89 protein-coding genes and 6 tRNA genes (1 of these 95 running past the window's edge) are annotated in these 115,343 nt (G+C 34.5%); 33 read left to right on the forward strand and 62 right to left on the reverse strand.

Annotation, left to right across the window (positions count from 1 at the left end; all coding sequences use genetic code 11):
* The 3 genes from GCQ56_RS00005 to GCQ56_RS00015 all read left to right on the forward strand — a co-directional run.
* The coding region (locus GCQ56_RS00005) for a cadherin domain-containing protein (protein ID WP_152732349.1) at positions 1–3,176 on the forward strand (3,176 nt) is incomplete at its 5' end.
* Positions 3,177–3,507: 331 nt separating this feature from the next.
* Positions 3,508–4,656 carry a hypothetical protein gene (locus GCQ56_RS00010; RefSeq protein WP_152732350.1) on the forward strand — a complete coding sequence of 383 codons (1,149 nt, stop codon included), beginning with the start codon at positions 3,508–3,510 and terminating at the stop codon, positions 4,654–4,656.
* A gap of 100 nt (positions 4,657–4,756) precedes the next feature.
* A complete protein-coding gene (locus GCQ56_RS00015) occupies positions 4,757–5,209 on the forward strand; it encodes a septal ring lytic transglycosylase RlpA family protein (protein ID WP_152732351.1) in 453 nt (150 codons plus the stop codon).
* Here GCQ56_RS00015 and GCQ56_RS00020 read toward each other — a convergent pair.
* From GCQ56_RS00020 to GCQ56_RS00030, 3 genes are read right to left on the reverse strand one after another with little or no spacing between them, the layout of a single operon-like run.
* Complete coding sequence (locus GCQ56_RS00020; protein WP_152732352.1) at positions 5,199–5,960, reverse strand: succinate dehydrogenase/fumarate reductase iron-sulfur subunit; 762 nt, start codon at positions 5,958–5,960, stop codon at positions 5,199–5,201. The two genes, GCQ56_RS00015 and GCQ56_RS00020, sit on opposite strands and share 11 nt — an antisense overlap.
* A gap of 3 nt (positions 5,961–5,963) precedes the next feature.
* On the reverse strand, positions 5,964–7,904 hold the full coding sequence (locus GCQ56_RS00025) for a fumarate reductase/succinate dehydrogenase flavoprotein subunit (RefSeq protein ID WP_152732353.1): 1,941 nt from the start codon (positions 7,902–7,904) through the stop codon (positions 5,964–5,966).
* Between the two features lie 21 nt (positions 7,905–7,925).
* Positions 7,926–8,582: a succinate dehydrogenase cytochrome b subunit gene (locus tag GCQ56_RS00030; protein WP_152732354.1), complete on the reverse strand. Its 657-nt coding sequence runs from the start codon at positions 8,580–8,582 to the stop codon at positions 7,926–7,928.
* A gap of 360 nt (positions 8,583–8,942) precedes the next feature.
* Between GCQ56_RS00030 and GCQ56_RS00035 the strand changes: the two genes are divergently transcribed.
* The gene (locus GCQ56_RS00035; RefSeq protein ID WP_152732355.1) at positions 8,943–9,743 is read left to right on the forward strand and encodes an alpha/beta fold hydrolase; all 801 of its coding nucleotides are present in this window, start codon (positions 8,943–8,945) and stop codon (positions 9,741–9,743) included.
* Positions 9,744–9,944: 201 nt separating this feature from the next.
* On the opposite strand, the gene GCQ56_RS00040 is transcribed toward GCQ56_RS00035, so the two are convergent.
* The 12 genes from GCQ56_RS00040 to GCQ56_RS00095 form a co-directional block, all read right to left on the reverse strand.
* Positions 9,945–11,681 carry a bifunctional UDP-sugar hydrolase/5'-nucleotidase gene (locus GCQ56_RS00040; RefSeq protein ID WP_152732356.1) on the reverse strand — a complete coding sequence of 579 codons (1,737 nt, stop codon included), beginning with the start codon at positions 11,679–11,681 and terminating at the stop codon, positions 9,945–9,947.
* Positions 11,682–11,751: 70 nt separating this feature from the next.
* On the reverse strand, positions 11,752–11,946 hold the full coding sequence (locus tag GCQ56_RS00045) for a DUF1289 domain-containing protein (RefSeq protein ID WP_152732357.1): 195 nt from the start codon (positions 11,944–11,946) through the stop codon (positions 11,752–11,754).
* A 106-nt stretch (positions 11,947–12,052) separates the two neighbouring features.
* Entirely contained in the window at positions 12,053–12,559 is a 507-nt protein-coding gene (locus tag GCQ56_RS00050) for a hypothetical protein (protein ID WP_152732358.1), read from the reverse strand.
* A gap of 5 nt (positions 12,560–12,564) precedes the next feature.
* Positions 12,565–13,011 carry a MarR family winged helix-turn-helix transcriptional regulator gene (locus GCQ56_RS00055; RefSeq protein ID WP_193323675.1) on the reverse strand — a complete coding sequence of 149 codons (447 nt, stop codon included), beginning with the start codon at positions 13,009–13,011 and terminating at the stop codon, positions 12,565–12,567.
* A gap of 676 nt (positions 13,012–13,687) precedes the next feature.
* Complete coding sequence (locus GCQ56_RS20675; RefSeq protein ID WP_152732360.1) at positions 13,688–16,153, reverse strand: helix-turn-helix domain-containing protein; 2,466 nt, start codon at positions 16,151–16,153, stop codon at positions 13,688–13,690.
* Positions 16,154–16,566: 413 nt separating this feature from the next.
* The gene (locus tag GCQ56_RS00065; protein WP_152732361.1) at positions 16,567–17,802 is read right to left on the reverse strand and encodes a hypothetical protein; all 1,236 of its coding nucleotides are present in this window, start codon (positions 17,800–17,802) and stop codon (positions 16,567–16,569) included.
* Positions 17,803–17,829: 27 nt separating this feature from the next.
* Positions 17,830–19,272: a carbon starvation protein A gene (locus GCQ56_RS00070; RefSeq protein WP_152732362.1), complete on the reverse strand. Its 1,443-nt coding sequence runs from the start codon at positions 19,270–19,272 to the stop codon at positions 17,830–17,832.
* Positions 19,273–19,491: 219 nt separating this feature from the next.
* On the reverse strand, positions 19,492–20,133 hold the full coding sequence (locus GCQ56_RS00075) for a response regulator transcription factor (RefSeq protein WP_152732363.1): 642 nt from the start codon (positions 20,131–20,133) through the stop codon (positions 19,492–19,494).
* 9 nt (positions 20,134–20,142) lie between these two features.
* On the reverse strand, positions 20,143–22,692 hold the full coding sequence (locus tag GCQ56_RS00080) for an ABC transporter substrate binding protein (protein WP_152732364.1): 2,550 nt from the start codon (positions 22,690–22,692) through the stop codon (positions 20,143–20,145).
* On the reverse strand, positions 22,693–23,337 hold the full coding sequence (locus tag GCQ56_RS00085) for a response regulator transcription factor (protein ID WP_152732365.1): 645 nt from the start codon (positions 23,335–23,337) through the stop codon (positions 22,693–22,695).
* A 10-nt stretch (positions 23,338–23,347) separates the two neighbouring features.
* Positions 23,348–26,071 carry an ABC transporter substrate binding protein gene (locus GCQ56_RS00090; protein ID WP_152732366.1) on the reverse strand — a complete coding sequence of 908 codons (2,724 nt, stop codon included), beginning with the start codon at positions 26,069–26,071 and terminating at the stop codon, positions 23,348–23,350.
* Positions 26,072–26,248: 177 nt separating this feature from the next.
* Entirely contained in the window at positions 26,249–27,889 is a 1,641-nt protein-coding gene (locus GCQ56_RS00095) for a dipeptidyl-peptidase 3 family protein (RefSeq protein ID WP_152732367.1), read from the reverse strand.
* Positions 27,890–28,076: 187 nt separating this feature from the next.
* On the opposite strand from GCQ56_RS00095, the gene GCQ56_RS00100 reads away from it, so the two are divergent.
* Positions 28,077–29,270, forward strand: a complete 1,194-nt coding sequence (locus GCQ56_RS00100) for a C1 family peptidase (protein ID WP_152732368.1) — start codon at positions 28,077–28,079, stop codon at positions 29,268–29,270.
* Between the two features lie 514 nt (positions 29,271–29,784).
* On the opposite strand, the gene GCQ56_RS00105 is transcribed toward GCQ56_RS00100, so the two are convergent.
* Complete coding sequence (locus GCQ56_RS00105) at positions 29,785–31,395, reverse strand: SulP family inorganic anion transporter (protein ID WP_152732369.1); 1,611 nt, start codon at positions 31,393–31,395, stop codon at positions 29,785–29,787.
* 308 nt (positions 31,396–31,703) lie between these two features.
* Here GCQ56_RS00105 and GCQ56_RS00110 point away from each other — a divergent pair, with 308 nt between their 5' ends.
* Complete coding sequence (locus GCQ56_RS00110) at positions 31,704–31,970, forward strand: hypothetical protein (RefSeq protein ID WP_152732370.1); 267 nt, start codon at positions 31,704–31,706, stop codon at positions 31,968–31,970.
* Here the strand turns inward: GCQ56_RS00110 and dxs are convergent.
* A complete protein-coding gene (dxs, locus tag GCQ56_RS00115) occupies positions 31,967–33,880 on the reverse strand; it encodes a 1-deoxy-D-xylulose-5-phosphate synthase (protein WP_152732371.1) in 1,914 nt (637 codons plus the stop codon). The two genes, GCQ56_RS00110 and dxs, sit on opposite strands and share 4 nt — an antisense overlap.
* Positions 33,881–34,266: 386 nt before the next feature.
* On the opposite strand from dxs, the gene GCQ56_RS00120 reads away from it, so the two are divergent.
* The 3 genes from GCQ56_RS00120 to GCQ56_RS00130 all read left to right on the forward strand — a co-directional run bounded on the left by GCQ56_RS00120 (position 34,267) and on the right by GCQ56_RS00130 (position 36,550).
* Entirely contained in the window at positions 34,267–35,277 is a 1,011-nt protein-coding gene (locus GCQ56_RS00120; RefSeq protein WP_152732372.1) for an OmpA family protein, read from the forward strand.
* A 58-nt stretch (positions 35,278–35,335) separates the two neighbouring features.
* A complete protein-coding gene (locus GCQ56_RS00125) occupies positions 35,336–35,683 on the forward strand; it encodes a four helix bundle protein (protein WP_152732373.1) in 348 nt (115 codons plus the stop codon).
* Positions 35,684–35,761: 78 nt separating this feature from the next.
* Entirely contained in the window at positions 35,762–36,550 is a 789-nt protein-coding gene (locus GCQ56_RS00130) for a BtpA/SgcQ family protein (RefSeq protein ID WP_152732374.1), read from the forward strand.
* A 32-nt stretch (positions 36,551–36,582) separates the two neighbouring features.
* On the opposite strand, the gene frr is transcribed toward GCQ56_RS00130, so the two are convergent.
* The 7 genes from frr to GCQ56_RS00165 all read right to left on the reverse strand — a co-directional run bounded on the left by frr (position 36,583) and on the right by GCQ56_RS00165 (position 42,453).
* Complete coding sequence (gene frr, locus GCQ56_RS00135; RefSeq protein WP_152732375.1) at positions 36,583–37,146, reverse strand: ribosome recycling factor; 564 nt, start codon at positions 37,144–37,146, stop codon at positions 36,583–36,585.
* Between the two features lie 207 nt (positions 37,147–37,353).
* Positions 37,354–38,064 (reverse strand): UMP kinase, encoded by a 711-nt coding sequence (gene pyrH, locus GCQ56_RS00140; RefSeq protein WP_152733280.1) that lies wholly within the window; start codon positions 38,062–38,064, stop codon positions 37,354–37,356.
* A gap of 169 nt (positions 38,065–38,233) precedes the next feature.
* Entirely contained in the window at positions 38,234–39,058 is an 825-nt protein-coding gene (gene tsf, locus GCQ56_RS00145) for a translation elongation factor Ts (RefSeq protein ID WP_152732376.1), read from the reverse strand.
* A 29-nt stretch (positions 39,059–39,087) separates the two neighbouring features.
* Positions 39,088–39,921, reverse strand: a complete 834-nt coding sequence (gene rpsB, locus GCQ56_RS00150; RefSeq protein ID WP_152732377.1) for a 30S ribosomal protein S2 — start codon at positions 39,919–39,921, stop codon at positions 39,088–39,090.
* Between the two features lie 102 nt (positions 39,922–40,023).
* Entirely contained in the window at positions 40,024–40,410 is a 387-nt protein-coding gene (rpsI, locus tag GCQ56_RS00155) for a 30S ribosomal protein S9 (protein WP_152732378.1), read from the reverse strand.
* A gap of 5 nt (positions 40,411–40,415) precedes the next feature.
* Positions 40,416–40,871 carry a 50S ribosomal protein L13 gene (gene rplM, locus GCQ56_RS00160; protein WP_299994806.1) on the reverse strand — a complete coding sequence of 152 codons (456 nt, stop codon included), beginning with the start codon at positions 40,869–40,871 and terminating at the stop codon, positions 40,416–40,418.
* Between the two features lie 448 nt (positions 40,872–41,319).
* A complete protein-coding gene (locus GCQ56_RS00165; protein ID WP_152732379.1) occupies positions 41,320–42,453 on the reverse strand; it encodes a hypothetical protein in 1,134 nt (377 codons plus the stop codon).
* 282 nt (positions 42,454–42,735) lie between these two features.
* Between GCQ56_RS00165 and GCQ56_RS00170 the strand changes: the two genes are divergently transcribed.
* On the forward strand, positions 42,736–45,672 hold the full coding sequence (locus GCQ56_RS00170; RefSeq protein ID WP_152732380.1) for a pitrilysin family protein: 2,937 nt from the start codon (positions 42,736–42,738) through the stop codon (positions 45,670–45,672).
* 151 nt (positions 45,673–45,823) lie between these two features.
* Here the strand turns inward: GCQ56_RS00170 and GCQ56_RS00175 are convergent, their stop codons facing one another.
* The 5 genes from GCQ56_RS00175 to GCQ56_RS00195 all read right to left on the reverse strand — a co-directional run bounded on the left by GCQ56_RS00175 (position 45,824) and on the right by GCQ56_RS00195 (position 48,998).
* Positions 45,824–46,021: a PspC domain-containing protein gene (locus GCQ56_RS00175; RefSeq protein ID WP_152732381.1), complete on the reverse strand. Its 198-nt coding sequence runs from the start codon at positions 46,019–46,021 to the stop codon at positions 45,824–45,826.
* Positions 46,022–46,032: 11 nt separating this feature from the next.
* Positions 46,033–46,530, reverse strand: a complete 498-nt coding sequence (locus tag GCQ56_RS00180; RefSeq protein WP_152732382.1) for a DUF4252 domain-containing protein — start codon at positions 46,528–46,530, stop codon at positions 46,033–46,035.
* 89 nt (positions 46,531–46,619) lie between these two features.
* Positions 46,620–48,200: a PspC domain-containing protein gene (locus tag GCQ56_RS00185; protein WP_152732383.1), complete on the reverse strand. Its 1,581-nt coding sequence runs from the start codon at positions 48,198–48,200 to the stop codon at positions 46,620–46,622.
* A gap of 19 nt (positions 48,201–48,219) precedes the next feature.
* Positions 48,220–48,543: a PadR family transcriptional regulator gene (locus tag GCQ56_RS00190; RefSeq protein ID WP_152732384.1), complete on the reverse strand. Its 324-nt coding sequence runs from the start codon at positions 48,541–48,543 to the stop codon at positions 48,220–48,222.
* Between the two features lie 14 nt (positions 48,544–48,557).
* Positions 48,558–48,998: a hypothetical protein gene (locus GCQ56_RS00195; protein ID WP_152732385.1), complete on the reverse strand. Its 441-nt coding sequence runs from the start codon at positions 48,996–48,998 to the stop codon at positions 48,558–48,560.
* 208 nt (positions 48,999–49,206) lie between these two features.
* Between GCQ56_RS00195 and GCQ56_RS00200 the strand changes: the two genes are divergently transcribed.
* Positions 49,207–49,428: a ferredoxin gene (locus GCQ56_RS00200; RefSeq protein WP_193323676.1), complete on the forward strand. Its 222-nt coding sequence runs from the start codon at positions 49,207–49,209 to the stop codon at positions 49,426–49,428.
* A 199-nt stretch (positions 49,429–49,627) separates the two neighbouring features.
* On the opposite strand, the gene typA is transcribed toward GCQ56_RS00200, so the two are convergent.
* Positions 49,628–51,424 (reverse strand): translational GTPase TypA, encoded by a 1,797-nt coding sequence (gene typA, locus GCQ56_RS00205; RefSeq protein ID WP_152732387.1) that lies wholly within the window; start codon positions 51,422–51,424, stop codon positions 49,628–49,630.
* A gap of 750 nt (positions 51,425–52,174) precedes the next feature.
* Here typA and GCQ56_RS00210 point away from each other — a divergent pair.
* Both GCQ56_RS00210 and GCQ56_RS00215 read left to right on the forward strand, forming a co-directional pair.
* On the forward strand, positions 52,175–54,727 hold the full coding sequence (locus GCQ56_RS00210; RefSeq protein WP_227005952.1) for a TonB-dependent receptor: 2,553 nt from the start codon (positions 52,175–52,177) through the stop codon (positions 54,725–54,727).
* A gap of 33 nt (positions 54,728–54,760) precedes the next feature.
* Entirely contained in the window at positions 54,761–56,110 is a 1,350-nt protein-coding gene (locus tag GCQ56_RS00215; RefSeq protein ID WP_152732388.1) for a hypothetical protein, read from the forward strand.
* Positions 56,111–56,575: 465 nt separating this feature from the next.
* On the opposite strand, the gene GCQ56_RS00220 is transcribed toward GCQ56_RS00215, so the two are convergent.
* The 6 genes from GCQ56_RS00220 to GCQ56_RS00245 form a co-directional block, all read right to left on the reverse strand.
* The gene (locus tag GCQ56_RS00220; protein WP_152732389.1) at positions 56,576–58,306 is read right to left on the reverse strand and encodes an endonuclease; all 1,731 of its coding nucleotides are present in this window, start codon (positions 58,304–58,306) and stop codon (positions 56,576–56,578) included.
* Positions 58,307–58,533: 227 nt separating this feature from the next.
* On the reverse strand, positions 58,534–59,973 hold the full coding sequence (locus tag GCQ56_RS00225; protein WP_152732390.1) for an MFS transporter: 1,440 nt from the start codon (positions 59,971–59,973) through the stop codon (positions 58,534–58,536).
* Positions 59,974–60,010: 37 nt separating this feature from the next.
* Entirely contained in the window at positions 60,011–60,754 is a 744-nt protein-coding gene (locus tag GCQ56_RS00230; protein WP_152732391.1) for a phosphatase PAP2 family protein, read from the reverse strand.
* Between the two features lie 208 nt (positions 60,755–60,962).
* A tRNA-Asn gene (locus GCQ56_RS00235) sits at positions 60,963–61,036 on the reverse strand.
* 49 nt (positions 61,037–61,085) lie between these two features.
* Positions 61,086–61,159, reverse strand: a tRNA-Asn gene (locus GCQ56_RS00240).
* Between the two features lie 49 nt (positions 61,160–61,208).
* Positions 61,209–61,282 (reverse strand) — tRNA-Asn (locus GCQ56_RS00245).
* A 379-nt stretch (positions 61,283–61,661) separates the two neighbouring features.
* Between GCQ56_RS00245 and kbl the strand changes: the two genes are divergently transcribed.
* Entirely contained in the window at positions 61,662–62,852 is a 1,191-nt protein-coding gene (kbl, locus tag GCQ56_RS00250; protein ID WP_152732392.1) for a glycine C-acetyltransferase, read from the forward strand.
* Positions 62,853–62,931: 79 nt separating this feature from the next.
* Positions 62,932–63,585, forward strand: a complete 654-nt coding sequence (locus GCQ56_RS00255; protein WP_152732393.1) for an outer membrane beta-barrel protein — start codon at positions 62,932–62,934, stop codon at positions 63,583–63,585.
* On the opposite strand, the gene GCQ56_RS00260 is transcribed toward GCQ56_RS00255, so the two are convergent.
* The 4 genes from GCQ56_RS00260 to GCQ56_RS00275 all read right to left on the reverse strand — a co-directional run bounded on the left by GCQ56_RS00260 (position 63,582) and on the right by GCQ56_RS00275 (position 67,247).
* A complete protein-coding gene (locus GCQ56_RS00260) occupies positions 63,582–64,196 on the reverse strand; it encodes a deoxynucleoside kinase (RefSeq protein WP_152732394.1) in 615 nt (204 codons plus the stop codon). The two genes, GCQ56_RS00255 and GCQ56_RS00260, sit on opposite strands and share 4 nt — an antisense overlap.
* 44 nt (positions 64,197–64,240) lie before the next feature.
* Positions 64,241–64,858, reverse strand: a complete 618-nt coding sequence (locus GCQ56_RS00265) for a deoxynucleoside kinase (RefSeq protein ID WP_152732395.1) — start codon at positions 64,856–64,858, stop codon at positions 64,241–64,243.
* Positions 64,859–64,957: 99 nt separating this feature from the next.
* On the reverse strand, positions 64,958–65,728 hold the full coding sequence (locus GCQ56_RS00270) for a hypothetical protein (protein WP_152732396.1): 771 nt from the start codon (positions 65,726–65,728) through the stop codon (positions 64,958–64,960).
* A gap of 7 nt (positions 65,729–65,735) precedes the next feature.
* A complete protein-coding gene (locus tag GCQ56_RS00275; RefSeq protein ID WP_152732397.1) occupies positions 65,736–67,247 on the reverse strand; it encodes a GH3 auxin-responsive promoter family protein in 1,512 nt (503 codons plus the stop codon).
* Positions 67,248–67,378: 131 nt separating this feature from the next.
* On the opposite strand from GCQ56_RS00275, the gene GCQ56_RS00280 reads away from it, so the two are divergent.
* From GCQ56_RS00280 to GCQ56_RS00295, 4 genes are all read left to right on the forward strand, one after another.
* Positions 67,379–67,921 (forward strand): CvpA family protein, encoded by a 543-nt coding sequence (locus GCQ56_RS00280; RefSeq protein WP_152732398.1) that lies wholly within the window; start codon positions 67,379–67,381, stop codon positions 67,919–67,921.
* On the forward strand, positions 67,921–68,949 hold the full coding sequence (locus GCQ56_RS00285) for a DUF3667 domain-containing protein (RefSeq protein ID WP_152732399.1): 1,029 nt from the start codon (positions 67,921–67,923) through the stop codon (positions 68,947–68,949). The genes GCQ56_RS00280 and GCQ56_RS00285 overlap by 1 nt, the downstream gene beginning before the upstream one ends.
* 96 nt (positions 68,950–69,045) lie before the next feature.
* Positions 69,046–70,338, forward strand: coding sequence for a tyrosine--tRNA ligase (gene tyrS / locus GCQ56_RS00290; RefSeq protein WP_152732400.1), 1,293 nt, complete (start codon positions 69,046–69,048; stop codon positions 70,336–70,338).
* 72 nt (positions 70,339–70,410) lie between these two features.
* Entirely contained in the window at positions 70,411–70,872 is a 462-nt protein-coding gene (locus GCQ56_RS00295; RefSeq protein ID WP_152732401.1) for a DUF4625 domain-containing protein, read from the forward strand.
* 47 nt (positions 70,873–70,919) lie between these two features.
* Here GCQ56_RS00295 and GCQ56_RS20715 read toward each other — a convergent pair whose 3' ends face one another.
* The 9 genes from GCQ56_RS20715 to GCQ56_RS00340 form a co-directional block, all read right to left on the reverse strand.
* On the reverse strand, positions 70,920–72,140 hold the full coding sequence (locus tag GCQ56_RS20715) for a GAF domain-containing SpoIIE family protein phosphatase (protein WP_152732402.1): 1,221 nt from the start codon (positions 72,138–72,140) through the stop codon (positions 70,920–70,922).
* 127 nt (positions 72,141–72,267) lie between these two features.
* Positions 72,268–72,837: an elongation factor P gene (gene efp, locus GCQ56_RS00305; RefSeq protein WP_152732403.1), complete on the reverse strand. Its 570-nt coding sequence runs from the start codon at positions 72,835–72,837 to the stop codon at positions 72,268–72,270.
* Positions 72,838–72,987: 150 nt separating this feature from the next.
* Complete coding sequence (locus GCQ56_RS00310; protein WP_152732404.1) at positions 72,988–73,752, reverse strand: DUF3108 domain-containing protein; 765 nt, start codon at positions 73,750–73,752, stop codon at positions 72,988–72,990.
* A gap of 17 nt (positions 73,753–73,769) precedes the next feature.
* On the reverse strand, positions 73,770–74,483 hold the full coding sequence (gene tsaB / locus GCQ56_RS00315; RefSeq protein ID WP_152732405.1) for a tRNA (adenosine(37)-N6)-threonylcarbamoyltransferase complex dimerization subunit type 1 TsaB: 714 nt from the start codon (positions 74,481–74,483) through the stop codon (positions 73,770–73,772).
* Between the two features lie 227 nt (positions 74,484–74,710).
* The gene (locus GCQ56_RS00320) at positions 74,711–76,075 is read right to left on the reverse strand and encodes a TolC family protein (protein WP_152732406.1); all 1,365 of its coding nucleotides are present in this window, start codon (positions 76,073–76,075) and stop codon (positions 74,711–74,713) included.
* Between the two features lie 104 nt (positions 76,076–76,179).
* Positions 76,180–77,298, reverse strand: a complete 1,119-nt coding sequence (locus tag GCQ56_RS00325; RefSeq protein ID WP_152732407.1) for an efflux RND transporter periplasmic adaptor subunit — start codon at positions 77,296–77,298, stop codon at positions 76,180–76,182.
* A gap of 32 nt (positions 77,299–77,330) precedes the next feature.
* Positions 77,331–78,581, reverse strand: coding sequence for an ABC transporter permease (locus GCQ56_RS00330; RefSeq protein ID WP_152732408.1), 1,251 nt, complete (start codon positions 78,579–78,581; stop codon positions 77,331–77,333).
* A 26-nt stretch (positions 78,582–78,607) separates the two neighbouring features.
* Positions 78,608–79,861 carry an ABC transporter permease gene (locus GCQ56_RS00335; RefSeq protein WP_152732409.1) on the reverse strand — a complete coding sequence of 418 codons (1,254 nt, stop codon included), beginning with the start codon at positions 79,859–79,861 and terminating at the stop codon, positions 78,608–78,610.
* 20 nt (positions 79,862–79,881) lie between these two features.
* Positions 79,882–80,604: an ABC transporter ATP-binding protein gene (locus tag GCQ56_RS00340; RefSeq protein WP_152732410.1), complete on the reverse strand. Its 723-nt coding sequence runs from the start codon at positions 80,602–80,604 to the stop codon at positions 79,882–79,884.
* Positions 80,605–81,099: 495 nt separating this feature from the next.
* On the opposite strand from GCQ56_RS00340, the gene GCQ56_RS00345 reads away from it, so the two are divergent.
* The 3 genes from GCQ56_RS00345 (at position 81,100) to GCQ56_RS20230 (ending at position 83,278) form a co-directional block, all read left to right on the forward strand.
* On the forward strand, positions 81,100–82,443 hold the full coding sequence (locus tag GCQ56_RS00345; protein ID WP_152732411.1) for a deoxyguanosinetriphosphate triphosphohydrolase: 1,344 nt from the start codon (positions 81,100–81,102) through the stop codon (positions 82,441–82,443).
* Between the two features lie 12 nt (positions 82,444–82,455).
* Positions 82,456–82,980: a hypothetical protein gene (locus GCQ56_RS00350; protein ID WP_152732412.1), complete on the forward strand. Its 525-nt coding sequence runs from the start codon at positions 82,456–82,458 to the stop codon at positions 82,978–82,980.
* A 148-nt stretch (positions 82,981–83,128) separates the two neighbouring features.
* Entirely contained in the window at positions 83,129–83,278 is a 150-nt protein-coding gene (locus GCQ56_RS20230; RefSeq protein WP_193323677.1) for a hypothetical protein, read from the forward strand.
* Between the two features lie 117 nt (positions 83,279–83,395).
* Here the strand turns inward: GCQ56_RS20230 and GCQ56_RS00355 are convergent, their stop codons facing one another.
* The 7 genes from GCQ56_RS00355 to GCQ56_RS00385 all read right to left on the reverse strand — a co-directional run bounded on the left by GCQ56_RS00355 (position 83,396) and on the right by GCQ56_RS00385 (position 92,392).
* Positions 83,396–84,490, reverse strand: coding sequence for a hypothetical protein (locus GCQ56_RS00355; protein ID WP_152732413.1), 1,095 nt, complete (start codon positions 84,488–84,490; stop codon positions 83,396–83,398).
* 24 nt (positions 84,491–84,514) lie between these two features.
* Positions 84,515–86,389: a metallophosphoesterase gene (locus GCQ56_RS00360; RefSeq protein WP_152732414.1), complete on the reverse strand. Its 1,875-nt coding sequence runs from the start codon at positions 86,387–86,389 to the stop codon at positions 84,515–84,517.
* A gap of 166 nt (positions 86,390–86,555) precedes the next feature.
* Positions 86,556–86,930 (reverse strand): hypothetical protein, encoded by a 375-nt coding sequence (locus GCQ56_RS00365; protein ID WP_152732415.1) that lies wholly within the window; start codon positions 86,928–86,930, stop codon positions 86,556–86,558.
* A 3-nt stretch (positions 86,931–86,933) separates the two neighbouring features.
* Positions 86,934–87,365: a hypothetical protein gene (locus GCQ56_RS00370; RefSeq protein WP_152732416.1), complete on the reverse strand. Its 432-nt coding sequence runs from the start codon at positions 87,363–87,365 to the stop codon at positions 86,934–86,936.
* A gap of 126 nt (positions 87,366–87,491) precedes the next feature.
* On the reverse strand, positions 87,492–88,199 hold the full coding sequence (locus tag GCQ56_RS00375) for a hypothetical protein (RefSeq protein WP_152732417.1): 708 nt from the start codon (positions 88,197–88,199) through the stop codon (positions 87,492–87,494).
* Positions 88,200–88,972: 773 nt separating this feature from the next.
* Positions 88,973–90,784, reverse strand: coding sequence for an NACHT domain-containing NTPase (locus GCQ56_RS00380; RefSeq protein WP_152732418.1), 1,812 nt, complete (start codon positions 90,782–90,784; stop codon positions 88,973–88,975).
* 729 nt (positions 90,785–91,513) lie between these two features.
* Positions 91,514–92,392, reverse strand: a complete 879-nt coding sequence (locus tag GCQ56_RS00385) for a radical SAM protein (RefSeq protein ID WP_152732419.1) — start codon at positions 92,390–92,392, stop codon at positions 91,514–91,516.
* Between the two features lie 264 nt (positions 92,393–92,656).
* Here GCQ56_RS00385 and GCQ56_RS00390 point away from each other — a divergent pair, with 264 nt between their 5' ends.
* Positions 92,657–92,929, forward strand: coding sequence for an acylphosphatase (locus GCQ56_RS00390; protein WP_152732420.1), 273 nt, complete (start codon positions 92,657–92,659; stop codon positions 92,927–92,929).
* Positions 92,930–92,960: 31 nt separating this feature from the next.
* Here the strand turns inward: GCQ56_RS00390 and GCQ56_RS00395 are convergent.
* A tRNA-Gln gene (locus GCQ56_RS00395) sits at positions 92,961–93,031 on the reverse strand.
* 157 nt (positions 93,032–93,188) lie between these two features.
* On the opposite strand from GCQ56_RS00395, the gene GCQ56_RS00400 reads away from it, so the two are divergent.
* A complete protein-coding gene (locus GCQ56_RS00400) occupies positions 93,189–93,557 on the forward strand; it encodes a hypothetical protein (RefSeq protein ID WP_152732421.1) in 369 nt (122 codons plus the stop codon).
* Between the two features lie 174 nt (positions 93,558–93,731).
* Here the strand turns inward: GCQ56_RS00400 and GCQ56_RS00405 are convergent.
* Positions 93,732–93,802: transfer RNA gene (locus GCQ56_RS00405), tRNA-Gln, on the reverse strand.
* A gap of 170 nt (positions 93,803–93,972) precedes the next feature.
* On the opposite strand from GCQ56_RS00405, the gene GCQ56_RS00410 reads away from it, so the two are divergent.
* The 5 genes from GCQ56_RS00410 to GCQ56_RS00430 all read left to right on the forward strand — a co-directional run bounded on the left by GCQ56_RS00410 (position 93,973) and on the right by GCQ56_RS00430 (position 103,447).
* Positions 93,973–97,041 carry a DUF2723 domain-containing protein gene (locus GCQ56_RS00410; RefSeq protein WP_152732422.1) on the forward strand — a complete coding sequence of 1,023 codons (3,069 nt, stop codon included), beginning with the start codon at positions 93,973–93,975 and terminating at the stop codon, positions 97,039–97,041.
* A gap of 259 nt (positions 97,042–97,300) precedes the next feature.
* Complete coding sequence (locus tag GCQ56_RS00415; protein ID WP_152732423.1) at positions 97,301–100,363, forward strand: DUF2723 domain-containing protein; 3,063 nt, start codon at positions 97,301–97,303, stop codon at positions 100,361–100,363.
* A complete protein-coding gene (locus tag GCQ56_RS00420) occupies positions 100,360–100,980 on the forward strand; it encodes a polysaccharide deacetylase family protein (protein ID WP_227005953.1) in 621 nt (206 codons plus the stop codon). The genes GCQ56_RS00415 and GCQ56_RS00420 overlap by 4 nt, the downstream gene beginning before the upstream one ends.
* A 161-nt stretch (positions 100,981–101,141) precedes the next feature.
* Positions 101,142–102,410: a phosphoribosylamine--glycine ligase gene (purD, locus tag GCQ56_RS00425; RefSeq protein ID WP_152732424.1), complete on the forward strand. Its 1,269-nt coding sequence runs from the start codon at positions 101,142–101,144 to the stop codon at positions 102,408–102,410.
* Positions 102,411–102,472: 62 nt separating this feature from the next.
* On the forward strand, positions 102,473–103,447 hold the full coding sequence (locus GCQ56_RS00430; protein ID WP_152732425.1) for a DUF6427 family protein: 975 nt from the start codon (positions 102,473–102,475) through the stop codon (positions 103,445–103,447).
* Positions 103,448–103,499: 52 nt separating this feature from the next.
* On the opposite strand, the gene GCQ56_RS00435 is transcribed toward GCQ56_RS00430, so the two are convergent.
* Complete coding sequence (locus GCQ56_RS00435; protein ID WP_193323678.1) at positions 103,500–105,377, reverse strand: DUF4114 domain-containing protein; 1,878 nt, start codon at positions 105,375–105,377, stop codon at positions 103,500–103,502.
* A gap of 168 nt (positions 105,378–105,545) precedes the next feature.
* Positions 105,546–106,610, reverse strand: coding sequence for a lysylphosphatidylglycerol synthase transmembrane domain-containing protein (locus GCQ56_RS00440; protein WP_152732427.1), 1,065 nt, complete (start codon positions 106,608–106,610; stop codon positions 105,546–105,548).
* Between the two features lie 218 nt (positions 106,611–106,828).
* Between GCQ56_RS00440 and GCQ56_RS00445 the strand changes: the two genes are divergently transcribed.
* Entirely contained in the window at positions 106,829–109,051 is a 2,223-nt protein-coding gene (locus GCQ56_RS00445; protein WP_152732428.1) for an amino acid permease, read from the forward strand.
* Between the two features lie 226 nt (positions 109,052–109,277).
* On the opposite strand, the gene GCQ56_RS00450 is transcribed toward GCQ56_RS00445, so the two are convergent.
* Positions 109,278–109,351: transfer RNA gene (locus tag GCQ56_RS00450), tRNA-Ala, on the reverse strand.
* A gap of 581 nt (positions 109,352–109,932) precedes the next feature.
* Here GCQ56_RS00450 and GCQ56_RS00455 point away from each other — a divergent pair.
* Positions 109,933–110,616, forward strand: coding sequence for an energy transducer TonB (locus tag GCQ56_RS00455; RefSeq protein WP_152732429.1), 684 nt, complete (start codon positions 109,933–109,935; stop codon positions 110,614–110,616).
* Positions 110,617–110,781: 165 nt separating this feature from the next.
* The gene (gene hflX / locus GCQ56_RS00460; RefSeq protein ID WP_152732430.1) at positions 110,782–112,008 is read left to right on the forward strand and encodes a GTPase HflX; all 1,227 of its coding nucleotides are present in this window, start codon (positions 110,782–110,784) and stop codon (positions 112,006–112,008) included.
* A gap of 127 nt (positions 112,009–112,135) precedes the next feature.
* Here the strand turns inward: hflX and GCQ56_RS00465 are convergent, their stop codons facing one another.
* Complete coding sequence (locus GCQ56_RS00465) at positions 112,136–113,125, reverse strand: aspartate-semialdehyde dehydrogenase (RefSeq protein ID WP_152732431.1); 990 nt, start codon at positions 113,123–113,125, stop codon at positions 112,136–112,138.
* 95 nt (positions 113,126–113,220) lie between these two features.
* Between GCQ56_RS00465 and GCQ56_RS00470 the strand changes: the two genes are divergently transcribed.
* Positions 113,221–115,343, forward strand: the start of a protein-coding gene (locus tag GCQ56_RS00470) for a lamin tail domain-containing protein (protein ID WP_152732432.1). 4,966 nt of this gene lie beyond the right edge of the window; only the first 2,123 of its 7,089 coding nucleotides appear in the window; its start codon is at positions 113,221–113,223; its stop codon lies beyond the right edge, outside the window.

A 115,343-nucleotide genomic window follows, 5' to 3' on the forward strand; every position in this document is an offset into this window, starting at 1 on the left:
TTGGAAGCATTGTCAATGACCTGTTGGATGAGAATAATGAAACGGTAATCGTAACGCTATCAAATCCAGTTAATGCGACATTAGGTACAAATACAATTCATACCTATACCATTAATGATAATGATGCCACACCAAGCGTTGACTTTAACGCAACGAGTTCCAATGGTTCGGAAGCGCTTGCCAGTGCGAATTTACAGGTTGACCTTTCAGCAGCAAGTGGTTTAACGGTAACGGTTGATTATGCTGTATCGGGTACCGCAACAAGTGCTGATTACACTTTGGCAGACGGAACATTGACGCTAACTGCTGGTGATGAGAATAAAAACATTACGATTGCAAGCATCGTCAATGACCTGTTGGATGAGAATAATGAAACGGTAATCGTAACGCTATCAAATCCAGTTAATGCTACATTAGGTACAAATACAATTCATACCTATACCATTAATGACAATGATGCTACACCGATAATTAGTGAAAGTCAGATTTATTCAATAAATGAAAGTGTTATTAATAGTACAATTGTTGGAACAGTTTTCGCTTCTGATGCTGACGTCGGAACAATTTTCAGTAACTGGACTATTATAGCAGGTAATGGAGATGGTATTTTTGCGATTAATTCTGCAAGTGGAGAACTTACTGTCTCAGATAACACGAATTTAGATTTCGAAACAACAGAAATTTACGTTTTGTCGTTAAGTGTAAGCGATGGTTTAAATACGAGTGCCGTTGAAACTGTTAGTATAAGTGTGAATGATATCAATGATAATACACCAGTGATTGCAGCAAATCAAACATTTGGATTGGATGAAAATACTGCAAACCACACAAGTATTGGGACAGTAATGGCTACTGATGGTGATGCTGGAACTACATTTTCTTCCTGGACCATTACAAGTGGTAATGACCTAGGAATTTTTCAGATTGATCCGAATTCTGGTGAAATTACGATTGTGGACAATACAGATCTTGATTTTGAGATGAACCAATCAAACACACTTGCAATTACAGTGAGTGATGGTGATAATACTAGTCTGTCAGAAAATGTGATGATTAACATCAATGATCTGAATGACAACACTCCGTCCATCACAGCGAATCAATCATTCAGGATTGATGAAAACTCTGCAAATAACACAAATCTCGGAACAGTATTGGCTACTGATGGTGATGCTGGAACTACATTTTCTTCCTGGACCATTACAAGTGGTAACGATCTTGGAATTTTTCAGATAGATCCAAATTCTGGTGAAATTACCATTGCAGACAATACAGATCTTGATTTTGAGATGAAACAATCACATATGCTTGCAATTATAGTGAGTGATGGTGATAATATAAGTTCTACAGAAAGTGTACTTGTTAATATTAATGATTTAAATGACAATAAGCCTGTAATTGCAGTTTCGCAGAGTTTCACAATAGATGAAAACCTGAACAATGAGAACGTATTTGGAACGATTTCAGCAACAGATACTGATGCAGGAACTTCTTTTTCCAATTGGATGATTTTGGATGGCAATACAAACAATGCCTTTGCAATAAATTCGAATAGTGGACAAATATCAGTCAATAATTCTGAAGCATTGGATAGAGAGATTACGGAGTCATTTACCCTTCAAGTGATAGTAAGTGATGGAATTCAAACTTCAGAGGTTGAAACAGTGGTGATTCATTTAAATGATTTGAATGATAACAGACCAATGATACAAACAGATCAATCGTTCAGCTTAAATGAAAATCCTAATGATAATGCCCCGATCGGAATAATTCTTGTAAATGATGCTGATATTTCCGCAACAACTTACCAAAACTGGACGATAATAAATAATCCAGATTTTAGTGGAAATGGAAACAATGCTCTTACAATTGATCCTGTTTCTGGCGAACTAAAAGTCAATGATCCTGAAGATTTTGATTGCGAAAATATACAAAGTTTTACTATTAAGCTTAAGGTGTCGGATGGAGTTGATTTTAGTATGGAACAGGATGTTACCATTAATATTAATGATGTGAATGATATTGCTCCTGTGATTGTGCCTTCTCAAATCTTTCAGATAGAAGAAAATTTAAGCGAAGGAAGTGTTATTGGAACGATCTTGGCTAGCGATGGAGACTTAACACCTACAAACTTGTTTACATTCACTTGTGCAGATGGTAATATTGGTGATGCATTTGAATTGAATGAGCAGGGAGAGATTAGAGTGAAAACCTCTTCTGTTCTTAATCGCGAAGAGATAGAACAATTTGAATTGATTGTTAATGCGAGCGATGGATTCCATATTAGTGATGATGAAACTATTGTGATTAAGCTTGAAGATCTTAATGAATATGCTCCTGTAATTACAGCAAATCAGAGTTTTGCTATTGATGAGAATCCTGAATCGGATGCTATTGTAGGAACTGTTCTGGCAACAGATGAGGATGTAGATCCAGTATTAGGAAACTGGTCGATTACTGGAGGTAATGAGGAAGATATCTTTAAAATGGAAGCTTCAAGCGGGATGATCATGGTAAAAAGAGAAATCAGATTAGACTATGAGTATCAGAGTACATACCGTTTGAAAATTAGCTTAGATGATGGTAATCAATTGAGTGAGGAAGAGTATATTACCATTCAACTAAATGATATCAACGAAGCTCCAATTGCCAATGCAGGCGTTGAACAAATGGTTTCAGAAGGAGATATGGTGACTTTAGATGGTAGTGCTTCACATGATCCTGAAAATGATGATTTGATTTATACCTGGACCGCTCCAATAGGAATTGAGTTGTCGGATGTAAATGCGATTCAACCTTCATTTACTGTTCCGCTTACAGGGGAATCTACTGACTATATCTTCTCTTTGGTAGTTAATGATAGTGAATTTAATTCTGTGAAAGCATATGTAACCATTAAAGCAGAAATTGCTACCGGAATTGATGATTTGAACCCAGTTGTAGAACGTGTTCAGCTGTATCCGAACCCAACTAAAGGAGCATTTAATTTATTATTGGGAGAAACTCCCGTTAATGGAGCACTTGTGATTCTAAGTAATAGTAGAGGTCAGGTATTTCTTCAGGAAAAGATGTTTGAGAAAGAAAAGCAATTTCATCCTTCTTTAGCACCCGGAATGTATCTGATTAAAATTATTTACAAGAACAAAACCAGTGTTCAGAAATTAATAATTCAATAAGGAATTGAAAATTTTAAAAATTGAAACTACCTCTGAAAAGAGGTAGTTTTTTTATGCAACAAATTTCCCTTGTGTAGAACAATTCTACACAATGTTCTACAATAATCTACAAAATCATAGCGTTTAAAATCTGTATGTAGTAGAAAATAAGTTGTAACAAAAAACTTAATCTTTACGTTTACAGCCTGTTAGTTGATCGGTAAGTTATGGTAGGGTAAAAAAGTATGATTTCGGTATTTAAATTGTAATACTAACAAAGTGAAAAATTAATCAGATATTTAATCAAACTCAATATGCAATTTGGGAAGATTATCAACTAAAATTTATGAATATGAAAAGAAACATTGTTGCCGTTGGTATGTTGCTGTTTTTTTCAGTAGCACTTTGGAGTTGTTCAGACTCGGATAGTTCAAACGAACAGGACCAAAACTTAAAAGAATCTCTAGAAGTAAAAACTCAAAGTTTAACGCAAGCTGTTGATGATATTTCTGCTTCGAAAGGTTTCGAGCTAATTGCTATGAATGGATCATCCACAAAAGAAGGTGGAGAAGAGGAATCGGATGATAGATTTTCATTTAATAGAGAAATAGGACTAGCAGATATTGCTGGTATTTACGAGTACAATCTTGGAGGTAGTGATGAAGCTACAGAAACAAAGATGTACAATCAACAGGCTTTTACAAGAACCGGAGACAGTGAATTTTTTGTATTTAGCTTGCCACAGGAGAAAGCAACGAATCCATGGAATTTGTACGAACAAGAAGATGGTGATGCGGAATTAGATAATGATTTTGAGGTAACTGCAACACAATACAACTTATCTACAGTATTGAATAATGAAGGGTTTGAGTTTGATTACTTATTGGATGCTGATATCAAAATTGAAGAGGAAGACGCAGGAGAAATTTTTGTTGATTGGAACATTTCAAGCAATATGAATTTTGAATATGAATCGGAATTTGGTTTTGGTAATGGATACTCTGTTGGTCATGAATTCATGTTTGGTGAGACTTCTGAATTTTCATACAATTTGAAAAAAGATGATGAGGTATTGTACATGGAGGAAGTTGAGTATACACGTGCAACTGGAGAAACAGCAGCAGAATATGAGTATGCTTTAACAATAGGAAATATCAAAATTGTTAAAAATTCGAGTAGCGATGATTATATGGTTTATCGCGATGGCAATTTGGAAGAAGGAGCTGTTATTACTATTGTTGAAGATGATGGTGAAGCGGAAAACGATGAGGAAGGTGAAGATGTATCGGGTAATGCATTTTGTAGAGGAGCTTTTGATATCAAAATCACTTTTGCAGATGAAACAGAGGTTATTTTATCTGATTTAATTGGAGAAGATACGCTAGAACAATTAGATGATATTTTCAGTTCAATGCACGATATGTACATTGTCAAAAATTTAATTGATGTTGTTGCCAATGAGGTTTATGCTAGTAACATGTCTGGCGATACAGAAGAATAAAATTAGCTAAATACAGATACAGATTGAATCCGTCCTATGGGCGGATTTTTTGTGCCTCAATTTCTATACTTCAACAGTTTTAAGTATCATTACTGTTACAATGATTAGAAAATTGTTCATCAGTATATTAATTCTGGGTTTTGGGTTTGTATCCGAAGCTAAAGATAGAGAGAATACTTTCGAAAAGGGAACAGCCAGCTTTTATTCCGATTGGTTTCAGGGAAGAAGAACTGCATCAGGTGCGATATTTCATCAAAATCAATTCACAGCAGCTCATAAGAGCCTTCCTTTTGGAACTTGGGTGAAAGTGATCAATTTACAAAACAAACGCTCTGTAATCGTCTGTATAAACGATAGAGGACCTTTCGTTAAAGGGAGAATCATCGATTTATCAAAGTCAGCAGCCAAAGAAATTGGTAATCTTACTGATGGAATTTTTAAAGTTCACATTCTGATCTATCAAAAAGATACCACTTACATTCAAACCCAAAAAAAGAGCGTCACCCTTAGGCAACGCTCTACATATTTGGATTTCAGTCTAATTAATCCTTAATTTTTGCTGATAAGAACTCACGGTTCAAACGAGCGATATTAGCGATAGAAATTCCCTTAGGACATTCTACCTCACAAGCTCCGGTATTTGTACAGTTACCGAATCCCATTTCGTCCATTTTAGCAACCATGTTCTTCGCACGACGAGAAGCCTCAACACGACCCTGAGGAAGTTTAGCAAGGTGAGATACCTTAGCTGAAACGAACAACATTGCCGATGAGTTTTTACAAGTCGCAACACAAGCACCACAACCAATACAAGCAGCAGCATCCATAGCTTCCTCAGCATCATCCTGAGAAATAGGAATAGCGTTACCATCAGGTACACCACCAGTATTTACAGAAATATATCCTCCTGATTGTAAGATTTTCTCGAAAGCAGTACGATCTACGATCAAGTCTTTGATTACTGGAAATGCTCCAGCTCTCCATGGCTCGATAGTAATGGTTTCACCTTCAGAGAATTTACGCATGTGCAACTGACATGTAGTGATATCATCATCTGGTCCGTGAGCACGTCCGTTGATGAACAAGCTACACATTCCGCAGATACCTTCTCTACAGTCGTGATCAAATGCGATTGGTTCAGAACCACCGTCAATTAATTCTTCATTTAAGATGTCAAGCATCTCCAAGAATGAAGTTCCGGTAGAAATATTATTGATTTTATAGGTCTCAAATTTACCTTGGGCTTTGGCATTCTTTTGACGCCAAACCTTTATCGTTAATTCTTTTAATATCTTGTCTGCCATAGCTTACTTGTATGAGCGTTGAGTTAATTCCACATTTTCAAAAACAAGCTCTTCTTTATGTAATTTAGGTTCTTTTCCTTCACCTTGGTATTCCCAAGCTGATACATATAAGAAGTTTTCGTCATCACGTTTTGCTTCACCATCTTCAGTAGTTGATTCTTCGCGATAGTGACCACCACATGATTCGTTACGGTTCAGTGCATCACGAGCCATCAATTCACCTAAATCTAGGAAATCTTCAACACGACCTGCTTTTTCCAACTCAATATTCATTGCGTCGTAATCTCCAGGGATACGAAGATCTTTGTAGAAATCTTCACGAATCTTCTGAATTTCTGTGATAGCAAATTTCAGACCTTCTTCGTTACGAGCCATTCCTACGTAATCCCACATGATGTTACCCAAACGCTTGTGGAATGAGTCAACAGACTTGCTTCCTTTGATATTATACAAACGAGACATACGATCAGAAACCGCTTTTTCCTTCTTAACGAATTCAGCGTGGTTCATGTCGATACGTGGAGTTTGAATCTCATCAGCTAAGTAATCACCAATTGTGTATGGCAATACGAAGTATCCATCAGCTAAACCTTGCATCAAAGCAGATGCACCCAAACGGTTAGCACCGTGATCAGAGAAGTTAGCTTCACCAATAGCATACAATCCAGGGATGTTAGTCATCAAGTTGTAATCAACCCAAGTACCACCCATTGAATAGTGAATTGCAGGATAAATCATCATTGGCTCATTGTATGGATCTGCAGCTGTAATTTTTTCATACATCTGGAACAAGTTACCATAGCGAGCTTCAATAACATCCTGACCTAATCTTTCGATAGAATATTTAAAGTCAAGGTATACCGCTTTACCAGTTTCGTTTACACCGAAACCTGCATCACATCTTTCCTTTGCAGCACGAGAAGCAACGTCACGAGGAACCAAGTTACCATACGATGGATATCTTCTTTCCAAGTAGAAATCGCGATCTTCATCTTTGATGTCGTTAGCAGTGATTTCACCTTTTTGCAATTTAATTGCGTCTTCTTTTTTCTTAGGAACCCAAACACGACCATCGTTACGTAATGACTCAGACATCAAAGTCAACTTAGACTGCTGCTCACCGTGAACAGGAATACAAGTTGGGTGAATCTGAACGTAGCAAGGGTTTGCGAAGTAAGCACCATTTTTATATGCTTGCCAAGCAGCACCACCGTTACAACCCATAGCATTGGTAGACAAGAAGAATACGTTACCGTAACCACCTGTTGCAATTACTACAGCATGAGCACCGTGACGTTCGATCTCACCAGTAACCAAGTTACGGGTAATGATACCACGAGCTTTTCCGTCAACAATAACAAGATCTAATAACTCGTTACGTTCGTGCATTTCAATTTTTCCCTGTCCGATCATACGATTCATAGAAGCGTAACAACCTAACAACAACTGCTGTCCGGTTTGACCACGGGCATAAAAAGTACGGCTTACCAATACACCACCGAATGAACGGTTAGATAATGTTCCACCATATTCGCGTGCAAAAGGTACACCTTGAGCAACACATTGGTCGATGATATCACCACTTACTTCTGACAAACGATGAACGTTTGCCTCACGAGCACGGTAATCACCACCTTTAATAGTATCGTAGAATAAACGATGAATTGAATCGTTATCGTTCTGATAATTCTTAGCAGCGTTAATACCACCCTGAGCAGCAATAGAGTGAGCTCTACGACCTGAATCCTGGTAGCAAAATGCTTTTACGTTGTATCCCATCTCCGCTAAAGAAGCAGCAGCAGATCCACCAGCTAAACCGGTTCCTACAACGATAATATCTAATTTTCTTTTATTCGCAGGACTTACTACTTTGATAGCAGCTTTGTGTTTCGACCACTTATCAGCTAATGGTCCAGCTGGAATTTTTGAATTTAATACTGTCATAACCTTTTTAATTATTAACAATTAAGCAAAAAAGTGTAGGTACAAAGGAATAATGGTAAATCCGGCAGCAACAAAAATTGCGTAGAAATAACCCACTTTTTCAAGACGAGCTCTCCAGATGCTGTTACTCATTCCGATTGATTGGAATGATGACCAGAAACCATGTGCTAAGTGAAGACCTAATAAAATAGCTCCCACTACATAAAGTCCGGTGTAAACCAGTCCCATTGAACCATTAGTAAAAAGGCTTTTTACCAATTGATAATCATCATGTACGTTTCCTTGAATCTGAATTGGTACAAAGAAATGCATCAAGTGCATAACGATGAAAACCAATACAAGACCACCCAAAACAAACATGTTTCGTGAAGACCAAGTACTACTGTTACCCAAGTTTTGAGTAGCATACTTTTGTGGACGAGCCTTTTGGTTTTTAAGTGTTAAAATTATCGCATAAATGATATGGATAATGAAACCACCAAACAAAACTGGCTGTAATCCGAAGCGAATGACTGGCATTGCCATAAAGTGCGCTCCCGCATTGAATAACTCTCCTGTACTGTCAAACATCAAGAAAGAGTTCAATATCAGGTGCACTAAAATAAATAGTACAAGAAAAAGACCTGATAAACTCATTACCAACTTCTTCCCAATAGATGAACTTAAAACACTGCTCATAAGTTTAAAGATTTAATTAGACTGTTTATTATAAACTTAACTCTATAATCAACGCAAATGTAGATGCTCCCTAATCCTGAAACAATATTTAGGAACATATATAATTTATTTAGATTGATTCTATGTCAATCCTATATTTCAGATCCTTAGATTTTTACTAATATAAAGCTAGTTATAAATCTAACTACAAACCAATTAGAGAATAAATTCCTTAATGGTTTTTCTGAAAGCATCGCAATTTATTAAATATTTGTATGTTATAGAACAAGCTTTTGAGATATTGTTTTAATTTAGAATGCTGAAGTAATAAACCAACAGTTTGCAATCGAAATTCACCCTAAAATAAAGGCTTTTACATACATGAGTAAGATTGATCAATATTTAGAATTAGATAATTATAGTCTTCGATTTAGAGATAAAGGAAAAGGAAATACCGTTTTACTCTTACACGGATACCTTGAATCAATCGAAACATTCGAAACATTTGCCAATGATTTATCAAGATTGGCGCGTGTAATAACTGTCGATCTTCCAGGTCATGGTTTATCGGAATTAAAGACTGAAAAATGTAGCGTTGATGATATGGCTGATGCCGTTGATGCTTTGGCATCACATCTTAAGTTAGAAAAGATAAATATTGCTGGTCACTCTATGGGTGGTTATGTAGCTTTGGCTTATGCGGATAAATATGTGGAAAAGTTGGAGAGTTTCTGTTTGTTTCATTCTTCACCCAATCCTGATACAGAAGAGAAAAAAGCAAATAGAAAAAAAGAAATTGCATTGGTTCGTAAAGGTAAAAAGGAACTGATTTGTAAAACGAGTATCCCGAATACCTTCTCGAATCGCAATTTAGATAAGTTTGCACACGAAATTGACAGAATTACTGAAATAGCCTGCAAAACTTCTGATAAAGGTATTATTGCAGCTTTGGAAGCAATGATGGATAGACCAGACCGAAATCATGTAGTTAAAGCTTTGGATATGCCTAAAGTGAGTATCATCGGGAAGATGGATAATTTTATTCCTTTTCAGGTAGCGGGACAAATAGCAAAGGAGAATAACTTAACTCCTTTTGTATTGCAAACTTCAGGTCACATGGGCTTTATTGAGCAGCGTCAGGAATGTTTACGGGAGATTTTTAGAATAATTTACGAATGCTAGTCTTATATCTTAACCACCAAGGATAACAAAGTACTTCACCAAGGAGCACGAAGTAATATCTAGGTCACGAAGTTTATAATATGTCTAGCATCTCACAGATACTAGACATGTAAATTCAAAATAGAAAAGTCTCACAAAAGAACCAAATATTCCTTTGTGAGACTTTGTGAAAATCCTTAGAGTGTACTTTGTGGTTAAATATTATTTTTTTCCGTACAGCAATTCATATTCTCTTTTACTAGCTGTTGCATGCCATTTTACAGGAAGTACAGTCCAGTTTTGGTTGCATTGAATGTCAACTGTTCCCTTTTTTTCTATCCACTTCATTAAATAGTAACGAAGATCTTTAGTTGTAGAATTAATTAATCGCGATGTTAGTTCTTCTTTGCTTAAACCAGAACCTTCTGTTAAGTGATTACCACCACCATTACCACGATATGAATTTAATGCTACACGGTAAGTTTTATTGGTATCGAATTTCTCACCAGAACTCATTCCTGTAATATTGATTCTTTCACCGTAAGGTTTAGAAATATCAACCGTATAATCGATTCCTTCGGCAGAATCGTAATTGAAAAACATGGTACTTAGTCGACTACCATTCTCAGTAGTTGAGATAAATAACATTGGATCATTTGCTGATTTCATTTGTTGAAACCAGTCTTTATAACTGAATTCAAGGAAATCTTTCACCTCTTGACCTGTTAAATTCATGGTATAAAGCAAATTCTCGAATCGATACAATTTAAACAAATCGCGTACCTGCAAATCACCTGAATCGATAGTTGCATTGTAGGATAGGGGAGCAGCAAAAGAAATTTCGGCATCAGCCAAATCCATTTGAATGTTCTGGATTAAATCGATGAATTTAGAATCTCCGAACATTGCATCTTTGGTCGATATGCTTTTTTGAAATGTTCCAACTTGTCTTGACACATAAGCTTCTACTTCCTGAAATAAAGGCTGGAAATGATCCACATATGCTTTTGATTGATCCAATTCAGCAACTTTAACTAAATTTGGTTTTAATTTTTTCTCATATTTGTTTTCAGCAGAATTCCATGTCAAATCTACCTCTACTTCTGCTATGAACTTTGCTCTGCTTTTTGGATTAATCACCAAAACCTTTTCTTGATTTGGATTTTCGACCCAAACAATTTGTTCGTGATGATCGTGACCACAAATTACCATATCAATACCAGATACTTTTTGGGCAACCAAAATAGAAGCATTCTCAGGATTTACTCGATTAGCCTCATGTTCTTCACCGGCACCAGAATGAAATAAGCCGATTACAAAATCAGGTTTTTCCTTCTCTTCAATAATTTTGATCCATTTCTTTGCAGATTCAACCATTGGTTCAAAATGCATTCCCGACCAGATTTTTTCCGGTAACCATTTAGGAATAGCAGGAGTAATTAAGCCTAAAACTGCAATTTTAGCTCCTTTTTTCTCAATAATAGTATAAGGTTGGAAATATGGTTTCCCATCGGAATTTTTAACTGCATTGGCAGCCAACCAAGGAAATGCGAGTTCGTTTATCAGCTTATCGTAAACAGCATGTCCTGGCTCAATGTCATGATTTCCAACAGTAGCAGCATTATAGCCCATGAAATTCATAACATCGGCACAAATGTGCTTGGTTTCTGTTTTCTCAAAATTTGAGTAGTAAACCAATGGATCTCCTTGAAGGATATCTCCATTATCTAAAAGAATAACTTCTGATTCACCGTTTTCTCGTTCTTGATTTACATAGGAATAAACTTGTGCTAAAGAGGTTTGAGTTTCTCTATCGTTTACCAAATCGTATGGGAAAAGAGCACCATGTACATCACTGGTTCCCATAATCGTCAGTTTTACTTGATCTGCTTTTTTAGGCGCACAAGAACTGAATAGTACAATGGAAATCAGTAAAAAATAAATATAACTTTTTCTCATTTTGAAAATTTTAAAAGGATGATAAAGTTAATATAAATCGTTGTAATAAGATTAAGGTGAGTAAATTAATTTATCTGAAAAAGACTCCTGTTGAAGTATCTGGAGCATTAGTTCTTTTTCCTGCTTTTTTTACGACCTTTTTCTTTTCATCATTTGTGTAAAGTGACCAGTTACCAATTTCTTCTGTAGTTCTTTGGCATCCGAAACAAACACCGTTACTATCTTGACGACATATTTTTATACAAGGGGATTCTATTTGACTCATAGTTTTGTTATTTAAAATGAATACAAATAAAGTAATTTTGCTTTGCAAATACAAGTTTTAGAAGCGCTATCAGGATCATTATTTGCATAGAAAATTTATAAAGCTATTAAGATGTTTTCTTTTTTGACTTACCAGGTTTAAAAATGGATATAAAAATGCTCACAATGAGTGTTCCAGTCATACAGACACCCATAATATTTTGTGAATTTTCATACCATTGGTAATCTGCATCATGTAAAGAGTCTAATCCGATTTCTCCAGAAATGAGAACAAGTTTTTCAATCCATGGACCTGAGTAAATGGTGCCAAGAACTATAATGAGAACTGTAATGATCCATTTAAATATCAGCCAAGCGTGTTTAAAATAACCCCATTTGGTAAATTGAGAATACATCCAACCAGTTAATAAACAAAGGATAGCTGAAGGAACTAATATTTTCATATCAATAAAATGGATGATTTGATTCATCAGATGAAGTTGATCTCCAGTTTTGATATCATCGTTCATGAACTGTACTAAAAACATGATTAATCCTGTTGTGATCCATACACCTGCTGCAATTAAATGTATTGATTTTAGCCATTTTTTTTGTGTTACCGATAATTGTTTCATGGTTTTTATTTTAAAAATTTCTCTGTGTTTAAAATAACTTGCTTAAGGTTTTTAACCATTATTTCTTTGGTCTGTTCATCCATTCCTTTTGTTGCAACATTAGTTGATTCAAAGGCACATTGATGAAGTTGTGTGTTAAGTTTTTTGCCTTTATCGGTAATAAATAATTTGAATATTCTCTTGTCAGTATTATCTCTTCTTTTTTCGATGTAAGCAGCCGATTCCAATTTCTGGGTCATTCTGCTTGTATTTGCCATATCTTTATAGATACGATCACTAAGCTCTCCAATAGTCATTCCATCTGCTTCTGAAAGATGATATAGAATATTCCATTGTTCAGGAGTAATATCCAGCTTATTATTACTTAATATTTTAAAAAACACTCGTTTTATCATGATTGCACTAATGGCAATGTGGTGATTTACTGATGTTTCAAGATTTATCTTTTCCATATTGCATATGTTTGTCATGACAAATATATAAAATAATTTGTCATGACAAGTATTTGATATAAATAGACCACAAAGAAAAATCCCGAACTTCGTTAAGCCCGGGATTTTCTCTAACCACTATTTACTAACCTAAATCTAATCTATGAAAAAACATCTCTGTTTTGTATGATACAAATATAGGAGGTAGTTGTGCTAAATGGTATGAATGAAAGTTAAGGAATCTTAAAAGTGATTGGTTTGGGAATCAGAAAGTAAGATGAGAGAGAAATTGAATAGACCACAAAGAAAAATCCCGAACTTCGTTAAGTCCGGGATTTTCTCTAACCACTATTTACTAACCTAAATCTAATCTATGAAAAAACATTCTCTGTTTTTTGTATGTAACAAATGTAGGTGATAATTGTGCTAAATGGTATGAATGAAAGTTAAGGAAGCTTAAAAGTGATTGGTTTGAGGATCAGAAAGTAAGATGAAAGAGAAGTTGAATTGAAATTACCACAAAGAAAAATCCCGAACTTCGTTAAGTCCGGGATTTTCTCTAACCACTATTTACTAACCTAAATCTAATCTATGAAAAAACATCTCTGTTTTGTATGATACAAATATAGGAGGTAGTTGTGCTAAATGGTATGAATGAAAGTTAATGAAACTTAAATATGAGTGATTTAGTATCAATTTATTGTTTTGTATTCTTTAAAAAGGCTTGAATGTATCTGATTTCGGAATATGAATAATCCTTTCCTAAAGCCTCTTTAACAGGATTCAAACTTTCTAGTCCATGAATATTAAACTGCTCTTTTATCTTCTTGATCTTTTTGGATTCAACAAAATTTTTCAAATCTAACATTCCCAAGCCTACATAGTGTGCCAAATGAGTTTCAATAGTAGTTGCTGTTAGTTCTCTAAAAGCAGCTATTTCACGAATACTTTTACCATCCTGATACAATTCAAAGCTAATCAACTTGGTATCTTGTTTTTTCTTTTTCGGTTTTTCTTTTTGCTCAGGAGTTTCAAAGAAATTTAGCATACCCAGACCTTTTTCTTGTCTGTAATCGGTTACCAATTTGATTACATCCTGACCGTATCGTTCAATTTTCTTTTTCCCAAATCCTTTTACCGATTTTAACTGTTCAGTAGTGCATGGCAGTTGGTTGGCTATATCAACTAAACTTCTTTGCGAAGCAATATAAAAGACCGGCGCATTAATTTTATCTGCTAAATCTTTTCTCCATTTTTTCAAGCTCAGAAGCAATTTTGGATGTTCCACATTCTCATCAACAACCTCACGTTTTCGTTTTGTTCTAAAGCCAGATTTTTCGAGATGAGCTTTTGCTCTTACATCGAGATAAGTTTCAATATCAAAACCATTTAAACAGGCTTTTAAACAAGCAGATTTAACACTCGTATTTTCGTGAAGCTGCTTAAGATATTCATTAATAAGTTTCTGAATGGCTTGATTATCTGTCTCACAACTATAATCGTTTAAGATTGATAGAATGTGCTGATCCAGTTTTTCTACAAAATATTTGCTTGCTTTTTTTAGGCGATCTTGTGCTTCTTTGTTTTCGTCCAACTTTTCATTGCCGAGGCAATATCGTTTTAATGTTGGGATAAATTTAGCGGCTATATCAACAATATCGGTTTGAAAAGAAGCAAAGCCAGCTTTTACTTTTTCAGGCAGATTACCTTGAAAAGTTTTTAAATTATCCTGTAATTGCTTGTTCAGATTACGATAAGGTCTGAATATTTCGGAGTAGATAAAAAGCTCTTCCAAAAGTTGAAACTGAAAACTTCTTTTGGCAATTTCCAACTGCTCCTCTTTTGGAGGATTATTTTCAATGTAATTGGTGAATTGGGACACCGATTGATCACAAATAATTCCGCTTTCGCTTAATCTCGATTTTAAAACCAGACCTTCCAAAGTTTTACAACGACTCAAAGCCACATAAACCTGTCCATGAGCAAATGCAGCATTGGCATCAATAACAGCTTTTTCGAATGTTAAGCCCTGACTCTTGTGAATGGTAATTGCCCAAGCCATTTTAAGTGGATACTGGGTAAATTGTCCAACCACATCTTCTTCAATTTCTTTAGATTCTTGGTTGATGCTGTATTTTATACTTTGCCATTCTTCTTTATGAACTTCAATTTCGGAAGCATCATCCTTACATTTCACCAATATCGTATCGTCTTCGAATCCTGTTACAGTTCCAATTTTACCATTGAAATAAAGCTTTTCTGGAGAACTGTCATTTTTTACAAACATGACTTGTGCACCAACTTTAAGGTTCAATTTTTCTTCAGTAGGAAAGGAGTATTCGGGAAATTGACCATCGACAACTGCAGAGAAGCTTTGCGATTTGGCTTTTAATTTTTGTAATCGTTCCTCATTAATTTTCTGAGCTCTGGCATTGTGTGTTGTTAGCGTAATATATCCATCTTCCTTTTCAGTATCGAATTCAGGCTTATATCTTTTTTCAAGCTTTTGAAAAGAGGCATGTGAGAGATGATTGTTTCTGATTTCGTTCAAAATTTGAATAAAATTCTGATCTTTTTGTCGGTAAACATGTTTCAGTTCAATACTAATATGTTGTGCCGATCGAAAAGCTCTACTACTAAAGAAAAAAGCCGTTTCGTAATGTTGACGAAGTAAACTCCACTCTTCATTTTTCACAACCGGAGGCAATTGCTGTAAGTCTCCAATCATTAAAATCTGAACACCACCAAAAGGTAAATTTCGATTCTTGAATTTTCGTAAAACTTCATCAATCCCATCCAATAAATCAGCTCTAACCATACTGATTTCATCAATAATCAGAAGATCAAGAGATTTTATTAAGTTGATTTTTTCTTTGCGATATTTTCGAACGGAAGATTCTGCTGCGTTTTGTTTTTCATTTAAGATTTGTCCTGGAAGAATAGGACCAAATGGCAACTGAAAAAAGGAATGAATGGTAACACCTCCGGCATTAATTGCAGCTACTCCGGTAGGAGCAACAACAACCATTCGTTTAGGTAGTTCAGCTTTTAGCTGTCGTAAAAATGTTGTTTTACCTGTCCCTGCCTTACCGGTTAAGAATATAGTTGTGTTGGTATTTCGAACAAACTTATGCGCTAGTTCGAGTTGTTCATTGCTTTCCATTAAGTACGATTCTGTATGAATTTTAAAAGTACAAAATGTTTATGATTAAGCAGGTTTTCTTAAGGATTATTGATTATTATTTGATTCAGTTTTTGATTTAATTAGGCATATTGTAGTGCACATAACAAATGTAACCTAGGAAATTTTGTTGTCTTCTGGTTAAAGGTAGTTTCTGGATTTCAGTATGTTCATTTGAATTTTTAAGACTAACATGTATATGTAATTCTTTAAAATTCGATTTGGTTTCCTTTAAGTTAATATTTGAAATTACCCAAGGAGAGGAAATATTCAGAGCTTGTGAAAATATTTTGTATTCATTCATGTTCAAGGTTTTTGAAATCGAATCCGGAAGTTTAAATTTCCGGATTCGACAAGAATGATTAGTTGCTTTTTTTATTTAAAAATGAATAAATCTAAAAAGCGTATTTAAAATGCAATAAGAATCTTGTGCTGTTTACAAGATCAGAGTTAGCAACGGTTCCATCGATTTGTGTTGTTCCGTAAGCAGCACCACTATAAATTACTTCACCACCTATTTTCATTTTACCAGATAAAAATTCAATTCTAGGTGCTACCTGATATAAATAATCAATGTTTGAACCACGACTATAAAGTCCAACAAAATTGTCGTTATTCATTGCCAGGTTGTCATCAGCACCTAGGTTTGAACTGTATCCAGCATTTAAACCATAGCGAACATTGCCTGTTGTTGTAAAGATATCAGAGGTCAAATTCCATGTTTTAATATTTGTGTACTCATAGTCACCATTCGACTTTACATTTTTCACACCGTATCCGCCAATCATAGTGAAGTTATACATGTTTTGTCCGTAAATACTTTGGATATTCCATTTGAATTTTTTCCCTGTAATACCTAACCAATAGTTCATGTAGAAACTTCCAATTCTTTCGTCAGTCTTTATTCCATTGCTATTGACTGTTAAAGGCATTAAAGTTCGGTAACCAACAGTTGCTCCTGTAGAAATTACATTTGATAATTTAGTTTCAAATCGAGTGTTGATTTCAGGAATGCTTGATTGTTGTGCATATTTTACATTTGCACCATCAGGTCCGTTACTTTTAAAATCCATTTCAGAAAGTAAAGATAGACTCAGATTACTATTACTAAATTTTCTTGTGTACCTCAACTGTGGTGCTCTGTTAAGTAATCCGAAAGGAACACCTGCACCCCAGTGTAATACTCTTGGAAATGCTGATTCAATAAACATTGGATGCCAGTATTTACCAGCAAGTAATTGATCTTTTTCCCAATCAAGTTTTACAAATGCATGACGTAGTCGTAGCAATCCTGATTTATCGTTTGAGGTTCCAACAAAATCACCTTCAATTACTACAGTACCCTTTGCTCCGAAAGCTTCAAATCCTGATACCGTAACATTTAAGCGCGATTGAATAGTTGTCATGAAGAATTCCGATCTGTCGTTTAAGTCATTGCCTTCAAGATCTAAAGATTCAGCAGCTGGATACAATAAGATTGCTCCCTCTCTGGCATTAACAGTTTTACGAGTATCGAAATAAGTTTCTGCAGCTACAAACCCTTTGAGTTTAATATTTACTTTTTCTTGAGCTTTTGCAAATAATCCAAAACAGATTAACAAAGCAGGTAATATAAATTTAATAGTTTTCATTTCTATACAGATTTAGATAATTGAGTTTTATTGATGTTGGATTTTTAGTTTGGTTTGAGACTTTTTGTAAGTCACATATAGGAATGCTCCTAAACTTGATAAAGCCATAACGATTCCTAGTGGATAAGCCATATTTTGAGAAATCCCAAATCCTTCAGGAGCAATTAAAATATAGGTTGTTACCACCGCAGTCATGAATGTTGCAGGTAAGGAAATAAACCAATGGCTTTTTGCTTTGTGAACCATATACATTGCTGCAGTCCATAAAACTACAGTTGCTAAAGTTTGATTAGCCCAACCAAAATATCTCCAAATAATTGCAAAATTTACCTGGGTTAGTAAGAATCCGATTGCAAATAATGGAAGAGTAATTAATAAACGCTTACCTAAAGATTTTTGCGAGAATTTTAATGAGTCAGCAATGGTTAAACGTGCACTTCTAAAAGCTGTATCACCAGAAGTAATTGGAGCAGCAACTACGCCGAAAACAGCTAATAAACCACCAATTTTTCCTAGCAAGCTGTTACAAATTTCATTTACAACCCATGCAGCATTGTGCCCAGGTTGAGTCATTGTTTCGCCTAACTCTCTAATACCACCGAAAAATGTCATAGCAGCAGCAGCCCAAATCATAGCTACTATACCTTCTGCAATCATTGTTCCGTAGAAAATCTTTCTACCTTGTTTTTCATTCGTCATACAACGTGCCATTAATGGAGATTGTGTTGAATGAAAGCCAGAAATTGCACCGCAAGCAATGGTAATAAAAAGAAGAGGGTATATTGGGTATTTTCCCGGACTAGCATGGAAGTTCATAATATTTGAAGGAACCAATTCAGGAATTTCATATCCACCAAAAATTAATGCTCCTGCAATTCCAAATGCCATTATTAATAAGCACAACCCAAAAAATGGATAGATTTTACCAATTAATTTATCAATTGGAATCATTGTTGCCAATAGATAATATAGGAAGATTACTCCAATTAGAATTGAAACATTAAATCCTGTTAATCCGTGAAGAATACTAGCAGGACCTTTGATAAATACAACACCTACTAATACTAAAAGCACAACAGAAAAAACTCTCATAAAGTTTTTAAATACTGGTCCTAAGTATTTTCCTACAACTTCAGGGATACTTGCACCACCATGACGAATAGAAAGCATACCTGAAAAATAATCATGAACGGCTCCGGCAAAAATACAGCCAATAACGATCCAAATAAAGGCTACCGGACCCCATAAAGCACCTGCAATGGCTCCAAAAATAGGACCAAGTCCGGCAATATTTAAGAATTGAATCAGGAAGATTTTCTTCCAGTTCATAGGAACGAAATCAACACCGTCTTCTTTTGCAATAGCAGGTGTAGTTTTTTCTGGATCAGCTCCAAATTTGCGTTCTACAAATTTTCCGTACACCACATATCCCAGAATTAAAGCTGCAATACAGATAAAAAAGGTTACCATAGTAATATTGTTTTGAATGAGTAATAAGTTTACAAATACAAAACAAGTGGAAACGTTTGCGGTTAGTAAGAGTAGTTTTGCGCAATTCAATCAAAAATACCCTCACAAGTTTATGAGGGTAAATACGTAGATTTGCGTACTAACTACCACAATATAAGATATTTGAATCCCTATTTGGATCAAATTCAATTAAGAAGGTGTAAGTGATTAATACAGAGACTAAATCTCAATAATACTATTTTTTATGGCATACATTACCATTGCAATTGAGTTGGTGCAATTGGTTTTACTAAGTAGGTTTGCCCTATGACGTTCTACTGTTCTAATACTAATAAACAGGGTATCGGCAATCTTATTATTACTAAAGCCTTTGCAAATTAATTGCAGAACTTCTAATTCTCGATCTGTAAAATGAACGATTTCGGATGGGTTTTTCTGTTGTTTTCTTTTGTTTAGAATTCCAACAAGTAATTCTTGTGAAAAATAACTTCCTCCGGACCCAACTGTAAGTAAGGCTGCAGATAATTCATCAACATCGGAATTTTTCAGAAGAAACCCTTTAACTCCAGCTTCTACCATTTTATCGTAGTACTGCTCTTCACCATGCATTGATAATACGACAATTTTAAGGTTCGGATTTTCTCGTAATGCTTCAATAGTAGCATCAATGCCATTCATTTTTGGCATATTAATGTCCATTAAAACAATATCAACATCAGTAACATTAATCAAATCAAGAAATTCATGACCATTTTCGGCTTCCCCAACTACATTAATGTTATCCATATCGTCAAGAAGGAAACGTAATCCTTTTCTAAAAATTTTATGATCGTCAACGATGATTACCTTTTGCTCTCTCATACAAAAAAATTATAGGTTTACGTTTACAACAGCTATCATTCCACCGGTTTCCGGATTGCTTTGAATGTTGTGCGAGCCATTTAAAGATTTAATTCTACTAAGAATATTATACAATCCCATTCCTGTACTTTCACTATTAATTTCGTCAGGATCAAAGCCTTTTCCATCGTCAATATAAATCAAATTCAATGAATTGTTCTCTCTTGAAAGCGATATTTGAATATTGTTTGCTTCTGCATGCTTAATTGTATTGTTTATTAATTCTGTAATCACACGGTAGATAACAACTTCAATTTGTTGGTTAATTCTCTCTTCCAAATTTTTTGAATCGAGAGTGATGTTAATTGTTTTTGACAGATTTATTTTGCTGATAAAGGAGTTGATTGCATTAACCAATCCGAAATCATTAAGAACGTGAGGACTCAGGTTGTTAGAGATCTCTTTAATGTTAATGAGAGTTTCATTTACGATTTCGCGAGATGAACTAATTATTTGTTCATTTCTCTCACTAAGTTTCGATTTGCTAAGTGCCGATAAGTATAAGTTAATACTTGACAACAAAGGACCAATTGAGTCATGTAAATCTGTGGCAAATCTTTTTCTTTCATTCTCTTCAGCCTCAATAACAGCATTTAAAACCTTACGTTCTGTTTCTTGTCTCACACTAATATCACTTGCTACAGATAGAATTAGTTTGGTGTCAGTTAAATCAATTAAACTCAAATGAATTTCAACAGGAAAAGTTGTATTGTTCTTTCTTTTTTGAATAGACTCTAATTTAATAGATGCATTTTCAGGTCTTAATTTATTCCATTGGGTTTTGAACTGGTTCAAATTGTACTTTTGATCCAAAAGTGTCATATTAGATCCAATGATTTCTTTTCGGTCGTAACCCAAAAGTTTGCATGTTGCAAGATTTACATCAAGAATATTTCCCTCAAAATCATGTATAATAATTTCGTCGGCAGCTTGCTCAATTAAGGATCTCCATCTTTCTTCGGATGCTCTAATTTGCTTTTCATCTTCTTTAATTTTTGCTTCTGCCTGTTTTCTTTGAGTGATATCAATTAGAGTTCCTACAAGATTTATCGCTTGTTTTTCACTGGAATAATCCAGGATTTTGGCTTTAGCTTTTAACCACATCCAAATGTTGTTTTTGGCTTTTAAGCGCATTTCAAAAACCAAAAGATCAATTACTCCATTTTGCAGTTTACCTCTTTCCTCTATAAACTCCTGTATATCTTCAGAATGAATAAGTTGTTCGATAAACTCAGGAGTATTTTTCACCAGATCTGGATCGTAACCTAATTTTTCCCAAATATTTTTACTGATATAAGTACTGTGTTCCTTAAAATTATGCTCCCAAACACCATCCGAATTAGCATCTAGCATTCGAAGTAATCTATTACGACTACTTTTAAGTTGTTGATTTCTTGCTATTAATCTAGTTTCATTTATACGGCGCTTATATCGTGCATATATAATTATTAGAACTAGCAATCCTAAAGAGATTAATATTACAATAATGCTGATTTTGTATTTAGTAATAAATGATGGTGGTTGATTAATTACGATACTTTCTTTTGGAAGATTGTTAACAGTAATTTTAAAGCGTTTCATCTGATTGTAATCAAACATGAAAGCGTTGTATCCTTCCGTAACCAGAGGAATACTATTCACATCAGTTCCATTAATTACTTTAACTGCTAATTCAGCAGCTAATTTACCTTGTTTGAAACCACTGGTTAGCATACCACCAACAATACCTTCGTTAAAATAAAATACCCAGGAACTATAAATTGGAAGTTCTGTTGCATCTCTAATAATTTCAATATTTTCCTGATAGGAAATATAGTTTCCTTCTCGATCTTTACTAAAGTTGAGAAGTAGAATAATATTTGAATTATCCAGATTTTTAACTTTTTCAACTAGACTTTGAATGGATAAATTTTCGAGAAAAATTAGTTTAACATTTGTTTTTAATTCTGGCCAAAATGAAATAATATGATTTCGATTAATAATTGCTGAAGTGGTGATATTGTCATTAATAACAACCAGGTTTTTGGCTTTGGGATGCAGGCGTAAAGCTTGTTCTACAGTTTGTTTAAAATCAATAAACTCCGTAACACCTGTAATATCAGTCATTCCCTCTATAAGGCTATCTTCAAACTGATCGATAGAGCAAAAAACAATAGGAATATTCTTAAAAAATTCTTCCTGATGATCACGAGTAAAATAAAGAGCATTATTGTCTGATGCAATAACAACATTGTATGGTATGCCTTTGTGTTTGAGTCGATAAAGTTTTTTGAACTCTTTTAAATATTCTTCGTCATACCTACGTTTGGTATCCATATATTCGAACTGTATCTCGATATCTTCGTGTTGGTTAAGAACCGAAAGAATTCCTTTGGTGATGTTGTCAGTCCAGTTCAATCCCTGGTGATAGGAGTGAAGCACTAAAATTTTTTGACGTCGGGCGGAAGCATCGAATAGGAAGAGGCTAAGAATTCCCAGAAATAAGATTATTTTTTTATATGTATTAGATTTTGAGAACATTTAATCAATCTCAATAATTTTATTTTTAACAGCATACATTACCAGAGAAGTAGAGTTTTTGCATCCTGTTTTACTTAGTAAATTCGCTCTATGACGATCAACCGTTCGGTGGCTGATGAATAATTCTTCAGCAATCTCGGCGTTACTATATCCGTCGCAAATTAATTTAAGAACTTCTAGTTCTCGTTGTGAGAGTTTTACAATATCTGTTCTGAGTTTTTGTAATCTTTTTTTATCCAAAATATCAACCAAAAGTTCTTGAGAGAAATATGATTTTCCAGACATTACAGCCTCTAAAGCTGCAATTAGTTCATCGGCACCTGAATTCTTGAGCAGGAATCCTTTTACACCTGCATCCAGCATTTGATCGTAATATTCTTCCTCTCCATGCATGGAAAGAACAATTACTTTTAAATCAGGATATTTTTCCATGGCGGCTTTGGTGGCATCAATTCCATTCATTTCGGGCATGTTGATATCCATTAAGGCAATGTCGATAGGTTCCTTTTTAGCCATTTCTAAAAACTCAACACCATTAGATGCCTCGCCAATCACTTTAATATTTGGGACATTACTTAACAGAAACTGAAGTCCACTGCGAAACATTTTGTGATCATCAACAATTATTACCTTATATTCTTCCATGCTCAATATTTTATAAGTTTACTTCTACAACTGCCATCATACCACCACGTTTGGGATTACTTTTAATTTTATGAGTTCCGTTAAGGGAACGAATTCGACTAAATACATTGTACAATCCCATTCCACTTGAAGTTCCTGCATTTATAGCTTTCGAATCGAATCCAATTCCATCGTCAATATAAATTAAGGATAGCAAATTGCCTTCTCTTGCCAGATTAATTTCAATGTTTGAAGCTTTAGCGTGCTTTATAGTGTTGTTAATTAGCTCATTTACCACTCTAAAAATAACCACTTCTATCTGATGGTTCAACCTTTCTTCCATATTTTCAGCATAAAAGCTAATATTAATGGTTTGGGAAACATTTATTTTATTGGTAAAGGATCGAATGGCTTTTTCCAGTCCAAAATCATTCAGAATATGTGGACTCAGATTATTTGATATTTCTTTAATACTAACCAATGCGTCATTTACAGCATCAACAGAGGCACGAATAATATTTCGCTTATCTTCAACCGATTTTACTTTGGTTAATGAAGATAAGTAAAGATTGATGCTAGATAATAGCGGACCTATAGAGTCGTGCAAGTCGGTAGCAAATCTTTTACGTTCAACTTCTTCGGTTTTAATAACTGCATTTAATATTTTCCGCTCGGTTTTTTGTCGGATACTAATATCAGTTCCAACGGATAAAATTAGTTTACTTTCGCCAAGTTCGATTAAACTCAAATGAATTTCAACCGGAAAATTACTTCCATCTTTTCGTTTCTGAGCCGATTCGAAGGAGATGGATGGATTGGAAGAATTTAATTTTTTACGATAGGTATGAAGCTCAGAACTGGAATGATTCATATCAATTTCACTATAGTTGAGTTGAAGTATTTCTTCCTGACTGTATCCTAGCCACTTGCAGGCAGCTGAGTTTGCGTCTATTATAGAGCCGTTCGTGTCATAAATCAGAATCTCATCAGAAGCTTGTTCAATTAGGGAGCGCCATCTTTTTTCACTGACTCTTAATTTTTTCTCATCTTTTCGGATTTTTTCTTCTGCAACTTTTCGCTGAGTGATATTTACCAGAGTTCCAACCATGTTTAATGGTTTCTTTTGTTCATTGTAATCCAGGATTTTACCTTTAGCTTTAAACCACATCCAGCTTTTATCTTTCGCGCATATCCTAAATTCAATAATAAACAATTCACTCAATCCCAAACGGTTTTGTTTGTCTTTTTGTTTGATGATGATTAGATCTTCGGGATGGATTAATTTGCACAGTAAATCTTTGGTATTCGATGCTGTAACTGACCTGTAACCAAGTTTATCCCAAATGATTTTACTGATATAGACTTGTCCCGTTGCAAAATTGTGTTCCCAAACTCCATCCGAATTGGCATCAAGCATCCTCAATAATCTATCGCGACTGCTTTTTAATTCAAGATTGGCTTCTTCCAGGTTTTCGGTACGTTCTTTCACCAATTCTAAGAGGTTATGCCTATGATGTTCAAGTTCCTTGTTTTGTTTGATGATTTGATCGGTTTGTAATTCTAATTTTTCGTTGGCAAACATGAGTTCTTTAGTTCTCACAGCAACTCTTCTATCCAATTCCTCATTGATCTCAATTAGTTTGCGTTCGTTTCGTTCCCGCTTAACTTTCGAGTATCGAAGAATGAAGGCGATAATTACAATAAAGGCTATAATAACCAGTAAAGAGGTTTGATATTGACGAACTATTGATGGTGGTTGATGACTGATATAACTATTCTCAGGAAGCTGTTTGGGTAGAATTCTGAATCGTTTCATTTGTTCAAAATCGAACTTGAACTGATTGTATCCCGATCTGATTATTGGAACCTGATCAACATTTTTACCTTCTAAAATTTTTAAAGTAGATTCAGCTGCAAGCTCACCTTGCTTGAACCCACTTGTCAACATTCCACCAACTATTCCTTCGTTAAAGTAAAACTCCCAACTACTATAAATTGGCAGGTTAGTAGCTTCTCGTATAATTTCGATATTTTCCTGATAGGAAATAAAATTTCCCTCCTTATCGCGACTGAAATTGATAAGGTAAATAATACTTTTCGGATCTAATTGCTTTACTTTTGAAACCAATTCCTCAATTGATAATTTCTCAAGAAAAACCAATTCAACATCGGTTTTTAAATCCGACCAAAACGATTTAATATTATTACGATTTAATATTGCGGATTGAGTTTGATTATCGTTTATAACAACCAATTGCTTTGTATCCGGATGGAGTTTTAAAGCAACCTCAATAGTTTCACGGGAATCAATTTCTTCAGTTACTCCGGTTACCTTATCAATGCCTTTTATTGATTCATTACTGAATTGATCTATGCAGCAGAAAATAACAGGAATTCCCTTAAAATAATCGGTATAATAATGCCTAACAAAATCTAAGGCATGGTTATCGGATACAATAATTGCTTCGAATTTGTTTTTTTGGTGCTTTAGATCGTATAGTTTGGCAAACTCAGCCAGGTATTCCGGTTGTGAGTGTCGCTTGGTATCCATGTATTCAAAAACCAATTCTACATTATCCTCTTGTCCTAAAACAGATTGAATACCTGCACTAACATTATCGGTCCAATTTAATCCTTGATGATAGGAATGCAGAACCAAAACTCTTTGTTTTCTGGCAGAAGCCGAGAAGCAAAAGAAAACTGAAAATAGAATCAGTAATGCATATTTATGAAATGAGGAAGAATTAAACTTCATTTTTGATTTTTTACAGTCCAAAATTTACTAGATAGATGAACGATTGTAAGGTACAAAGCCTAAGTGTGATTTACTATGCTGTAAAATACCCATTTTTACCATATGATTGAAGAACAAAAGAAGAGGCTGAATCGAATTCGATTCAGCCTCTTTAATAATGTATAAAATGGATTCAGCTTACAAACCTAATACTTTAGCACCTTGCTTAAATACAACATCCTTCGGAATACCAGCTTCGTTTACACGATCTAAATCTTTTTGAAGATCTTCGCGAATAAAACCTCTTTCAGCAATCATTTGCTGAGCAGCTTCATAGTTTCCGTCACCTTGAATGATTAAGATTTGTTTTCCTAATTCGTTCATAGCTGCTTTCATTTTATCGAAATCAACTTTGTAAGTTCCAGTTTCTGGATTTCTTGTAAAAGCACCTTGCTCTTCGAAGAAATAGAAACGCATCATGTTTGCTTTACCATGAGCACTTGCAGCGCCAAAACGAACTGAACGGAAAATACCAGCCATAAAGGTTACGTAATTGTCCATTAATTTGTCTTTGTCCATTTCACCCCACTCAGCCATTTGAGTGATCATGTATAAACCTAAAATATCAGCTTTACCTTCTTCAATAGAAGTATAAGTATCTTTAAGAGCTTTGCGAACGCTTACCTTATCTTTTAAGGTATAGTTGATACCTAAACCATGAGCAACTTCGTGGAACATTACATTCTCGAAGAAAGCATCAAAGGTAACGTTCTTACGCTGGCTCTCGTCCATCAAAAGATCCGAAATTGGAAGTAAAATCTTATCGAATTTCGCTTTCATTGCATTTTTCAACTGTAGCTTTCTACTACCTTTTGCAGCATGTACACGAGGATCATTTGGAAGATTAATTGCGATGTTCTTACTACCAGCATTACAGTCGCCAGCATAGTAAATTACATCGTAAGCATTCATATCCGCGTTAGCGTTAGCTTTCTCAGCTTTATATTCTGCAGGAACAGGAAGACCTTCTTGCAGACGAGGAAGAAGAGAAGCAAATTTTGACAATTTTTCACTCCAAACTTTATCTTTTACCAAAATCTGACCAGAGTGAGATGCTTTGTATCCGTAAAGAGCATCTTCGTAAGTCTCGATAGGACCAACTACAAAATCAAGCGTATTGCTTTTCATGTCCATCCAAGCCAAATCAGAAGCCAAATAGTCATCAGTTAATAAAGCCTCAGCTCTTAGTTCTAAATACTTCTTTAAACCTTCATCTTCAGCTAAAATAGCTGCTTTTTTAAGCAGGTCAGAAGCTTTTTTAATTTTTTCAGGATAAACTTCGTGGTATGCAGCAACTCTTAATTTACCATCAGCATCGCGAACAATTTTAGTGTACCAATCCGTTTTCATTTCATCCTCAATGGCATCAAACTCTTCAGGAGTCATATCGCCAGGATAGAAATTTGCTCCCTTAGGTTTTGCATTAAAACCATCAAGAAATGCTTTGTTATCATTTAATCTGTCCCAAGGACCATAGTTAATTTTAGAATAAGCAACGGCAGCAGGATCACTTAACGTTGCAAGAAATTCAGCTTTATCACCAATTGCATCCTTCCAGAACAATTCTTCCATGATATCAGCAACCTCAATTAAAATAGGAAGCATTTGCTTCTCCTTCTCAGTCAAAAGGTTCATGTCAGTAGTCAGTTCGAATTCAGCATATTGATCAACCAATTTCTGAGTTGGAGAAACTACGACTTCTTTCTTTACTTTTTGATTACAAGATGCCAAACCTATAATAAGGCTTAACAACAATGTAATTGATGCGATTTTTTTCATTATTACAATGATATTTAGTTAGAAAATGTTGTTTGGTATTTGAATAACGCTAAAGTCATTCGATTATTTTTTACCTTGTGTGATCTTTCAAAACATTCAAAAATACATGCAAAGAATTGCATTATCAAGATATATGTACCTAAAGCATATTGTTTTGATTTTGTTTAAACAACAAACGAGCTGAAAAATGAAATTAAGAACTTTATTAATTGCAATACTTGTAACTGGTATGATATTACCGGCTGCAGCTAAAAAGAAAGAGGAAAAAGAGAAATCTTACCAATTTACCATTGAAAAACAATTAGCTGTAACGCCAGTTAAAAATCAACATCGTTCGGGAACGTGTTGGGCTCATGGTACCATTTCATTTCTAGAATCGGAACTATTACGTCTTGGAAAAGGAGAGTTTGATTTGTCTGAAATGTTTATTGTGAATAGAAATTATCATATGCGTGCTAAAGACTATGTGCGTTTTCATGGGAGTAAGAAATTCTCCGGTGGCGCTGAAGGTTGGGATGTTTTAGAAGTGATTCGTGAATTTGGAATTACACCTCAAAGTAAATACACAGGAAATACAATTGGGGAAAACATGCCTGTACACGGAGAAATGGATGCTGTTCTTAAAGCATATGTTGGTGCCGTGGTAAAGAACAGAAACAAAAAAATAACGCCTGTTTGGATGAAGGGTTTTGATGGTATTCTGGATGCTTATTTAGGAGAGATTCCTAAAACTTTCACTTACAAAGGAACTGAATATACGCCAAAATCATTTGCTAAATACCTGGATCTATCAATGGATGATTACGTAAGCATAGGTTCGTATACTCACCATCAGTTTTATGAATCATTCATTTTCGAAGGGGCGGATAATTGGTCTTTAGGTGAGATTTACAATGTTCCACTGGATGATATGATGACGATTATTGACAAGGCAATTGACAATGGTTATTCGATGGCTTGGGTGAGCGATGTAAGCGATCCAGGTTTTTCGCATCAAAAAGGAGTTTCGGTGGTTCCGGATACGGATTTTGAAAATATGGACGATTCGGAAATATCGAAATGGGAAAGCATGAGTAAGGATGAAAAATCGACTTATGGTCTGGATTTTCCTGTTCCTGAAAAAGAGATTACTCAAGAAATGCGTCAAATTACCTTCGACAATTATGAACTAACAGAAGATCATTTAATGCATTTGGTGGGAACCGCAAAAGATCAGAATGGAACCAAGTACTATTTGATAAAGAATTCATGGGGAACAGAACGAAATGATCATGGAGGATTCTTTTACGCATCGGAAGCATGGATGAAATACAAAAGTATCTCCATAATGCTTCATAAGGATGCTATTCCAGCTAAGATAAAGAAGAAGTTAGGATTGTAAAGCATTCAAAGGATATAGGAAATGGACTTGGATATTGATTCAGGTCCTTTTTTTGATTTTAAGAAGTTGATAAACGAGCAATAGCACTCTATTGCGCATTAAACAATGGCTTGCTAATAAGATTTGGGTGGATTTTGAATGGGCGCAACGAGAGTAATCTAGAAAATATGCCTATTGTGCCTGGCAACAATGACCACAAATTAAAAATTATACTAATTGTGCGCAGCCGCAATCTATATAATCTTGAAATTACATCTATTGTGCTCAGGCACAATACCCATAAATTTGAGAATACATTGAGTGCGCCCATCAAAAATGTACTCCGTAATTAAAACAAATGCATTTCTGCAATTGGAAATGTAGGAGGTATTATTACAATATCAAGAATTGTAACTGAGAAGTACTTTTGTTTTAACCTAAATTCATTTCTGAACAAAAACACCACCTCCCGCGTGGGAAGGTGGTGAAAAAAAAGCTTCGGGAGAATAATCTCCCAAAACAAATATCTTGAGTTTTACTCGATTTTTACTTTATCGGTTACAACATAGTAACGTGGATCGTCAATATCACGAATAATGACAGATCTAAAATGATCGTCGGCAGTTTGCAACAATTTAATACAATCCTCGCTTAAATGCTTCAATTTAATGGTTTTTCCGGCATTTTCATATTTTTGAACCAAATTACTGATGGCTTCAATACCTGAGTGATCCGATACTCTTGATTCGATAAAATCAATTTCAACTGATTTAGGGTCATTATCAACATCGAATTTGTTCATGAACGTGGTAATTGATCCAAAGAAAAGTGGTCCCCAGATTTCATATACTTTTGTACCATCAGGCTTTTCCGATTTTCGTGCACGAATTTTACGAGCATTCTCCCAAGAGAATACCAATGCACTTACAATAACACCTACTAATACGGCAATTGCCAAATCGAATATCACGGTTAAAGCAGATACCAATATCAATACAAAGGCATCGGCTTTCGGTATTTTATGAAGTATACGGAAACTCGACCATGCAAATGTTCCGATAACCACCATAAACATTACACCAACCAAGGCTGCAATTGGTACCATTTCGATTAGCGGAGATGCGAATAGGATAAATGCCAATAAGGTAAGTGCAGCAATTATACCTGATAATCTTCCACGACCACCTGATTTCACGTTGATAAGAGATTGTCCGATCATTGCACAACCACCCATTCCACCGAAAAATCCGGTAACGATATTTGCAGCACCTTGTGCCATACACTCGCGATTACCATTACCACGACTGTTAGTGATCTCATCTAAAAGGTTCAAGGTCATTAAGGACTCAATTAAACCAATTGCAGCTAATATTGCAGCGTACGGAAGAACAAATATGATGGTTTCCATATTAAAAGGAACCAATGTAAACAGCTGAGTCTGGAAAGTTGGCAAACCACCTTCTAAACCAGCACCACCACCATCTTTAATAAAGGATCCAACAGTACTTACATCTAATCCGCCAAATATTACAATTGCCGATACCACAAGAATACCCGTTAATGCTGCAGGAATTTTACTTGTAAGTTTAGGAAGGAAATACATGATCGCCATGGTCAAGACTACCAATCCAATCATTGTATACATCTCAAGTCCCTGCAACCAAGCTGTTTCGCCAGCAATTTTCTCAGTAAACATTCCCAATTGCGATAAGAAAATCACAATAGCCAAACCGTTTACAAATCCCATCATTACAGGATGAGGAATTAAACGAACAAATTTACCAAAGCGGAATACACCTGCTAAGAACTGAATAATTCCAGTTAGAACAATTGTTGCAAATAGGTAATTCAATCCCATATTTTCGATAGGACTAGCCATTGCCATTCCCATTTCGTTTCCTTCTTTTACAAGGCTAACTAATACTACAGCCATTGCTCCGGTTGCTCCGGAAATCATTCCCGGACGACCACCAAAAACGGAGGTAATCAAGCCGATCATAAATGCAGCATAAAGACCAACCAATGGATCTACGCCTGCTACAAACGCAAACGCCACTGCTTCCGGAACCAAGGCAAGTGCCACGGTTAAACCGGATAAAATATCATCTTTTGAATTTTTTGCTTTCTTCCTGAAAAAATCTACCATTTCAACTTAAAAAATTGATTAAGGGCGCAAAAGTAGCCTTTTTGTTTTTACTAGAGCTAATACTGTGTGAAAGTATTTCTGATTATTTGAGCGAAAACGATTTATATGCTGTGAAACATGTTTAGATGGGAATGAATGATGAAATATCAGATTCTATTTATTCTTACTCAATTCAAAAATTATTTTTTTTTGCTCTTCTAATTTCCTTAAATTGAATTCAGTAAATAGAACTTCTTGTTAAAGACTCTTGCCCTTATTTTGGGGATTGTGATTTGTTGATTGATAGATATATTATTAATCGGAGTGAGATGAAAAGAGTAATAAAAGACTATAAAAGCATAGGATTGGAATTGTTCCAACTTTTAATAAAGTCATTTCCCGATGGGATTTACGAAGACGATCTAATTAGTATTAGAACACCCTCAGGTAAAATTATAAAGGTAATTGAGTTGAAAACAGAGGACACAGATTACCTTATAAAAATGGATAAGGAAATGCAAACCCAAATGGATTCATTTACAGGTGATTTTGAGGGATTAGATCCTTATTCAGATGGATATAGGAGTAGTCCTTAATTGGTTTTTGGTGCTAATATTTTAGTGACAGCTTTAACAATTCCTTCTTTGTCGTAACCGCATTCTTTATAGAGTTCTTGCTGGCTTCCTTGTTCTACCCAACGATCAGGAACTCCCAGACGTTTTACACGGCTACTGTAATCATTATCACTCATAAATTCCAATACTGCAGAGCCTAAACCTCCAACAATACAGCCATCTTCGAGTGTAATGATATTACTGAAATTGCTGAATACCTCATGAAGAAGTTCTTCATCAATTGGCTTAAGGTATCGCATATCGTAATGAGCAATAGAAAGATTTCCTTTTTCCAATTCTTCGATGGCATCCATTGCTTCCATTCCAATTGCGCCAATGGAAAGAATAGCCAAATCTTTACCATCCTTCAATTTTTGACCTTTACCAACCGGAAGAATTTCAAATTCTTTTTTCCAATCTACAATTCTTCCTTTTCCTCTAGGATAACGAATAGAGAATGCACCCATATTTTCCTGCTGAGCGGTAAACATTAAGTTACGAAGCTCAATTGCGTTTAAAGGAGAAGCAATAGTCAAGTTGGGCACACAACGCATAAAAGCGAGATCGTATACCCCATGATGAGTAGCTCCATCGGCGCCAACCAATCCACCTCTGTCTAAACAGAAAACTGCATTTACATTTTGCAAAGCCACATCATGTATTACCTGATCGTAGGCTCGCTGCATGAATGATGAATAGATAGCACAGAAAGGCAGTTTGCCCTGAGCAGCCAATCCACCAGCGAAAGTTACAGCATGTTGTTCTGCAATACCTACATCGAATGCTCGATCGGGCATTTTTTCCATCATGATATTTAATGAACTTCCTGTTGGCATAGCCGGAGTTATTCCAACTATTTTATCGTTCATTTCAGCCAACTCTACCAATGTGTTACCAAAAACTTCCTGAAATTTAGGAGCTTGAGGTTCGGTAGGAGCTTGCGTTAAGATTTTACCAGTTTTTATATCGAATTTACCAGGAGCATGCCAGTAAGTTTGGTCAATCTCAGCTTGTTTAAAGCCTTTACCTTTCTTGGTAATGCAATGTAAAATCTTAGGTCCGGGAATGTTTTGTAGATCACTCAACACTTTTACCATGTGATTTACATCGTGTCCATCAACAGGACCAAAATATCTGAAATTTAAAGCCTCAAAAAGGTTACTTTGTTTCAATAAAATGGTTTTGATGCCATTCTCAACCTTCTGAAATGCTTTTTGTGTATTTGGATTGATGCGATTGAATTTCCCAAGAAATCGCCACACATCATTTTTTACCTTATTATAGGTTTGTGAGGTTGTGATATCCAAAAGGTAATCGTTTAAACCACCTGTGTTTGGATCGATTGCCATATTGTTGTCATTCAATATCACCAACAAATCGGCATTGTTCCCTGCAGCATTGTTTAGACCTTCGAAAGCCAATCCGGCAGTCATGGAACCATCGCCAATAACGGCAACAGTTTTACGATCTTTTTCTCCGCTAAGTTGAGCTGCAACCGCCATTCCCAAAGCAGCAGAAATAGAAGTAGAGGAGTGACCTACAGTAAATGAATCGTATTCACTTTCGTTGCGATTTGGAAAACCACTAATCCCTTTGTATTTGCGATTTGTATGGAAAGCATCTTTTCGTCCGGTCAGTATTTTATGACCGTAAGCCTGATGTCCAACATCCCAAACCAAATTGTCGTAAGGTGTATTGAGTACATAGTGAAGGGCTACAGTTAGTTCAACCACACCCAAGCTGGCTCCAAAGTGTCCTGGATTATTTGATACTTGCTCAATAATCTCCTGACGTAATTCAGAACATACCTGAATCAGATCATCCTCAGAAACCTTTTTAAGATCTGAAGGATAATTAATTTGATCCAATATTTTTCTATCAGCTTTCGCCATGTACGAATTTCCCCTTTTTATCGTTAAAAGAAATAAAACAGATGTAAGACTGTTAGTCAGACATATAAAATATCTATTCCCTTGAAATATTGCACGAATATAATAAATAATTAACAAGTAATCTTTGAATTGCTTGTGTCTATAAAACGCTGTATGCTTATATTTGTTTGTATGATATTCATTAATGCAATACATCTCATTAAGTTAATGTTCTATTTTTCAGATTTTTTTAAATAAGGGATTGTAACAGGTATAAAGTCGCAAGAGCTTTAGGAACTCATTTTTCTTAATACTTTAATCTTGATACTTTAGAATGAGATTTGATAATAAGAGGAAAAATTCAACCATTGTAGTATATAGCATTCATTAAAATAAGGATTATAAACATGTTCAAAAAAGTAAGCCCAATTATTATTGCCATTTTATTGGTGATTTCGATGTTTTCTTGTGTACCAACCAGACAATTCCAGGAACTCCAGAACAAGCAGGCAACCTGCATGGAAGAGTTGGAAATGATGAAGGATAAAAATCTGGAATTAACAGAGAGTAATAATGAGTTATCCGGGAAGTATGGTGTGTTAGAGGATAAATACAATAATATGCTTGCTGATACTGTGACTTTATCCAGAAGATTGCAGTCTGCTCGAGAAAGATTAAATCGATTGGAAAAGAGCAATCAGGATCTATTAAATCAATTATCGGGTATGCAAGCGGGAAATGCCAAGGAGACAAAAGCCTTGCTCGAACAAATACGTAAAGCACAAAACAATTTGCGATTGAGAGAGGATGAGGTACTGGCTTTAGAAAAAGAGATGGATGCTCGCAAAAGGAGGTTGGATGCTCTTCAGGTGGAGTTAGGCAAACGAGACCAAAGAATGCGAGAATTAGAAACGGCTTTAAATAGAAAAGATGCTGCGGTTAAAGCCTTAAAGCAAAAAGTAATGAGGGCTCTTACTGGTTTTGAAGGAAATGGTTTATCAATTACTACGAAGAATGGAAAAGTATATGTTTCAATGGATGAAAAACTGCTTTTCAAATCGGGAAGTTATCAGGTTGATCAAAGAGGTGTGCAGGCATTGGGACAGCTATCTAAAGTATTGGCTCAAAATAAAGACATTAATGTAATGATTGAAGGACACACCGATAATGTCCCTTATAATGGAAGTGGTGCTTTAAAAGACAATTGGGATTTAAGTGTGAAGCGAGCAACTTCTATTGTTCGAATCATTGTTCACAACAAATCTGTAGCAGCAAGTCGATTAACCGTTGCTGGTCGTGGCGAGTTTATTCCGGTTGAAAGCAATTCAACTTCAGTTGGAAGAAGCAAGAACCGAAGAACAGAAATTATTCTGACACCTAAATTGGATGAGTTGTTTAGATTGCTTGATAGCAATTAGAGCCTCAAGCTGCAAGCTATAAGCCTCAAGTTACAAGAGTATTTTAAATTAAAGTAGCATGAAAAATTTCAAGAAGTTAACAGTTTGGCAAAAAAGTATGGTGCTGGTTAAGGATGTTTATATCCTCGTAAAACAGTTACCTGTTGAGGAAAAATATGGACTACAAAGCCAAACTAGTAGAGCAGTAATTTCTATTCCTAGTAATATTGCGGAGGGATGCAGTAGACATTCGGATAAAGAATTTAAGCGTTTCTTAGAGATTGCATTGGGTTCTGCATTTGAATTGGAAACACAACTTTTATTGATACGAGAGCTAAAATTAATTGATAAAGAACTTATTGTGATAATTGACAAAACATGTGAAATACAGAAAATGTTACAGGGATTAATGAGATCCGTAAATTAAATATTAAAAGCCTTCAAGATTATAGTTTCTAGTACTTTCTTGAAGCTTGAGTCTTGTAACTTGAACCTTTATTAAATTATGCAACTAAACAAATCCATAATCGCCATGGTGCATGTGCAGGCATTGCCAGGAACACCAGGAAATAAATACAGTGTAGAGAAAATTTGTGAAATAGCTGTGAAGGAAGCAGAAATCTATGCCGAAACTGGTGTAGATGCCATTCTGCTTGAGAATATGCACGATGTTCCTTATTTAAAAGGATCGGTAGGACCAGAAATAACAGCCAGCATGGCAGTGGTAGCCAATGCTGTTCGTGAGGCGGTTGATTTGCCTTTGGGAATTCAGATTCTAGCTGGAGCAAATAAAGAGGCTTTGGCTGTGGCAAAAGCTGCCAATTTTCAATTTATAAGAGCCGAGGGTTTTGTATTTGGACATTTGGCTGATGAGGGTTATATGGAATCTTGCGCAGGAGAATTGCTTCGCTATAGAAAAGCAATAGGAGCAGAAGATGTGAAAGTTTTTACCGACATTAAGAAGAAGCACAGCTCGCATGCTATTACCGCTGATGTGGATATTGATGAAACTGCAAAAGCAGCAGAATTCTTTCTAAGCGATGGATTGATCGTAACGGGATCGTCAACCGGTAAAGCTGTTTATTTGCACGAGTTAAAAAGTTTGAAAGATAAAGTTCATACTCCAGTATTAATCGGTTCAGGAATTACGGCTGATAATATAGAGGAATATTGGGATTACGCTTCCGGTTTTATTGTGGGTTCGCATTTTAAGGAAGAAGGTTATTGGCGAAACAAAATATCAAAGGAAAGGTTAAAGATGTTTATGAAGAAAGTGAAAGACTTAAGAGCATAAAAAAAGCTGCCTATTGGCAGCTTTTTCTTTTTTTATATGGTCATAATATCTTTCTCCTTAGCCACGAGAAGATCATCAATTTTTTTACCGAACATATCGGTCATATTTTGAACTTCTGCTTCAGCATCCTTCTCCAAATCCTCAGAAAGACCTTCTTTAATCAATTTTTTCAACTCAACATTAGTATCGCGACGAGCGTTACGAATACTAACTTTAGCATTTTCGCATTCTGCTTTTGATTGTTTTACCAAATCGCCACGACGCTCCTCTGTTAAAGCTGGAATATTAATACGAATAACTTCTCCATTGTTATCAGGATTAAATCCTAAATTGGAGTTCATAATTGCTTTCTCGATTGGATTAATCATTGTTCTTTCCCAAGGTTGTACGGCAATAGTTCTCGGATCTGGAACACTAACGTTCGCAACCTGAGCTAGAGGTGTCATACTGCCATAGTAATCAACCATAACACCGTTTAACATACTTGGGCTTGCCTTACCGGCACGTATTTTAAGTAATTCTTTTTCAAGATGGTCCATTGCAGACTCCATCTTTTCCTTTGCATCTTCAAGATACATTTGAACTTCTTCATTCATAGGAGAAAGATTTTAATTGTAATTATTGATCAGTGTATGTGCTTACAAAAATATAAAAAAAAGCTTTTAGCTGTAGGTTTTTAGCTATTGGTTGATTTTTAAATTTCAACAGATTACAGCTTTGATGATATGTATATCCTAATAGGAAATTCAATCTTACTAAAGATAATACTTTTTTCTAAAAGCTAATGGCTAATTCTTAGCCGCTTAATTATGCACTACAGTTCCAATATTTTCTCCTTCAATAACTTTCTTCAAATTTCCTTTTGTATCCATGTCAAAAACTACAATGTTAAGATCGTTCTCTTTACACATTGTAGTTGCTGTAAGATCCATAATTCGAAGATTACGATTGTAGATTTCGTCGAATGTAATGGTTTCGAATTTGGTTGCGCTTGGATCTTTTTCAGGATCGGCAGTGTAAATTCCATCAACACGAGTACCTTTTAGCATAGCATCTGCTTCAATCTCGATTCCACGAAGTGATGAACCTGTATCAGTAGTAAAATATGGATTTCCAGTACCAGCTGAAAAAATTGTAACATAACCTTGCTCCAGGAAATCAACCGCTTTTTGCTTTGAGTAGAACTCACCAATTGGTTCCATTCTAATTGCAGTTAACACTCTCGATTTGCATTCCATCGCTTCTAAAGCTGAATTTAGTGCCAAACTATTAATCACAGTTGCCAACATTCCCATCGAATCGCCTTTAACACGATCGAATCCTTTAGCAGCACCGCTTAATCCGCGGAAAATATTTCCTCCACCAATTACAATTCCAACTTGTACACCAAGATCAGTGATTTCTTTAATCTGCTCAGCATAGTCATTTAAGCGTTCCGAATCGATGCCATATTGTTGTTCTCCCATTAGAGATTCGCCGCTTAGCTTTAAAAGTACACGTTTGTATTTAGCCATATTTTTATCAGCTGCAAGCTTCAAGCTACAAGCTTTAAGCTTAGGTTTTTATTTTGTTACTGTCTCAAGTTGTTAACTTCAAACATTTAAAGTTGAGAAATAATATTGAAAAAGACATAAAAAAAAGAGTTCCTTTTGGGAACTCTTTTTATATGTAATAATAATTGTATTAAGCATTCAATGTGAAACGCTTCATTTCAACCACTGTTAGATCTTTGTCAGCTTCTGCAAGATACTGCTTAACAGTTTTCTTACCGTCTTTGACGAAGTCTTGGTTTAATAAAGTAGTTTCTTTGAAGAATTTACCTAAACGACCTTGAGCAATTTTGTCAAGAATTTGTTCTGGCTTTCCTTCTAAACGAGCTTTTTCTTTACCAATTTCAAGTTCTTTAGCAATAACGTCAGCAGGAACTGCATCTTCGTTAATTGCAATAGGAGCCATAGCTGCTGTTTGCATAGCAACATCTCTACCCATTTGTTCTTCGATTTCTTTATTGAAACCAATTAAAGTAGCCAGTTTGTTACCTGCGTGGATATAGGCAACAGCTGCTTCAGCTTCAATTTTGTCGAAGAAACTTAAATCGATTTTTTCACCGATAACACCAGTTTGCTCGGTTACGTGCTCTTCAATTTTTCTACCATCCATTTCTAAAGCTTTCAAAGCTTCAAGGTCAGCTGGCATGTTTGCTAAAGCGATATCAAGAATCTTAGTTGCGAATGCTACGAAACCATCGTTCTTAGCAACGAAATCAGTTTCACAGTTCAATGTAATCATTGCACCGTTCTTCTTGTCTTCAGAAACTTTTGCTAATACAACACCTTCAGTTGCTTCTCTGTCGGCACGTTTGTTAGCAATTGCCATCCCTTTTTTACGGATAATCTCTACTGCTGAATCAAAATCTCCTTCCGCTTCGGTAAGAGCTTTTTTACAATCCATCATTCCTGCGCCAGTTGCTTTACGCAATTTGGCTACGTCTGCTGCTTTAATAGACATGATATATAGAATTTTTTTGTGTGAATTAATTACTCTTTATCATTCTTTTCTTCAGTAGCAGGAGCTTCAGGAGCAGCCGGAGCTTCTTCCTTTTTAGCTTCTACCTTTTTAGCTACTTCTTTAGGAGCTTTCTTAGATTTAGACTTCTTGTCGGCAGAATCTTTTTCTTTTTCTGCTTTTCTTTCAGTCAAACCATCTTTGATAGATCCAGTAACCTTATCAAGGATAATAGAAATTGAATTAGAAGCATCATCATTCGCTGGAATTACGAAATCAACACCTTCTGGGCTTGAGTTAGTATCTACCATAGCAAATACAGGAATTCCCAAACGGTTAGCTTCTTTTACTGCGATGTATTCTTTCATTACATCAACTACAAATAGAGCAGCTGGCAATCTGGTCAGATCAGCAATACTACCTAAGTTTTTTTCAAGCTTAGCTCTTTGACGAGATACCTGTAGTCTTTCTCTTTTAGAAAGGTGGTTTAAAGTTCCATCAGACTCCATTTTGTCGATTGATGTCATCTTTTTAACTGCCTTTCTGATAGTAGGGAAGTTAGTTAACATACCACCTGGCCAACGCTCAGTTACAAAAGGCATGTTTACTGCACTTACTTTTTCAGAAACGATAGCTTTAGCTTGCTTTTTAGTAGCAACAAAAAGAATTTTTCTTCCTGATTTAGCAATTTGTCTTAACGCTGCTGAAGCATCGTCAAGTTTTACCGCTGTTTTGTGTAGGTCAATAATATGAATACCATTACGCTCCATGAAAATATAAGGAGCCATTTTTGGATTCCATTTTCTTGTTAAGTGACCGAAATGACATCCGGCTTCTAACAATTCTTCAAATGTTGTATTTGACATTTTTTGTTTTTTTTAATCGGTTACATTCATTTTATGGCAATTGCTAAGTAGTTCGACAAACGAAGTCTTAACAATTTAGATACTAAACCTGCCACAAAAACATTAACGTTTACTAAACTGAAATCTTTTACGTGCTTTAGGCTGCCCTGGCTTCTTACGTTCAACCTCACGAGGATCACGAGTCATGAATCCAGCAGTTCTTAAAGCTGCTTTATCTTCAGCATCAATTTTAACTAGAGCTCTAGAGATAGCCAAACGAAGAGCTTCTGCTTGACCAGTGATTCCACCACCATCAAGATTTACCTTGATATCATACTTATCCGCAACCTCAAGAAGGTTTAACGGCTGAGTAACGATGTACTGAAGAGTTCCGGTAGTAAAGTACTCTTTAAGCTCTTTTTTGTTGATGGTAATCTGACCTTTACCTTCGCTAACGTATACACGAGCAACTGCTGCCTTTCTACGTCCGATAGCATTAATTACTTCCATACCTGTTATTTAATAGTGTTTAAATCTAATTCCTTAGGCTGCTGAGCTTCGTGTTTGTGCTCACCACCTACATATACATATAGGTTTGAGTAAAGAGTTCTTCCTAGACGGTTCTTTGGAAGCATACCTTTTACTGCCTTTTCAATCAATCTCTCTGGGTGCTTAGCTAAAAGATCCGCTGGAGTTTTAATTTTCTGTCCACCTGGGTGACCAGTGTAAGAGAAATACTGACGATCAGTTAACTTGTTTCCAGTTAAACGCACCTTTTCAGCATTAATAATAACCACGTTGTCTCCACAATCAACATGAGGAGTGTAGTTAGGCTTGTATTTACCTCTAAGTAGCTTAGCTACTTTGGAAGCAAGTCTACCCAACACTTGATTTTCTGCATCGATAACAACCCACTCTTTATTAGCGGTTGCCGCGTTAGCAGAAACTGTTTTGTAACTTAATGTATCCACTTTTAAAACTTTTAATAATTAATACTTTAATACAATTATTCCAATTTGGCTTGCAAAAGTACAAGAATCCTCTAAATACACCAATTTTTTCCTTGATTTCTTGATGGATAACTTAACCTGGTGTGGATAATCGGGATAATGTGGAGCGGTTAAGCATCTTAAAAAATCAAAATTGATACATTACCCAATATTGAGTTGGTACTTGCTAAGGGTAGTCAAATCAAATGGTTGGGGTAGGATACTTCACTGGAAAGCCTATCGTCACAATTTCTCTGCAAAAGTAGGAAATAAATTTATCTTGACCTTTATTTTTTATCGATTTTTTGTGATAAAATGATTTCTGATGATTTGATATGCAGTTGATAAGAGTGAAATTCTTTCCAAATGGGATGTAAACCTCGATATTTTGGGTCAAAACAATTCGCTAATGTCTGCTTGTTATTTTGCTTTAATTCCATTTGATTTTCTTAAGAAAGAAATCTCCATTAATTCTCAAATAAATAGCAGCTGCAAAATTTTCTTTAGAATTTTTTAAGTCGTAGTACACATCTAGTTTTCCACCAAAATGAATTCCTTTAGAAATTTTGTGTTCGTAATAATAGTTAAGAGTTGCCAATTCCTTTCTTGTTTCAATATAGTTATCCTCAGCAATTACTCTTGTTTTAAATAATTCGGATCCTCTTGATGATGTATATTTGTAGGCATTCCAATATCCTAAACTCAAACTTGATTTTTTTGTTTTAATACCAATTTGAGGATAAATGGCGTGTCCTTTATCGTAGGTAAATTCTTTTTCTGAAGAATTATCTGAGAAATAGTAGCCCATTGCTTTAATATTCCAGGATTTTATTCTTGCATTTACAATTTTACGTTCAAACTTTAATCCAGAAGCAAAGTTACCAATTGTTTGTACAGATTCGTCCGAGCTATCAATTTCACCGCCACGATGAGTAAACATTATTTCTACCGGAATGGAAAGTATGTTATTGGACGACACAGGGTTTAACTTATAATCTCCAGTTATTCCAAAAGTGAATTTTTCCTGAAACGGATCATTCTCTAAAATAAACTGCTCCCAGTTGATCCAAGTATCAAATTGTAATCTTTCGGATTGGTATTGCAATTGGAATCCATTCTCACCAGTTTCGGTAAAATATCGTTCCGGTTCAAACAGCGGTTCCGATAAGTTGTGGTTGTTATCCTGGTTTAAACTACCAATAATGAAATTAATTTTTTCGGATGGTTTATATATTGCTGAAAAAATAGGCTCTGATTCAGTAAAGTTTTCTCTACCTGAATATTTTTGAAGTCTTACACCAGCTTCAATTCTGAAATTTTTATTTGGAGAATATATTAATTTAGGAGTAGCTAGATATCCAACCCAGGTTGTTCCTTTTAGATAATCGCCACCGTATTCGTTATTTTTAACAAAGTTCAAATTTTCGAAACGAAAAAATAGCTTACTGCTATCCTGAACATCAAATTTTTTAAAATGTTTGTAAGGAGATAATGTTTGTGCAGATAGATAGTTTGTTACAGTTAATAGCGATAGCAGTAATACAAGTGTGTGTAATTTTTTCATAGATATCTGTTTAATAGCTGCAAAAATACAATTATAAACATTTTGATTTTGTTAATAATCTATAAAAATTTTAAATAATGAAAGAGTTAGTTAAAAAATGTAAAATTGATATGTTAATAATTCATTATTGTGTAATTTAACAGTTTGTAAATATACTGTAATCCAATTTTGGATTTTCAAAACTAATTCAAACAGATTGTGTGAATCGCAAGGGATTCTGTAGCCTTTGCGTAAGTGGGGTTGAGATTTTTGTGGTTTACGCAATAAATTAAAACCAAATTTATGAAAAAGGTAAACGTACTTTTTTTTCTGCTGATTGCTGCAATGTTTTTTGCATGCTCGCCCAAAGAAAAATACCGTGTTGTTAAAGAGACTGATAAGAATGGGTATTCTTATGAAACGGTAACAAATGACCCAATGGGAGTTCGTATCTATACTCTCGACAATGGATTAAAGGTCTATTTGTCAGTAAACCGCGATGAACCAAGAATCAAAACTTTTATTCCAGTAAAGGCTGGTTCGACTTACGATCCTGCTGAAACTACCGGACTAGCTCATTACTTAGAGCATATGATGTTTAAAGGGACCGATGAAATTGGAACCGTTAATTGGGAAAAAGAAAATGCATTAATTGTTGAAATTTCTGATTTATATGAAGCACATAAGGCTGAGAATGATTCAAAAAAGAAAGCGGCTATTTATGCAAAAATTGATAGTGTTTCGACTATTGCAGCCAAATATTCTGTAGCTAACGAGTATGATAAGTTAGTGGCTTCTGTCGGAGCAAAAGGTACCAACGCATATACTACATATGAACGCACAGTTTATATGAATGATATTCCTTCAAATGAGCTTGAAAAATGGTTGAACATTGAAGAAGAGAGATTTGGTGAACTTGTATTAAGATTATTCCATACAGAGTTGGAAACTGTTTACGAGGAATTCAATATGTCTCAGGATAGAGATTCAAGAAAATTGAGCTATGCATTAATGTCGGGTTTATTTAAGAACCATCCTTACGGAACTCAAACGACTTTAGGTAGAGCAGAGCACTTGAAAAATCCATCAATGGTTAATATTCACAACTATTTTGACACTTATTATGTGCCAAATAATATGGCTATTGCTATGGCTGGTGATTTGGATTTTGAAGAAACCATTCAATTGGTTGATAAGACCTTTGGAAAGTTGAAGTCAAGACCGGTACCTGAATTTAAAGCTCCTGTTGAAGAGCCTATTACAGCACCAGTGGTTAAGGAAGTTTTTGGTCCTGATGCGGAGAGAATGTCAATGGCTTTTCGTTTTGATGGAATTGGTTCTAAGGATGAGAAGATGGTGACATTAATCGATGGTATTTTGAACAATTCAAAGGCAGGATTAATGGATTTGAACCTAAATCAGCAACAAAAAGTGTTGCGTGCCGGTTGTTATCCTAGTTTCATGATCAATTACGGAGTTCATGGATTTTATGGCATGCCTCGTCAAGGTCAGAAAATGGAGGAAGTGAAGGATTTGATTCTTGGAGAAATTAAGAAAATCAAAAAAGGAGAATTCGAAGATTGGATGATCGAAGCTGTAATTAATGATCACCGTTTGAATGCAATTAGAGGTTCGGAATCGAATTGGAGAGCTCATGAATTTGCAGAAGCTTTTGCAAACAATGTTTCCTGGACTGACAAATTGAAGTTTATTGATGAATTAGAGAAAATTACCAAGGAAGAATTGGTACAGTTTGCTAACGAGCATTACAAGGATAACTATGTTGTTGTTTACAAGCGTAGAGGTAAGGATGATAAAGTAGTAAAGGTTGAAAAGCCAGTTATCACTCCAATTAAAATTGATCGTAAATCACAATCGGAATTCTATAAAGAATTAACGTCGAAAGAAACGCCAGCATTAAAGCCTTTATGGGTGGATTTCGAAAAAGAAATTCAAAGTTCAGAATTGAAGCCAGGTGTAAATTTGGATTACCTGGAGAACAAATCTACAGAATTGTTCAAGTTGATTTATATCTACGAAATGGGTAAAAATCATAACAAAGAATTGCCTATTGCTGTAAATTACCTTCCATTTTTAGGAACCGATAAATACTCTCCAGCCGAGCTTCAAAAGGAAATGTTTAAATACGGTTTGTCGATTGGTGTAAACACAAATAACGACAGAAGTTACGTGTTTATCTCTGGTTTAGAAAAATCATTCGATAAAGGTGTTGAATTGATCGAACACATTTTAGCAAATGCAAAACCTGATGTTGAAGCATATAATAAGTATGTAGACGGTATCATTAAAAAGCGTTCGGATAGAAAATTAAATAAGGATGAAATTCTTAGAGGTGCTTTAACTAATTATGCAAAATATGGTAAAAAATCGGCTTATACAGATATTTTAACTGAAGATGAATTGCGTAAAATTAACCCAGAATCCTTAACAGGTTTATTGGCTCAATTGAAGGATTACAAGCATAGAGTATTCTATTACGGGACAAATGAAAAGGATGCTATTGCGGAACAATTGAAATTAAATCATAAAGTTGCAGATCAATTAAAAGAAATTCCTGCAGCGACTGAATATCCAGAAATGGATTACGCAAACAATGAAATTTTCTTTGTTGATTACGATATGGTTCAGGCAAATTTAATCATGCTTGCAAAAGATGAGAAGTTGAATATTGAAATGCTACCTGAAATTCGTTTGTTTAACGAGTACTATGGAGGAAGTATGGCTTCTATTATTTTCCAGGAAATTAGAGAGTCAAGAGCTTTGGCTTATTCTGCATACTCAGCTTACTTTGTGCCTTCAAAGAAAGATGAATCGCATTATTCTTTCTCTTATGTTGCTACAAGTGCTGATAAGGTAAAAGATGCTACTGATGCTTTACTAGAATTGTTGAACGAAATGCCATATGAGCAGAAACAATTCGACGAGGCAAAAACCAATATGTTGAAGAAGATTGAATCAGAAAGAATCACTAAGGAAAGTGTTTACTGGACGTATTTAAGTAATCAAAGAAGAGGGATTGATTACGATATCAGAAAGAACGTATATGAAAAGGTGAAAACTCAGGATATTAATGATCTGAAGAAATTTTTCGATGCTCATATTGCAAACAAAAAGCATTGTTATTTGGTTGTGGGTAATAAGAAAGATTTGGATATGAAAGTTCTTAGTAAATTAGGAAACGTTCATGAATTGAGTCTTGAAGAAGTATTTAATTACTAAAATAGAGTAGTTGCAAAACTGTTTAAATAAGAAAAGGTTTCTTCCCGAAAGGGAGGAAACCTTAATCTTTTTGAATGCCTTTGGTAAAGAATAGATGAAAAAGACGAAACCTTCTTCACCAAATTAGGATGAAGATTGCACTCAAATCAGACTATACTGTTTCATAAATTGAATCTGGCAAAACAACAGCCAGAATAAAATATACCAATAACATTAATGGGTTGAATAATGTTAGAATTAAGTAGCCTGCTCGAATAAGTACAGGATCTAATTCTGGATTGATGTAGTGGGAGATACCTCCGCAAACACCAGCTATTTTCTTATCTTTTGATCTTAGTAAACGTTTCATAAGCAAAATTTTTAGTTGTCATCCTCGTCATCAAAACTCATGTGCGATAAAGTCTCCAATTCGTCAACATGAAAATCTCCAAAAAAGGAAACTAGTGATGTTCTATTGTCATTGTAATGCAGGATATGGAATTCGCTGAACTTTTTTCCTCTTCCTTTTGCATAAAAATGAACTTCGTCAGAATTTTCATCACGATCTTCGGTAAGTACTTCTTTGTAAGAGTTACCTTTAGAGAGTTGAGAGATTACAATTTTTTTAAATTTAGTTTCATCTCCGTTATTATGCTTGTAAGTCAAAAACTTAATGTTCTTACAATCGCCGGTAACATTCTTTTCCAATTCATCTTCGTCAACTTCAAAATCAAGATTTTTTAGGAAACTTCCCGAAAAGCTAAAGCTGTTAAAATCGTCGAGGTTTGAATATTTAGCGTGTAATTTTTCACCTTTGGTTTGTGCTTGCATTAACATTGGTAATGCAATGGCTAGTAATATTATTGCAATTTTTTTCATTGGGGGTTATTTTAAATTAACCATGTTTACACCGAAAAAAATGTGTGTGTTGAAAAGGTATCGGTGTAAAACATGGATGGAATTATTTCTTAATATAATGGACTTAAACCTTCTTCTTCCATGATCCACTTTTGATCTAACATGTCAAAATCCCAGGTGTTTGTTACGTTATCGATATCATGGATAATTTTGCCCATTGAATCATCAAAGTAAACTACTTTTCCTTCAGGAACTTTAACTGTGATATGAAGCCTTTGATTTCTCCACTTATTTTCTTCTCCTAATGTGAAAAATCTGTCGAAAACGATTAAAGAGTCGTTTTGTATCCATTTGTAATCTATTCCTTTTGCATTGTCTAATGCACTTGATCTTGAACTTCCTCTGGCTTTTTTTCTGAGTTTAATCTCAAAGTTATCCGAGTAACTTCTTTCGATATCAAGAGTTGGCTCACCAACAATCATTTCTTCTTCGCCATTAATATAAACTTTAACCTGATCAAAGTCGATGTGTCCTTCGAACCAATCGTCACCAATATTATTGGTTGTTTTTAGGTAAAGCGTATCACTTGTTATAGCTTTTACATCATGAGTTTCGGCATACCGAGTGCTGCTATGCATGTAGCCTTTTACTTGAGAAAAGCTAAGACTGATTAATAAGATGATTCCTGTAAGCCAAACTGCCAAGGCTGTAAAACCAATAATTTTATTGTTGGTTTTAAAGTTGAAAAGTAATTTGATTCCTGCAAAAATCAACAACATTAAAGGAATGGCAATTACAGTTATTATGCCAATTGTAAATAGCGTGATACTGGTTCCGTCGAGGAATAGTTTAGGAAACATTGCTCCAGGAAAATGAAAATCAGCAAAAGGTCCAAAGAAGCTATGTGCGAAAATCATTGAGCCAATAAAGCTAATTAATGATACAAATCCTGCAAAAATAAATCCTACACCTAATAGTATAATTACCACTTTAAGCAGCAAACGAAGAGCAGATCCTAGGAAGTCTATCGCACGATCGAAGCCATCCTTTACTTGTGGTCCGTTTTTCTCTCGCATTTTATCGAAGTTTTCTTTTACATCTTTGTATTCATCTTTAATTGACTCTTCGATATTGGAAATGTTGACCTTTTTGCCCTTCATCTCCAGCTTTTGAGTTGTTGTAATGGCTTTGGGTACAACAATCCAAAGTATAATGTATAAAATGAATGAGAATCCATATCCGACTATGAAAAATAGTGCAAAAAGCAATCGAATAAAAACAACGTCGATTCCAAAATATGCTGCTAATCCGCTGGATACACCACCTAAAACTCTGTGATCAGGATCTCTATACAAACGTCTCTTTTTCTTTCCGTTTGGTTGCGCGCTGGTTGTTGAAGTAGTTTCTTGTTCGCTACTTTCATCATCGGTTGCGAAAATTTCCTCTGGATTACCCATAATAGAAATTACTTCTTCAACCATTTCAACATTTACCACCTGACCTTTAGAGCTTAATTTCTCTTGGAAGATTTCAGCAATCCTTGCTTCAATATCTGTTATAATTTCTCTGCCTTCTTCTCCGGAACCATAGTGTTGGTTCAGAGTGCGCAGATAGCTTTGTAGTTTATCAAAAGCATCTTCATCAATGTGAAATATACTTCCGCTTATATTTATCGTTAATGTCTTTTTCATCTGTATAAGGTTTTGAGTCTTACTTTTTAATGGTTGTTACAGCATCTACCAATTCTTGCCAGGAATTGTCGAGTTCTTTTAAGAAATCGTTGCCGACTTCGGTGCTGGTATAATATTTTCGTGGAGGTCCTTGAGTTGATTCCTCCCAACGGTAACTCAATAAACCGGCATTTTTTAGCCTGGTAAGTAAAGGGTAAAGTGTTCCTTCCACCACAATCATCTTGGCTTCTTTTAACTCCTTAATGATATCCGATGCATATGCATCGCTTTTTGAAAGAATGGAAAGAATACAATATTCCAGCACTCCTTTTCGCATTTGGGCTTTAGTGTTTTCTATCTTCATAGTTGGAATATTTATTAAATTCTAGATCTAATGTTTCCCGGATTATTTCGGAATGTTTTAGGTCTTTTCTTTTGTGTTATAATTGTCGACGTATTTTTTTTAGTATTTGTACTGTCTTGGCAAAATTCACATTTCGGTTTTGTTTCCTCAATGATATTTGAAGGTTCATTTTCTACACTATCTAGTGTGCAGCTTAGAATATCCTTGCAAACTGCAATGTTTTCTTTAAGCAATAAAAATCCTTGATCAAAATATCCACTTTCAGAATTTGATTCTGAAGTAAGTGAATTATCACTAGTGAATGTTTGTGTTGTGAAATTCACAATAGGTGAAAGAATTCGGTTTACATTGTTATTGATATTCCACACCTGTGCTTTCGATTCAAAAGACATTGACATCATAATTGTAATCATTAGAATGATTTTCAGTAGTTTGTCTGTTTTTGAATTTTTCATTTTGTAATTTTTATAATACTGGTCGTAACATATAATCTTGTTATACAAATATACGTACAAAAAAAGGTAATATGCAATACATAGTACCATATTTATTTTTAAAATAGATCTAATTTCCTGAGAATCAGAAATAAAATTTCTAAAAATATTTACACTATATTTGAAATCTATTAAGAAATACTATTAATTGAGAATGATTTTATTTAAAATGAAGAAAATTATTCACCGTAAAGAGAAGTGTATTGGGTGTAGCTATTGTGTAGAAATAGCTCCTGAATTTTGGAAAATGAATGTTGAGAATGGGAAATGCGATTTGATTGGTTCCAAAAAAATAAAGAAAGATTTTGTGTTGGAAATTTTCGAAGATGAATTGGATAAGAATGAGAGAGTAGCTCAATTGTGTCCTACAAATTGTATTAAAATAGTATAGAGTTTATAACCTATTACCCAAATTTACTAATTTCTACTTGGCTATTCCTTTAGCAATTGAAGTTGCATGTTTTTCTATTTTGGGATGGAAGTGCCAGTGAAGTAAAATATATTACTTTATAATATACAAAAAGAGCGACACCAATTTTGGATGTCGCTCTTTTATATTTTAGATTCTATTGATAGAAATCAATATTCTATTATTTTGCAGCTCTTTTACGATCTGTTTCTTTCAAGAAAATTTTTCTTAAACGAATATTGTTAGGAGTAACCTCAACATATTCATCACCTTGAATGTACTCCAAAGCTTCTTCAAGTGAGTGAATAATTGGAGGAGCTAATCTAATTTTGTCATCAGTACCTGAGGTACGCATGTTGGTTAGTTTTTTAGTTTTGGTAACATTCAATACCAAATCACCAGCACGGTTATTTTCACCAATTACCTGTCCTTCGTAAATTTCAGTAGTTGGAGCAACAAAGAAGCTACCTCTATCCTGTAGTTTACCCAATGCATAAGCAAATGTAAGTCCAGTTTCCATAGCAATTAATGAACCATTAATACGTCCGGGAATTACACCTTTATGTGGTTGGTATTCTAAGAATCGGTGAGAAATTACTGCTTCACCTGCTGTTGCGGTTAACATCTGATTTCTTAAACCAATGATACCACGTGAAGGAATGTGGAATTCAAGGTGAATACGATCAGCCTTACGCTCCATTGTTAACATTTCACCTTTACGCTGAGTTACAATTTCAATTGCTTTCCCTGAAACCTCTTCTGGTAGGTCAATATATAATACCTCAATTGGCTCACATTTTTCACCACCAATTTCCTTAATGATAACCTGTGGCTGTCCAACCTGGATCTCATATCCTTCACGTCTCATTGTTTCAATTAATACAGACAAGTGAAGAACACCACGACCATATACGATATATGAATCGGCTGAATCAGTTTTTTCAACTCTAAGTGCTAAGTTCTTTTCTAGTTCCTTATTTAAACGATCGATAAGGTGACGAGAAGTTACATATTTACCATCTTTTCCGTAGAATGGAGAATTGTTAATGGTAAATAACATACTCATTGTTGGTTCATCAATGGCAATAGGCTCTAAAGCTTCTGGGTTTTCAAGATCACAAATTGAATCTCCAATATCAAAACCTTCAATTCCTACTAATGCACAAAGTTCACCAGATTTTACCGACTGAACTCTTTCTTTACCAAGACCGGTAAATACATGTAGTTCTTTGATACGGGATTTTTTAAGGCTTCCGTCAGGCTTAGCCAAGTTTACATCCATACCTTCACGAAGTTCACCTCGGTGAACACGCCCTACAGCAATACGACCAACGTAGGCTGAATAGTCAAGAGATGTAATTAACATTTGAGGAGTACCTTCAATTGTCTTTGGCTCAGGAATAAATTCAATAACTGCATCAAGAATTGCTGTAATGTCAGTAGTTGGTTTCTTCCAATCTTTCGACATCCATCCTTGTTTAGCAGAACCGTAAATAGTTGGGAAATCCAACTGTTCTTCAGTTGCTTCCAAATTGAACATCAACTCAAAAACTTGTTCCTGTACTTCTTCCGGACGACAATTTGGCTTATCAACCTTATTTACTACAACAACAGGTTTAAGACCTAAAGCTAATGCCTTTGATAATACGAATCGAGTTTGAGGCATGGTTCCTTCAAATGCATCAACCAAAAGCAATACACCATCAGCCATATTTAATACACGCTCAACTTCTCCACCAAAGTCGGAGTGACCAGGAGTATCAATAATGTTGATTTTTACATCCTTGTACTCAAGAGAAACGTTCTTTGACAAGATGGTAATTCCACGTTCTCTCTCCAAGTCGTTGTTATCCAGGATTAAATCCCCAGGATTCTCATTCTTTCTAAAAATGTTGCTGTGCATTATCATTTTATCAACCAAAGTAGTTTTACCATGGTCAACGTGAGCAATAATGGCAATGTTTCTTAATTTCTTCATCTTGTATCTACCTTTTTCGGACTCATTGTCCTATAAATTAGTCAACTTCTTCACAAAACTCGAAACTGTATATTACGAGCTTTTTTTATCAAAGGCAATCATTACATTCCGAAATATGAATTTATTGTAACAGAATCGATTGCGCTGCTGAAAATGCGGCTGCAAAAGTACGGTTTATTTTTGTGAAAAAATCCTTTTAGCCTGAATAATTTATAGGAATAAACTGATTCTTATTTCTTAGCACTTAATTAAAATTAACTTAACAGATTACTTTGCTCATTATTCTAGCTTTGAAGTGTAATTAATAAAGGAGTGATAATTTAGAATAAAAATAAGTAAGGGTAAGGGAAATAGAATAATTTGATACATCACCCATGTAATAATGATTTCTCTATTGCGCCATTTAGGAACAGTGTTGGAATGCTTTTATAACTAAATGTTTGGGAGGAGTTATATTATGGATATTGAATAAAAATTTGTTATCTTCCGAATCCTAATTTTTGAAAGTAAAAACTTTAAAAAAATCTTGATTTTTTAAATGAAAATCGAAAATTTTGTCCCGATTTTTTTGATGCGAATCATTTTTTCGATAAACCATTAAAAATTAAAGATGAATGGCAAATAATTCATTGTTGATTATTTGTTAATAAGTTTTAAACAAACCATTTTTGTAATCCTTTTCTTCAAGGGAAATGAAAGATGATTTTGCGGCAATAATGTTGCATTATTACTAACCTAACAATTCGTTTTATGAAAAATGCTATGAGAAGTATTTTGACAATGGCAGCGGTTATGATGTTGTCCATTGCAGCTATTGCTCAAACCACCGTAAAGGGTGTGGTGGTAGACGGAGATTCTGGTGAAAGTTTACCAGGAGCTTCGATTGTAGTACCGGGAACAACTTCAGGTACAGTATCAGGTTTTGATGGTTCATTTGCGTTGCAATTGCCTCAAGGAGCATCAAAAATTGTTGTAAGTTTTGTGGGATTTCTAGAAAAAGAGATCGCTTTATCAGGAGCTCAGGATTTAGGAAACATTAAGTTGGAATCTGACGCTGTTGGTTTGAAAGAAGTAAGTGTTTTGGCTTCGGTTGTAACTGATCGTCAAACTCCTGTTTCTGTATCAACTATTAGTGCTGAGCTTATTGAAAACAAATTAGGATCTCAAGAATATCCTGAGATTTTGAAATCTACTCCATCTATCTATACATCGAAAGAAGGTGGTGGATTTGGTGATGCTACGGTTTATGTTCGTGGTTTTGACTCTAATAACGTTGGTGTATTAATTAACGGTATTCCTGTTAATGATATGGAAAATGGGAAAGTTTATTGGTCAAACTGGGCTGGACTTTCTGATGTTTCTAGAACAATGCAGGTTCAAAGAGGTTTAGGTGCTTCTAAGTTAGGTTTATCATCAGTTGGTGGTACAATCAATATCTTAACTAAGTCAACTGACGCTAAAAAAGGTGGTGTTGTTAAAGCTGGTATTGGTAACGATGGATACCGTAAACAATTATTTGCTGTTTCTACAGGAATGATGGATAACGGTTGGGCTGTAACTTTATTGGGTTCTCATACTTATGGTAATGGTTACGTTAAAGGAACTGATTTTGATGCATGGTCATACTATGCAAATGTATCTAAAAAGATTAATGAGAAACACACAGTATCATTCATGATAACTGGAGCTCCACAGTGGCACAACCAAAGAGGAAATAAGCATACTATTGAGCAGTACCGTAACAACAAGGATGAATTTAAATACAATTCAGACTATGGTATTCGTGAAGGAAAAGTTTATGGTGGTGGATATGGTTACAATTACTATCACAAACCTCAAGCACAATTAAATCACTATTGGAATATGGATGAGGAAACATTGTTGACTACATCTGTATATGCATCTGTTGGATCAGGTGGTGGTCGTCGTGTTTCTGGTAACAAATCTTCATGGTTAGGTGTTGATAATAAGACTGGTTTAGATAAGGATGATATCATGAGAACTCCTGATGGTTTATTGGATTTTGATGCTGTTGCAGCTCAAAATGCTACATATACTACAGAAGGTTCACAGGCTATTATTGGTAATTCTGTAAACAATCACACTTGGGCAGGTTTACTTTCTACTTTAACTAAAAACATTAACCAATTTACTTTAACTGCAGGTCTTGATGCTCGTTACTATAAAGGTGAGCACTACAGAGAAGTTGAAGATTTATTGGGTGGTGCATTCTTTCTTGATGATTCTAATATCAATAGAGATGCTAATGCTAAATTGAAAAAGGATGATAAATACTCTTACCATAACGATGGTAAAGTTTTATATACAGGATTATTTGGTCAAGCTGAGTATGTAGCTGATAATTATTCAGGATTCTTATCGGTTGCTGCTTCAAGAAAATCTTATAAGAGAATTGATTATTTCCAGTATGCTCCAAAAGATCAGGAAACTGATTGGGAACACTTCTTCCCTTGGAATGTAAAAGGTGGTGTAAGTTATAAGATTAACTCTATTCACTCTGTATTTGCAAATGGTGGTTACGTTCAAAGAACTCCTTATTTCACTAACGTGTTTATTAACTACGGTAATACTGTAAACGACGATGTGAAATATGAAAAAATCGTTACTGCAGAATTAGGTTACAAGTACAGTTCTCCAAACTTTAACGCAACAGTTACTGTTTACAGAACAAACTGGAAAGATCGTGGTTTGGTAAAAACTTATGGTGATGAAATCGCTAATATTAGTGGTCTAAATCAATTGCATAAAGGTCTTGAGGTTGAAGCTGAATACAGACCATCTAAGAAACTATCTATAAAAGGAATGTTATCAATTGGTGACTGGACTTATACTGATGATGTAAATGCTAAGATTATCGATGAAGAAACTCGTGAGGTAACAAATGAGTTTAACGCATATCTTAAAGATGTACACGTTGGTAATTCAGCTCAAATGAGTGCTGCTCTTGCAATTAGTTACGAAGTTCTTCCAAAATTAAGAATTAGTGCGGATTACTTGTACTATGGAGATCACTATGCTGACTTTGATGCTACGAAGAGAAATGATGGTAATTTTATTGGTGATTCATGGGAAATGCCAGAAGTTGGTATCGTAGATTTAGGTTTTAACTACAGATTTAAGATTGCTGGTTTAAATGCATCTATCTACGGTAACATGCACAATCTATTAGATGCAGAGTATGTTTCAAAAGCTCAGGATGGTCTTAGCCATTCATCAAGTGATGCATTGGTATACTACGGTTTCGGTAGAAACTGGTCAACTGGTTTGAAAGTTAAATTCTAGTAGTATTATTATCAAAATTTAAATTTAAGACAGATGAAAAAATTATTATATATCGCATCATTTCTTGCATTGACTTTCACAGCTTGTGATCCAATGGAAGATACATATGATGAATTGGATGGTTTAAGAGAGCCTTATACTCAAGATATTGAATTGACTCTTGGAGCCGAAGATTACGCGGCTATTGGTGGTGATGCTGCTAAATATAAAAGCTTTAGCAAGTATGATTTAGCTGCTGATAATTTACCTGATTACTTCGCAGATAAATATGCTACATTAGAAACAGGTTCTTCAGTAATGGTGACTTACGCATATTACCGTGGAGGTCTTGATTATTTGTATGATTATCTTGATTATCTAGAGGAATTGGATGCGATTACAGCTTATACTTTATCTACTGCAGATTATGATTCTATGGGAACTGATTCTGGAGAGCCAGGAAAGTATAATAACTTTTCTGACGATGCTCCTGCTGCAGATTATTTACCAGATTTCTTATTGGGTAAATATCCTGATGCGGCTGATGGTGATGAGCTAGCAGTTACTTATAAGTATTATGACGGTAGTGTTTCTGAAATTACTGAATTTTGGGCATTTGATGGTTCTGTATGGGCTAAGACTAGCAAGTCAGCTCCTGAGGTTCCAGAAGATGTAACAATTTACGAATTGGAATCTGCTGATTATGATTCAATGGGCGCTCCTGGTAAATACAATAACTTCTCGGGATCTGATGCTCCAGAAAATTATTTGCCAACATTCTTAGGAATCAAATTTGCATATGCTGTAGAAGGTGAAAAAGTTGCAGTTTTATATAAGTATTATGCAGGTGGTGGAGTTACTGAAACAAGAGCTAAAGAATATACTCTTACAGATGGTGTTTGGGTTGAGTATCAATCAACAATATCTATGACAGAGCAATATATCTTAACTGCAGATGGTTGGGTATTTGATCCTACTATTGTATTTACAATGGTTTCTGACGATTATCAGATGATTGTTGACTATTCTGTTGCTAACAATGGTGTAACTTCTAAGTATCCTGATTCAGAGTATTACTATGGAGCAAGTGCTAAATATTCTAATTTTGATTTAAGATTGAAGAATAGAAATACAGAAGATTATCCAATGCCTGAATTTGATGGTTTAAGTGATGAAGATGCAATTGCATTAACCATGGAAAGAATGAAAGAAGGCGTTGCTGCTTTATTGACTGTGAAATATCCAAATGCAGTTACTCAAGTTAGTGGTATTGATGTATTCTATTTAGTAGATGTTAAAGCTTATAAAGAAGATTTAACTGATGGATATTATACATTGAAATTCCAGTGTACTAAGTCTGGTCCAAATCCAGAATTTACTTACATCGAAGGATTACCTGAATAATTAATTCAGAATATCATATTTGTAAGCCCGAATCCATTGGATTCGGGCTTTTATTTTGATATAAACCCCAATATAACGATACTTACAGTGGCAATTATTAGTCTTTTATCATGATTAAAACTACAGAGCTATGGAATCATTCTATGTAGTTTTATTAATTACATTCCTAGGTATAGTACACTGTAAATTTCATTTTTGTTGTCTTCTTAATCATGAAGGGTTTTATAGTATTCAAAATCAGTCTTGGATGTAAGTTGAATAGTTTTCATTATCGTGTATACTAATTTTTAGAGCAAGGTTATTCTTTTGAAGGAGTAGCACATTTGAATGGAGACAGTACGTTAGAATCGATTAAAAGATCAAATAGTACATGCGTTTTGTTTAAAGCAATAAGACAAGAAGTATAGATATTAAAAAAGGCTATTTCTTTAAAGAAATAGCCTTTGATTTATATTGTTGTAAATATTATCTTTTTAGTAGTTTTTTAGTCAGTCGTTTTCCGTCTGAAGAGATAAAAGTAACGAAATACATTCCTTTAGGTAGATTACCCAATGAAATTCTAGTGTCAGGAGATTTTACCTCCATGATATTTCGACCAGTTAGATTGGTAATATGAATAGAAATTACTTTATCCATATTGGTCAATTTTATTTCAGAAGTTGCAGGATTAGGGTAAAATGAAGGTTTTCCTTCAGCATACAAGTCATCAATTCCTGTTATAACCTCAGTTGTAAAAGTCCAGTCGGTATCAGAACTTATACCTTCAAAAGCAACTCCATTAGCACTTACAAAAGCATCATCGTCAATAAGAATATAATATTCTGTAGCACCTTCTAAATCTTCTGTTAACTCTATTGTAACCATTTCTCCATTAAATGTAGATGATGAGGCAGAAAGACTCATGACTTCATCGCCATTGTTGTATATAGTAATATTGCCATCACCAGCCTGAACATCTTTATCGAAAGTTAATTCTAGATCGGTATCAACGGAAATATTATTGCTGTTGTCTTCTGGAGAAAACTCTACCAATTCCGGTGCACTATAGGTTGCAGTAAACGACCAGGTATTCTTATCGGATATTCCATCAAATGTGTTGGATGAGGCATCAATAATCGCTCCATTATCAATTAATACGTAATATTTAACACCTTCTTCAAATTTAGCTTCTGCATTAATTAGAAGTTGTTTTCCTGAATAGGAAAGACGTACACTTGGTATGGTTAAGGTTTCAAAAACAGAATCGTCGTTGTATCTCTTGATAGTGACATTTCCAGTTCCTTCCTTAACATCTTCATTAAATTTGATAATCAAATTAGCAGTTAATGAAACACCAGTACTTTCATTAACAGGAGATAATTCCGTTACTTCAGGACTATCGGTATCAGGTGCCCATACTTCTTCAACCCATTCAGGATGATCAATAAACGGATTTCTGTTTCCTTGAATGGTGTACACTTTTTCGTTACGAGCCAATTCTGCTGCATCAACCGGATCTTGCGTATTCCATTCTTTAAGTGTTGCCAATTTACCAAAGTAAGGTTCTGTATAATTATCCTTACTGTAGCTCATGTCGTTGGTCATTTCAAGATCGGGCTCACCATTTTCTCCTTCATAACGAACAGCCATGTAGAGAATCATTCTGGCAATATCACCTTTAACAACATCGCGAGGTTCCCACGAATCGCTATCATAGTTACATTCTGTAGCTTCTGAATGTGGATTTCCACCATTGTCGTAAAATAGATTACTACGTGAAGTATTTACGCTTCTATCGCATGGTCGAAGATGATGAATGTCAGTTCCTGCACCTCTGTCGGTTCCAAAATCACCATGTGATTTAGCCCAGATATGTTCTCGATTCCATGAATCATTATCTCCTGAACCATCATCCTGATGTGATTTAGCTTCACTTCTTCCAGTGTAAATCAGTAATACATTATCAGTATTCGATGGATCTTCATCAGTAATTTTAAGTGCTTCCCAAACATTATATTGGTCGCCTGCTTCTTTACTTGTGTAAGGAAGTTCGGTATGTCCTTTAATAATGTTATGCAGAGCATTTTTCAATTCAACACCAGTTTTACCTGTTGCAGATTGATAGTATTCTTCTGTGCTTTGAGCATAAATAATACTGCTTATGCTTAAAAGAGCACAAAGAATTAGAAGAGATTTTGAGTGTAAAAATTTTATCATATAATATGCCTTAACGTGTTCTTACTATATTGGTTGGTAGCATAAAATGGTTGTGTGGTTGAGAATACTACGAAAAAGCCATAGGAATGTGACAAATCGAAGTATAATATTGAGCGCAAATTATGAATTATCCTTTAGATGTCCTTATTTTCAGTGAACAATTTGATGAAAAACCCAAAAAAAATCCCGCATTAGCGGGATTAAGAAATATTAATAAACTTTAATAGTTAATCTTTATTCTTTAAAAGTAGCTTGTCGTAAAAATAAAGTGCGATTACGGCAAAGAAACCGATAGCTAAAATTACATACCAAATATTCTCAGGTTGATGGGTAGTCCATAGATATTGAGTTAGTTCGTTTTGGTTCATGTTCATTAATTCACCTGCTTTATTAAAATAATCAGTCGTACTAAATTCTTTCGATATAGCAGGTATATCAAACCCTCTTGATTCTACTTCTCGAACCATCAAACTTACCTTATCAGACATGCTTCCGTATACATTTCCTGAAATGATACCTCCCAATGTACTGCCAACGAAAACAGGTAGAAAAGAACAGCCCATATAGAGTCCAACTTTATCTTTAGGTGCAATTCGACCAATGTATTCTGTAATTTTAGGAGAGCTTGCCATTTCACCAACAGAGAAGATGAAGATTGCTGCAATTACAAATAATACATTCTGTGTCAGCAGTGTTAAAGCCATACCAATGGTACAAACTAGAATTCCACCCATCATTGCTTTTAAAGGCTTTAATTTCATTACAAGCGCCGAAATTATTATTTGAAAAATAATAATGAACATTGCATCGAAGTTGACGATGAATTCAGCATCCATTTGTCCATTATGTCCATATGTTTTAGTAACAGCTGGCATAATTCCATTAAAAAAATTGTAAACAGAAGATGTATCAACCCATTGAGCTATGAACACAGGTAAGGTGAAGAACAGTTGATAATACATACTCCAAAAAGCTGCAACCAACAATAAGAAAATTACAAATTTAAAATCACTTAGAGCTGTTGCGATATTTTTAAAAACATTTCCAATGGCTTCACTTAAAGATTCATTTTTAACTTCTCTTTCTGGTTCCTTATAGAAAAGAATTAAAATGAAATTGATGAGAATTACACCAGCAGAGATGTAAAATACGGTTGTGTATCCACTGTCTTTATAGGCAAGTGTAACCAATGGACCTATAAAGGCACCAATATTTACCATCATGTAAAAGATTCCAAAACCAATAGATGAAGTCTCTTCATCAGTTGTTTTAGCAACAGTAGCAGATATGATTGGTTTAAAAAGAGCTGCACCTAAAGCAAGATACAAATACATTGCAAAAACACCTGCAAAGGTATTGAATAAAGGCAATGCAATAAATGCAGTGCTGTAAATTACAAACGAGATTGCCAAGACTTTTTTGTAACCGTACTTATCGGCAATTGCACCAGTAATAACAGGTAGAAAATATAAAATACCAGTTCCAACACCCATAATAATACCTTTTTGTGCTTGCGATAAACCCAGAGCGCCAATATCAGTCGATCCTGTTAGGTAATTGGCAAAAAGCATGAAAAATCCATACCATGCCCAGCGTTCGAACAGTTCTATAGTGTTGGCTACCCAAAAGGTTTTGGGAAATTTTTTAAAAACTTTAACAATACTCATTTTGTGTTTTTTTTGGTTGTATAGGTTGTTTGTTGTCTTAAAATTTAATTACAATTCCATTTCCATTGAAAATCACTCTTTGGTTTTTTCTTTTGTGAAAATAAAGACCTGCAAAGTAGCCAATTCCTCCTCCTAAAACAACATCGGAAAACCAATGGCGGTTTCGGTACATACGTGATAAACTAACTGATGCAGGAATTAAGTAAATCCATTTGCTATATTCTTCGGCAAAAGGAGTGAACACAGACCATGCCACAAATGCATGTCCAGAAGGAAAAGATTTGGTATTGTTATTGGTACCACCGAATGCATCAAAATGCATATTTCCTCGGTTTTGATCAGGGCGAGATCTTCCAGCAATCATTTTAATTCCTTCCGTTAAAATGGCTCCTGTTAGTAAAGCTTTTCCCGAGTTTATTGCTGTGTTCGAAAGTCTCTCATCTTTAATAACAGCACCGATAGCCCAGGTGGCAATGATTGAGGGAGCTATTATTTTTTTTTCTCCAAATTCATTAAAAAAATCGGTGTAATTTTTTAAACCAGAATTTTGATTTGCCTTTATTCTATCACTTGCCCATTCATCTATCAAAAAAGCACTACCCAGTAAACCTCCTAAAACAATCAGATTTTTTTTAGAAAAGACTTGTTTGCCTAATCCTGGGTTTAGAATGTCTCTTGAGTTTTCAAAGTAGGGTATTGAATCATTCTTTAATTGGCAATAAGCCTTAGTTTGAAAGGATAGTATTATAGCAAATACTAGTAAATAGTGGTAGTTCTTCACGAGATATATTTTAGAATCTCAACAAAAATAGAAGAAATTTTGAATAGGGAAGAGCAAAAATGAAAAAAGCATCCGCAAGGGATTACTTCTTTGAGCTCTTCTTTTATGACTTGAGCCTATCCCAACTTGTAAGGATTAATTAATGGTCAGAATTGGAAGAAAAAATAGATATAAAAAAAAGCCACCCGTAATGGATGGCTTCTAGTTGCTCCCCCTCTAGGACTTGAACCTAGGACCCCCTGATTAACAGTCAGGTGCTCTAACCAGCTGAGCTAAGGAGGAGTATAAACTCCTAATGATATTTTACAACCGTTTAGGTCGGTTTTTATTGCTCCCCCTCTAGGACTTGAACCTAGGACCCCCTGATTAACAGTCAGGTGCTCTAACCAGCTGAGCTAAGGAGGAGTATAAACTCCTAATGATGTTTTGTAACCGAATAGGTCGGTTTTTATTGCTCCCCCTCTAGGACTTGAACCTAGGACTCCCTGATTAACAGTCAGGTGCTCTAACCAGCTGAGCTAAGGAGGAGTATAAACTCCTTAATTTTCTTCTGTAGCTCACATTTGAACTACGTTCTTGATGAAAATTGCGATGCAAAACTAACAGGTTTTACTCAATAATCCAACAGCTATTTCAAAATATTTTCAAAAAAGATCATTTTTTTTTCATCGATAAGAATGAGTTATTCTCTAAAATAAGACCTATGTATCTGTTTATCAATATTGATGATGTCTTAAAGGGTGTTTAGTAATTTTAGAGGGATTTTTAACAATTAGCAGTAAGGATTACTGGTAAGATGAAAAAAAGGTATATAAAAAACAGTTTATCACTTCAGGACAAGACAAATTTTATTGTAATTTTGGATTGGAAATTTCAAATGAAATAAACATCTAAAACAACAATACACATGTACGGAAAATTCAAAGACTATCTTGCAGAAGAGATTCAAGGCATTAAAGATGCTGGTTTGTACAAAAACGAAAGAGTAATTACTACTCCTCAGGGAGCGGAAATTAAAGTTAATACTGGTGAAAGCGTATTGAATTTTTGCGCGAATAACTATTTAGGTTTATCGTCTCATTCGCGTGTTATGGAAGGTGCTAAAAAAGCATTGGATTCTCACGGATATGGAATGTCATCAGTTCGTTTTATTTGTGGTACAACTGATATCCACAAAGAACTGGAAGAGAAAATTGCAAAATTCTTCGGAATGGAAGATACCATTCTATATGCTGCTGCTTTCGATGCAAATGGTGGTGTTTTTGAACCATTATTCACAAAAGATGACGCAATCATCTCTGATGAGTTGAATCACGCTTCTATTATTGATGGAGTTCGTTTGTGTAAAGCTGCTCGCTACCGTTACAAGCACGCTGATATGGCTGATTTGGAAGAACAATTAAAAGTTTCTCAAGCTCAGCGTTTCCGTATCATCGTTACCGATGGTGTTTTCTCTATGGATGGTGACATTGCTCGTTTGAACGAGATTTGTGACTTGGCAGATAAGTACAATGCATTGGTAATGGTTGACGATAGCCACGCTTCTGGATTTATTGGAAAAACGGGTCGTGGAACTCACGAGTATCACAACTGTATGGATCGTGTTGATATCATTACTTCAACATTAGGAAAAGCATTGGGTGGAGCACTTGGTGGATTTACAACTGGTAAGGCAGAAGTAATTGATATGTTACGTCAGCGTTCTCGTCCATATTTGTTCTCAAATTCATTGTCTCCGGTAATTGTAGGTGCTTCTATTGCAGTATTCGATATGTTGACAGAGTCAACGGAATTGCGCGATAAGGTAATTTCTAATGCACAATATTTTAAAGAAGGATTATTGAAAGCTGGTTTTGATGTTAAGCCATCTGATTCTGCTATTAATGCTTTGATGCTTTACGATGCGGTATTGTCTCAGCAATTTGCTGCTAAATTATTAGATGAAGGAATTTATGTAATTGGATTCTATTATCCGGTTGTACCAAAAGGACAAGCTAGAATTCGTATTCAACTTTCTGCAGCTCACGAACAAGCTCATTTGGATAAGGCTTTAGCTGCTTTCATTAAGATTGGAAAAGAATTGAAAGTAATTGAGTAAGAGATATTTCTATAGATTTAATGAGGTGTCAGTTATTTTGTAACTTTTACCTCATTTTTTTACATCATATTCTATTGTCATGAGAAACTTTGTTCTAATTCTGTGTTTTTCTATTCTTTCGGTATCAGGATATTCACAATATTATAAAGATCAAACTTATTTTATTGGAGCATCTTTAGGCTATCAATATCCATTGGGAGATTTTGGTGATCAGGCGAAAGCTGGTCCTTCTTTTCGTTTAACTGCTCAAAAAATGTTGAACAAGAAATTAAGTGTTGGAGCAGAATTATCCTATAGTTTATTGGGACAGGATAAGTTTTGGGATGGAAGTCATTTGGGAAAATATAATGTCGATTACAATATTGGTTCGGCTCTGCTACGAGCTTCGTATTATTTCGACAGTTGGGATCGAGATTTCAGACCCTATGCATCATTGGCGTTTGGATACTACTATTATCGAAATAAGATCGATTTTACGGCTACTTCAGGTGGAACAAGCAATCAGGATAGAACGATAACAGAAAACAAGGTAGGATTGGCTCCTAACGTGGGATTTTTATATCATTTATCAGATAGCTGGAGCTTTGATATGAATTTGAGATTTACCTACATTCCTAATTTCCCAGATTCGGTTTCGGCAAAGGATGAGTACGGAGAGACCTATCAATATTTCTTAGGTTTTGATAAAATATCTCTCCCTGAATTGTCAGTAGGACTGTTCTATCGCTTTTAGAACAATCCGTGAATTTTTGCTTCTACTTTATCAACAATGCTGTTTAAATCTGCAGGATTGTCAAGGAAATCAATATTATCTGCATCAATAATCAGAAGGTTTCCGTGCGTGTATTCGCTAATCCATTTTTCATATCGGTCATTTAGATTTTTAAGATAATCCAAACGAATGGTTTCCTCATAATCGCGACCACGTTTTTGAATCTGACTTACTAAAGTTGGGACCGACGATTTTAAATAAATCAATAAATCTGGAGCTTGAACCATTGAGCCCATCAATTTGAACAAATTGCAATAGTTTTGAAAATCACGCTCCGACATTAAGCCCATATCGTAAAGATTGGGAGCAAAAATCATTGCATCTTCGTAGATTGTACGATCTTGTACAACATTTTTACCAGAGTTACGAATTTCCATAATCTGGTTAAACCTACTTTTTAGAAAATAGATTTGAAGATTGAACGACCATCTTTGCATGTCATCATAGAAATCGTTCAAGTAAGGATTTTCATCCACATCTTCGTAATGTGCATTCCATCCGTATTGTTTGGCTAATAGTTCTGTTAATGTTGTTTTTCCGGATCCAATATTACCGGCTACTGCAATATGCATAATTGAATATTATTTGGGCGACTCAAGGTCGATAAACACATTTGTTATTTAAATAAACCGTGAAGTTGAGCATCAATTTTTGTGATTACCTCACTCATGTCTTTAGGGTTTTTAAGGAAATCAATATTATCTACATCGATAATTAAGAGTTTTCCATTAGTGTATCCGTTAATCCAGGCTTCGTAACGCTCGTTTAAGCGCTTCAAATAGTCTAAACGTATGGTTTCTTCATAATCGCGACCACGAGCCTGAATATGTTCAACCAAAGTTGGTATTGAGGCACGCAAATAAATCAATAAATCTGGTGGTTGAATTAGAGAACTCATGATGTCGAAAAGAGAAAGATAATTGTCAAAATCTCTTTTAGGCATAAGACTCATTGACTCCAAATTTGGAGCAAATATATAAGCGTCTTCGTATATTGTTCTGTCCTGAATAATGTCTTTACCAGACTCACGTAAAGCCAAAACCTGATTAAATCGACTATTTAAGAAATGGATTTGAAGGGCAAACGACCAACGTTTCATATCTTCATAAAAATCGTTCAAATACGGATTGTCATCAACATCTTCGAAATGAGCTTCCCAGCCGTAATGTTTAGCCAATAATCCAGCCAGAGTGGTCTTTCCGGCACCTATGTTTCCTGCAACTGCAATGTGCATATTTATGTTTAATTTTATTGGAAAATGCAACTAAAATTAGTAATATTTTTCGGGATATCAATCCCTTAGGATAGATGCTTGAATACAGTTTCTTTTGAATCAGAAACTTAGCTTTTTTATTGATATTGAATTTTCATTAGAGAGGTAAATTCTGTCACTGAGAATTCTTAAACTTTTAGGAGTAACATTATTGAAACGATAAATTTCGGTATCCCTTCTTGAGTATTGTTCATAACGAAAAATACCGATTGAGTTCCAATAAAATATTTCATTTTTAATGAGATTAAAATCAGTAATGTTGGGCAATAGGATTTTACGATCATATTGCCCATTTTGATCTAATTTTAAAATTCCTTTTTCGGGGAAAAGAAGATACAAATCACCATTGTATTCATAAAAATCAGTTGCGGTATGGTTAGTAAAGAATGTACTTAATAGCATACTTTCGGTCAAAATTTCACCGGTATTCGAAATTTGAATGCACTGATTATCGATTTCGTTATAGGTCCAAAATCCACCACTTTGAGAGGAACAAACCAAATCTGTTTCGTTATCCGAGAAATCGTATAAATCTATTTCATTGCCAATTTTGACAAGATTTCTATCTAAAAAAAGGATGGTGTTGAAATCCTTGTAAAAAACCAGAATTCTTAAGGGATCTGATACATCAATTGAACTTATTGCTCCCAAAGATTGATCGGAATAATTGTATAATTTATTCCCATTTGAATCAAATTTGGTCAATTCAGCCTCTTGAACTGTATAAATATAATTCAGATGATCAACCTCGAAAAAATCATGTGGTGTATTTATTTCATTGATATCCGGGTTAGGAATCAATAGTTTGAACCAAATAAGTAGAGCGATCATATTCTGATTAGAAATTTTCCTTTAAAAGTTCCTCTAAGATATCACGATTATTCGATAATCGGGGAACTTTATTTTGTCCGCCTAATTTGCCTTTAGATTTTAGCCAATTGTAGAATAAACCTTGTTTGGCAATAGTGACAATTGGTTTTTCTAAGGTGATATTTTTGTAACGTTTGGCTTCGTAATCAGAATTTAAGCTCATTAAGGCATTATCGAGAACAAAGTTGAACTCCTCTATGTTATTGGGTGCCTTTTCAAATTCAATTAGCCATTGGTGAGTTCCTTTTTGATCCTTACCCATAAAAACTGGAGCAGCAGTGTACTCTTTGATGACTGAATTTGTTTTTTCATAGGCAATTTTCATTGCTTTTTCAGCATTGTCGATAATTATCTCTTCTCCAAAAGCATTCATGTACAGCTTTGTTCGTCCCGATATTTTAAATTTAAATGGCTCTTTTGAGGTAAAATGTATTGTATCTCCAATTTGATATCTCCAAAGTCCGCCATTTGTTGTAATCAACATGGCGTAATTTTCAAAAAGTTCTACTTCTTCAAGGCTTAGTGCTTTAGGATGTTCATCATTGATTTTATCTAAAGGAATAAATTCGTAATAAATACCATAGTCGAGCATCAATAACATAGCATCATCATGTGGATTATCCTGAATGCCAAAGAATCCTTCAGAAGCATTGTAGGTTTCCAGATAATTCATATTTGAAGAGGGTAGTATTTCTTTAAACTGCTCTCTGTAAGGCGTAAAACTTACACCACCATGGACAAATAATTCAAGATTAGGCCAAATTTCGTGAATGTGATTCTTTCCAGAAACTTTTAAAATGTGTTTTAACAAAACCAAAAACCACGATGGCACGCCGGAAAGACTGGTTACATTCTCGTTGAGAGTAGCTTCCGTCATCTTTTTTAGTTTTTCTTCCCACTCATCTAAAAGAACTATCGATGTATCAGGCGTTCTTATAAAATCAGCCCAAAAAGGTAGGTTTTGAATGATGATTGCGGAAAGATCGCCGTAGTAGGAATCATTCTGAATATTGTTGATTTGATGGCTGCCACCTAAAGTTAAACCTTTACCATACAAGATACCTGTATCAGGAAATTGTGAGGTGTAAATTGCAAGAATATCTTTTCCTCCTCTAAAATGACAATCTTCTAAGGCCTCTTTACTAACAGGTATAAATTTACTTTTAGAATTTGTTGTGCCTGATGATTTTGCAAACCACTTTATTTCTGAGGGCCAAAATATATTTTGTTCTCCCTTTCTTAATCTATCAATGTAGTTTTCAATATCTTCATAAGAATGCACTGGAAGACGATTTTTAAAATCACTTAAAGTTTGGATCGATTTAAAATCATATTTTCTTCCCCATTCCGTACTAGACGCCTGATCAAGCAATTGAGTTAAAGTTTCCCTCTGAACCTCAATAGGATGATCTTTAAAGAAATCGATTTGCGATAGTCTTTTGGTATTAAACCAGCCGACAAGAGAATTAATAAAAGCCATGTTTGTAGTTTTAACTGTTCTAAATATAATTAAATTTTAAAAGGCAAATGCTTTCAAATCTGTATAAATTACTGCTATTATGTTGGTTTTTGTTATATTTGATGATCATTACATATTTTAGCTAACCCACAATGAATATACTCGACATTTTAATAGGATTACCACTTCTTTGGGCAATTTATAAAGGATTTACTAAAGGATTAATAATTGAAGTAGCTACCTTATTGGCTTTAATTCTTGGAATTTATGGAGCAATACATTTCTCCGATTTTACAGCAGATTTTATACAAAATAAATTCGATTATCATTCCCAGTACATGGGTGCAATAGCATTTGTGGTAACATTCTTATTAATTGTTATCATTTTAAATGTGTTAGGAAAAATGTTGAATACATTGGTTGAGGCTGTTGCTTTAGGTATGATTAATCGAATACTTGGTGTAGTTTTTGGCTTGCTTAAAGGAATTATTATTTTGAGTATAGTGGTGTATTTTGTTAATTACCTGGATAAAAAGATCAACTTTATTTCGGAGGAGAAAAAGGAAAATAGTATTCTATATCAGCCTATGGTAATGATTTCGGAAACATTGTTTGACATTTTCGATTCTGATTTTGCAGGAGCAACAGATAAGATAAAAGAAGAAGTTAAAAAGCAAGTTCCTATTGAAGTGTAATGAAGCAAACCATAAAGAAGTACCTAAACAAACTACCCAAAAGAAGAGTCAGACATTTTGAAGGATTTTGTCCCAATTGTGAATTTCCGGTTAACGGGCAATTTTGTTCAAATTGTGGTCAATCAACAAAAAGTTTTCATCGACCTTTCTGGACGGTTGTAACTGAATCTTTAGGTGATGCCTTATCATTAGATAACAGATTAATACATACTCTGTTTCCTTTATTTTTTAACCCAGGATATCTTACCCGTGAATTTATGCGAGGCAGGAGAGCCAGATATACTCCTCCTTTTCGTCTTTATTTATTTCTAACATTTTTTGCCTTTCTATTGCTTGCCTATAATCATAAGCCAGAAAGTGATATGACCAAGAATCTGTCTTTAGAGAATCAAGATGGAAACAAGTTGGATATGGTTTCTTTTCTTGAAGAAATGGTTGGTAAGAATGAGGCTGAATTAGATAGTTTGGTATCTGATACTGTGGTACAGAATCAGTTGAAAAATGGAATTATTTCTTTTAATTCAGAAAAAAGTATTGATTTATTTCAAGATTCAATTGAAAATAAAGAGGCTGAAGATAATGGGAGAGAGTTAATTGAGGATAGTAAAATTAGAGAGTTAATCGAAATGTGGAAATTAAATCCATCTTTGATGATGGATAGTGCTTTTAAGAAACTGTCTCAAACCTTATTGTTGATATTACCATTGTTTGCATTGTCTTTGGCTTTAATGTATCTAAGAAGAAGGCGTTACATGCTTGAGCATTTGTTGATTTCTCTAAATTTCCATTCTTTTATTTTCGTATTGGTTATTGTAAGTGAATTAATATTGTTGATGAATGTATCCTATCTAAACTCTTTCGCTTTATACTTGTATTTTTTGATACCAATTCAATTGTTTTTAACCATGAAATTTTATTACAAACAGTCGTGGATAAAGACTTTTTTTAAGTTTATAATCGTTTCCTTTATTTATAACATTTTGCTTTTAACGGGTGTGATAATTAGTTTGGTTGCGATGATTGCTTAAGAACCAAATTTATAGACTTGAGGAAAGAACAAATTTCTTATCTTTGTCAGTCAAAAATTAGATAAGTATATCCTAATCAGGAAAAAAATAGAACAAATGAATTTTATAGAAGAACTCCAATGGCGTGGCATGATCCACGATATGATGCCGGGAATAGAAGAACAACTTGCAAAAGAATTGACATCGGCTTATGTGGGAATTGATCCAACAGCGGATTCTTTGCATATTGGTCACCTTGTTGGTGTTATGATGTTGAAACATTTCCAGGTTGCAGGTCACAAGCCAATTGTATTGGTAGGTGGTGCTACAGGTATGATTGGAGATCCATCAGGAAAATCACAAGAGAGAAATTTATTGGATGAAAAAACACTTCGTCACAATCAGGAATGTTTGCGTGCTCAGCTAACAAAATTTATGGATTTTGATTCTGATGCTGATAATGCTGCCGAAATGGTAAACAATTACGATTGGATGAAAAATTTCTCATTCCTTGATTTTATTCGTGATATTGGAAAACACATTCCAGTAAATTACATGATGAGTAAGGATTCTGTAAAGAAAAGATTGAGTGCGGATTCGAAAGCAGGAATGTCTTTTACCGAATTTACTTATCAATTGGTTCAGGGAACTGACTTTTTAGAATTGTACCGTTCTAAAAACTGTAAATTGCAAATGGGAGGTTCCGATCAGTGGGGAAATATCACGACTGGAACTGAATTGATTAGAAGAAAAGAAGGTGGTACAGCATGGGCAATTACCTGCCCGTTGATTACCAAAGCTGATGGAGGTAAGTTTGGTAAAACTGAATCAGGAAACATTTGGTTGGATCCAAAGCGTACTTCTCCATATAAATTTTACCAGTTTTGGTTGAATACGTCAGATTCTGATGCTGAAAAGTATATTAAGATATTTACACTGATTCCTGGTGAAGAAATAGCGGCCTTGGTTGAAGAGCACAAGGAAGCACCTCATATGAGAAAACTTCAGCAGCGTTTGGCTAAAGAGGTAACTATCATGATTCACTCCGAAGAGGATTACAATACTGCTGTTGAAGCTTCTCAAATTTTGTTTGGTAAAGCTACTGCTGATACTTTGAAAAAACTTGATGAAGATACTTTCTTATCAGTTTTTGAAGGAGTTCCACAGTTTCAGGTTGCAAAATCAGAATTTGAAGCAGGAGTGGATATTGTTGAACTTCTAGCTGTTAAAGCGGAAGTATTTCCATCAAAAGGAGAATTGAGAAGATTGTTTAAGGGTAATGCAATAAGTATCAATAAGGAAAAGGTACAAAATGCTGAAATGGAAATTACCACAGAACAGCTAATAGCAGATAAATATCTTCTTGTTCAAAAAGGGAAAAAGAATTATTTTCTGATAGTAGCTTGTTAATTTGCTGTTTATCTCTTAATTTTAGAAGATATTGTCAAGTATAAAACCAAATCATAACCAAAAAGAAAAACTATGAAAATTTTAAAGTACGCCTTGATTGTATTATTCTCTGCCGGAATGATGAGCTGTGGCGGCGGCGGTGGCGACGATGAGCCAGATGTTGATACAACAAAGCCAACAGTAACAATTGCTAATCCAACGGCTAATACCGTTATTAATGCAGGAGATAATTTACCTGTGAATTTTACAGCATCTGATAATATTGCCTTAAGTTCATATACTGTTATTATTGCTTATACTGGAGCTAAATCTACTAAGCAAGTTGAGGAATTTTCTTTTGATAGTAGAACCGGTACGGATGCTGATGGGAATGCACTACCAACAATTTCTGGAGCATCTAAGTCGATTAGTTTTAATGTAGCTACTTTGAGTGATAATAAAGTTGCTCTTGATGGAATGTATAAAATTACAATTAGTATTACCGATTCTTCGGATAATGTAAGTACTAAGGAAGTAACATTTGAGATTCAATAATTAAGAATCATATAAATCAAAAAGGATCGGTTTACCGATCCTTTTTTTTATGCTTTAAATTCTATGCCAAATAGTGAAATGTCATCAACTACAGCTTTATTTTTCTTTCCTAAATCGATATGCTTTCGCAATTCTAAGAATGTATTTTGAAGTGTTTTATCTGTAGAAAATAGATTTTTAATGAATTGAACGGCAACTTCCATTTTTTCACCTTGTTCTAGTTCGACCAATCCATCGGTGTAGCATAACAGTTTTGAATGATCGTTAATTACGGTTTCGCCAATGGTTATTAATGGGATTTCATCGAGCATTCCCAAGCCAATACAACCTTTTTTTAGTAAAGTTGTTTCTTTTGTTTTGTAGTTATACAAAATAGGAGGATGATGACTAGCATTTACATACCTGAGCTTGCGAGTTGTAAAATTGTATACACCTATAAAGAAAGTTAGAAATTTCTCATCGCTAGAGTTGTCGCATACTTTTTCATTCAACTTTGTCATTAGTTCATCCAGTGGGATTTCCGGGTTAAAAAGAGCACGTAATGTTGCCTGAAAGTTCGACATGATTAATGCTGCAGGAATACCTTTTCCCGAAACATCTCCAATACAGAAACCTAATTCCTGATCGTTGAAATTGATGAAATCGTAATAATCTCCGCCAATTTCAAAATGAGGTTGATAAAATCCCTGGGTACTTACATATTCGTTTTGAGGCAGTGAATTTTGATTTGGAATAAGTAAATTTTGAATTTTAGAAGCCAGTTCCATTTCCTTTTTTAGAGCCTCCTGAGCAAGCAATTGCTTATACATGCGTTTGTTCTCCATCGCAACAATTATAATGTTGGAGATGGTTTGAATAAAGTTGAGATGCTTAATTGCAGGACTCATTCCTTCCATCTCTTCATCTAAATCTCCAATAAGGATATAGGCTAAAACCGAATTTTTGTGATATACCGGAATTAGGAAATCAAAACTTCGTAAATGATTAGGAAAATCATTAGATATGTAGGTAATTTCGGAATGACAGCTTAAATCTCTCTCTATTTTTATTTGATTGATAAGATCGTTTGAAATTCCGGAAATTAATAGTTTTTCCCATTTTGAATTGAATTTGAAAACTACAATTTTCCCAATCTTTAACTCTTCAAATAATATTTTTTCGTATTGTGTAAGAAGTTCTTCAACGGATAAATTCTCATTTATGGCTTGAGTGATTTTTAAAATGAGATTTAGTTTGAATTTACTATTAACGGCTTGTTGCTTAATCACTGTAGTGGGATTTAGGGATTCAGGTTTTAGCTAATTTAGTAAATATCGATTCATCAGGCAATTGCTTAGGTAGGAATAAAAAAAGGATTCCACTAAGAATCCTTTTTTTATGATGAGTTTACCAATATTAAGCTTTTACACGCTCAACATAGCTGTGATCACGAGTATCAACTTTAATAATATCGCCAGTATTAATGAATAATGGAACCATAATGGTTGCACCTGTCTCAATAGTAGCTTGTTTTAATGAGTTCGTTGATGAAGTATCACCGCGTAAACCTGGCTCAGTATATGTAATTTCCATAGTTACGTGAGCAGGAAGTTCAACGTATAATGGAGTTTCAGTATCTGCATGAAAAACAGCTTCAACATTATCACCTTCTTTTAACAAATCAGGAGCGTTGAATAGACTTTCTTCTAGAGCAACTTGCTCATAAGTTTCAGTATGCATTAGGTTATAACCCATGTCATCTTTATATAGAAACTGATGAGGACGTCTTTCAATTCTTGCAACATCAACCTTTACACCTGAGTTGAAAGTATTGTCAATTATCTTTCCAGTTCTTACATTCTTCAATTTTGTTCTAACAAAAGCAGGACCTTTACCTGGTTTTACATGTTGGAATTGAATAATTGTATATAAATCTTCTTTAAAATGAATACACAATCCATTTTTAAAATCTGCAGTACTTGCCATGATATAATGAATTAATTTTTATAATCGATTTCAATATTCTTACCTAAGAGCTAATAGATCTTAAGTTTTGCAAAAGTAATTGAAACAATTAAGATTCTAAAATATAATCCGTTTTTGTTTGAAAAAGACAGTACTAGGAGAAAAAAGGTTCTATTTATTGATTAAAGTATTGAGTGAGAAATCAGAAAAATTTGTCAAATCGCAGCGTAATGATCCTAAAAAAAGATCGAACTGAACACGTACTGGAATCTTATTGGCATCAGCAGAAACCCATATTTTCATATCATCTTCATCCTTAAAAGCACGCCCGGTTTCAACAATTGGGATAAACTTGTAACACTTAATATCACCAATTTTACTTTTAATTGTTTCGTAACCCATAAAGCGAAATTGCAAAAGGAATTCTTCATCTGCAAAATAGGTTTGAATCTTAATTACCTGACCTTCTACCAAATCTTTATTGAAATAATAGGCACGAGCATAGTAAAAAGCAGAAAGAATATCGTGTATTCCTTCAGGAACGGGTTTTGTTCCCGTCCGTTGACTGGTTATTTCATTTTTTTCTCTATCGAAAGTAACCTCATTGTATCTCTTATAACTGCCTTCTCGGATATCTCGAATAGCTTTATAGGGCAATAGAGTTTCTTTTTTAAAATAGCTCTGATAGCTATCTTTTACTTTGTAAAGAGAATTAAAAAATCCAACAGTTTTTCCAGTTAATGTTGCATGAAAGACTTCCTGATTATTGTGTGTCTCAGTTTTTAGTTTAAGACTGGCTTTTCCACCTCTAATTATTCCATAATGAATAACATATTTAAGATGCTCTCCTTTATTTGATGATTTTATTGGTAATTCAGCAAAAGAGGAATTACTTAAAAAAAGTACTGAAATAATAATGAGGAAAAATCTTATCATACATTTGTTTTTAGTTCTTACTTAAAGATATTCTTTTTAGGAGTTGTTGCTACGAAATCTTTCAAATAAAAAGGTTCAAAATAGGCAACATCTTCCAATTCTTTGTTATTGTATTTTTGCTCGGCAAGCTCCACCATGCCTACAGCAGTTGTTGTAATATTGTCAAGAAAGATGCCAGAGTCACTTTTAATTACCTCTTTGCATTTCTCTGAGCCATCTCCAAAGAAAACAATCTCGCGATTACTTAGTTCATCTGAAAATGAGTTTTCGTCAATAATATCTGCTGAAATATCTTTTACTTGTTCTGTTTTTGAATTGTAGAAAGAAGTATAAACTTCCATTCTGCGTGCATCAATCATTGGACAGTAATAAGCTTGTTCAGGATCTTTTAGTACACTTTTTAGATTATTGGTTTCTTGTAAGGCTTTGGTCAGAGCCTCTAATGTACTAACTGCAATTAAAGGAATATTTGATCCAAAACATATGCCCTTGGCAGTTGAAACGCCAATTCGTAATCCAGTGTAGGAACCAGGACCCATGCTAACTGCAACTCCATCTAAATCGGCTGTTGTTAAGCCATTTTCCTTCAAAATGTTTTCAATAAATATGGTAAGATGACTCGCATGTTTCATACCTTCTTTATTCTCCTTAAGAGCCAAAAGTTTACCATCTTTTCCCAATGCAACCGAACATACTGCTGTTGATGTTTCTATATTTAAAAGTAATGCCATGTTTCAAAATTTAAAATCATTGCAAAATAAATGATAAAAAAGGAAAAGTGAATGAATCGCATCAATAAATTGCACTTTAGTTTGTTAGATAATGCTTTGAACTATTTGTTTTAAGTATTGCTTCTATATTTAAGACAATTTACATTTACTATACGCGTATTCATAAATAAAAAAACTCTCAACCAATAATGGTCGAGAGTTTCCCGAATTGTTATTTGTAAACTTGATTATAATTTAATTTCTATGCCGTTGTAAAAGTCAAGAATTTTGGTTCGAAAGATATAGTCATATTTCGCTTGTAATAAATTCGACTTTGCTTCGAAAAGATTATTTTTCTCCTGGTTGTAATCAACCGAGTTAACCAATCCTAAGTTAAATTTCTCTTCAGTGTAACGAAAAGCCTCTTCGGTTGAAGATACAGCCGTTTCACTTGAGAAATATTTGTTCATAGCCGCTCTAGCATTGGCATGTGCCTGCTGAATTTCTTTTCGAAGAATATTTTTCGAATTCTCCATATTCAGTTTATAGCGGTTGATGTTAATCTTTGCATTAGAAATATTTCTATTTACCGTTCCACCATTAAAAATTGGAATGTTAAGATTGAATCCAAAACTCTTGCGTTCAAATAATTTTAACTGATCGCGAAGTTTCATTTCATGTCGGATAATATTTGGTTGACCAAATTCATCAAATCCATCAGTTTCAGATTGTCTGTCACTGTAACTTGATCCCCAATAACCAGACATAGATAGAGATGGAGCTCTTTGACCTTTCGCAATTATTAAACCTTTTTCAGAGCTTTGAAGACGAAATTTAGCTGCTTTCATTTCTGGACGAAATTCAAGTGCATTAATGAATACCGACTCAGGATCAACCATTGAACGAGTCGCATTTAATACGGGTAATTCAGGTGTTTCTATATCGAAGACAGCAGGATTTTCAAGATCTAGTAGTTGCACTAAATCAAGTAAAGCCAAATCTAAGCTATTAGAAGTGTTAACAACTTCAAGCTCTTCTCGAGCAGCCTGTGCAGTTTGCTCCATTAAAGTTCCTTTTGGAAGTGTTCCTGCTTCTACAAGCACTTCAGTTCTTTTAATTTGTAGCTTGGTAACCTTTAATTTCTCTTGAGCTACTTGTAACAATTCTTTGTTGAAAAGAATATTTAAGTATGAAGAAGTAATGTTTAATGCTAAATCTTCTTTTGCTTTTTCTACATCCTGAAGACTCGCTTTTAGGTCTAGCTCATTTCGTTTAATTGTATTGTATTTCTGAAACCCTTCGAATAATGTAACACTAGAAGATAAGTTTAATGATCCAGTTTTACTATTCTGACTAATATAAGTATTATCTGGAGCTAAAGATCGTCCATAGTTAAAGTTGTACCCAGTACTACCATTAAGATTTGGTAGTAAGTTAAACTTGGATTGTTTTGTATTGTTCGTTTGAACTTCAGCATCTAATTTACGAAGTTGAAGATCTATATTGTGTTCTTTAGCGTAGTTGATGCATTTCTCCAAATTCCACTTTTCTTGAGCTGTTAGTGTGGTAAGGGTTAATGCTATTACAACAAGCGTAAATAAAGTTTTTTTCATCTTAATTATATTTCTGTTTGTTGATCCGGTAAACGGTTTCCAATTTCAAAAGCAATATTTCTATGATAAAATTGAGCATTAATTAATAGTAATGCAAAATAGAATTAGTTATTCTGTTCTTTTATCATTTCCGACTTCTTTTTCTTTTCACCTTTTAGTTTATCATCCTTTGTGATACCTTCCAATACTTCTATATTGATACCGTCTGATAAACCCGTTTTGATGAATCGTTCTTCGAATTTCTGAGGAGCAGTTTCTACCTCAACAAATGTTGAATCGTTCTTGAACTCAAGTAAGCTCTCATTTACCGCAAGTACTTTTTCTCTTTTGTCAAGTACAATTTCTGCATTAGCACTGTAACCAGAACGAATAAAATACTTTTCGTTTAGCAGAACTGAAGCTTTAATTTCGAACTGAATGGCACCGTTTTCTTCAACACCTTTAGGTGAAATATATTCCAGGTGAGCGTCAAATTTCACATCATCAATAGCACCAATGGTTAGTTTTAAATTCATCCCCTGAGTAATTTTCCCAACTTCAGTTTCATCAACTTTTCCCTGGAAAATCATTTCACCCATATCCGCAACAATTGCAACAGTAGTACCATCGTTAAAAGTATTACTCTGAATAACAGAATTTCCTTCTTTGATAGGAATGTCAAGAATCATACCTTCAATAGTAGAGCGAATGATTGTGTTTGTTGCGTTTGCTGAGCTTTTGGTAACACCTTCTTTAATCAACTGCAAATTGTCTTTTGCTGATTGAAGTTCTTCGCGTGAATTGCGATACGAAAGCTGTGTTTTTTGAAAATCAGATTCTGAGATTACTTTTTTATCGTATAAAGCTTTATCTCTATTGTAATTAATTTCGGAATCTTCAAAGTTAATTTGAGCAACATTAACTCTTGATTCTGCGCTATTTAAATTAATCATATCTGGGATAATCTTAATTTTGGCAATAGGATCACCTTTTTTAAGCATCTCACCAGCTTCTACATATAGCTTTTCTATAATTCCCGAAACTCCTTGAGGTTTAATCTCAATTTCTTTTCTTGGTACTACGGATCCTGTAGCAACTGTCTTTTTGACAATGTCAGTAATTTCAGGTGATTTTGTGTTATACACAATAGGCTTCTCTTGCGATTTTGTATATAGGAAGAATATTGTTCCTAAAAAGAGAGCAATCAAGAGTACTACGACAACAATTCTTATAACTTTTTTCATGATTAGTATTATTTTCGAATTATGACTATTTATTATTCGTATCTCAAAGCATCAACGGGTTTAATTTTAATGGCTCTTTGAGCTGGCAGCAGACCAGCCAATACACCAAAAAATACTAAAACACCAAGTGCTATTAAAGCAACATTAATATCAACAAAAGGATTAAGTATTGGTGAATCAGGACTACCTTCGGTCACTTTTCCAATTCCTTCCACTATTACCACTCCAATTACCAATCCCCAAAAGCCTGCAAAAGTTGTTAAGAAAACCGATTCGTTAATTATCTGTCCCACAACAGAAAGAGGTCTGGCGCCAATTGCACGTTTTATTCCCAACTCTTTGGTTCGTTCTTTTACTACCACGTGCATAATATTACTTACTCCAATTACACCGGTAAGCAATACACCGAAACCAATCACCCAAAACAAAAATCCAATACTATTTAAAAGACCAAATATTTTATTGAATAATCTGGCAATGTTTATGTTTCCAATTGCTTGTTTGTCATCTGGATGGATTGAATGTCTGCGAGCTAAGATTTCAAATATTTTATCTTGCAATTTTGCAACCGATTCGCCAACATGCGCCGTGGCTATAAACGAATAGAACTTATCTCCATAATTGTATAGCTGTTGTACTGTGGTAAAAGGCATTTGAATTACGTCATCACGATTTCCCATATTACGACTTAAAGGTTTTACAGTACCAATAATTTTAAAATAGATACCATTCACTTTAAGATATTGCCCAACAGGATCTTCATCTTCTTCAAACATCAATTCCTGAACACGAGGACCAATTGTAATTACTTTTCGAAATTCTTTTAGGTCATTTTCATTAATAAACCTGCCACTGGTAACATCTACAGGATTTACTTTATTCATTTCAGGAGAAGTACCTTTTATTCTGAAATTGCCTTTCTTGTCATCTCTAAATGTATTGTGTGTTGCATTTCCACTCCAACCACTAATATCAGGAGCAATGTGTTCCAATTCAGGTATAGATCTTTTTAATGCTATTATATCGTCATTTGTAAAACGATAAAATCTATTTCGTGGTAATCCTTTATAGGCTTTTGTAGTTCGCTCTACCCAAAATGCGGTTGAGTTGGTAGCAAAATTACCAAGAGAAGATTGAATGTTATTTTGAAATCCTCTACCTATTCCCAAAAGGGTTACTAAAATAAGAATACCAAACATTACTCCCAATCCGGTAAGTATGGTTCTTAATTTATTCTTTTTAAGTGCGGCAGTAATTTCTTGCCATTTATCTAAATCGAACATTGTAGGTCGTTTAATTAGTCTTTTTGTTATTCGTCTCTTAAAGCTTCAATTGGTCTAATGGCAGCCGCCTTTCTCGCTGGGAAAAATCCGGCTAAAGCTCCAGTTATTACTAGAACAATGGTTGCTCCTACGGCAATACCTAAATCAACTTGAGGATTTAAAAAGTAGATTGCAGCAGGTGGATAAAGTTTATATACTATGTCGAATTGAGTAATGAATTCAAGTAAGCCTACACCTGCTATTAATCCAATGTAACCAGAAGCGGCAGTAATAAAGATGGCTTCCATTAGTACAAGTCCAACCACAGATCCAGGTGATGCTCCAATAGCTTTTCTAATGCCAATTTCTTTGGTTCGTTCACGAACAACTATCATCATGATATTAAAAACTCCAATTACACCAAGAATAATTGTGAATGTTCCAATCACCCATACAAACATCTCAATAGCACTAAAAATACCAGCGAAGGTTTTTGAATTTTCAATATTGTTTTGAATCCAAAGAGCATTTTTATCTTCTCGGCTAAAATTGTGGCGAGCAGCCATTTGATAGGTGATGAATTTCTCAATATCCTTACTTTCTTCAACAGAAACATCATTTAAAGTAAAAGAGATTCTCTGAAGTTTATCATCATTGTTGAATATTTTTTGGGCAACAGTAATCGGAATGTAAATATCTCTGGAATTATCATCGAAACTCGATTGTTGAAAAACACCAATTACTTTAAATTTGATATTATTAATGTTGATTAATTTATTCAGAGGTTCTTCTTTTGGGAAAAGGACTTCAGCAACTACATCTTGAATTGCAACAACTTTTCTACTCTCTTTTATATCTTTCTGATTTAAATAGCGACCTTTTACGATCTCAAAATTCTTTATTTTTTTATAGGTATCGTGAACGGGTGAAACATTAAAGTTTCCAAAATTATTTTTGTAAGAAATTACTTCAGCGCCAGGAATGTAGGACATTGCAGAAATAACATCCAGTTTGTCAATTGATTTTTTAAGGCTTAAATAATCATCATTCACCATGCGGATTCTTTTTCCTTCAGGTGTTCCTTTGTATGCTTTAGTGGTTCTACCACCATAAATCTGCATACTGTTTGTAGCATCTTGAGCAAAAACGGAAGTCATACCATTTCGAAGACCTCTTCCAGCTCCTAAAAGAAAAATCAACATGAAAATTCCGGTTGCTACCGAAAAACCAGTCAAAACAGTTCTGGTTTTATTTTTTCTGATGGTACTAAATATTTCGTGCCATTTATCTCTGTCGAACATAGCTTGATATTAGGGTTGGGTTAGGCTTCCTGATGAGGAGCTTTTACCGTTTCGGTATTGTTAATTTCGTTATTGTCAATAATTGATTCTATTCGACCATCTTTAAGGTTAATGATTCTATCAGTCATGTGAGCAATATCGTTTTCGTGGGTTACAATAATAACCGTAATGCCCGATTGATTGATCTCTTTTAGCAAATCCATTACTTCAATAGATGTTGCAGAATCTAATGCTCCAGTAGGCTCATCAGCCAAAATAATTTTTGGTTTGGTTATCATTGCACGAGAAATGGCAACTCTTTGCTTTTGTCCACCCGACATTTCATTTGGCATATGATGCGCCCACTCTTTCAAACCCATTTTGTCCAAATATTCAAGAGCCAAATTGTTTCGTTTTTTACGAGCAACTTTCTGGTAATAAAGTGGAAGAGCTACGTTCTCCATTGCATTTTTAAAAGAAATCAGATTAAACGACTGAAAAACAAACCCAAGAAGATTATTTCGAAGCTTAGCTGCTTTCGTTTCGCTCATGGATTTGATTTCTTCATTGTTTAGTACATAAACTCCTTCATCATGGTTATCGAGTAAACCAAGAATATTTAAAAGAGTTGATTTACCAGAACCTGAAGATCCCATGATAGAAACCAATTCACCTTCTTTAATGTGTAAATCGATTCCTTTGAGAACATGTAGTTTATTCGTTCCCGTAATGTACGATTTATGAATGTTTTGTAATCGGATCATAATATAGTCGTATTTTAAATCTGTATACAATATTAATCTTATGCCTGTTCATCTCAAATTTATTTAGATCAACACGTTTAATTATCGACAAACCTGTAATAAAAACAGATAAGGTCGATTATAAGCCATAAAATTACCAAAGAAAATCTTCACCCCAATTGTGTATTGTTAATTTCAATTGTTGTGCCATATATATAAATCCTCAGTATTTCAGCGTGTTAAGGGTTTTTGTTTTGTGATTTAAAGTTTAAATGTGTACGCTGATAATACATCTAATGTACGATAGTGAACAATCAGTTCTCTGTTTATGTGAATAGTAATAGTATTTAAGATTCTGATTATTAGTTCTTATCTAGGAATGGTATTTTTACTTTGATTGTTTGAGATGTTAATAATTCCTAAAGCAGAACTTCCGCCTTAAATTTTAATGTATTTTTATCCTTTCTAAAAAAGAATTGCTTTGTTTAAAGCAGTTGTGAATATTATTTTGTGACTATGAATTGGACTAAATTACTTTCTACAAAAAGATTCGGACAAGAAGAAAAACACTCCCCAGTAGGAGAGGATGTAAGAACTCAATTTCAGAGGGATTACGATAGGTTGATTTTTTCATCCCCATTCCGACGCCTACAAAATAAAACACAGGTTTTTCCTCTTCCAGGAAGTATATTTGTTCACAATAGGTTAACTCATAGTCTAGAGGTGTCTAGTGTTGGAAGATCTTTAGGAAATTCTTTAGCCGAAAAATTGATTGAGAAAAAGATAGTAAACAGTAATAGTGGAATAAGCGAAATTGGTAGCATTGTAGCCGCAGCTTGTTTGGCTCATGATTTAGGAAATCCACCGTTCGGACATTCAGGAGAGAAGGCTCTGTCTCATTATTTCGAGAAAGGAAGAGGGAGTGAGTTAAAAGAAAAATTTACGGAGAAAGAGTGGTTTGATTTGACAAATTTTGAAGGAAATGCAAACGCTTTACGTTTATTGACTCATGCATTTAAGGGAAGAAGAAAAGGAGGATTTGCACTTACTTACTCAACCATAGCTTCAATTGTAAAATATCCATGGGAATCGGATAAAATTCCTGTAGTTGGAAAATCGAAATATGGATTCTTTCAAACCGAAAAGGAAGATTATTATAAAGTTGCCAAGGAGTTAGAAATACCGGAAATATCGGAAGGAATATTTGCGCGTTTTCCTCTTGTTTATTTGGTTGAAGCAGCGGATGACATTTGTTATCAAATTATGGATATTGAGGATGCGCATAAATTAAACATTTTAGGCACAGAAGAAACTAAAGAACTTCTTTTGAGTTTTTATCATCCTGTAAAAGATAAAGTGGCAATTCAAAAAATTAATGAAACCTGCATTGAGGTTAGCGATATTAATGAGCAAATTGCCTACATAAGAGCTGGTGTTATTGGAAAAATGATTGGTGAATGCGTGAATGTATTTATTGAAAATTATGCAGAAATATTAAATGGAAGTTTCAAAGGTTCTTTGATTAAGAAAAGCGGTGAGACTTGCTTAGCCGCATATAAAAATTGCACAAATGTTGCTGTAAAGAGAATTTACAGGCATCGTTCGGTAATTGAGATTGAATTGGCTGGGTATAAAATTTTAGGAACTTTATTAGAGGAATTTGTTTCTGCAGTTATGGATCCGAATGATTTTTATTCTAAGAATTTACTGTCTCTTATTCCGGAACAGTACGAAATAAAAGGAGAATCGAATTACGAAAAAGTGATGTCTGTAATGGATTTTGTGTCAGGAATGACAGATGTTTTTGCCTTGGATTTGTATCGAAAAATTAAAGGGATTGAACTTCCAGGTATTAGTTGATAAAATAGAATTATGAAAAGATTAATATATACTGTAATTGCACTACTGTGTGCATATTCAACTGTTTTGGCTCAAGCCGAATGGGAAACAATAAGTTCGGAAAAGTCTAAAATTAGCTTTACAATGCCTGAACAACCCATTGTTCAAAGTAAACAACTTAGTTCTATAGAGATAGAAGTGTTTAGCTATAAAGACGCTGTTAGTGTTTTTGGTGTAGTTGCATCTGATTTTTCAAAATTAGGTCTTGACTTTACTTACTCCGATCCTACAGAATATTATGAGGAGATGAAAGAGGGAAGTTTGGTTACCGGCGATGCTATTTTAATTTCGGAGCAGGCTGTTGCTTATCAAAAAATGTTGGGTAAAGAAATTACATATACTCAAATGGTTGGGCGACATGAATATACCTATTATAAACGTTTTTTCTTCAGAGGGAAATACATTTATCAGATCGCCATTGGTGGACCATCAAGAATGAAGAGTATCTTACTTGATAAGAAGAATTTGTATTTTAATTCACTCGTATTTTTCGATTGATAATTGATAAATTTCACGTATTCATGATCTAAAATTACGTAATTGTAAACTCATATTACGTAATCAATAAATACAACATAACACTATTGAATATTACTCGTATTCCTAGTAAATTTAGATTAATAAAAAACAATAAATTTTAGGGGATATGAAACTGTTTAAAAGAATTAAGGAGCTATTTTTTACCGAAGATGACGATTTTGTGGTAGTTGATCTTACAACTAAAATGATTCAGTCGATGAATATGAGAGACTGGAATCGAATCAAAAACAAGAAGAATTTTATGGTGATAAAGTAAGTTAGCTTATCACATATCTAATAAATTAGTTGAACACAATATCAATATTTTGTGTTGATTAAGGAATCTACACCTTTAATAGTTTAAGGTTTGAACAATTTTTGAAGTAATAGATTTTCATTTCTGCGAACTGTGTTTTTTCAAGCCTTTAATAACAATATTTCCTGTTCCTTTTGGATTGCAAGGGTGCTGAAATGCTCTTTGGCTTAATTTTTCGTCTGTGATAATTTTGTAGAACTGATCAATATACTTTAGAGTATTTTTTTTGTAAGTTTTATCGAGTAAAAGATCAGTCTGGTACAAATTGTAAATGTCACTTTTTAACCTGATAAAATGCTCTAAAATTGGTTGAAACTCTTTCATGTTTTTGATGCAGTATCCTCTAAATAATCTTTCCCTTACCGATTTTAATTGAAGTGCTTCCGCTGGCATTGCATAAAAAGTATTTACTATGCCAGACATATCAAAGTCGTAAGGAATAGGAATTAAATCTGTAGTGTTTAAATTGCCAATTAGTTTGATGTTGTGCAGATATTGAATCGACCAATCGGTGTTGCCAATTAAGAATTGAAAGACTGCCATTTTCAAAAACAGCTCCCGATCTGTTTTCATTGGATTTACATGGAGTGTTTTTACTAGATTAGACTTGTTTCTTTCAGCCATAAATTTCGGACTCTCCAATAAAATTCCATATTCAGATTTTGTTCTTTTTCCTTTTTTTGTGTCTTCAAAACAGAGTTTAACCAATCTTGCTTTAAAGTGATATGGTGAAATGAATTGATACAGTTTGTACACCATGTATTCACGTAAAATGTACTGTTCACTTTTACATGAGGTAACCAATTTTAGTTTATTTTGACCATAAAATAGAGAATTTTTATGCTTTGGAATTGTGTCAAAGTTAAGCAGTAGAGGAGGTGTAAAGCAGTTTTCTCTTAATTTTCGATAATGACCGCGGGTTTTAACGCGAATTTTTAGGTGGAATGTACTGTCGTTTCTCTGGTAAGAAAATCGGATGGGGTGATAATTTGCATTCTCTCCCCGATCTTTAAATAGCTCACGAATTTCTCCTTGTAAACAGATCTGAAGAATTTCATCATCTTCAAATAATTCTTGCCTTAGGCAAGAACTCTTCGATAAGGAATCATGGGCTTGTGCGATACATGAACCAGTATAAAAGCAGACAGTGATGAAGATGAGGATTATTCTCATTTTGTAGGACTTATTTTTTAAATCTTAATCGCGTAGAAAATATTCATCAATAATTTCGAGAGTATCTGGATTTTTCACCCGTACTTTAATTGTTTTGCCATCAATATCGATTAATACCAAGGCATTTTGAGTGGAGAAATTTCTCACATTGTCTGACCATGGGGTTTTTTCCTGTGCATAGTATGGAGCTCCTGCAGCACCATTGTTTATTTGGTAAAAAGTACGAGATAATTTAACCTTTTCGTGAGGGTAGTCTTCAGGGTATCGCAACATTGTATCATTAATGGTGAGCAGATTGTAATTGTGCTCATCGCCACTTAAAATAGCCACCGTTTTTTTGCTTTTATTTACAATCACATTCAATAGCTCATCTCGTCTTTCAATGATTCCTTTTCTGCAGGCTTTCCCATTTACTACGGCTCTAAATCGGTTATCACCATTATACCACATATCATCTTTTACATGACCTCCGTTTGGGAAAAATGGTGTGTGAATGGTGATGAAAACATGGTCGATATTTTTATTTTTTTCCAACTGTTTTAAGGTTTTTTGTAGCCATTTTAATTGATTATCCATGATATAAGCATGCAGATTTCCACTGCTCACATTTAATCCACTTGGAGCATAAAAATAATCAGAGTTTAGGGCTACTATAGCTACATTATCGTAGGTATACCAATACACCGATTCTTTGTATGATGGAAAGTCCTGTTTGTTTGGATCTGGATCGTAAGTAGAACCATCTTCACTGTTTGGTCCATTTTCAGGTAGTACAAAATTATCCTGAAAAAGAGATTCCGAAGATTCATTTTCGAATGGGAAATGATCGATGTAGTAGGAGTGTCCACTTATAGTATCTCTAAAAATGTAATTGTAAGCTTCGTGATTACCAAATCCTGGTACAATAGGCATGTGATGCCAAAAAGGTTCTACCGCATGTTTCCAATTGGCATACTCCAGGTTCATTCGTTCACGACTGTTCTCATATCCATTAATTAAATCACCAGTAAACTGCATGAATTTGGCATTTTCAGCTTTGGCAAGGGCAGCAATCTTTTTAATGATATAGGCATTTGTACCAAACAAATTTCTTTCACCACCACCTTGACCAGCTCTTGAGTCACTACCATAAGCAAAAGTAAATGCTTTGCGAGTACCTGGTTGTGGAGCCGTTTCAAAAGAAAAATCGTATTCAAAATCGTCAACATGTAAGGTATATTGATATTTGGTATCGGCATTTAAATTATCTATTTCAATCTCGTGAACATACTTTGCCTTCTTGTCTCTGTAGTTCTTACCATTAATGCTAATGTGGGCTTTGGTTTCTTTCGATGTAGTAAATGAAATAACAGCTCCCTTATGAGACAATTGATTTACAAAAGGTCCTTCAATTACAGTAGGGGCAACTTCGAATTTGTTGTCTTTGTAGGTAAAAGCAACTTTGCCATCGTACATTATGGAACCTCGTTTGGTTACAATTCGATAGCCCAGTACACCTTTACCGGTTTTTTCCCAATTGATCATGTCGTACTTGCCCGAGAGATTTCTTTTAATCGGAATGTTACTTACTCCGTTCTTAACACGTGAGCTTTCACGAAAATAAACCGGTTGCGGATAGCTTCCATCCTTATAATTAATAAATCCGTAAAATAAAGTTCCATTCAATTCCGGAAATTTAAAATCGAAATTTATCCCTTCACTTGTGCCAATTGCAGCTTTGTACAAATCTTCGAACCGGAACTGATCTTTAGGATCGGATGCATATATTTTTCTATCCTCCAATTGCAAGAAAACGCCCTTTTCATCTGAGTCAATATTACTATAAACTGCGGGCACTTTTTGTGCCGTGGCAGATATAAGTATTGCAAAAAGTAGTACAAGAGTATTTAGTATCTTCATATTGTATTCTTATTTAAAATGATTCCATTAAAGATACAATATGAATTTGATTGATGCAGATTTTTTTGAAGATATGAGAATAGAAAAGAGAACCCCAGATATTCTGTTGCTTCGCTTTAGAAGAAATCAGTTGGTGTTTAATGTATCGTTTTGATTTAAGATTTATTTAAAGCCCCATATATTGCTCCATCCACTGTTCCAGTTTGGCTACAATTTCAAATCGATCTTTAGATCTAAACACTTCAGTATTTTCCCAATCCAATTCGTCACCCATAGGTTTTACCAATTCGAGTTTGTATTCACCATTAATGTACCCATCAGGATAATATCCAAGATCTATAAGTATATGACCTTTATTAATTACTGGATGTCCGTTGTGTATGTCGGTTTTTACGATTTGTAGAAGATCTTGTGTAAAATAGCCATTGTTTTTTAAAAATTCACTATCCGAATTTTCATCGATAATAGGGTCTACATCGTAAAACTGATTGTGTGTTACTGCCCAATGGTTTGGGATTCTTAGCGGCATTAGTTTGCTCATAATTTATTTGCTCTCTAGTCGGTCTATGATTTTAAGTAGTTTTTCTCTATTCTTAGCGGATTTTATAAAACCGGGTAGTTTCTCTACCAAGGTAAAGAACTCTCTGTCGTTACGTTCTCGCAATCCAGCACCTATGTACTGTTTCATATAAGCCAAATGCTCATAGTTGTGCGCCCAGAATCTTTCATTTTTAAATGATGCTTGCAACCAGATTTCACAATCAAAATAATAGTCATGGGTTAAACTGTAACTTTTATTCTCAGTCTTAACAGGTTTGTTTGTGAAATAATGACAGGAAGAACAGCTAAGCTGCGCACTTTCTGGCTCAACCGTTTTTCGAACTATGGCTTTCCCTTTACATTTTGGGCAAACAACTAAAGTCTCATCCGAAAAGGCATATGGGCGTAGGTTTTTGTCTTTGAAACGAGTGTTCATTTATAAGCAGATAATTTTTATAAGTACACTAAGATAAGTATTGTTGTATTTAACTGAAAATAAAAAAGCGAACCCCAACTAATTATGAGATTCGCCCCGGTAAATATATCGACATGATATTACATTTTATTCTTCGGTAGTTGTTTCTTCAACTACATCTTCGTTTTCTTCGGTTTGGGAAGTCGATTTGCTCGAAGCATAAAGTACATAGTCGTTATAAAATGCTTCGTTTTTGTGTTCCCAGATTCTTTTGCCTACATCGCATAACTCAACAATTAAATCGTAAAGTTCATTACCCACCGCCAGGCGTTCCACACTTTTCTGTTCGCGAACCGATATTGCCTCGGCTTGTTCATCAATTGCATCGTCTAGAGCAATGGTGGCAGTTGTAGTTTGGTTAATAAGCTCAGGGCTTGCATTGCGTTTGCTCAAATCTTCTTGAAAGAATTCGGCAGTTTTGCAAACATGTTTGGCATAGGCAACCAATTCATTATCGGTCTTTCTATCTACTCCTCCAAAACGAAAGGTTGCATACTCTTTGCTACCGTTTCCTAATGCAAGCTTTGCTTTAAAGGCAATTTCCCCTAAAAGACCTACCAAAGTGCTACGGCATTCGTCTTTGGTATTGGTTTTTAAGGTTTTTTGCCCTTCCCAATACATATCGGGAAGTATGGCTTTAAACAGTTCTGTTTTTTCTCCAACTTTTGTTGGAATGGTTTCTTCGTAACCAAACTTAATAAATTCAGCTACATCACGAGCGACAACAGCTTGCACTCTATCGCCACGCTGACCTAATTCCGAATAGGTCATTGTAAATTTTTTAGTTTGCTTCATTATTTGTTGATTTTAGGGTGACTGATATATTTTACCGTTTGCTTTAATATGTACTTTAAATTGTACACTTAAGTTAATCATTATCAACTTTTAATTGTAATAAAATATGTTAAAACTAATATGAGGTTTGTGAAATGTCGATTAACAGTAGGTTTGCGAGTAGTTTGCTGGTTTGTATTTTGGATAACTTCTTATAATCAGGCACTAAATGAATCTTTAATTTAACCCAAAAATGAAAATAATGTTAGTTAGGATGTCGTTTTTGTTGTAAGTCTTGTTGGTGTTTGCGTGAGACCTGCCAATGTTACTCTCAGTGTTAATAAGTGTAGCCTAAGACCTGTCATCTGCATCGTGCGACCTACCATCCGCAGGCTCATTGTTGATATCTGCACCGTCATTGTTAATAAATGTTCCGTGAGACCTAGCATCTGAATCGTGAGACCTGCCAATTGCACGCTCAATGTTAATAAGCGCATGTTCATTGTTAATAAGTGCAATGCATTTTACTGAGCTCCCGACTCAGATGGTGGATCTTTAGCTTCCAAGAATAGAGTTAAGCTTGCCAATGAAAGGAGTGAGAGAGTAAACAGCTGATCTCACAGCGCAGTTTGGAGGTCTCACGACTCCAAGGGCGATACTAGATATGCAGTTTTAAGTTAGGAGAGAAGATTTATATGGTGATACAGCAGAATGGATGAGGGGAGAAGAAAAATCCCAACTCGGAGGTTAGGATAGGCAATAAATATGATTTTATAATTTGAAAATTTAATACATTAAGAATAAAGTTTGTTTATTTGACTTTCAAAAATAGAAATTGTTTTGATTTTTCCTTCTGGAAATAAGGAAATTATGTTTTTAGAAAATTGATTTTTCGAAATTATAATTGTTTCTAAATTATTTTGTGGTGATAGTGTAGCTAAATTACTTACAGAATTATCAATTTTTAGAGTTTTTAAACTTGAAATATTATTTATTTCAGCCAAATTGGTAATAATTGTATTATTCGATATGTCTAATAAGGAAAGGTTATTTAGTTGTTTGATCATTTTTAATTCAGATTCCTTCATATTTGGGTATCGTAATCCTCTTAAGTTGGGAAATAGAGCCAAAAAATTAATTCCTGTTTTATTTGTTATTATTTCTAAATATTTAACTTCAAGTGCTTCTTTATAAGATGAAATATCTGAGGTTCTCAATGAAAATTTGCCATCTTCACGATAAGATATTCGTCCTTCAACTATGAAGTTTTCATTAAAAATATGTTTTAATAACATTTCATTTCTTAGATGATGAAATAAGGTACCCTCTTGATCAATCCAAAAATTATATGGAATAAGTGATTTAATTTCATGAAATGATCTTTTCGCTGAAAAGTAATCAAGTATTGAATAGTGAAAGAAGTAATATTGATTTTCTTTATTTCGTATAAATAAACTTTTTGCTTTTGATGCAATTATATGGATTTTCGAGTTATCAATTGAGGTTATAGATTCTACTTCCTCAGAGCTAAGAATCGATTTATCACTATTTGTTATTTTAAAAGCTACTTCATTAAGGACTTGAATAAAGTATTTTTTGAACTCGATTTTATTATCTAGATCATAACTTTCACGAAGAATCCATTTTCTTACCAATTCGTCGTAGATTTCAAAATCATAATTAAAAGAGAAATCATCATCTTTGATGATATCTGAAATGTAATATAGAAATAGTGGTCTTAATGAAGCAAATTTAACCTTGTTTAAAATTCTATTTGCATTTACTATGTCAGGATTTCCTAAAAATCTGTATATAAATTTTAGATATACTTTAATGAGGTCATATTTATGCTCAACACGAAAAATATTTTTGAGATATTGGTTGACATCCTTTTTTGAGAAAGGAGAGATATATAGCTTCTTGATGCAATAGTTTTCCTTATTTCCAGAGTATTTCTTTATTGTAGATTGAAATTGCATATTAACAATATCACTAAAAAATTCAAGACGTGCTGAAATTAAAACATATTTGAAATCTTTTGTAAGATTAAGAAGCTTTACTAGGTCATCGTTAGAAGAGTTCGGAGATTCATCAAAACCATCTAATATGAGGATTGTATTATTAGGAGTATTTATTTTTTGAATTTTTTCCTCAATGGTTATACTTCTAAGCGGGATTATTTGCAAGTTTAAACCATCAATTTGCTGATTACAATGTGAATAAAGGTTTATTAGAAATGTTGTTTTACCTATGCCAGCACTCCCAAGTATTAAAAAATATTTGTTTTCAGAATATCCTTCCTTAAAGAGTTCAGTGAAATATTCAATTCCTTCAAATTTTGTATTTTTTCTTTTGAAATTAGAAAAAAAACTTCTTTTAGAGTATTTTGTGTAATCAGGTAAATCGTTTGAGAGATATAGTGATATGTAATTATTAGTAGATGATTTTATTTCATTCTGAGAGTAGTAATCGTTCGTAATTGTGTGGGAGTTATTAATATTATCTTTTATTGTTGAATTAATCTTAAAATACTTAAAATAATACAGTAGATAAAGTATCGTGAAAGCAGCTAGAACTGGAAGTAAAAATTGATCAAGATAATTCATTTGATTTTATTTTAAAATTGGAAAATCTGAAAGTGATGGCAAAAATGAGTGTCATGGTATATAATGTGTAGTGAAATTGTTCAATCCTCTCGTTTTTTACAGATCCTAATGGGTACTTACAGATTAGGTGCAAAGCAACACACAAGATAATTATAATAAGTGGGTAGATTATAAATAAGATAGCATGCCGTGTTTTTAGGAATTTGTTTTGATACATTTCTTTATCAAGAATAAAGGAAGCTAGAAGTGTTATTGAGAAAAATAAAAAATATCCTTCTAACATTAATTTATGAAATTGAATTTCTTCGCCAAATAAATATCTGTAAAAGATAATACCCCAAACTTGAAGTAAACCAATTATGGTGATTAAAATAAGCCAATTAAACGTATCTAAGATTTTATTCTTCATAAGTTACTTTAATGTAAGTTCAATCTCTAAGTAGGAGTTGTTGGATTTTATTTGGAATTCGAATTTATGAAAAGCAAAATAATAATCAAAGCGATAAATAAGAGGAACTTATCTTTAATTGTGCTTTGTGATGAAGGGAAGAGGCGGAATTGTTGGGAAAGGCGATAGGATAAATTTTATGAAAAAAAAACACCTCATCCCCTAGCCCCTTCTCCTGAATGAGAAGGGGAATTTTTACAGAAAGAATATTGTTTGTAAGATATTTGGCAGTATGGTGTTCACCTCTCCTTGAGGAGAGGGATAGGGTGAGGTTTTTAATCTTACAACCCCCTCATCCACTCCGGTCGTAGCTTTGCATTTGCCGGATCATCTAAAACTCCATTAATACGAGAAAGCATTTCCTCTTTATCGCGTGGGAAGTTGCCACGAAGTATAAGGTAGTTGGAAGCATGATCGCTGCGGAACACGGATTGGTTTAGTTCCAGTGTTTCGATAAAGACTTTCATTTCGGCAATCAGTTCGATGGTATTGAGTGGAATGAATTCGCCATCGAATTTTTTCATGAAATGTTCTTCGCCATAAGGGTAGCTCAATACAAGGGTTGATAGAAATTCGGGTTGTATTTCGTTTACCACTTTGGCAGAATTGATGGCATGTTGTTGGGAGTAGTTTTTGCCGCCCAATCCATTTAATATCATCACCGAAAGTTTAATGCCTGCTTTTCGGGCACGTTGTAAGGCGTGTGATGTACTTTCAAAATTTTCACCTTTATTAATGCGTTGTAGTAATTCATCGTCACCCGATTCTATCCCCACATACAACAATTTAAGACCTTTATCGGCAAGAGCTTTTAGTTCTTCGTCGCTTTTTGCGGCAATATCTTTGGGTAGGGCATAAGCCGAAATACGAGTCATTTTTGGAAAAGTATCTTTCAGCTTATCCAATATTCGCGATAGTTTATCGAAAGAAAGAACCATAGCATTTCCATCGGCAAGGAATATTTTACGATATTGTTCGCCATAGGCTTCCATGGAATCGATATCTGCAAAAATATCTTCCTCGCTTCGCACTTTGAATTGCTTGCTGCTGTACATTTCGCAAAAAGCACATTTGTTCCAGGCACATCCGAGTGTAACCTGAAGTATAAATGAATACGCCTCGCTTGGCGGACGAAATAATGGTTCGTGGTAGTTGATCATGAGGCAAAAATAATCAAGTTCAAAGTAAAAAGTATAAAGTTTGATGTGAAAAAATTACAAGCTCCAAGTCTCAAGTACAAAATCCCAAAAACCAAATCCCAAACACAAGTGTATGGTATATCATTTTTTGCCAGTTTTAGCTGGCGGCTTAGCAAGGAGCATGCTTAAAATATCAAGTTTTAAACTCATTATTTTTGAAATTACTAATTTATAATTCTCAGTTCATCATTGTTTATTTCCTATATTGTGAAAAATCAAAACAAAATGACTGAGAAATCTGTAAGTATACAAGTACATGGGAAGGTGCAGGGAGTAGGATTTCGGTACCATACCCGAAAGGCGGCTCAGCGTTTTGGAGTGAGAGGTTTTGTGCAGAATAAAGCGGACGGCACTGTTTATGTGGAAGCAGAAGGTGATGCTTTGGCTGTTGATTTGTTTTGTGAGTGGTGTGATAAAGGTCCTGATTGGGCAAGAGTAGGAGAAATAAAGATCCAGAATTTACCGGTTACAGGTTATATAGGATTTGATATAAAGTAAAAAAGCTCCTGATAAAAATCAGAAGCTTTTGTTGACCTATAAGGACTCGAACCTTAAATGCCTGGACCAAAACCAGGTGTGTTACCATTACACCATAGGTCAATACTTTACAGTCGTTTTTTCGACTAAGACGCTGCAAATATAGTAGAAATATTTATTAGCCAAAACTAAAAATTGCAAAAATATTGCATGAATTTTTGCTTTGTTATTACTTAGGTATGGTAATTATTCTGATTGTCAATTTGAAAGAGGAGAGAAGATGGAAGAAAAAAAAATAGAATCTTTAACCGGGAAGTGGATTTACGAGGAAGATTACGGCTATGGAACAGCTCAAGGAGAACTTTTATTGGTTCAAAAAGGAAAGAAATTGAGCGGAAAAATCATTTTTTCAGAAAATGTTGACTCATCAGAGACATTTATGATACAAGAAGTGATTGAAGGGGAAATAATAAAAAATAGAATAAAAATTAAAGCTACGGAGTACGATATTATACATGCGGATTACGATATCCGATACGAATTGGATTCCTGGGATGGGATGTTGATTAATGAAACTACCATTGAAGGTGACAGTTTAGACAATCAGGGAATAGCTGGGAGTTTTCGATTTTCGAAATTAGAGAAGTGACAAGCTTCAAGTATCAAGCCTCAAGTCACAATTAGTTTTCTCCCTTTTTTAGGGGAGATCCCGACAGGGAGAGGGGTGTTAAGGTTGTAAATTAAGTAATTGCACGTATTGTAAATTCAGATCAACATAAATCAAATAAAAAAAGCTCCGAAATAAATTTCGAAGCTTTTTTTGTTGACCTATAAGGACTCGAACCTTAAATGCCTGGACCAAAACCAGGTGTGTTACCATTACACCATAGGTCAATCATAATGTGCCTTTTCGCAAAGACTCTGCAAATGTAATAATTATTTTTTTTCCGCAAACAAAAAGTTCAAAATATTCTAAAGTAATTCGAGGTATACACTGAAAATTGACTATTTTCGTTCCAATTATTTTTGCTTAGAATCAATACAAAACAAAAAATACACACAAGATGAAGTCGAATTACAATTTGGTTAATAATGTGTTAGGCTGGGTAGCTTTTCTTATCGCAGCCATTACATACTTGTTGACAATAGAACCTACTACCAGTTTATGGGATTGTGGTGAATTTATTACTACAGCTTACGGATTGGAAGTTGGTCACCCACCAGGAGCACCTTTGTTCATGATTATGGCACGCTTTTTTGCCTTATTTGCTCCTAGTCCATCACAAGCAGCACTAATGGTGAATGTGATGTCGGGGATGGCTTCGGCTTTTACCATTCTGTTTTTATTCTGGACCATTACGCATTTGGCGAAGAAAATGATTGGGAATGGAGAAGAACTATCCAAAGGAAATTTATTTGCTATTATGGGAACCGGTATGGTAGGTGCCTTGGCGTATACTTTTTCGGATACTTTCTGGTTCTCGGCAGTTGAGGGAGAGGTTTATGCATCTTCATCCTTGTTTACAGCAGTGGTTTTTTGGGCTATCCTTAAATGGGAGAATGTAGCTGATGAGAAACATGCCAACCGTTGGATTATACTGATTGCTTACCTAATGGGATTATCAATTGGGGTTCACTTGTTAAACTTATTGGCAATTCCAGCAATTGTATTTGTGTACTACTTTAAAAAATACGAACCAACCCGAAATGGAATTATTGGAGCGGCACTCCTTTCGGTTGCCATATTAGGTGTTATCATGTACGGAGTAATTCCAGGTGTGATAAAAATAGCATCATGGTTTGAATTGATGTTTGTGAATGGTTTTGGTTTGCCATATAATACAGGTGTAATGATTTATGCAGTATTGGTGATATCGGGCGTGATATGGGCAATCAATTATACTCTTAAAAAGAACATGGTGATTTTGAATACTGTTATTACCGCCTTTATGGTGATTGTAATTGGTTATTCTTCTTTTGCTATGATCGTGATTCGTTCTTCGGCAAATCCACCTATGGATGAGAACAATCCGGATAATGTTTTTGCTCTGTTGTCCTATTTAAATAGAGAACAATATGGTGATAGACCATTGATGTATGGAGAATATTTTAATGCTCCAGCTATTGATTTGGTTGAAACCAAACCAAATTATATTCAGAAGAAAGATAAAAAAGGAAAAGATAAATATGTAATTGCTTCGAGAAAACAGCAATATAAGTTCGATTCCCGATTCGAAACCATTTTCCCACGTATGTATAGCTCGCGTGGAAATCATGTGCAACAGTACGAGTTTTGGGGAGATGTGAAAAAAGACAATCCGATAACGTTAGGTAATGGAGAGGTTGCATACAAACCTAGTTTTGGTTCCAATTTAAAATTCTTCTTTAAATATCAAGTTGGATGGATGTATTGGCGATATTTCATGTGGAATTTTGTTGGTCGTCAGAACGATATTCAAGGACATGGAGGCATTTTGCATGGGAACTGGATTTCTGGTTTTGATGTTCTCGATAATGCTAAGGTTGGAAATCAGGACAAATTGTATCCTGAATTAAAAAATAAGAAATCGAGAAATACCTATTACTTCCTTCCATTTTTGTTGGGATTAATAGGATTGATCTATCAATTTAGATCTGGTAAAAAAGGCAAACTGGATTTTACAGTGGTAATGCTTTTGTTCCTGTTTACAGGATTGGCAATTGTTGTTTACCTGAATCAATATCCATATCAGCCGCGTGAGCGTGATTATGCTTATGCTGGTTCGTTTTATGCCTTTACCATTTGGATTGGGTTGGGTGTGATGGCATTGTATCAAACGCTTAAAAAGCACATGCCTGAAGTGGTAACTGCAAGCTTGGTTACTGGACTTTGTTTGGTGGCAGTTCCAGGATTAATGGCTCAGCAAAACTGGGATGATCACGATCGTTCGGGACGTTATGCAACTTTGGCTTATGCAAAGAATTACCTGAACTCATGTGCACCAAATGCCATCTTGTTTACCTATGGTGATAACGATACTTTTCCATTGTGGTATGCGCAGGAAGTAGAAGGAATCCGACGTGATATTCGTATTGTGAATTTGAGTCTTTTGGCAGGTGATTGGTACATCAACCAAATGAGATCGAAAGCCTATGAATCGGCACCATTAGCAATGAGTGTAGCACAGGAAAAGGTTGAACCAGGCGTAAGAGATCAGATTCCTATAATCGAACGATTTAAGGATCCACAAAAGCTAAGCGATATGATTGCTGTTGTGGCAAGTGATTCTGAAAAGTCGAGGGTAGAAATGCAGAGTGGTAAAAAATTGGATTTCTTCCCTGGAAGAAATGTTTACTTACCTGTTGATTCGGCAAAAGTAGTTGACAATGGTACAGTTCGCCCTGAGGATGCTCATTTGATTGCTGACAAAATGGATTGGAAAATCAAAAGAAGTTACTTGTATAAGAACGACTTGATGGTTTATGATATAATTGCAAGTAACAATTGGGAGAGACCAATTTATTTCTCAGTAGGAATGGGAGTAAGTAGCTTTTTAGGAATGGAAGATTATTTCCAGTTAGAAGGAGCTGCCTATCGTTTGGTTCCAATAAAAACCAAATCTCAAACTATGGAATTGGGAAGAATCAACAGTGATTTGTTGTATGATAATTTCATGAATAAATTTGAGTTTGGTAGAATTAAAGAGCCGGATGTTTATATCGATCAATTCCATATTTTAACTGTAAATATCATGTCTTTCCGTTCTAACTATAGTCGTTTGGCAAGTCAGTTAAACGATGAGGGTAAAAGCGAAAAAGCGATTGATATTTTGGATAGATGTATGGAAGAGCTGCCAGTTAGTAAGATTCCTTATGACAATAGTTTAATTGGTTTTATTCAGGAATATTATCGTGCGGGAGCAACAGAAAAGGCAAATAGCTTGCTAAAAGATATGGCTCAGCAATCTCATGATAAGTTGGATTATTACTTCTCATTGAATCCAAATCTTGGGAGCAGTTTCCGCACAGAGCAGGAAAGAGAAATAAGAGTGGTTCAAATGCTTTTAGGATTGGCCGAAATGGGAGAACAAACAGAGTTGAAAAATGAAACTCAACAAAAATTTGAATTGTTGTTTAAATCATATAGGGAATAAAAATTTCCAATAAATGAATTTCTAAAATGGTCGTCTTAACAAAAGACGACCATTTTTTTGTTTGTAGCTAACTAATAATTCATGTAAGTAATTAGTTTGTTGATGTATAAAACACATCACTCATACATTTAAAGTTGGAAAAATTTAGGATTGAAAAACGTTCCTTTAAGATTTTTTCACATAATATTTAACAATACTTTTTGCTAAAAATGGTACCTTCGAGTACTATTTTGAAAATTTATAACCTTACCTCTAAGATATGAGCAAGTATCAAAAAATCAATCTAATAATTGGTTGGATTTCCTTCGCTGTTGCAGCAGTGGTTTATTTGTTAACCATTGAACCAACTGTTAGCTTTTGGGATTGCGGAGAATTTATCACATCATCGTATAAATTGGAAGTGGGACACCCTCCCGGAGCGCCATTTTTTATGATACTGGCAAGATTGTTTTCACTGTTTGCACCAGGGACCGAATATGTTGCTTTAATGATTAACAGCTTATCGGCATTAGCGAGTGCATTTACAATTCTATTTCTTTTTTGGACCATTACTCATTTGGCGAAAAAATTGATTGTGAAAAATGGTGAAACTTCTTCGACTCAACTTTGGACAATTATGGCTAGTGGTTTTATTGGAGCTATGGCTTATACTTTTTCCGATACATTTTGGTTTTCGGCAGTCGAAGGTGAGGTTTATGCAACATCATCGCTTTTTACAGCAATTGTTTTTTGGTGTATTTTAAAATGGGAGAACGAGGCTGATAAGCCATTCGCCAATAGATGGATTATTTTGATTGCCTATTTAATGGGTTTATCGATAGGAGTACACTTGCTTAATTTATTAGCAATACCAGCTATTGTTATGTTGTACTATTTTAAAAAGTACGAACCTAGCCGAAATGGCATTTTAAAAGCAATGGGCTTGTCTGTTTTATTACTTGGAGGTGTAATGTATGTTGTTATTCCGGGAATTGTTAAAATCGCATTTTTATTCGATTTATTCTTTGTGAATGTAATTGGCTTACCATTTAATACGGGATTAATCATTTTCATTCTGGCTTTGATAGGAGGAATTGTTTGGGGAGTTCGTTATACGGTAAGTAGAAATAAGGTGGTAGCCAATACTATTTTAATGGCATTTACAGTTGTTTTAATAGGATATTCTTCTTATGCCTTAATCATGATTCGTTCAGCGGCTAATCCTAGTTTAGATCAGAATAATCCTGAAGATTTACAAACATTATTGTCTTACCTGAACAGAGAGCAGTATGGTGATACTCCATTAATTTACGGTCAGTATTTTAATGCTCCATTAAATGAAAAGGACAACTACGTTAAGGATAAAAATGTCTACATTAAAAAAGATGGGAAATATGTAGTTTCCTATGAAAAGAAAAAGGCAAACTTTAAGGATACTCATAAATCGATTTTCCCTAGAATGCATACCAAAGGAATGACAGGCAGGAATCCTGTTGAATATGCAAAATGGACAGGAATCGATCCAAAACAGGAAGAGAAGCCTAGCTTTGCTCAAAACCTTAATTTCTTTTTTTCTTACCAGATTAACTACATGTACTTCCGATATTTCATGTGGAATTTTGCGGGTCGTCAATCCGATAAGCAATCGTATGGAGGAGTAGTTGATGGGAACTGGATTTCTGGTATTCCGATAGTTGATAATCTACGTTTGGGAGATCAGAATCTGCGTGCTGAAGGAATGAAGAACAATAAGGCTAATAACAAATACTACTTCTTGCCTTTACTACTTGGGCTTGCTGGCTTATTTTATCATTACAAAAAAACCAAGGAAGGAAAACAGGATTTTTGGGTAGTAACACTCCTGTTTTTATTTACAGGTTTGGCAATTGTCTTGTATCTGAATCAGCCTCCATTGCAACCACGTGAACGAGATTACGCTTATGCAGGCTCATTTTATGCCTTCGCCATTTGGATTGGATTGGGTCTTTTGGCAGTTCTCGAACTATCCAGAAAAGTGATTAAACAAGATAAACTTGCCTTGCCGATAGTTTTTGCCATCTGCTTACTTGCTGTACCAGGATTAATGGCTCAACAAAATTGGGATGATCACGACAGATCGGATCGATATTTGGCAAGAGATTTAGCCTATAATTATTTGAACTCATGCGAACCAAATGCGATTCTGTTTACCATGGGCGATAATGATACGTTCCCATTGTGGTACTTACAGGAAGTTGAAGGAGTAAGAACCGATGTTCGTGTCTGTAATTTGAGTTATTTGTCAACTGATTGGTATATCGATCAGATGAAACAACAGAATTACGAATCGGCACCGTTACCAATATCAATGAAAAAAGATCAATACCTTTTTGGTAAACGCGATGTGGTGTATATGGTTGATGATCCTCGTTTAAAAGCTTATGTAGATAAGTACAATGGCTTGGATTTGAAAGAAGCATTAGATTATGTGTTAAGCGATAAGAAAAGCACTAAAACTATTTATGGATATGATGAAAGAATTGATCATTTCCCTTCAAATAAATTTAGATTAAAGGTTGATAAAGAACAGATTTTAAGAACGAATACTCTCGGAATTAAAGATACTGCCAATATAGTTGATCAATTGGAGTGGGAAATAGATGGTAATTACGTTGAAAAAAGTGGGTTGGCATTATTTGATATGTTGTTGCAAAACAATTGGGAAAGACCAATGTACTTCGCAATTACAGTTCCCCCGAGTGGTTATTATGGTTTAGATAAATACTTCCAGCTGGAAGGATTTGCTTATCGATTGGTTCCTGTTGAAACGATTAATGAGGATCAACAAACTGGTCGTGTAAATACCGATGTAATGTATACCAATATGTTGCAGGAATTTAAGTGGGGAAATATTAATGATCCAGAGATTTATATAGATGAAACCAGCTCGAGATTGACTTTGAGTATGCGCAATAATTTTCTTCGTTTAGCAAATTCGCTAATGGATGAGAAAAAGCGTGATTCAGCAGTTATGGCATTGGATAAATGTATGGAGTTGGTGCCAAATGAATCTGTTCCATTGGATCTGTATGGTGTTTTAATTGCTCAAGCATATTACCGAGCTGCGGAATATGAAAAAGCCAATCAAATGATCGAACAAATATCCGATAGATTGGTTAAAGAATTGGATTACTATGCAAGTTTAAAGCCGGTGTCCACATCAGAATTTCCACGTTGGCAGAATCGTAATTTGTATTTGATGCAGGAGATGTATCAGATTACTGCAAAATATGAACAAGAAGATTTAAATCGAAAAATTGAATTGGAGTTTAAAAGATTTTTAGGGAATTATAAAAACGGATGATGAGATTGAGATGGATGAGAGCGCCGGGGATATTGAAATTGTTGTTCCCGGACTTTGTGTGGAGGTATAATTCTGGTGATAAAAAGGTGTATTTAACTTTTGATGATGGACCTATTCCGGAATCTACTTTGTGGACTTTGGATTTATTAAGAGAGAAGAATGTAAAAGCTACTTTCTTTTGTGTTGGTGAAAATGTAAAAAAACATCCTGACTTGTACAGAAGGATTGTTGAGGAAGGTCATGCCGTGGGGAATCATACTCACAATCATTTGAAGGGATGGAAAACCAATACTCAAAAGTATGTAGAGAATGTAATACTGGCTTCGGAATTCGTAGATTCTAAGTTGTTCCGACCACCATATGGATTGATAAAAAGAGCGCAGGCAAAATACTTGTCTTCGGACTATAAAATTATCATGTGGGATATCTTAAGTGGTGATTATCGTCAGGATATTTCACCAGAGAGATGCTATCGCGATGTATTGAATAAAATTCGTCCGGGTTCTATTTTGCTTTTTCACAATCATGAAAAATCAGAGAAAAACATGCGCTATACAATTCCACGATTGATAGATGAATTGCATGCTCAGGGATATGAATTTGACATTTGCCACTAGAAAAACAAAAAAATCCTGTCGATAAGAGTACGATAAAGCATTTGAATCCGTAAATTTGCTCTCAATCAAACGATTTATACCATTTTATAACTGAGATCTGTTGCAGTTTGACTACTAAAATAAGCGCAAATAGTAACAGAAACATACAATTAATCTGACAGATGAGAGTACTTCTTTTGGGGTCCGGAGGACGTGAACATGCTTTTGCATGGAAATTTAATCAAAGTAAAAAGCTGGAAAAACTATTTGTAGCACCTGGAAATGCGGGAACTGCTGAAATAGCCGAAAATATCGATTTGAATCCAAACGATTTTCCTAAGATTAAGGAATTCGTATTGGCAAATGAGATTGATATGCTTGTAGTTGGTCCTGAAGATCCATTGGTAAATGGAATTCATGATTTCTTTTTAGCAGATGAGCAAATCAAGCACATTCCGGTTATTGGTCCTGAAAAATTAGGAGCACAATTAGAAGGAAGTAAAGATTTTGCCAAGGAATTCATGTTCCGACACAATATTCCTACAGCTCAATACAAATGTATCACTAATGATAATATTGAAGAAGGATACCAGTTTTTAGAATCACTTAAAGCGCCATATGTATTAAAAGCAGACGGATTGGCTGCGGGTAAAGGTGTTCTTATTATTAAAAATTTGGATGAGGCTAAAAGCTCGTTGAAAGAGATGCTAGGCGGAATGTTTGGTGAAGCTGGAAACCGAGTAGTAATTGAGGAATTTTTATCGGGAATAGAATTGTCTGTTTTTGTTTTAACCGACGGTAAAAATTATAAAACTCTTGCTGAAGCTAAGGATTACAAAAGAATTGGAGAAGGGGAAACCGGATTAAATACTGGTGGTATGGGTGCAATTTCGCCTGTTCCTTTTGCTAAAGGTGATTTCATGCAAAAAGTGGAGGAGAGAGTTATTCTTCCTACTATTGAAGGATTGAGTAAAGATAATATTCCATACAAAGGATTCGTGTTTATTGGATTGATGAATGTTGGGGGAGATCCTTATGTGATTGAGTACAATGTGAGAATGGGTGATCCTGAAACAGAGGTGATTTTACCGAGAGTAAAATCTGATTTATTGGAGTTGATGGAAGCTGTTTCAAAACAAGAATTGGATAAAGCTGATTTTGAAATGGATTCAAGAACCGTATCAACAGTGATGTTAGTATCAGGTGGTTATCCTGAAACTTATGAAAAGGGAAAAGCCATTTCCAACTTAAAAGATGTTGAAGGTAGTATTGTTTTTCATGCAGGCACTACAAATTCAGGATCTGAGGTTGTGACCAATGGAGGACGTGTAATCTCAGTAAGTTCTTATGGTGAGAATATGTCGGAGGCATTAAAATCCTCATTTAAAAATGCAGAATTGATCGATTTTGAAGGAAAATATTTCCGAAGAGATATCGGGTTCGATTTATAAAATAACTGATCTCACTGCTTTTTTTTTAGGAAAGGGGCAGTGAACTTTTAATTTCTCGTTACATGCTGTTAAAGACATTAAAGGGCAGACATTATTTGCTACTGGTATTTGTACCAATTTTAATTCTACTATTGTGGTTTAAAGCCTTTATGAATCCTGTATCCTTAACAGGGAGTCAATCGCAAATGCCAATTTATTCTTTACTCCAAAGTATTACCGGGGAAAGTTTAGTTGCATTAAACATTGTAGGATATTTAATTCTTGCATTTTTGTCTTTAATGATGGTTCGTTTAAACGAGCGATATGTATTTATTCGACAGCGAACGGATTTACCAGCCTTTGTATTTGCTCTAATTGCAACCGGAACTGTTTCACTATACGGTATGCATCCATCTTTATTGGCTTCATTGTTATTGTTTTTTGCGATCGAGAGAGTCTTTGGTATTTATCATGGATCATCAACCCTAGCTAAATCATTCGATGCTGGAATGCTAATTGGTTTGGCAAGTTTGGTTTATGTTTTTGCAGGAGTATATCTGATATGGTTTTGGCTATCTTTAGCTTTTTTAGGTTACTTCAGAGGACGTGAAATTTTAGCGGGTTTTGTTGGTTTTATCTTACCAGTTTTTGTTGCAGTAAGTTGGTTTTATTTAAATGATAACTTACAGGATTTAATTCAAACTTTTAATGCACTTTTAAGTCAAAGTGATTTTGGTGAATACTCATTATACCAAAAAGCGTTTTGGCTGGTTATTGGCTTTTTAGTGTTAATTTCATCAGCCTTTATGACTCGTGTTGTTGAAGAAAAGAAAATCAGTTCAAGAAAATACTTTACCATTTTATTGATATTTTTTCTTTGTGCAATAGCTAGTTTTTTACTTTTTAGTGCTGCTGGAGTAGAGTTGTATTTTGTTACTCTTATTCCAGTAACCTACATTATTAGTCATTATTTTGTACTTAGCAGATATTCCTGGATGATGGAAGTATTGTTTGTTATTTTTGTATTATCAGGAATATTAATTCATTTTTTGGCATAAAAAAATGCCATCCCCAGTTGGATGACATTTTTTATATAGAACAGGTTATATTTTATTTTTCAATGATATTTTCAGTATCAAATGCTGTGGCAACCATATTGTCTTCTTCATTATCAGTTACAGCAAAAATAATGTCGTTATAGTCTTTATCACCATCAGGTAGCTTAATATCTTCAAAGCAAAGAACAATATCTTTACAATTGTTTTCGATAAATAAAACATGCTGCTGATTGTCTAAAGGATTAAGGTATGTATTTGTGTAATGACGATAAACACCTTCAACAGTAGCACCATTCTTCCATCCTTTTGCAATTAAGCAGAATCCGATTACTGTGTTTTCAGGGAATGCTACATCACCTAGTTGAACTCGATCGCCGGACGTTAATCCGCCACCTTCTCCTTCTTTAGAAACATTAGGGAATAGCATGTGAAGTTCAACATCATCTTCATCTGATGGAGGATTTGCTGCATCATAAGTGTAGTAAGCCAATGAGTTTCTCCAGCCAGCACCTTCATCAATAAAAGTTAGATAAACAGGTGATTCTTTTGTTAATCGTAAAATTAAATTGTTTTCATCTGTGAACAGATCAGAATGTGTATCTATATTGTTTGTTCCTGGAGGAAACATTGCAACAATATTATCGATTAAGGTAGCACAAGGTTTGGTAGGAATAATATCCTCAGGAATTCCTTCATCCAGTTCAATGGTTAATATTTTTAAGCCACCTGTTCCTGCTGCAACAAAAATGTACTCATCTTTTGATTCAACAAAATTAACAGAAGCATCAAAATCCATACTTCCAAGAAGTGTTACATCGTCATTTTCTTCAGGAATCATAGCACCAACATATAATCCGGCACCACCATTTCCAATTAGTAAAAGCTCTTCGTTCAGCGCTACCGAATTGGTTACATAGTTCTCATCTAAACGGTCTTCAGGTGTAGGAGGTCGTTCAATATGTTCTTTTAGTTCTCCGTTTAATAATCTGATATCTAATCCACCTTCGTTTAATGCTGCTAAGACGTATTCTTCATTCACATCAATTTCAGTTTTTGATTCGGGAGTTACCGGACCGTTAACTGAAAATGGACTTAATGCAGTAAAATCAGACTTAGAGAAAGATTGTATCTGTGGAGTATCCCCATCTAGAACATAAATGTTATTAGAATTTACACTTAAGGATCTAGCGTCATTAATAGCGGTGCTTGTTGCTAAACTAAAATCGTGATTAAGGATTGTTAATGATCCTGTAGAACCACTTGTTACGTATATATAGTTTTCATCCACTTCCACATCAGTAGCAACATAGGATGAAATATCATATGTATTTGTAATGTACAGAATTTGACCGGATGGACTAATTTCCAACTCAATAAGAATTGCTGGTGAATCATATACAAATCCAACACTTTCAGGATCAAGTGCTCCAGCTAAATACAATTTGCCGTTGTAATAATCAGCAGCACTTACATCAACATCATGCAATAAAGCTTGAGCCTGAAGAACTGGGTTACTCTTATCTGTAATATTAAATAGTTCTACACCACCATTATACTCAGTTCCTTTTGTATTGTAGGTTACAAATGCCATGTTTTCAACTATTTTTACATGGGTTGCCTGAACGTATTCTCCTTTAACCATAGGAGCATCTACCTCAGCTCTTAGTTTAAACGCATAGTTTTTTGTTAAATCTATTTCGGGAAATTCTTTTGTGGATTTAACAGATCCTATTGGTAAATCTACAACCTTCAGCAATTTGTCGGAATAGTTTACACGGGCATTTAGCTCTGTGGAATTATTGTTAATACTTACATTTTTAATAATGTCATTGTCTTTTTCTTTCTCTTTATCAGGACTTTTAAAATTGTCATCTGAACAGGAATAAACTAGTGATAATGAGAAAATAAATAGTAGTAAATACTTTTTCATAACTATTGCGAATTTTATATTATTCATATTTTGTTCACACAAGTTACACTCTTTGATTGACAATAAGATATTGATTATGGTCAAAAAGCTTAAAATATTGATGAAGAGCATGTTTTCTTCTGTCAAATTTTGTAAAACATTGTTTTATAAAAGTTTATGCTGTGAGGATTAAAAGTTCTTTTTAATCCATCGTGGAAGAAGATAAACACCGATAAACAGGTAAGGATAATATGATATGAGGCGCCAAATGAGAGCCATACTTGCAGCTAATCCAGCTGAAGGTAAAAAATCTCCTAAGTATTGAGTGAAAACCCACTCCGAGAAACCACTTCCTCCAGGAGTTGGACTAACCAGCATCATAATCCACATTACCAATTGACGAGCAAATATCATTATATGTTCAGAGAAAGCATAACCTTGAAACCAAAATGCTAATAGCATAGCATTAACAACCCAATACCTGGCTGTCCAAGAGCAAAAGGTAGCCATAAATGCTTTAAACCAAAATCTAAATGGTTTTCTGCGTAATTCTTTTGAACTTTCTATTATATCACTTCCTGCTTTATTAGCTCCATGTTTCCATTTGCGAAGAACAGGTAATTTAAAAATCCAAAGTAGCAACCATTTTAAACCTCGAGGATTCCAGAATAGACCATAAGTTAGGACGATTAGATAAAGGAGTTTAACCAAATATCCACCCAAAGCAAAATACAAAAGAGAGTCCAGCCATAACGAATGTTCAGGAGAATCTATCATGAACAGTTGTTGTACGTCTAACAACAGAATTAATAAAGGAAACATGACAATAAAGTACAATTCATCAAGAAATGAGGTTGACATGACTACAGCAGAACTTCTACCAACTTTTAGACCTTCCTTGTTAAGGTAAAGGATGGCAACAGATGTACCTCCAATTGCAGACGGAGTTACCGCTGAGGTAAATTCCCAAAGCATAATAATTCGAAAAGATTTTCGCCAGGAAAATTTTCCATCAGTAAGTATTCTAAGCCTTGCCATATAACCTAGATCCCTAATAATCATCATAACAAGAGCAATGCATAACCAAAACAATGAATACCATGTGAACTCAATTAAAGAAAAAGTGTTGCTATCCACTTCTTTAGACAACATATAAACAACTACAGCTAAGCCAAATAAAATCGGATAAATGATTCTACTTGGTCTAACCCCATTCAGAAGTTTTTTTTGATTGCCTGGCTTGGGTTGACTCATTTTTAATGCTCTAAAGGGTAATAAATTTACACAAATAATAAGTTTCACAAACAAACTGAGAGTGAAGGAATTGTTAAAAATACATAAATAAGCTAGAAGCTAAACAATTGTTCAAGTAAGAAAGATTCTTATAATGAAGAGCAAGTTATGCTTGTTAATATTTAGTTGATATGCAGTTTTTTCCTATTTTTAATAGACTAACATTCAATATTTATACTATGTCATCAACTCATAATTCACAAAAATTTGGAACGGCTCCTGTTTTTTTTACCGCAATTTCTACCATTTTGGGTGCTATTTTATTTTTACGATTTGGTTATGCTGTTGGAAATGTTGGTTTTTGGGGAGTGATATTTATTATTTTGTTGGGACACGCTGTAACTATTCCAACTGCCTTTGCGATTTCCGAAATTGCAACAAATAAGCGTGTAGAAGGCGGAGGAGAATATTTCATTATATCACGTTCATTCGGGTTAAATGTTGGAGCAACAATTGGGATTGCACTTTTTATGTCTCAGGCAATTAGCGTAGCATTTTATATCATTGCTTTTACAGAAGCATTTGAACCTATTTTTAATTGGCTAAGGGAAACATATGGATACGATCTTCCTCGTCAGGTAGTAAGTGTACCGGCTATGTTATTACTTTCTATCTTAATTCTTAAAAAAGGAGCCAATTTGGGTGTTAAAGCTCTTTATTTCGTTGTTGCCATTTTATTTGCCTCATTAATATTATTCTTTTTAGGAAAGACAGAATATTCTGCTGTTAGCAACTTCAATTTATTGAATGCTGATTTTCGAAACTCTGATAATTTCTTCATTGTGTTTGCAATAATATTTCCGGCGTTTACGGGAATGACTGCTGGTGTTGGATTATCGGGAGATTTAAAAAATCCTTCAAAATCTATTCCCTTGGGTACAACTGCGGCTACAGTAATTGGCATGATCATCTACTTTTTCATCGTTTATAAATTAGCGGGATCGGCAAGTAGTGAAGATTTAGTAGCAAATCAATTAATCATGTCTAAGATTGCTCTTGGTGGTGCAGTTGTGATTCCTTTAGGATTAGCCGCTTCAACCATTTCATCGGCTTTAGGTTCTGTAATGGTTGCACCTAGGACATTACAAGCGCTCTCAATTGATAAATCGTTTCCATCAAAAGGAGTAAATAAATGGCTCTCGAAAGGACGAGTTTCCGATAATGAACCTATTAATGCTTCATTGGTTACCTGTATAATTGCGATGATATTTGTAGTGTTGGGAGATGTGAATGCTGTCGCAGAAATTATTTCGATGTTCTTTATGCTTACCTATGGAGCTCTTTGTCTAATATCTTTTTTGAATCATTTTGGTTCTTCGCCTAGTTATCGTCCATCATTTAAATCAAAATGGTTTTTATCCCTAATCGGATTTTGGATTTCAATATGGGTAATGTTTAAAATAAATACTTTATATGCCTTTAGTGCCGTTGTGCTAATGACTTTGATCTATTTGTATATTAACAGATATCACAAACATAGAAATGGCTTGGAGTCCATTTTCTTGAATTCTCTTTATCAATTGAATCGAAATATGCAGGTTTTTTTACAAAAAGCTGGGAAACGAAAGGTGAGGGAATGGCGACCAAGTGCAATATGTATATCAAAGGATTCTTTTGAACGAGATACTGCCTTTAAATTGTTGAACTGGATTTCGTATAAATACGGATTTGGAACCTATTTACACAGAATTGAAGGCTATTATTCAAAAGCTACATATTCTCAATCGCAGGAAGAACTGCATAAGCTTATCAATAGTTTTGATAAAATGGAAAATCATGTGTACGTTGATACGATAATTTCTCCATCTTACACATCAGCTATAGCTCAAGCTATACAATTACCTGGAATTGCGGGTATGGAAAATAACATGGTGATATTTGAATTTGATAAAGACAATCCAGATCGATTAGATCTGATTATTGAGAATTACTCTTTGGCTAAAGCAGGAAATTTTGATTTCTGTATTTTAGGTAGTGCACGACGAAAATTCAATTATAAGAATAATATCCATGTTTGGATTAAATCTTCGGATACCGATAATGCAAATCTCATGATATTATTGAGCTTTATAATAGGTGGTCATCCCGATTGGAATAAGGCTGATATTAAAATCTTTAATATTTGTAAAGAGGAACAAGCATCAGAAACTCGCAAACAACTTGATGATCTTGTTGTATCTGGTAGGTTACCAATTACCAATTCCAATATCGAAATCATTCATGAACAAATAGATGTGTCTTCCCGTGAATTAATTAATAAACGATCAGCTGATGCTGGTTTAACTATTATTGGTTTTAGAGGAGAATCATTAAAACACGAAAAATCTGGTTTGTTTACAGGCTACCAAGAGATAGGAAATATACTTTTTATCAATTCAAATAGCCAGAAGACCATAGATTGACAAAATAAAAAAGTCCGGGAACCACCCCGGACTTTACTCTAACCCATTTTAATCTATGAAAACCTAATCCTCTCGGAAAGGATGGTACAAAAGTATGCATTCTTACAATTCTGAATATTTAAAAGTTGTTAAATAAGGTTAAATACACGGATTTATAAGGAATTGAGTAGGAGTAGAAATAAAAAGCGGCTACAGCATAAATGCCATAACCGCCTTGATTTGAGGGTGGAGAGTACCGGAATCGAACCGGTGACCTTTTGACTGCCAGTCAAATGCTCTAGCCAACTGAGCTAACCCCCCATTTAATTGTTTAGTGAAAAGAATTTAGTATCATTTCAATTTAAATCAGAATAATACAAGATTCTTAAGCGGCTGCAAATATAAATTAAAATTGAAGATTTGAAAGACAGATTTTAATGTATTTTACGAATAAGCAAACATTTTTAAGTATTCTACGTAAGGGAATTAGAGAGTGGAGAATCTATTTTAGTTCGAAAAATTGTTTGTCAATAGACAATTGATTGGTAGCAATGTATAGTGTGTGTATAGGTAGGATGAGTTCGGACAACATAGATTTTTCACTCTTCTGGTATAAAAAATCTAATTTAGAATGGCTTTAAAGAAAAAATGGACTAAATTTATAGTTGATTTATTTACAGTAGGTTTATCTCTATTAAGATAGAGGCATTTAATAGATTATTACCAATAGAATTTCACTTACTTAAGTATTGGTTATCAAATTTTCAAACCTTAAAAAATGGTTTGACCGTTATTTTTCTATCTTTATGCCTCAAATATTTTCGGAAAGTATAGTATTTTGATTATAAAATTGAATTACTTACTTTTAAGCGCTGAATTTAAAAGAAAATTAAAAGAAGATTATGGAAGTTAAGAAGTCACCTAAAGCAGATCTTGAAAATAAGAGAGGTCTCTTTCTTGAGATTGGTCTGGCCTTGACTCTTCTGTTTGTTTTTGCTGCATTCGAATGGCGTGTAGATTCTTCGGAAGCTACAGGTTTAGAAGATCAGCAAGAGATGGAGGCTGAAGAGGAAATGATTCCTGTTACCAGACAAGAACCTGTTAAGCCACCACCACCACCACCACCAGCACCTAAAGTTGCTGATGTTTTGGAAATCGTGGATAACGATGAAGAAATTGAGGATGAATTGGAAATTGAAGACTCCGATGCAGATATGGATGAAGAAGTTGAAATCCAGGTTGTAGAAGAGGAAGAAGAAGAAGATGAAGCTCAGGTATTCGTTATTGTAGAGGATATGCCGGAATTTCCAGGAGGACAGCTTGAATTACAAAAATGGATTGCAAAATCAATCAAGTATCCTGTTATTGCACAGGAAAATGGTATCACCGGACGTGTATTCGTTACTTTTGTTGTAAACAAAGTGGGTGGTGTAGAGCAAGTTCGCGTTGTACGTGGAGTTGACCCATCTCTTGATAAAGAAGCGATTCGTGTAATCAATAAGATGCCAAAGTGGAAGCCTGGTAAGCAGCGTGGTAAAGCTGTAAAGGTATCTTATACTGTGCCAATCAACTTCCAATTACAGTAAATTAATTTTTTTACTACCATATAAAGAGGTTCTGAATTATTCGGAACCTCTTTTTTGTGTTCGGTAACGAAAGCTTTGTGGAATAATGCTTACTTTTGCAATTAGCTTTCAAGAATTTATGGAATAAATGAAAGTTGTTAGTTTTTAATTTCCTAAATTGATTAAATGGGAGACTACCTTACTACGAAGAGAGAAACGGAAAAAGCAGTTTTGATTGGTGTAATTGATCAATCAAAAAATATGACTGCCCAAGAGGTTGATGAATATCTTGCTGAATTAGATTTTTTAGCTTTAACAGCAGGAGCAACAACAATAAAAAGATTTACTCAAAAATTAGATTATCCTAATCCTAAAACCTTTGTTGGAACAGGAAAATTGGATGAAATAAAGAGATTTTTAGAAGCTGATGATGAAGTTGGATTGGTGATTTTTGATGATGAATTGTCTCCAACGCAACTTCGTAATGTTGAGCGGATATTAGAAAGAAAAGTGCTGGATAGAACCAATCTAATTCTTGATATTTTTGCAAGTAGAGCACAAACTGCGCATGCAAAAACACAAGTAGAATTGGCTCAGTATCAATATTTGTTACCGCGTTTAACACGAATGTGGACTCACCTTGAGCGCCAGCGAGGTGGTATTGGAATGCGTGGTCCAGGAGAAACTCAGATCGAGACTGACCGAAGAATAATTTTAGATAAAATTTCTAAATTAAAGCAAGATCTTGTTAGGATTGACAAACAAAAGGCAACTCAAAGAAAGAATCGTGGTAAATTGGTTCGTGTAGCTCTTGTTGGTTACACAAATGTTGGGAAATCAACTATCATGAATATGTTGAGTAAATCAGAAGTGTTTGCTGAGAATAAGCTGTTTGCGACTCTGGATACAACTGTTCGTAAGGTGGTTATTCAAAATGTTCCATTCTTGTTAGCAGATACTGTTGGGTTCATTAGAAAACTTCCTCACCATCTGGTTGAATCGTTCAAATCTACCCTTGATGAGGTACGAGAAGCTGACGTAATACTTCATGTTGTGGATATTTCTCATCCTAATTTCGAAGATCATATTAAAGTGGTAAATGAAACCATGGCTGAGATTGATAAACAGGAGAAACCAAGATTTTTGGTCTTTAATAAGATTGATGCATTTACATACGTAAAGAAAGATGAGGATGATCTTTTGCCAAAAACACGAGAAAATTATAGTTTGGATGAATTAAAACAAATGTGGATTGCCAAGGGAGAAACTCCTTGTTTGTTTATTTCGGCTATAGAAAAGGAAAATATTGAAGAGTTTAGAGAGAAAGTTTATGGTGTAATTCGTGAAATTCACTCGGCTAGATTTCCTTACAACGATTTTCTTTATCAGGATTATTCTAACTTAATGGATTAGTTTAAATTATTGATAATTTGGAATGTAGCTTTGCTTTAAGTTAACATGCGAACTCTTATGTATCTAATTGTTCGTATGGTTATTCGCATAAAAAACCCGATGATTTGCATCGGGTTTATTTTTTGTTTTAAACTAGTTCATGTTTGGCTAGATATTCTGCAATTTGAACAGCATTAGTAGCAGCACCTTTTCTTAGATTATCAGCAACAACCCACATATTTAGTGTGTTTGGATTTGAGAAATCTCGTCTAATCCTACCAACAAAAACTTCATCTTTATCGTGAGAATATTTAGGCATTGGATATTCGTTTTCATCCAAATTATCCTGAACTATGATTCCATCTGTTTCACTTAGAATTTTTCTCACATTTTCCAATTCAAAATCTTTCGCAAACTCAATATTTACCGATTCTGAATGACCACCAACAACAGGAACTCTAACAGCTGTAGCTGTAACTCTTATACTATCGTCTTTTAGAATTTTTTTGGTTTCATTAACCAGTTTCATTTCTTCTTTTGTGTAGCCATTTTCGGTAAACACATCACAATGAGGAAGGCAATTCTTATCAATTTCATATGGATAAGCTTTTTCACCTTCAACTCCTGATCTTTCATTTTCTAATTGCTCAACAGCCTTTACACCAGTTCCAGTAATGGATTGATAAGTAGAAATAACCAAACGCTCCATTTTATAATGTTTGTGTAAAGGAGCCAAAGCAACTACCAATTGAATGGTAGAGCAATTTGGATTGGCAATAATTTTATCTTCCTTGCTTAATTCTGATGCATTAATTTCCGGAACAACCAATTTTTTACTCTCATCCATTCTCCAAGCGGAAGAATTGTCCACAACTGTGGTTCCAACTTTCGCAAATTCAGGTGCCCATTTTAAAGAAGTATCTCCACCAGCTGAAAAAATTGCAATTTGTGGTTTTAGATTAATTGCATCCTTCATACCAATTACTTTGTACTTCTTGCCATTAAAGGCAACTTCTTTACCAACAGATCTTTCGCTGGCAACAGGGAATAATTCACTAACTGGAAAATTTCTTTCTTCCAAAACATCCAGTATTTTCTGACCTACAAGACCTGTAGCTCCTACAACTGCAATCCTCATAACATAATAATGCTTTAATTACTTGATTAATAATATGGTTATAGTTAAATTAGCTTTTAGTCAAAAAAGCAAATCAAATTTAATTGTAATTTTCCATGAAAAAAACTCTTTCTCTGAAATTGTTCTTTGTCTTAATTTTACTGGGGAATTGTGGGGTGTATGCTGATGAGATATGGAATAAAGATTTTTCTGACAATTTAAATAAGGGATATTGGGGTACAAATTCCGATTTGTCAGGTGTTACCGATTGGACATTGGATGTTTCCAATTGTATTCTTGAAAATGATGATGATTACGTAAAAGTTGTTGAAACGAGCGAAGGTAGATTTGAAGCTGTAGATTGTGATGGCGAGGCTATTTGGCAAAGTGAGAGTATTGATATTTCTAGCTTTACAAATTGCAGTATCTCCATTGTTGCGGCAGAGACAGGAACCTCAACTAATGATGAAAAATACATTAAATTTTACTACAAGCTAGATGGTGGGGAAGAAATAGCATTGGATAATAATGCGGTAAATATTGGAAATTGGGGAAGTGCTGAAGGAACATGTTCATTTATAAATGGAACAAGTTTGGTAATAGTCGTTCGCATGAACAACCCACTATCAAGCAATAAGGTTTATTTCGATGATATTTTGGTATCTGGAGAACCAATTGTTCCAGAAATGGATGAGTTGACAATACTAAAGTCAACAGATGATCCAATAAATCCACTATTAATAGATACAAAAATTGATACCAAAGAAGAAGCCATTACTTGTTTTAGATTTGCAATCGACGAAACAAGTTCTGCAAGCGATGGAGAACCAACTCGCGTTTCGCGAATGACTTTTTTTAATGAAAATCCTGAAAATTCTTTAAACTGGGAAACTCAATTGGGAGGATTTCTTTTTTCTCATTCAGGATCAGTTATAGAACCTCAAAATACGGTAATAACCAATGATTCGATTTATTTAGATTTTAACGAAGGACAAATAGATGTTCCCGAAGGAGGAAGTTTGATTTTTGATATTAAAGTGTACTTAAATTCAAATGTATCGTTGAATGAAAATCAAACAATTCAGTTGAAGATTGGTGAGTATGCGAATGGTTTTAATGTTTATAGTGGAGGTTCAGGATTTAGTTCATCCAATGGAGAAATATCTTCGAATATTCATGCGATTTCTGTTGATGCTGAGGTTTTAGAATTTACAGAAATCCCATTTGAGATTGTACGAAATCAATATTTTTCAGTAAAATCTGAAGCAACTGATGTATTTGGAAATCTAGATGTTGATCAGCAAAACATAGTAAACTTAAGTCTTAATAGTGGAACGGGAATTTTACGTTCAAATACTATTCTTGAAAAACCGTTAAAAAATGGATTTGTAGTTTTTGATTCTTTGCAATATGAAAATATAGAAAGCATAAGTTTAAAACTAATAGGTGAAGATTTAAAAGAAGTGATTTCTGATGAAATATTGGTATTGAATACATTTGATTCGAATGTGATTCAATCGGTATGGACACCTTCAAACACAACAATCTCATCAACACAAGTTACAAAAGATGATCTTTTTGAAATATTTCGATTTACAGTTGTTGATGGAGGTGATGATGGGCTACCTACTATTTTAAATAAAATGCTCATTAAAACTTCAAATGCCAATCAGGTTGATTTGAAGAAGAGCATTGAAAAAGTTTTTATACAAAATGCAGAAAAAGAACTAAAAGCTGATATTGAGATATCGAAAGATGAATTGATAATAAGTTTTGGTGAAGATGAAATAGGGAGAATTATTGAAAGCGAAGGAGCGTCGGATTATTCCTTATTTGTCTATCTGAAAGAGGGAGAAACCATTGATGGAGAGAAGCTTCAGTTGAAAATAGAGCAATCTTCGGCAGAATGGGAGACTTCAATTGAAGGAAGTGGTCTGAAATTTGAATTTTCAGAGGTGATTATTGGACCAGAATTTATTACCGAAGTTGAAGCTGTAAGAATGCGATTTGTAGAATTGCCTGATTATGTGCCATTTCAAAATGAATTTCAGATCGAAATTGAATTGGTTGACGAATATGAAAATCGAGATATCAATTCTGATGATGAAATTGAACTTAGTTTGGCATCAGGTAATGGTGATTTGAGTTCTGTATCAGGATTAAATAAAACGAATGAAGGAGGTGTATATATTTGGAGTGATTTAATTTATAGTAAGGCAGAGATTTTTAATTTACAAGC

The sequence above is a fragment of the Marinifilum sp. N1E240 genome (genome assembly GCF_009295825.1).
GTDB lineage: Bacteria > Bacteroidota > Bacteroidia > Bacteroidales > Marinifilaceae > Marinifilum_A > Marinifilum_A sediminis.

Bases quoted from the DNA above. Each gene is read 5' to 3' on its own strand.
- GCQ56_RS00010 (WP_152732350.1), top strand. From the start codon at position 3,508: ATGAAAAGAAACATTGTTGCCGTTGGTATGTTGCTGTTTTTTTCAGTA.
- GCQ56_RS00015 (WP_152732351.1), top strand. From the start codon at position 4,757: ATGATTAGAAAATTGTTCATCAGTATATTAATTCTGGGTTTTGGGTTT.
- GCQ56_RS00020 (WP_152732352.1), bottom strand. From the start codon at position 5,960: ATGGCAGACAAGATATTAAAAGAATTAACGATAAAGGTTTGGCGTCAA.
- GCQ56_RS00025 (WP_152732353.1), bottom strand. From the start codon at position 7,904: ATGACAGTATTAAATTCAAAAATTCCAGCTGGACCATTAGCTGATAAG.
- GCQ56_RS00030 (WP_152732354.1), bottom strand. From the start codon at position 8,582: ATGAGCAGTGTTTTAAGTTCATCTATTGGGAAGAAGTTGGTAATGAGT.
- GCQ56_RS00035 (WP_152732355.1), top strand. From the start codon at position 8,943: ATGAGTAAGATTGATCAATATTTAGAATTAGATAATTATAGTCTTCGA.
- GCQ56_RS00040 (WP_152732356.1), bottom strand. From the start codon at position 11,681: ATGAGAAAAAGTTATATTTATTTTTTACTGATTTCCATTGTACTATTC.
- GCQ56_RS00045 (WP_152732357.1), bottom strand. From the start codon at position 11,946: ATGAGTCAAATAGAATCCCCTTGTATAAAAATATGTCGTCAAGATAGT.
- GCQ56_RS00050 (WP_152732358.1), bottom strand. From the start codon at position 12,559: ATGAAACAATTATCGGTAACACAAAAAAAATGGCTAAAATCAATACAT.
- GCQ56_RS00055 (WP_193323675.1), bottom strand. From the start codon at position 13,011: ATGGAAAAGATAAATCTTGAAACATCAGTAAATCACCACATTGCCATT.
- GCQ56_RS20675 (WP_152732360.1), bottom strand. From the start codon at position 16,153: ATGGAAAGCAATGAACAACTCGAACTAGCGCATAAGTTTGTTCGAAAT.
- GCQ56_RS00065 (WP_152732361.1), bottom strand. From the start codon at position 17,802: ATGAAAACTATTAAATTTATATTACCTGCTTTGTTAATCTGTTTTGGA.
- GCQ56_RS00070 (WP_152732362.1), bottom strand. From the start codon at position 19,272: ATGGTAACCTTTTTTATCTGTATTGCAGCTTTAATTCTGGGATATGTG.
- GCQ56_RS00075 (WP_152732363.1), bottom strand. From the start codon at position 20,133: ATGAGAGAGCAAAAGGTAATCATCGTTGACGATCATAAAATTTTTAGA.
- GCQ56_RS00080 (WP_152732364.1), bottom strand. From the start codon at position 22,692: ATGTTCTCAAAATCTAATACATATAAAAAAATAATCTTATTTCTGGGA.
- GCQ56_RS00085 (WP_152732365.1), bottom strand. From the start codon at position 23,337: ATGGAAGAATATAAGGTAATAATTGTTGATGATCACAAAATGTTTCGC.
- GCQ56_RS00090 (WP_152732366.1), bottom strand. From the start codon at position 26,071: ATGAAGTTTAATTCTTCCTCATTTCATAAATATGCATTACTGATTCTA.
- GCQ56_RS00095 (WP_152732367.1), bottom strand. From the start codon at position 27,889: ATGAAAAAAATCGCATCAATTACATTGTTGTTAAGCCTTATTATAGGT.
- GCQ56_RS00100 (WP_152732368.1), top strand. From the start codon at position 28,077: ATGAAATTAAGAACTTTATTAATTGCAATACTTGTAACTGGTATGATA.
- GCQ56_RS00105 (WP_152732369.1), bottom strand. From the start codon at position 31,395: ATGGTAGATTTTTTCAGGAAGAAAGCAAAAAATTCAAAAGATGATATT.
- GCQ56_RS00110 (WP_152732370.1), top strand. From the start codon at position 31,704: ATGAAAAGAGTAATAAAAGACTATAAAAGCATAGGATTGGAATTGTTC.
- dxs (WP_152732371.1), bottom strand. From the start codon at position 33,880: ATGGCGAAAGCTGATAGAAAAATATTGGATCAAATTAATTATCCTTCA.
- GCQ56_RS00120 (WP_152732372.1), top strand. From the start codon at position 34,267: ATGTTCAAAAAAGTAAGCCCAATTATTATTGCCATTTTATTGGTGATT.
- GCQ56_RS00125 (WP_152732373.1), top strand. From the start codon at position 35,336: ATGAAAAATTTCAAGAAGTTAACAGTTTGGCAAAAAAGTATGGTGCTG.
- GCQ56_RS00130 (WP_152732374.1), top strand. From the start codon at position 35,762: ATGCAACTAAACAAATCCATAATCGCCATGGTGCATGTGCAGGCATTG.
- frr (WP_152732375.1), bottom strand. From the start codon at position 37,146: ATGAATGAAGAAGTTCAAATGTATCTTGAAGATGCAAAGGAAAAGATG.
- pyrH (WP_152733280.1), bottom strand. From the start codon at position 38,064: ATGGCTAAATACAAACGTGTACTTTTAAAGCTAAGCGGCGAATCTCTA.
- tsf (WP_152732376.1), bottom strand. From the start codon at position 39,058: ATGTCTATTAAAGCAGCAGACGTAGCCAAATTGCGTAAAGCAACTGGC.
- rpsB (WP_152732377.1), bottom strand. From the start codon at position 39,921: ATGTCAAATACAACATTTGAAGAATTGTTAGAAGCCGGATGTCATTTC.
- rpsI (WP_152732378.1), bottom strand. From the start codon at position 40,410: ATGGAAGTAATTAATGCTATCGGACGTAGAAAGGCAGCAGTTGCTCGT.
- GCQ56_RS00165 (WP_152732379.1), bottom strand. From the start codon at position 42,453: ATGAAAAAATTACACACACTTGTATTACTGCTATCGCTATTAACTGTA.
- GCQ56_RS00170 (WP_152732380.1), top strand. From the start codon at position 42,736: ATGAAAAAGGTAAACGTACTTTTTTTTCTGCTGATTGCTGCAATGTTT.
- GCQ56_RS00175 (WP_152732381.1), bottom strand. From the start codon at position 46,021: ATGAAACGTTTACTAAGATCAAAAGATAAGAAAATAGCTGGTGTTTGC.
- GCQ56_RS00180 (WP_152732382.1), bottom strand. From the start codon at position 46,530: ATGAAAAAAATTGCAATAATATTACTAGCCATTGCATTACCAATGTTA.
- GCQ56_RS00185 (WP_152732383.1), bottom strand. From the start codon at position 48,200: ATGAAAAAGACATTAACGATAAATATAAGCGGAAGTATATTTCACATT.
- GCQ56_RS00190 (WP_152732384.1), bottom strand. From the start codon at position 48,543: ATGAAGATAGAAAACACTAAAGCCCAAATGCGAAAAGGAGTGCTGGAA.
- GCQ56_RS00195 (WP_152732385.1), bottom strand. From the start codon at position 48,998: ATGAAAAATTCAAAAACAGACAAACTACTGAAAATCATTCTAATGATT.
- GCQ56_RS00200 (WP_193323676.1), top strand. From the start codon at position 49,207: ATGAAGAAAATTATTCACCGTAAAGAGAAGTGTATTGGGTGTAGCTAT.
- typA (WP_152732387.1), bottom strand. From the start codon at position 51,424: ATGAAGAAATTAAGAAACATTGCCATTATTGCTCACGTTGACCATGGT.
- GCQ56_RS00210 (WP_227005952.1), top strand. From the start codon at position 52,175: ATGAAAAATGCTATGAGAAGTATTTTGACAATGGCAGCGGTTATGATG.
- GCQ56_RS00215 (WP_152732388.1), top strand. From the start codon at position 54,761: ATGAAAAAATTATTATATATCGCATCATTTCTTGCATTGACTTTCACA.
- GCQ56_RS00220 (WP_152732389.1), bottom strand. From the start codon at position 58,306: ATGATAAAATTTTTACACTCAAAATCTCTTCTAATTCTTTGTGCTCTT.
- GCQ56_RS00225 (WP_152732390.1), bottom strand. From the start codon at position 59,973: ATGAGTATTGTTAAAGTTTTTAAAAAATTTCCCAAAACCTTTTGGGTA.
- kbl (WP_152732392.1), top strand. From the start codon at position 61,662: ATGTACGGAAAATTCAAAGACTATCTTGCAGAAGAGATTCAAGGCATT.
- GCQ56_RS00255 (WP_152732393.1), top strand. From the start codon at position 62,932: ATGAGAAACTTTGTTCTAATTCTGTGTTTTTCTATTCTTTCGGTATCA.
- GCQ56_RS00260 (WP_152732394.1), bottom strand. From the start codon at position 64,196: ATGCATATTGCAGTAGCCGGTAATATTGGATCCGGAAAAACAACATTA.
- GCQ56_RS00265 (WP_152732395.1), bottom strand. From the start codon at position 64,858: ATGCACATTGCAGTTGCAGGAAACATAGGTGCCGGAAAGACCACTCTG.
- GCQ56_RS00270 (WP_152732396.1), bottom strand. From the start codon at position 65,728: ATGATCGCTCTACTTATTTGGTTCAAACTATTGATTCCTAACCCGGAT.
- GCQ56_RS00275 (WP_152732397.1), bottom strand. From the start codon at position 67,247: ATGGCTTTTATTAATTCTCTTGTCGGCTGGTTTAATACCAAAAGACTA.
- GCQ56_RS00280 (WP_152732398.1), top strand. From the start codon at position 67,379: ATGAATATACTCGACATTTTAATAGGATTACCACTTCTTTGGGCAATT.
- GCQ56_RS00285 (WP_152732399.1), top strand. From the start codon at position 67,921: ATGAAGCAAACCATAAAGAAGTACCTAAACAAACTACCCAAAAGAAGA.
- tyrS (WP_152732400.1), top strand. From the start codon at position 69,046: ATGAATTTTATAGAAGAACTCCAATGGCGTGGCATGATCCACGATATG.
- GCQ56_RS00295 (WP_152732401.1), top strand. From the start codon at position 70,411: ATGAAAATTTTAAAGTACGCCTTGATTGTATTATTCTCTGCCGGAATG.
- efp (WP_152732403.1), bottom strand. From the start codon at position 72,837: ATGGCAAGTACTGCAGATTTTAAAAATGGATTGTGTATTCATTTTAAA.
- GCQ56_RS00310 (WP_152732404.1), bottom strand. From the start codon at position 73,752: ATGATAAGATTTTTCCTCATTATTATTTCAGTACTTTTTTTAAGTAAT.
- tsaB (WP_152732405.1), bottom strand. From the start codon at position 74,483: ATGGCATTACTTTTAAATATAGAAACATCAACAGCAGTATGTTCGGTT.
- GCQ56_RS00320 (WP_152732406.1), bottom strand. From the start codon at position 76,075: ATGAAAAAAACTTTATTTACGCTTGTTGTAATAGCATTAACCCTTACC.
- GCQ56_RS00325 (WP_152732407.1), bottom strand. From the start codon at position 77,298: ATGAAAAAAGTTATAAGAATTGTTGTCGTAGTACTCTTGATTGCTCTC.
- GCQ56_RS00330 (WP_152732408.1), bottom strand. From the start codon at position 78,581: ATGTTCGATTTAGATAAATGGCAAGAAATTACTGCCGCACTTAAAAAG.
- GCQ56_RS00335 (WP_152732409.1), bottom strand. From the start codon at position 79,861: ATGTTCGACAGAGATAAATGGCACGAAATATTTAGTACCATCAGAAAA.
- GCQ56_RS00340 (WP_152732410.1), bottom strand. From the start codon at position 80,604: ATGATCCGATTACAAAACATTCATAAATCGTACATTACGGGAACGAAT.
- GCQ56_RS00345 (WP_152732411.1), top strand. From the start codon at position 81,100: ATGAATTGGACTAAATTACTTTCTACAAAAAGATTCGGACAAGAAGAA.
- GCQ56_RS00350 (WP_152732412.1), top strand. From the start codon at position 82,456: ATGAAAAGATTAATATATACTGTAATTGCACTACTGTGTGCATATTCA.
- GCQ56_RS20230 (WP_193323677.1), top strand. From the start codon at position 83,129: ATGAAACTGTTTAAAAGAATTAAGGAGCTATTTTTTACCGAAGATGAC.
- GCQ56_RS00355 (WP_152732413.1), bottom strand. From the start codon at position 84,490: ATGAGAATAATCCTCATCTTCATCACTGTCTGCTTTTATACTGGTTCA.
- GCQ56_RS00360 (WP_152732414.1), bottom strand. From the start codon at position 86,389: ATGAAGATACTAAATACTCTTGTACTACTTTTTGCAATACTTATATCT.
- GCQ56_RS00365 (WP_152732415.1), bottom strand. From the start codon at position 86,930: ATGAGCAAACTAATGCCGCTAAGAATCCCAAACCATTGGGCAGTAACA.
- GCQ56_RS00370 (WP_152732416.1), bottom strand. From the start codon at position 87,365: ATGAACACTCGTTTCAAAGACAAAAACCTACGCCCATATGCCTTTTCG.
- GCQ56_RS00375 (WP_152732417.1), bottom strand. From the start codon at position 88,199: ATGAAGCAAACTAAAAAATTTACAATGACCTATTCGGAATTAGGTCAG.
- GCQ56_RS00380 (WP_152732418.1), bottom strand. From the start codon at position 90,784: ATGAATTATCTTGATCAATTTTTACTTCCAGTTCTAGCTGCTTTCACG.
- GCQ56_RS00385 (WP_152732419.1), bottom strand. From the start codon at position 92,392: ATGATCAACTACCACGAACCATTATTTCGTCCGCCAAGCGAGGCGTAT.
- GCQ56_RS00390 (WP_152732420.1), top strand. From the start codon at position 92,657: ATGACTGAGAAATCTGTAAGTATACAAGTACATGGGAAGGTGCAGGGA.
- GCQ56_RS00400 (WP_152732421.1), top strand. From the start codon at position 93,189: ATGGAAGAAAAAAAAATAGAATCTTTAACCGGGAAGTGGATTTACGAG.
- GCQ56_RS00410 (WP_152732422.1), top strand. From the start codon at position 93,973: ATGAAGTCGAATTACAATTTGGTTAATAATGTGTTAGGCTGGGTAGCT.
- GCQ56_RS00415 (WP_152732423.1), top strand. From the start codon at position 97,301: ATGAGCAAGTATCAAAAAATCAATCTAATAATTGGTTGGATTTCCTTC.
- GCQ56_RS00420 (WP_227005953.1), top strand. From the start codon at position 100,360: ATGATGAGATTGAGATGGATGAGAGCGCCGGGGATATTGAAATTGTTG.
- purD (WP_152732424.1), top strand. From the start codon at position 101,142: ATGAGAGTACTTCTTTTGGGGTCCGGAGGACGTGAACATGCTTTTGCA.
- GCQ56_RS00430 (WP_152732425.1), top strand. From the start codon at position 102,473: ATGCTGTTAAAGACATTAAAGGGCAGACATTATTTGCTACTGGTATTT.
- GCQ56_RS00435 (WP_193323678.1), bottom strand. From the start codon at position 105,377: ATGAAAAAGTATTTACTACTATTTATTTTCTCATTATCACTAGTTTAT.
- GCQ56_RS00440 (WP_152732427.1), bottom strand. From the start codon at position 106,610: ATGAGTCAACCCAAGCCAGGCAATCAAAAAAAACTTCTGAATGGGGTT.
- GCQ56_RS00445 (WP_152732428.1), top strand. From the start codon at position 106,829: ATGTCATCAACTCATAATTCACAAAAATTTGGAACGGCTCCTGTTTTT.
- GCQ56_RS00455 (WP_152732429.1), top strand. From the start codon at position 109,933: ATGGAAGTTAAGAAGTCACCTAAAGCAGATCTTGAAAATAAGAGAGGT.
- hflX (WP_152732430.1), top strand. From the start codon at position 110,782: ATGGGAGACTACCTTACTACGAAGAGAGAAACGGAAAAAGCAGTTTTG.
- GCQ56_RS00465 (WP_152732431.1), bottom strand. From the start codon at position 113,125: ATGAGGATTGCAGTTGTAGGAGCTACAGGTCTTGTAGGTCAGAAAATA.